This is a genomic window from Streptomyces caelestis (genome assembly GCF_001279005.1).
In the GTDB taxonomy this organism is placed as follows: Bacteria; Actinomycetota; Actinomycetes; order Streptomycetales; family Streptomycetaceae; genus Streptomyces; species Streptomyces heliomycini.
Window position 1 is genome coordinate 1 of sequence record NZ_LGCN01000195.1, and the last position, 93,028, is coordinate 93,028.

Here is a 93,028-nt window from a genome sequence, read left to right on the forward strand (position 1 = left end):
CTCCCGCAGTCCGGCCAGCGCCCGGTGGGCGCCACGACGCACCCGGCCGTGCCGCCACAGTGACCGGCCGCACACCACCAGCACCGCGCACAGGGCGGGGATCGCCGCCTTGCCGGCCACCTCGTCGAACGGCACCGCCGTCGCCGGGCAGACATCGTGTGGACGCCCTCGACCCTCGCACGTCACCCCACCCATCTCTACAGTGATGTAGATTCCGTCTGGGCCGCCCGTGCCTCGGAGAAGGAGCATTGCACCCATGTTCGGACTGAGCGAGCTGGCCGTCATCCTCATCGTCGTCATAGCCGTCCTCGCCGCCAAGAGGCTCCCGGACCTCGCCCGCTCCGCGGGCAAGTCGGCCCGCATCCTCAAGGCCGAGGCCCGCGCGATGAAGGAGCGGGAGGACGAGGCGCCCCAGGGGCCCGCGGCCCCCCGGATCATCCCGGGGGAGGCGGTGCGGCCGCCCACCACCGGATCCGGGCCGACCGGACACACGGGCGACACGCCGCCCGAAGGCCGGCCGGCCCGCTGACGGGGGACCCCGCTCACCGATGGGGCCGAAGGTCCCTCGGTCGGGGCCGGGCGGCCCGTGGCGTCTCCCTCCGGCCGGGCACACGCTGATCCCGGGGGCACCGAAGCCGCCGCTCGGCTGCGGCGGCCGGCACGAGAGGAGACGGGGCGATGACATCCACCACCACTCTGACCGCGGGTCTCCCGGCCGCGTACCGCGACGTACTGATGCGGCACGCCCGCGAGGTCTCCTTCGCGGCCGGGGTGCGCCTGTTCGAGGAGGGACGGCGCGCCGACCGGTTCTGGATCGTCCGGACCGGAACCGTCGCCCTCGACCTGCAGGTCCCCGGTCACCGCGCGGCCGTGATCGAGTCACTGGGCCACGGCGAGCTGATCGGCTGGTCCTGGCACTACCCGCCGCGCATGTGGCACCTGGGCGCCGAGACCACGAGCCCGGTGCGGGCCTGGGAGTTCGACGCGGAGGCCGTGCGGGCCCTGTGCGACGAGGACCCGGAGTTCGGCCGCGTGATCGCCGTGTGGGTCGGCCGGGTGGTCGCCCAGCGGCTGCACGTCACCCGGGTCCGGCTGCTCGACCTGTACGCCCCCTACGGCAGCGGAAGCAGGTGACGACCGTGAACGGCGGCCCGTACCCCGTGAGCGACGTCATGACGCGCGCCGTCGTGGCCGTCGGCCGCGACACCCCGTTCAAGGACGTCGTCCGGCTCATCGAGGAGCGGAAGGTCAGCGCGCTGCCCGTGCTGGAGGGCGAGGGGCGGGTGGTCGGCCTCGTCTCCGAGGCCGATCTGCTGCCCAAGGAGGAGTTCCGCGACAGCGACCCCGACCGGTTCACCCGGCTGCGCCGGCTCTCCGACCTGGCCAGGGCGGGCGCGCTGACCGCCGGGGAGCTGATGAGCGCCCCCGCCGTCACCGTGCACGCCGACGCGACCGTCGCTCAGGCGGCCCGTGTGATGGCGCAGCTCAAGCTGAAGCGACTGCCCGTCGTCGACGACGAGGGCCTGCTCCAGGGCGTCGTCAGCCGGGTCGACCTGCTGAAGGTCTTCCTGCGGACGGACGAGGAGATCGCCGAGGAGGTCCGCCGGGAGATCGTCGCCCGCCTCTTCCCGGCCCCGCCCGGGCCGGTGGGGGTGGAGGTGGCCGACGGGGTCGTCACCCTCGCCGGCCGCGTCCGGGACACCTCCCTGGTACCGGTCGCCGCCCGCGCGGTGCGCGCCGTCGAGGGAGTGGTCGACGTCGAGTTCCGTCTCACGGACGGCACGTCCGAACCGCGGCGCGACGGGGCCGCCGGCTGAAGGACGGGGCCCGTCCGGGTGCCGTTCCCCTCGTACGGGGAACCTTGCACTCATCGGACCGTGCGGAAGGAGCGGCGATCATGCGAGCTCACCTCGGCGACCACCTCGTCATCGGGAGTCCGGCGACCGGCTCCGCCCGGCGCGACGGCGAGATCGTCGGACTGCACCACGAGGACGGCACACCCCCGTACGACGTGCGCTGGTCGGACACGCACGAGGTGTCGCTGGTGTTCCCCGGCCCCGACGCCCGTGTCAGGCCCCCCGGGCACGGGCCCGACCCCGGCGACATCGGCCGGCGGGTGGCCGCCGAACGCGAACGGCGAGGTCTGAGCCGGGAGGAGACGGCCCGCCGCGCCCGGATGTCGCCGGACTACCTGGCCTACCTCGAGGAGCACCCGGGCGATCCGAGTCAGGCGACCCTCGTCCGGCTGGCCGGGGCGCTGGACACCAGTGTCCGGGCGCTGCGCGGCGGTGGAGCCGATCTGCCGCCCGGCCGCGGCGCGGCGCTGCTGCACCCGGAGCTCCACGACCTCGCACCGCAGGAGTGCCGCGCCCTGCTCTCCACGCACGGTGTGGGGCGCGTCGCGGTGACGACGCCCGAGGGGCCCGCGGTGGTCCCGGTGAACTACGAGGTCGTCGACGACGCGATCGTGTTCCGGACCGCCCCCGGCTCGGCGCCCGCGGCGGCCGTGGGGTCGGAGGTCGCCTTCGAGGTCGACCACCTGGACGAGGCCATGAGCCGGGGCTGGAGCGTGCTGGCCGTCGGCCCCGCGCGGGAGGTCACGGCGCCCGACGAGGCACGACGGCTGGCCGAGGGCGCCCACACCCTGCCGTGGGCCGGGGGCGAGCGGGAGCTGTGGGTGTCGATCCGGCCCGCCCGGCTCACGGGACGGCGCATCACGCCCGCCGGTCGCTGACGGACCCGGACGCCTCCGTGCTCCTGGCCGCCTCCCGGCCCCGGACCTCGTACGCGCCGTCGACGGCACCGTGGTCGCCTTCGCGGCGGACGGGCTTCCCTCGGAGACCCGCTCCGGCCGGGGCGTGAGCGTCACCGGGCGGACCGCCGTGGTGAGCGGTCCGGCCTCGTGGACGCCGCTGCGGGGGACGGTGTTCGCGCGCGTCGAGGCCGGGACGGTCACCGGACGCGAGTGCGGGGACCGGCGGCGGCCGGGCGATGGGCCGCGGCGTACGGCCGACGCGGCTCGCCGCGTGCCGTCAGCGGCCCTCCTGCCGCAGCCGGTCCTGGACCTGGGTGGCGATGACGGCGGCCTGGACGCGGCGCTCCACGCCGAGCTTGGCCAGCAGCCGGGAGATGTGGTTCTTGACCGTCTTCTCGGCCAGGTACACCAGGATCTCGCGCTCCCGGTCGGTCAGCCCGGGCAGCGCGTCCGGCCGCTCCTCCTCCTTCCGCGGTCCGCCGCGCAGCCGGGCCATCAGCCGGGCGGTGGCGCTCGGGTCGAGCAGCGACTGGCCGCGGGCCACCGTGCGCACGGCGGACACCAGGTCGGAGCCGCGGATCTGCTTCAGCACGTACCCGGAGGCACCGGCCATGATCGAGTCGAGCAGGGCCTCCTCGTCGTCGAACGAGGTCAGCATCAGACAGGCCAGGTCGGGCATGGCCGAGCGCAGCTCGCGGCACACGCTCACCCCGTCCCCGTCCGGCAGCCGTACGTCCAGGACCGCGACCCGGGGGCGCAGGGCGGGGACGCGGACCAGGGCCTGCTCCGCGGTGGCGGCCTCGCCGACCACGGTGATGTCCGGTTCGTCGTTCAGCAGGTCGTGCACCCCTCGCCGGACCACCTCGTGGTCGTCCAGCAGGAAGACCCGGATCGGGCCGCCGGGTCCCGGCTGCTCGCCGTCCGTCATCGATCGCTCCTCGTTCCGCGCTCTGTGATCGTCCACGCCGTCCGGGATCCCCCGGCCCTCACATCGTGCGCGATCCGGGGACGGGAGGCCAGGGCCGATCGGCCCCAGCGCCCCGGCCGGGGCCGGCGGCGGGGCGGTCGGCACGGGCGCGGGAGCCGGTCCGGTGCGGGGACGGAACCCGCCCTCCCGGACGACGGGCCGGCCGTCCCACGCTCCGGCGGCGGCCGTCATCCGTCCGCGACCGCCAGGCTCGCCCCGTACAGGGAGCGTCCGCCGACGAGCTCGCGCCCGGTGACCAGCTCGGCCTCGACGCGGACGAAGACCTCCCGCGCCGAGGGCGCCCAGGAGACCGGTCCGGTGCGGGCCAGACGGCGGTGTTCGGCGGGGTCGGTCACGACCGCGGCCGGGCCCGTCACGACGACGCTCCAGCCGGAGTGCCGGGCGGCGTCGACGTCGTCGGCCTCGAAGGCGACCACCGCGCCGTCGACCGCGCGGACCAGTTCCGAACCGGCGGCGGTACGCAGCAGGACCGCTCCGTCGGCGTCCAGGCGGAAGTTGACCGGCAGCACGGCGGGCAGGGCCCGGCGGGTGAAGACGATGCGGCCGACGGGCACCCCGGCCATCAGCCGCAGGCACTCCTGCCGTCCGAGTTCACGGAAACCGTCGTCGGGGTACATCGCCGGCCCCTCCTTCGCCTGGTGCAGTGGTCCTGCTCCCTTCCACCTTGGGCCGGGCACGACCGGAAGGTGAGGGCCGACGGTCCCGTTCCTCCCGGCGAACGGCCCGGACACCGCCGCGCCCGCTTCACGCCGCGGGAGTCACGAGGCCTTCGGGAGCGCGGTGTCCGCCCCGCGGACGGCCGCGGCGAGGACCGCTCCGATCGCCCGGGCCCCCGAGGCGTTGGGATGCAGGGGCGCGGCCGGACGGGTGGGGGGCAGGCCCTCGATGTAGCGGTCGGCGGGGGCGGCGCAGATGTCGTGTCCGATCCCCGGGGTGTAGGTGTCGACGAAGGTGGCGCCGTGTTCCTCGGCCGTGCGCCTCAGTGCGTCGCTGAGGTGGTCGACCACGCCCTGGAGGTAGGTGGCGTCCTGCTTCCAGAAGGGCTGGGCGGGATGGCAGCCGCCGGGACGGAGGTAGTTGCCGTAACCGACGACGAAGACCCTGGCGTTCGGCGCGCGCCGGGCGATCTCGTCCAGCACGGTGCCGAAGACCGGCGCCCAGGCGTCGATGCGGGCCCTGACCTCGTCGGTGCCGTCCGCGGTGTTCTCCTGCGCGCAGCTGGTGCCGTAGGGCTCGGGCAGGACGTTGACGCAGCCCAGCGCTTCGGCGAAGACGTCGGTGTCGTTGCCGCCGATGGTGACGCTGACGATGTCGGTGGCGGGCGTCAGCGCGTCGTACTGGGGTGCGGTGCCCGGGTGCTGGGGCGTGCTCAGGTGGTCGGCGGTGGCGGCGGAGCAGGTGACGTCGGTGAGTCGCGCGCCGAGCTCCTCGGCCGCGACGCGCGGGTAGCCGGACAGGGAGCGCAGGCACATCGGGTCGGCCGGATCGGTCGGCGGCACCAGTGGGGCGGCCGCGTAGGAGTCGCCGAGCGCGACGTACCGCGGTGGTTCGGCCGTGGTCGACACGGCCGTGACCGGTGGCGCGGCCGACAGGACGCCGGTGGCCAGCGCGGCGGCCAGGGCCATGCGCAGGGTCGTCTTCAAGGACGCCTCCGTCCGGCGGGTCGGGATGTACGGGTCCGCCTGGCGATGAGCATGCCCGAACGGGCATGCCTCCGCACGGCGGGCCGCGGCCGGCTGCTCCCGCTGGATGACGGCGTGCGGCGCGGGGCCCGTCGACGGGCCCCGGCACGGTCCGGTGCGGTGGTCACTCCTCATCGTGCGAGGACGAGGAGGTGAACTCCGGTGCGCTCCGGCGGACGTCCACGCACGGGGCTCCGGCTCCGGCGGAGGAACGGGCCCCGGCGGCGCGCCGCCGTGCCGGGGCCCGGGACGCGCCGGCCGTGTGAGCGGCCGTCACCGTCGGCGGCACGGTGACCGGCCCGTGGCACCGGCCCGACCGCCGCCGCCCCGAACGGTGGCGCGACGCGTGCGGCGCCACCGGACGACGACTCTGGCGCCCCGTCACGGCCGCGTCCGTCGAGAGCCGCACCGCCGCGGGGCGGGCGGGGGCGCTCAGCCGGAGGGGAGAGGTCCCCGGCCGTGACGCGTCGAGGGGACCGTCTCCTTCCGGCGGTCCGTCCCGGCGTCCCGTCGACGGCCGGTCACCCCGGGCGCGGACACCGGATCACGCGTCCCAGGACATCGTGACCGGCGCTCCCGCCGTCCGCACGCAGGCCGACTCCCCGTCCGCGGCGTCGGCAAACCCGTCCGCGCCCTGCGACGGGCGGCGCCGCTGCGCGGCCGACGGGCCTCTCCCGGCTCCCGTGCGAGCCGTCGAGGCCGGCGTCGGCCGGCCTCGGCAGGAGGGTCGCCTCCGGTGGGTCAGTGGTGGGGGACGACGGCCACGGGGCAGTCGGTGTACTGGATCACGGCGTGGGTGACCGGGCCGGTGCGCGGCATCCCCGGGCGGTCGGTGAGCCGGTGTCCGACGACCAGCAGTTCCGCACCGGACGCCGCCTTCACCAGGGCCCTCGCGGGCTTGCCCTCGGCCACGGTCTCGAGAACCTCCACGTCGGGGTACTTGTCGCGCCAGACCTGGAGCACGGCGGAGAGGAAACTCAGCCATTCCCCGGCCCGCTGCGGATCGCCCACCAGGCCGATCTCGCCCGGCCCCAGGGTGAGCGGGTCGGGCGCGCGCCAGGCGTGCAGCGCCCTCAGCCGGGTCCGGCGCCGGCGCGCCGCCTCGAAGGCGAACGCGATCACCTCGTCGCACGGCTCCGTGACGTCGACACCGAGCACCACGTCCCGCCGGCCGGCGCCGAACGCCTCTCCCTCCGTGCCGGCCCGTACGAGGACGACGGGGCGGGTGGCCTGCGCCACGACTCCGAGCGCGACCGAGCCCACGAGCAGCCCGGTGACGCGGCCCAGCCCGCGCGAGCCCAGCACCAGCGCCTCGGCGTCGCCCGCCGCCTTCACCAGGGCGGCGGTCGCCGGTCCCTCGACCTGCTCGTCGTACGGCCGCGCCTCGGGGCAGGCGGCCAGGACGCGTTCCTCCGCCGCCCGCAGGACTCGTCGCGCCCGGCACCTCTCGGCCGCGTGGGCGATCTCCGTCCCGTCCTGGCGCGGGTGCCAGTTCCGCACGTGCAGCAGCCGTAGCGGCCGTCCGCCGCGGACGGCCTCGCGGGCCGCCCACTCGGCGGCGGCGAGGCTCTCGGGTGATCCGTCGACCCCGACGGCGACAGGTGAGAACATGACGTACACCTCCGGAAAAGGCCCTCTCCCCCGATACCAGGGTCACGCGGACGGCGGCGACCGGAACAGGGGCCACCGGGTCCACACGGGGGGGCCATCGGGCCCATGTCCCCCGCCGGCCCACGGGACGGCCGCCGGGGTGGTGCGGTACGACCGCCGCCGGGCGCCGTGCGTGGTGCGGCAGGGCGTGGCTCGTCCGGCCGACCGGAACGTGGGCGGGGACGCGCCGACCGCCGCGCGCGCGAACCGGGCCCGTCCACCGGCTGCTCGTCAGCCGGTGTGGTTCAGGCGGTGTGCTTCAGGCGGTAGGAGCGTGCGACCGCGACCACGCAGCCGGCGACCAGTGCCGCGGCCCAGCCGCCCGGACCGCGCGGCAGCCTTCCCTCCGTCGTGTGCGTCTCCGCGCCGCGCGGCGGCACCTGTCCCTCCGGGGCGTGGACGACGGCCGGTTCGCCGCCCGGCCGAGCGGACCGCCCGCAGTCCCGCCGGATGCGGACCTCGAGCAGTACGCCGTTCCGGCCGGACGCCGAGCAGAGGGAGCGGTCACGGCCGAAGACGGCCGCCGGGCCGCCCCCGACCGACGTCACCGCCCCGGCCTCCCCTCGCCCCCGCTCCGCCGGCACCACTTCCACAGCCGCCTGCGGAGCCTGGAGCGCGAGGCACACACCGAGCACGGCGACCAGGCCGATCAGCGCACGGCCGGCCCGCACCAGGCCGAGATAGCAGCAGAGCGCGGCGGCACAGACCAGGCCGGCCTCGCCGTCGGCCAGCGCGGGCACGCCGTACCAGACACCGGCGACCGCGGATCCCACGATGGCGGCCGCCCCGAGGATTCCCGCGAGAAGCCCCTCTCCGACCAACCGCCACGGCGGAAGACCGACGAACTCCGCGGGCCCCCAGACCATGGCCCGCACGTGCGCCATCAGGTGCGGTTCGGGTGGCGGCGGAGAAAGGCGCGGTCGGCTCATACGTTGCTCCCCCTCGTCCTCTCCACGTCCACGGCGGCGTCCTCGCATCCTGGCACCGGGCCCGGACGGTCCTCACTGCCCTCAGCCGGATGAGCGCCCGCCTCCCACGTTGCCGGGTTCCGGCAGACAGCCGCGGCGGTCTTTGGCCCCGGCCCGCCCGGGCGGGCGGCACCACCCGGGCGCCGTCACCACGGCCGGTTCCGCGGTGGGGCTTCACCTCCACACCGGCTGGCGGACTCCGAGCAGACGGTTGAGGGCGAGGCCGAGAACCGTGACGAGGACGACGGCGAGGGCCATGGTCAGCAGTTCAGTGGCCGAGGTGAGAATGCCGAGACTCACGATGAGCGTGGTGGCGCCGGCCGGTGGATGAGGGGCGGCGAGCAGCTTGAGCACCAGCGCGGTGAGCGCGACGGACAGGGCGGCGGCCCCGATGCGGGCGGCCGTGACGCCCTGCTGGATGACGGGTGGGGCGTCGGTGAGCCCGAACAGGGCCAGGCAAGCGACGCCCGCGAGCAGGGCCGCCCCGTGTCCGACGAGACTGTTGCGGGGCGCGGAGGCGGGCTGGCGGGGGGATTCGAAGAAGAGCATGACGGTCGGGCCGAGGCTGGGGAAGAGGAACGGCTGGTGTACCAGCAGCCCCACCAGCCCGCACAGGGCCAGGACGGTCCCGCAGAGGGCGCAGGCGTAGGCGCCTGCTCCGATCCGTCCCATGCGCTCTTCGGCGGCCTGGAGGAGCCCTCCCGGTGGCTCGCTCATGGAGCGGCCGTCGAGGCGATCAGGGCCTGGGGGGCGGCTTGTTTGATGCGGGTGTTCAGCCACCTCAGCTGGCGCCGGGTGTCGGTCTTGCACGTGTCCACGACGTTCAGCAGTTCGCGGTCGCGTGTTCCCTGGGCCGCCTGGCCGAGGACGGTCCAGGTGATGTCGGTGAAGGAGGCCAGCGTGTAGAGGTCCTGCAGGTCGCGCAGGAGACCGACGCCGCCGGAGCGGGTGCGGGACAGTCCGTCGGCGTGCAGCCGCTCGGGCTCGTCCTCGCGTTGTTCGCCGTAGCGCTCGGCGAGCGGCGCGAGTCTGTCGACGTGTGCGTCGCTCATCCGGGCGAGGGTGTGGCAGAGGGAGTGCACGTCCGGTTCGGCGGCGTGGCCGTCGGCGACCTGGCGGAAGGAGTCGGCCAGCGTCCGGGACGCGGTGTGCTGCAGGCCGATGTAGGTGGCGAGGTGCATGGGGATCAGTCCTCCGTGCCGGTGGCGGACGCCGTGGGGCCTTGGGGACCGGGCTGCTCCGGTGAGGCTTCCGGCCGCCGCGGGGGCCGCGGCGGTGCGGTGGCGTCCAGGTGCTCGTGCACGTCCGCGTCGGGGCCGCCGACGGTGGCCGGGACCGCGTCCGGGTCGGCCGGTGCGGACGCCGTGGTGGTGGGGGCCGGGGACGGGCCGGTGGCGTCGGCGATCCTGGTGACCCTGACGGCCCCGGTCTTGTACAGCGGCTGTTTGGAGACCGGGTCCCATGCGGTGATCGTCAGTTCGTTCGCCGCGCGCGGGCTGCCGTCGGGTGCGGCGCCGTCGGTGCCGGGCTGGTCCCCGTAGCCGTAGTGGAACGGCGCGAAGACCACGCCGTCGCGGCCGCGGCCGATGCGCGCCGGGGCCCGCAGGACGCCCCTGGGCGACTCGAGCCGTACCAGGTCCCCCTCCCGCACCTCGAGCCGTGCCGCGTCGCCGACGGACAGCTCCACCCACATGTCGGGGGCGGCGCGGCGTAGTTGGCGGGACCGCCCGGTCTTGGTGCGGGTGTGGAAGTGGTAGACGGTGCGGCCGGTGGTGAGGACGAACGGGTACTCCTCGCTCGGGCTCTCCGGCGGCGGGACGTAGGGGGCGGCCTTGAGGAACGCGCGGCCGTCGGGGTTCTTGGCGCGGTACTCACGGGCACTGAACACCCCGCCGGTGAGCAGGTCGTGGCCGTAGGTCTCGCAGTCGTCCGGACGGGTGGGGAAGTCGGCGTCGGCGTACAGGCGGTCGGTGCCTTCGGGGGCCTCCTCGTTCACGGGCCAGGGGATGCCGCTGCCGCCGCGCAGTTTGCCGTACGTCAGACCGGTGTAGTCCACGAGGCGGCCGCGGGTGCACTCCTTCCACGCCTCGAACGCCCCCTGCGGGTCGGACCACTTGATCAGCGGGGCCCCGTCCTTGTCGCGGAAGTCCATGCGCCGGGCGTAGTCCAGCCAGATGTCCAGGTCGCTGCGGGCCTCGCCGGGCGGCTCGATCGCCTTGTCCGACAGGTGCACGGTGCGGTTGACGTTGGTGAACGTGCCCTGCTTCTCCCCCCACAGCGCGGCCGGCAGGACGACGTCGGCGTAGCGGGCGGTCTCGGTGAGGAAGCCGTCCTGCACGACGGTGAAGAGGGAGTCCCGCTGGAGGATCTTCCGGATGCGCGGCAGTTCGGGCAGGGAGACGGCGGGGTTGGTGCCGGAGATCCACAACAGGCCGACCGACCCCTGTTCGCAGTAGCGCCAGATCTGCAGGGCGTGCGTCGGCGGCGACCAGTGCGGAATGGTCATGGGATCCACGTTCCACAGGTCCGCCAACTGCCGGACGTGGTCGGGGTTGTCCCAGTTGCGGAAGCCCGGCAGGTCCCCGTCGGCTCCGCATTCCCGGGTGTTCTGGGCGGTGGGCTGGCCGTTCATCTGCAAGACGCCGCAGCCGGGGCGGCCCAGCATCCCGCGCAGCAGGTGCAGGTTGTTCACCGCGCACGAGGCGGCGGTGGCCTGGTGGGACTGGTAGAAGCCCTGCAGCACGGTGGACAGCACCCGCTCGGAGGTGCCGAAGATCTCCGCCGCGCGGCGGATGTCGTCGGCCGGGACCCGGCAGATGCCGGCCGCGTACTCGGGGGTGCAGGGCTCGACGGTGGCCTTCAGCTCGTCGAAGCCGAGCGTGTGCGCCGCGATGTACTCCTCGTCCAGCCGGCCGTTGTGGACGACTTCACGGATCAGCGCGTTCATCAGCGCCTGATTGGTGCCCGGCAGCGGCGCCAGGTGCACCCCGCCGGTGGCCCGCGCCGCCTCGGCGACCTTGGTGGTGCGGGGGTCGACGGCGACGATCCGCGGCGGATTCGGTCCGTGGATCCGGTCGAGGACGCGCATCCACAGCACGGTCTGCGTTTCGGCCATGTTGTGCCCGAACAGGAACACGGCGTCGGCGGCCTCGATGTCGCTGTAGCTGCCCGGCTGTCCGTCCGAGCCGAAGCTCTCCTTCAGCGCGGCCGCCGCGGTCGCCGTGCACAGGCGGGTGTTGCCGTCCATGTGCGGCGTGCCCAGCCCCGCCTTCCCGATCACCCCCAGGGTGTAGTACTCCTCGAGGAACAACTGGCCGGAGGTGTAGAAGGCGTGGCTGAGCGCCCCGGCGTCGGTCGCCAGCAGGCGCCGGGAGCGCTCGACGATGCGGCCCATCGCGGTATCCCAGTCGCTCTCGACCAGTTCCCCGCTCCCGTCGCGGACCAGCGGGCGGGTGAGCCGGTCGGTACGGCTCCACTGCCACGAGCCGTACAGCCCCTTGGGCCCCAGCCGGCCGTGGTTGACCGTGTCGGTCGCACGGCCCCGGATCCCCACCATGCGGCCGTCCTTCACCGCGATGTCGCAGCCGCACCCGTTGCTGCACAGCACGCACGCCGACTGCACCCACCGGTCCACGTCCTCCTCGGCCAGGGACGCGTCCAGACGGGTGTCGACGCGCACGGGCCAGGGCGTGTCCCGCGCGTGCGGGGTGCGCGCGCCCCAGACATCTGCGATCCGGTCACTCACGGGCTGCCTCTTCCGGTCGGGTGCGTCCACGGACGGCAGACGTGTACCCGCCCGCCGGCAACCGCTACCAGGAGATGCGGGAAGCCGCCTCTTCCGGGCGGAAGGCGGCCGGCGAGCGCGGGCTTGGGGGCCGCGTGATGCGGCGCACCGCCCCGGATCACCGTTCCGCGTCCTCGTCCGGCCGGGCACGGCCGGGTCCGCCGAGTGGCGTGCCGTCGCGTGCGAGACGGTCCGCGAGCGCGTCGCCGAGCAGCAGGTTCCGGTCGAGGCCGTGGGTGCGGTAGGCGGTGCGGGCGATGATCTGGCTGGTGATCGGGGCGGTGAACAGCTGGAACAGGGCGACGAGCAGCAGCGCCGGGGCATGGCGGCCGGGCATCTGCGCGGACGCTCCGACGAGCACGAGGACCAGCCCCAGGGTCTGTGCCTTGGCGGCCGCGTGGAGACGGCTCATGGTGTCCGGGAAACGGACCAGCCCCAGGGCGCCGAGGAAGCAGAAGGCCGCGCCCGCCGGGAACAGGACGGCGGTGACCGTGTCCAGCAGGACGCTCATCGCATGCCCTCCCGCTTCTCGATCAGGTGGGCGGCCGTCACCGATCCGATGAAGGCCAGCAGGGCGAGAACGACGAGCACGGGGATCGCGGTGGTGTCGTCGCGCGCCGCGGAGCCCACGGCGGTCGCGGCGATGGTCATGGTCACGAGGACGTCGAGCGCCATGATCCGGTCGAGGGCGAGCGGACCGCGTACCAGGCGCAGCAGTGTGACGATGCCGGACACCGCGATCACGGTCAGTGTGATGCCGTACAGGAGGGTCATGGTCGCCTTCCTCAGGGGTCGTCCCGGGCGTCGTCCGGCCGGGCGGGGTTTGGCCCCGGGTCCTCGACGCCGCGGCGGTGGCCGACCGCCAGCGCGATCCGGCGCTCCATGGCCTGCACCTCCGCCCGGCGGTGAGCGATGTCGCGCCGGTCGCGGACCGGCAGCGCGTGCACGTACAGGCGCTTGCGGCGCCGGTCGATCTCGACGACGACGGAGCCGGGGGACATGGTGGTGAACTCCGCGACGGCGGCGATCAGCAGGTCGCTGTCGACCCGCAGGGGCACCTCGATGATCCCGCACGACACTCTCCTGCCGTGGCGGACGACCTGCCAGGCGACGGTGCATCCCGACTTGACCAGGTCGGTGAGCACATGGATCAGCAGTCGTCCGATCCGCAGTGGTTCGGGCACGGCTCCCGGCAGGACCGCGGGCAGCGGGAAGGAGAGGACCACACCGACGGCGACGAGCAGGCCGCCGACGAGGATCACCGCACTGGTGGCTCCCCACAGCAGGATCCACAGCAGCCAGAGCCAGACGATCATCGGTACGTGGCGCAGTGCCGGAAGGACCCGGTCCGCACGACGGTTCCCGGAACGGGTCACCGCTCTCCCCCCTCCAGGACGGCGGACCGGTACTCCCGCGGGTGCAGCAGGTCCTCGGCGGCCCGCTCGCCGATGCGGGCGAGCGGACCCGCGCACACGGCGACGGCCACTCCGGTCGCCGCCATGCCGGCCGTGGCGGCGAGCATGAGCCGCGTCCCGCGCGGGCGGTCGCCCCCGACGCCCGGTGGACTCTCCGGACCCGCCTCCCGACGGTCCGGTGGCCTTCCCATGAAGGCCGCCGTCCAGACGCGGGTCATGGCGTAGAGGGTCAGCAGACTGGTGAGCAGGGCGGTTCCGGCGAGGGCGTAGGCGGCCGGGGTGCCCTGCGCGACAGCGGCCTCCAGCAGGGCCAGCTTGGCCACGAAGCCGGAGAACGGCGGAACGCCGGACAGGCTCAGGGCGGGGAGGACGAACAACGTGACGACGAGCGGTCCGGGACGCGGCCGCCCCGCCATGCGGTGCAGCGCCGCCGTCTCCGTGCGGAACACGGCCAGGCCCGCGACGAGGAACAGCGCCGCCTGGACGACGATGTGGTGGACGACGTAGAGGATGGTGCCGGTCAGCCCCCGGGTGTCGAACAGGGCCAGCCCGAACAGCATGAATCCGATGTGGCCGACGAGGGTGAAGGACAGGAGCCGGTTGAGGTCGTCCTGGACGAGGGCGCCGAGGATTCCCACGATCATGGTGATGATCGCCGTACAGGCCAGCAGGATCCACACGCCCGTGCGGGGGAAGAGCAGCGTCTGGGTGCGGAGCAGGGCGTACACGCCGACCTTCGTCAGCAACGCGGCGAAGACGGCGGTGATCGGCGCGGGAGCGGTGGGATAACTGTCCGGCAGCCAGAAGTGGAGGGGGACGATCGCCGCCTTGATGCCGAGGACGGACAGGAGCAGCAGGGCGAGCGCGGAGCGCAGGCCGTCCGGCAGCTCCGCGAGCCGCGCTCCGAGCTGTGCCAGGGTGACCGTGCCGGTCGCCGCGTACACCAGGGCGACCAGGGAGAGGAACAGCAGCGACGACGTCAGGCTGACGATCGTGTACGTCATCCCCGCGCGGGTGCGGTTCTCGTCCCCGTCCAGGGTGATCAGGACGTAGGAGGCGGCGAGCATCACCTCGAAGGCGACGAAGAGGTTGAACAGGTCCCCCGTGAGGAACGCCAGGCTCATGCCCGTGACGAGTACCAGGTAGGCGGGGTGGAAGACCACGGCCGAGCTGCGGCGTTCCTCCGCCACGCCCTGGCCGACGGCGAAGAGCAGTACGGCCAGGGCCACCAGCGCCGACACGGTCAGCAGCAGGGCCGACAGCCGGTCGGCCACGAGGGTGATCCCGAGGGGCGCGGGCCAGCCGCCGACCCGCAGGGTCTGTGGTCCGTGCCGGTCGGCCAGGACCAGGAGAGCCGCCCCGCAGCCGACGACTCCCGCGAGAACGCCGACGCCGAGCCCACGCGTCACCGGACGGGACAGCCGGAGCAGGGGGACTCCGGCGCCGAGGGCCGGCAGCAGTACGGGCAGGGCCGGCAGCACCGCCGTCATCGCTCTCCTCCCGGCGCGGTACCGCCTGTCTCCCGGTCCGCGGCGGAGCCGGCCTCGGCGCGTTCGCGGACGGTGCCGATGCGCCGGTCCTCCACGTCGTCGCGTACCTCGTCGTGGCCGGTCATGCGCCAGGACCGGTAGGCCAGAGCCATGAGGAAGGCCGTGAGGCCGAACGTGATCACGATCGCGGTCAGCGCCATGGCCTGGGGCAGCGGATCGGCGGTCCCCGCGGGATCGTCGATCCTCCCGTCCGGCACGGGGGGCCGGCCGGGCGTGCCGCCGGCGACCAGGAGCAGCAGGTTGGTGCCGTGGCCCAGGAGAATGAAGCCGAGGACGATCCGCATCAGGGAGCGCTGCAGCATGAGGAAGAAGCCGACGGCGAACAGCCCGCCGATCACCAGGGCCATGGTCACGTCGATCGTGTTCACCGCGGGCCTCCTTGTTCCTCGTCCTCGGCCGTGGCCTCGGCCTCGTCGGCCTCGGCCATGTCCTGACCGAGTGAGACGCCCACCGCCGACAGCAGTTCGAGAACGACGCCGACGACGAGCAGATAGACGCCGACGTCGAAGAACAGACTGGTCGCGAACTTCACCGTGCCCACGACCGGCGGATGAAGTGTCACCACCGTGCTTTCCAGGGGCACGCCGCCGAGGAGGAGCGGGAACGTCCCCACCGCGGCGGCGAGCAGCATCCCCGAGCCCGTGACCACGCTCGCGGGCACGCGTACGGCCGCTCCGAGATCGGCGCGGCCGCCCACCAGGTACCGCAGTACCAGCGCCTGGCCCGCCACCAGGCCGCCGGCGAATCCGCCGCCGGGACCGTAGTGCCCCGAGAACAGCAGGAACAGCGACAGCACCAGGATGGAGGGGAACAGCAGACGGGTGGCCACCTCCAGCAGGACCGACCGCTCGCCGCCCGGCCGCTCGGGTGCGCCGGGCAGCCAGGTCCGCACCGGCTCGTCCCAGTGTGCCGTCGGGGACGGGCCGCCCGGTCCGCCGCCGGGAGTTCTCGCATCGCCGCGCCCTCCCACCCGGATCAGGCTGACGGTGCCGACCGCGGCCACCAGCAGCACCGAGATCTCACCCAGCGTGTCGAGCGCGCGGAAGTCGACGACGATCGCGTTGACGATGTTCTCGGCGCCGGCCTCCTCCATGCGGTGCGCGTATCCCGACGAGATCGCCGGAGCCGTGCGCGCGGCCGACGCCACCAGCGCGAAGCAGGTGACGAGGACACCGACCGCACCGGCCGCCGCCGCCCGTACCAGGCGCACCCGGGTCATCGTCCGGCCGGGGCTGAACCGGGCCGGCATCCGGCGCAGCACCAGGACCACCACGACCAGCGTCATGGTCTCCACGAGGAACTGCGTCAGCGCCAGATCCGGCGCGCCCCGCACCAGGAACATTCCGGCCACGCCGTAACCGACGGCACCGGTCAGCAGGATTCCGGTCAGCCGGTGCCGTGTGCCCACCACCGCGGCGGCCGCCGTCAGCACCACCACGGCCAGGAACGGTTCGACGGGGGACCACCACGGCAGCGGGGAGCCCAGCGGCGGCGCCCCGGCCGCCAGCGCCGCGCCGGGCACCACCACCACGGTCGTCAGCAGCACCACCAGGTAGAGCGGCAACGAGCCGACCTGGGTGTGCCGGGTCACGGTCAGGGCCAGCCGGTCGGCGGCCGCGAGCGTGCGGTCGAACGCGCGCTGCGCATCGGGCAGAAGCGCTGTGACGGGCAGCGAACGCCTGCCCAGGTGCACCAGCCCGCCCAGCGCCAGTGTCAGTGCCGACAGGCCCAGCACGGGCGTGAAACCGTGCCACAAGGACAGCTCGTACGGCCCGTGGGGACCCGGGGGGTAGGCGTCGGCGTACGCGGCCGCGAGGGCCGCGGTCCCCGCGTAGCCCACGCCCAGGGCCAGGCCCGCGCCCGCCAGTACGGCCACCGGCGCGACGAAACCCGCCTCGGGGCGCTCCGCCCGGCGCGCCGCCCCTTCGGGGGGCCCGCCGAAGGCCCCCTGCACGAACCGTGCGGCATACGCCACGGTCAGCGCGGAGCCGATCACGAGCACCACCGTCAGCTGCCGATGTCCGTCGAGTCGGGCGTCGCCGTACAGGAACGCCTCGAAGTACGCCTCCTTGCCGAGGTATCCGACCAGTGGCGGAATCCCGGCCATCGACGCGGCGGCGAGCGCCGTGACCGCGAAGAGCACCGGCATGCGACGCCCGACGCCCGACAGTTCGCGGATGTCCCGCGTCCCCGCCCGGTGGTCCAGGATCCCGACCGAGAGGAACAGCGCCGACTTGAACGCCGCGTGCGCGAGCAGCATCACCGCCCCGGCCAGGGCGGCGGTCCGCGTCCCGGCCCCCAGCAGGGTGACGAGCAGGCCCAGTTCACTGATGGTGCCGTAGGCCAGCAGCAGTTTCAGGTCGGTCGCGCGCAGCGCGCGCCACGCGGCCAGCACCATCGTGGTCAGGCCCACCGCGAGCACCATCGGCCGCCACGGGGCCACCTCCGCCAGGGCGGGCGCCAGCCGGGCGACCAGGTACACCCCGGCCTTGACCATCGCGGCCGCGTGCAGATAGGCGCTCACGGGTGTGGGCGCCACCATGGCCGCGGGCAGCCAGCCGTGCAGGGGCATCTGCGCGGACTTGGCGAACGCCCCGATCAGGACGAGCACCGCGGCGGCGGACACCGCGCCGCCCCGCGGCGGGTCGGCGAGGATCGCGGAGATCCGGTACGTCCCGGCCGTCCACCCGAGCAGGACCAGACCGAGCAGCATGACCAGGCCGCCGGCCACGGTCACCAGCAGTGCCTGCCGGGCGGCGCGCCGCTCGTTCTCCTCCTCCCCGCGTCCCGCGATGAGCAGGAAGGAAGCGACCGTCGTCAGCTCCCAGAAGACGTACAGGACGAAGACGTTGTCGGCCAGTACCAGGCCGGTCATCGCTCCGGCGAAGGCGAGCAGCAGCGCGGCCTGACGGGCGGCGTCCCGCTCGACGTAGTAGCGGCAGTACAGCAGGACCAGGGCTCCGACGCCGGCGACGACCCACAGCATGAGCAGGGACAGCGGGTCCAGCCGCAGGTCGACCGTCAGTCCCAGCGACGGGGCCCACGCCAAGGTCTCCCGGTACTCCCCGCCGTCCAGGACGCGCGCGGCCCGCGTGCCGGCCCAGGCCACCGTCGCCAGCGGTACGAGGGCCGCCACCGCCCACACCGCACGGCCGAGTCTCGGCTGCCACCACGGGATGGCCACTGCGACCGCCGCGTAGGCGGCCAGCAGGAACAGCACCGTACCAACTCCTCCGCGAAGCCTCGGCCCGCCGACGCACGACGCTCGGCTCGCCCTGCCCGGTCCCAGGAGCCCTATCCCGGCCGACGGCCGGCGGCACCCGGTGTGGCGGCGGTCAACCCCTCCGGTGCGGCAGACGGACGTACCGCCTGCCCGGACCGGGGAGCCCGTGGCCTCCTCGTGCTGCTCCGCCGGGTCCGCGCCGTACGCGGTGACGCCCCTGTCGACGGCGCGGCCCCGACGTGCGCGCCGAGTGCGGGAGGCGGCAGGGCTCCGGCGTGCAGGAGACCTGTGGCGGACCCGCGGCGGGGCGCTCCACGCGAGGTCCACCGGCGCGGCCGGGCCCGGACCGGTCAGGACGGCCGGCCGCGGCTGCCCGCGGGCTCTCCGGGAGGCCACCGGGCGGCGGACGGGAGTGCGCGTGTCCGGCGCGGCGAGGACGGTGCAGGTCGAACGCGGGAGACGCGGACCGGGTCCGGGGCAGGGGCGGGATCACGCCGTCGTGCCGCGGGGGTGGTCACGGGACCGCCCGTTCGAGGAAGCGGCCGAAGCCCCCGGAGGGCGTCGACGGTCCTCGGGGGGTCACCGGCCGGCACGGGTCTGTCCCGGCGGAGCGGGCCGGGTCAGGTGTTGAGCCGCCAGATGGCGAGGTTGAGGGCCGCCGCGTACAGCACCCACAGCGCGTAGGGAACGAGGAGGAGCGAGGCGGCCTGGCTCCTGCGCCGGAAGAGGAACATCGTGGTGCCGAGCGCGGCCAGCAACAGGCAGATGTCGAGGAACGCGAGGCCGTACCGGCCGGCGCCGAAGAACAGCGGCGTCCAGGCCAGGTTGAGGGCGAGCTGCGCGCCCCAGAAAACGATCTCCTTCCTGGTCCGCGCCAGTGGCCGGTGGCGCAGTACGAGCCAGGCGGAGAAGGCGATGGTGGCGTACAGCACCGTCCAGACCGGGCCGAACAGCCAGGAGGGAGGGGCCCAGGCGGGACGGTCGAGTGAGCGGTACGTGCTCGCCGAGTCCGACGCCGCGAGGCCGCCCAGGGCGGCCACCGCGTAGCAGACCGCGAGGAGCAGGATCAGGATCAGGAACGACCTGCGCGAGGCGGAGCGGGGCCGCAGATCCTGGTCGGGTGGGGCTGCCGTCACCTGCTGTCTCCTTCCGGCGCGCCGACGGTGTGGCGACCGGGTGCCCGGAACCCGCCGTCCGATGCGGCCCGTGGTGCGACGGCGTCCGCGCACGCCCGTGCCCCAGCCGTCCACCGGCCCGGCCGGCGTCCGGCGGAGGTGTGCCGTGCCGGACGGCCTCCGGCCTTCCCGCCTCGATGCCGGCCGGTTCCCCACGGCACGGCTTCGCATCCTCCGCCGGGAGCCGCTCGACGGGGCCGAGGAGGGGCAAAACGGTTCGCGCACGCCGGGAACGACCACGGCGGCCGTCGCGCCGGACACCACCGGGGCGGGCGAAGGGGTGACCGGTCGGTGTCCGGTGCGGAGCCTACGGGCCCGCGGACGGTCCCGAAGCGGTCGGCCGGCACGCGCACCGCCCTGCGCGACGAGGCGACGATCCGGTCCCAGGTGTCGGCCGGTGTGACCGTGACGACGTACACGGCGCCGCCGACCACGGCGGGAACGGCGGTACAGGTGAGCCCGGCGGCGACGGACCGGTTCGTCCTCGCCCTGACCGGCCACCGGTGCAGGGGGGGAGCAACGCGGTGCCGAGCAGGGCGAGCAGCACGGGCACGACGGCCGTCCGCAGCGTCACGCACACCCGGACCCCGGCGTGGCCGACCCCGGCGGCCGGCAGGATCACGGCGCACCTCAGCGGGCCCGCGGACTCGGAGCAGGCCGGGAAGGCACGACGCCGCGTGCCCTTTTACGCGCCGAGCACGTGTCCCGCACAGCACCACGGGTACCCGGTCGGCCCGCATTCCGTACCAGTGGCACACTCCGTTCGAGGAGATGACCCGGATGCTCGTTCTCGGACTGCTCCTCCTCGGGGCCGCAGGAGCCTTCACCGGCTTGGTGATCGCCGACAACCTCTCGGGCGGCCCCGAGTACACCGTGTCCGTACTCGGTCAGGACATCGTCACCATGAACACCCTGGCCGTCTTCTGCTCCGGCCTGGCTCTCGCACTCATCTTCTGCGCAGGCCTGGGCGCGGTGGCGAGCACAGCGGTTCATCGCCGCCGTGAGCGCCCTCGCACGTACGCGGCTCACCAGGACGGCCCCGGCCGGTGAGACGGGCTCGGCCGCCGGCGAAGCGGGAGGCGGCCGAGCCGACGGTCCCGCCCCGCGTGGGCACTCACCCGCGCACGGCTCGCGGCCTCGCGGGGACTGGTCCGCGAGCCGCTCGTCGGGCCGTGCCCGCTGCGGGCCCCGAGGAGCCCTCAACCGTGACGGCGGCGTGGACACCGCACCCCGGCGGTCGTCGAGCACCGCCACCGCGTCACCGGCCGTCGTGGAGACGTTCCCGGGCCGGACGGATTCGACGACCTGGTCCACGGCGGCAGCGATCCGGGCCTCCGCCGGACCCGCCGGTCCCCACTCCTCCCCCACCCATGTGGTCGCAGTCCGGGGCCCGACGCCCCGCGGCGGGGGACGGCGGCACGGGGCTTTCCGCCGCGCCGGGTGTCCCCCGGGGCCGGATCACGCACCGGTCCGGCGGCAGTGCGGCGGAGCACGGTTCACGGTCCTGCCTGCGCCGGCCGCTCGCCGCGCTCCTCGGATCTGTTTCCCCCGCACCCGTGCCCGGTTTCACCGCGGCCGTCTTCACCGCCCATCGCCCGGCCGGGCAGCCGGACGGCTCTCCGGGCCCCCGCGCACCGCGCGTTCGCGAAGCTCATCGGCTGGGGCGACGGACGTGTCACGGCCCGCTTCCCTCGGGAAGCGGGCCCCCTCGTGCCCGCCGGGTCGGGAATCCTCCCGCAGGGCCAGGTGGGTGGTCAGGCCGGCCCTTTCCGCGGCGGTCCGGACGACCGCGCCGGCCCGAGCGAACGACACGTCGACACCGGTGAGGGGCAGGGCCTGTCGGATGCCCAGCAAGGCATAGAGACCGGCGGAGTCGCAGAAAGTGATACCCGACAGGTCCAGCACCAGCAGACCGCCGGTGGAGCGGGCGGCGAGTGCGGTCAGGTCCGCACGCAGTCCGGGGGCGGTATCGGCGTCGAGTTCTCCAGCGAGGTACAACTCGAGCCTCGGCGGAAGGCGCCCCCCGCTTTCCGGACGAACCGACAGCCTCCCCGCCGGGGACGCCTCCCGGCGCTCTTGCCGACGGAGCGGCTCATCGCCGCCCACCGGCGCGGCACCGGCTGTCTCGTCTCGTGGTGTGTGCTGAGGTGGCGGCATCGGCTTTCCGGGGACGGCTCGGCTGTAGATGCCGACCAGGCTTCCCGGCGCTCCAGGAGGGCCGACGGCGCCTCCACGGGCTCAGCATTGCACAGAGCAAAGGTTGAGAACAAGCAAGCTTTTGAGACCCTCGAAGCCGAACGGTGCGGACGTGTCCGCGGGCCCGGCGGACCCGGTGGAGTCACTTCGATCCCTCGTGCGGGCCACCGGGACACCGGCCGGGGCCGCCCGTGCGACCGCGCCGTACCGGACTGCTCGCCGGCCGACGGCCGCGAGGAGAAGCGGGACCCTCGCGACAACGACGACGACCACCGTCGTCGCGGAAGGATCCACCACGCACCGCCCTCCGGATCAGCGCTCGGCGGCTCCGGTTCGCCGGTGGACGGCGGGAATGCCGTCGTGATCGTCGTCGTGGGTCTTCGCCTCGTACGGGCGCCGGAGGAGGGCCGCCAGGACGGCGGCTGCGAGGAACACCGGCCTCCGCCCGTTTCCGTCCTCGGCCCCGGACCGCCGCGCATCGCGTTCCGGCGGGGCCCGTGCGCCGAGGAAGAGGGCGTACGGGCCCTCGGACGCCGACCGGCCTTCCCGGCACGCCGCGCGCCGGGCACAGCCGCCTCGGGCAGGCCGATCACCGACGCGCCGCCTCCGACCCGATCGCCCTTCAGGACATGCCGTCAGGCCGCGTCTCACCCGCTGGAACGAACACGAGGGAGACAGGACGAACGGGCCCGCCCACACCAAGGCGCGAGGTGTGCGCGGGCCCTCCCCCGGCCTTCGGCCGGGGCCGCCCCGGGAAGCCGGGCCGCAGGGCTGCGGTCAGACGGTGGTCTTCACCGACCCCTGGTCTTCGCCGGACTCGTCGTCCGCGATCTCACCGGCCTTGCGGGCGCGGACGTACTCCAGGAAGGAGGCGAGTTCGCGCTTGACGACCGGGGCGAGGAGGTAGAGGCCGATGATGTTGATGACGGCGAGCGTGAACAGCACGGCGTCGGCCAGGTCGATCAGGGTCTGCAGGGTCAGCAGCGAGCCCGCGACGGCGAACACGGTGTAGACGACCTTGTACGTCACCTCGCTGGCCCGGCTGCGGCCGAAGAGGTACGTCCACGCCTTGAGGCCGTAGTAGCCCCAGGTCAGCACCGTGGAGATGGCGAACAGCAGTACCGCGACGGTGAGGACGTAGGGGAACCAGGGCAGAACCGTCTCGAAGGCGTCGGAGGTGATCGTGACGCCGCCGATGTCCTCGCCCGCGCGCGCCTCGCCCCAGCTGGCCGGGTTGGCGATGACGATGGTCAGGGCGGTCATCGTGCAGATGACGACGGTGTCGATGAACGGCTCCAGCAGCGCGACCAGGCCCTCACTGGCGGGGTGCTTGGTCTTGACCGCGGAGTGGGCGATGGGGGCGGAACCGAGACCGGCCTCGTTGGAGAAGGCGGCCCGCTTGAAGCCGATGATCAGCGCGCCGAGGACACCGCCGGCGACGCCCTCGGGGTTGAAGGCGCCCTCGACGATCGTGGCGACCGCGTCCGGGACGGCGGTGACGTTGACCAGGATCACGACCAGGCACGCGACGACATAGATGCCGGCCATGGCGGGCACGAGCCTGCTGGTGACGTTGGCGATGGAGCGGATGCCGCCGAGCAGCACGATGCCGACGAGCGCGGCGATGAGGATGCCGAAGAACAGCGCGCCGGCGGAGGAGCCCATCGCGCCGTCCTCGCCGCCGGTGACGGAGACGAGCTGCGCGTAGGACTGGTTGACCTGGAAGAGGTTGCCGCCGAAGAGGCCGAAGAACAGCACCATGAAGGAGGCGAGGACCGCGAGGACCTTGCCGAGGCTCTTGCCGTTCTTGCCGAAGCGGTCGGCCAGCCCCTTGGGCAGGTAGTGCATGGGGCCGCCGGAGACGGTGCCGTCCGGGTGCACCTCGCGGTACTTCACGCCGAGGGTGACCTCGACGAACTTGGTGGCCATGCCGAGCAGGCCGCACAGGATCATCCAGAACGTGGCCCCGGGCCCGCCGATGGAGACGGCGACGGCCACACCGGCGATGTTGCCGAGGCCGACGGTGCCGGAGACGGCCGCGGTCAGCGCCTGGAAGTGGTTGACCTCGCCGGCCGACCCCTTCTCGTCGTACTTGCCGCGCACCACGTCGAGGGCGAGCTTGAACTTGCGCAGCTGGACGAAACCGAACCAGCCGGTGAACACCAGACCGGCGACCACCAGCCAGGCGACGATGAGCGGAAGATCCGTGCCCCCGACGGGAACGGCGTAGAAGACGACTTCTCCGAGCCAGGTGGCGATGGGCTCGAAGAATCCGCTGACGGCCTCGTCGACGGACTGGGTGACGGAGTCGAGTGACACTATGGCTACCTCGATGGCGCAGGATCCGGTGCACAGCGAACTGTGCCGGGACGGTGTGCTGTCGTTGAGCGAACGCCGTTGTCCGATCGGCGATCCCGGGGCCGCTCCGCGGACTCGGAGCGTGATCACCCTGGTCGTGCGGTCGGCTTGTGCGCCGACGCTCCACCTGGCGGCGAGGGGTGGTGCCACCTGCGGAGTTGCGCAGTTGTACCACGACCTTTACGAGATTTTTAGTGACGCATCTCACATGACCATCAGTAATCGTCAGAAGCGCCAGCAAGCGATACCGGACCGTTATGCGGACAACTCGATCTGTTCACCGGACACCGTCCCGGCACATGGTGACTCCTCACCCGCGCAACCAGCCCCCCATGCCCGGTGGCGGCACGTGATCGCCCCTGCGCCCGAGCCGCCGGACACCTCCGCGCGGATCGGGCCCGCCAGGCTTCGACAGGTCGAGCCGGCCCCGTTCCTCGAGTGGGGTCGAACCCGTTCGAAGACCGCTCGAGGGACTCGCCGAAGACGACGACGGGGATGCCGGCGGCCGGCGGCACGGTACGGGCCATGCGCCGCGCGTCCTTGTCGGCCGCCGAGCGGCGTGCCGTCCGCCGGCGTGACGGCACGCGCCCCATAGTGGATCTTCATGAGCATGGAACCGGTCGACCGGCCTCAGTCGGGGTCCGCGCCCGCCCCTCCCGTCACCGGCTCGCCCGACCGCGTCCTCGTGAGCGTCGGGATGGCCGCCGTCGTCGCCGTGGTCCTGTGGGCCTGGCTCGGCGAGGAGTCCTTCGACAGCGCCTCCTCCACGAGTCTGGCGTGGGTCCTGAGCAACTTCGGCTGGCTGTTCGTGGTCGCCGCGGACGTGTTCCTGGTCCTGTGCCTGGTGATCGCCTTCAGCCGGTTCGGCCGGATCAGGCTGGGCGAGGACGACTCCGAGCCGGAGTTCGGGAACCTCGCCTGGGTCGCGATGATGTTCAGCGCCGGCATGGGCATCGGTCTGATGTTCTACGGGGTCGGGGAGCCGCTCACGCACTATCTGGCGCCGCCCCCGGCGAGCGGTGTGCGCCCCGAGTCCGGCGCGGCGGCGCGCACGGCCCTGGAGTACTCGTTCTTCCACTGGACGCTCACCCCGTGGGCGATCTACGGGATCGTGGGGCTCGCCCTGGCGTACGCCGTGTTCCGCAAGGGCCGCGGCAATCGGCTCAGCGCCGCGTTCGTGCCGCTCATCGGGGCCCGGCGGGCCGAGTCGTGGCAGGGCAGGGCGATCGACCTGCTCGCCGTCTTCGCGACCGTGTTCGGCACGGCGACGAGCCTGGGGCTGGGCGCGCTGCAGGTGGCCGAGGGCCTCGACCTCACGGTGGGGGTGAGCGTCTCCCAGGCCACGGAACTGATCATCATCGCGGCGCTGTCGGCGGCGTTCGTCCTCTCGGCCTTCTCCGGTCTGCACCGGGGCATCAAGTGGCTGTCGACGCTGAACATCGTGCTCGTGGCGGCGGTGATGGTGTTCGTCTTCCTGTTCGGCCCGACCGTCTACGTCCTGGACACGATCCCGGCGTCCGTCGGCGGCTACCTGCAGAACCTGCTGCCCATGGCCACGCGGACCGGCGCCTTCTCCGACCACGCCTGGCTGGGCGCCTGGACGATCTTCTACTGGGCCTGGTGGCTGTCATGGGCGCCGTTCGTGGGGACGTTCATCGCCCGCATCTCGCACGGCCGGACCATCCGCGAATTCCTCGTCGGGGTGCTGCTGGTGCCGAGCGGGGCGACCGTCGTCTGGTTCTGCGTGATGGGCGGTACGGCGCTCCGTCTCGAGTCGACCGGGCAGGCGGACCTCGCGGGCGCGATGGAGGACGGTGTCGAGGCGTCGCTGTTCGCGATGCTGGACGCGCTGCCGATCGGCACGGTCACGTCGTTCATCGCGATGATCCTGGTCATGACCTACTTCATCACGAGTGCCGACTCGGCGTCGCTGGTGATGGGATCCCTGACCAGCCGCGGGGCGCTGCACCCGCCGTCGTGGCTGGTCGTGGCGTGGGGCGTGCTGATGGCGGCGGTGGCGGCGGTGCTGCTGGTGGTGGGCGGGCTGGACTCGCTGCAGACGGCGACGATCCTGGTGGCGCTGCCGTTCGTGGTCGTCATGCTGCTGCTGTGCTGGGCGCTGCTGAGGGAGCTGCGGCAGGACCCCGCCGCGGGCCCCGGCCGTCACCACGCCCTGCACGGGCTGCAGGACGTCGTGCGGACGATGGTCGGCGACGTCGTCGCGGAGCGGGACCGGGCGCGCCACCACCGGCTGCGACGGGCGGCGAAGGCCCGTAGGGACTCCGACGACGGGGCGTGACGCGCCCTCGCGGCACCCGGAACGGTCACCCGGCACCGCGCCTCGGGGCCCCGCCCATGGCCTCCCGGGCCGGAGCGGACGGGAACGCGGCCGGGTGCGAGGTCGCCGTCGTACCGGAGGCGCCCGGTGACGCGCTCGCTCACTCCAAAACCGGTGGAGACCGGTCCGGAACGCGGCCGGGGTCCTGCGACCGCTGCGCGGGCCCCGCCCGCCCCCTCCTTCAAAACCGTCAGGAACGCTCGAAGGCCCTCGGAGTGGGCGCGGTGGCGCCTCCGGGCCCGTGGCGAGCGCCTGCGAGGGCGAAGATCCCCTGTGGGGCGTATGGACGGCGCATGTCGGTGGTATCCGCTGGTGACACGTTCGTCGACGGAGGAGCGCCAGGTGGTTCGACAGGTTCGCGAGGTCATGACCGACCAGCCCCTCGGGGTGGGCCCGGGCACCACGGTGCAGCAGGTCGCCACCGTGATGCGGGACGAGAACATCCGCGCCGTGCTGGTGCTCGAGGGCAGCCGGCTGCGCGGGCTGGTCACCGACCGCGACCTGACCGTGCGCATCCTCGCCGACGGCGGCGACGTGACCGGCCGGACCGTGGCCGAGGCGTGCGGCAGCGAGCTGGTCACGGTCGCCCCCGACGACGACGTCGACCGGGCGGTGCATCTGATGCGCTCCAAGGAACTGCGTCGGCTGCCGGTCGTCGACGACGGTCAGCCGGTCGGCATCATCGCGCTGGGTGATCTGGTCGCCGAACGCGACCCCGCTTCCGCTCCGGGTCGCACCGGCGCCGCCGATCCCGGCGCATGACGGAGTCATCCCGGTCGCCGGGGCGCGAGACGGTTCGTCCCGCTCGGCTGCGCGGCTCCGCACCGCGCCGGCCTCTTCTCCGCGCCCGGCATCCGTACGAACGAGGCCGCCCCTCGGCCCCGGCTCCTCGTTCGCGTGGCGCCGGAGTGCCCTGGAGCCGTGATCGGCCGGGCAGCCGGTCGGTGACCCGGGTCCCCGGGTCCTCGGGCACGGGGATCGGGCACCGGCGTACCGAGTTCGCCGCCCCGGACGGCCCGGGAGTCCACGTCCTCGGGTTTCGTCCGCCGTGGGCCCCTCCACTCCTGGCGGGAACACCGGCCGGGATGTCCCGCCTCACCGCGTGCGGACGATGCGCGCTCCACCCCGGACGCCGGCGCCCGGGCCCGACCGGACACGCCCCGCATCGGACCGGGGCACGCCCACGGACGTCCTCGCACGTGACCTTCGCCGCCGCAGGACCGATACTGCCGACAGCGGCACTCCACCCGGACCCCGCCCGAGCACGCACCCGACCCGGCACCCCGTCACCGAGGCCGTCATCGAGTCGGCACCCGTACCGCCACAGCCCGCTCCCAGCCGCCGCGGACCGCCAGGACCAGAACCATCCCCATCAACTCTGACCAGCAAAAACGCAGGTTGACAGCCCGCCTGCCAAGCTCTCTAGGAGATACCCATGAAGATGCTCATCAACGTCCCGGAGACCGTGGTCGCGGACGCGTTGCGGGGGATGGCGGCGGCCCATCCCGAGCTGGCGGTGGACGTGGAGAACCGGGTGATCGTGCGCAAGGACGCGCCCGTGGCGGGGAAGGTGGGCCTGGTGTCCGGCGGGGGGTCGGGGCACGAGCCGCTGCACGGCGGGTTCGTGGGGCCGGGGATGCTGTCGGCGGCCTGTCCCGGCGAGGTGTTCACCTCCCCGGTGCCCGACCAGATGGTGCGGGCCGCGGCGGCCGTGGACAGCGGGGCCGGCGTGCTGTTCATCGTGAAGAACTACACCGGTGACGTGCTCAACTTCGACATGGCCGCCGAGCTGGCCGAGGACGAGGGCATCCAGGTCGCGAAGGTGCTGGTCGACGACGACGTGGCGGTGACCGACAGCCTGTACACGGCCGGCCGGAGGGGCACGGGGGCGACCCTGTTCGTGGAGAAGATCGCGGGCGCGGCCGCGGACGAGGGGCAGCCGCTGGAGCGGGTGGCGGCGATCGCCCGGCAGGTGAACGAGAACTCCCGCAGCTTCGGTGTGGCGCTGAGCGCCTGCACCACGCCGGCCAAGGGCAGCCCCACTTTCGACCTTCCCTCCGGCGAGCTGGAGTTGGGCGTCGGCATCCACGGCGAGCCGGGCCGGGAGCGGCGGCCGATGATGACGTCCGGCGAGATCGCCGAGGTCGCCCTCGACGCGATCCTGGAGGACCTCACGCCGCGCAACCCCGTCCTGGTCCTGGTCAACGGCATGGGCGCCACCCCGCTGCTGGAGCTGTACGGCTTCAACGCCGAGGTGCAGCGGGTGCTCGGCGAACGCGGGGTCCCCGTGGCCCGTGTCCTGGTCGGCAACTACGTCACCTCCCTCGACATGGCGGGCGCCTCGGTCACCCTGTGCCAGGTCGACGAGGAACTGCTGCGGCTGTGGGACGCGCCGGTGCGGACTCCGGGACTGCGCTGGGGCATGTGAGGCACGCCGGTGCCATGGTTCGGTTCAGGAGTACCTACCACGCAAGGAGTTCCCGTGCTCGACGCCGACTTCTTCCGCCGTTGGATGACGATCACCGCCGCGTCCGTGGACCGCGAGGCGGAGCGGCTCACCGCGCTCGACTCGCCGATCGGGGACGCGGATCACGGCAGTAATCTCCAGCGCGGGTTCCGGGCGGTGAGGGACACGCTGGAGAAGGAGCCGCCCACCACGCCCGGGGCGGTGCTGGTCCAGGCCGGGCGGCTGCTCATCTCGACGGTGGGCGGCGCCTCCGGTCCGCTGTACGGGACGCTGCTGCGCCGCACCGGCAAGGCGCTCGGGGAAGCCGTCGAGGTGGACGAGCGGCAACTGGCCGAGGCACTGCGCGCCGGAGTGGACGCGGTGCGGCAGCTCGGTGGCGCCGCACCGGGCGACAAGACGATGATCGACGCCCTGGTGCCCGCGGTGGACGCCCTCGGCGACTCCTTCGCCGCCGCGAGCGACGCCGCCGAGGAGGGCGCCGTGGCGACGACGCCGTTGCTGGCGCGCAAGGGCAGGGCCAGTTATCTGGGTGAGCGCAGCATCGGACACCAGGATCCGGGGGCCACGTCGTCGGCGCTGCTGATCGCCGGGCTCGTGGCGGCCGCGGCGGACACGGAGGCCGGCGATGAGTGACGAGAAGCTGGTGGGGATCGTGCTGGTGTCGCACAGCGCGGCGGTGGCCGCGTCGGTGGCGGAGCTGGCGCAGGGTCTGGCGGGCGCCGGCGGAACGGTTCCCGTCGCACCGGCGGGCGGCACCGAGGACGGCGGGCTCGGCACGAGCGCCGAGCTGATCGCCGCGGCGGCCGCGTCCGTCGACCGCGGGGCGGGGGTGGCCGTGCTGACCGACCTGGGCAGCGCGGTGCTCACCGTGAAGACGCTGCTCGCCGAGGGCGACGAACTCCCTGAGCGGACCAGGCTGGTGGACGCGCCGTTCGTGGAGGGCGCGGTGGCCGCGGTGGTCACGGCCTCCACGGGGGCGGACCTGGCTGCGGTGGAGACGGCGGCCGCCGAGGCCTACACGTACCGGAAGGTGTGAGGAGGGCGGCGGCGCCCGGCCGGTTCAGTCGTCGGCGTCCACGAACCGCCGGGCCAGCCGCTCCCCCGCCGCCACCGCGGCCCGGTGGTCCTCGACGGGGGTCACCCGGCTGTTCTCGAACACGATGTAGGTGACGCCGGAGGGCGCGCCGCCGACGAGCGGGTCGGGGTCGATGCCGAGCGACTCGGCCGTGGCGTAGGAGGCCTCGCCGATGATGTCGGCGGGGCCGGTGTCGCCGACGACCGCGTACCGCACCCGGTCGCGGTACACCACCGCCACCACCGATCCGCCGCGCACGCCGTGGGACCGGTGGTCCCACACGGCGCTGGGCGCGGGCACCACCACGTAGGGGGTCTCCTCGGAGCTCAGCGGGCGGCCGTCGGACCGGGTGAAGGCCGTGGAGGCGGAGAAGTACGGGTCGGTGCGGGCGTTGCAGCGGGGGCCGGGGCTGCCGTCGCAGTCGATGTCCATGTCGGCCTTCCAGAACACGGCGCCGCGGGTTCCGCACACCGGGACGGTGGCCTCGGCGCCGTGGTCCTCGCGGTAGCGGCCGTGGGAGACGGGGGCGCAGGTGCGCACCTTGGCCAGCAGGTCGGCGGCGGAGACGGGGTCCGTGCTCCGCACGGGCGGTTCGGTACGCGCCTCGGCCGGCGGGTCCACGGCGGGCACCGGGTCCGTGCTCCGCACGAGCTGTTCGGTACGCGCCTCGGCCGGCGGGTCCACGGCGGGCACCGGGTCCGTGCTCCGTACGACCGGTTCGGTACGGGGCTGGGGCGCGGTGGTGGGGGGAGGCGAGGGGGTCAGCAGGGCGACACCCACCATGGCCAGGGTGAGCGACTGGACACGGGACACGATCAAGGGGGGCCTCTCGTCGGGGTCACGGGCGCACACTCACGGGAACTTTGCACCATTTCGTCCCGATACGGCGGCGCGACGGCTCCGTCAGGACCGGACAGCGCACGATCGCACCAGCGACCGCGACCGGGGGCCGGGGCCCGGGACCGGATCGACCCGGGCCGTCCGGCCGCCCGCGCCGGCGCGGCGTCCGCGACGACAGCGATCCGCGCCACGGGTCCGAACTCCCCTTCCCCGAGGGGAGGTTCGACCCGTTCGGGCTTCAGCATACGTAACGCGCGCGAGCGCTCCCGCACCCCCACCCTCTTGATGTGACCGCGTCACCCTGGTCATATGGGTACGGACCATTCTCCGAGCGTTCCCGCGTGCCGCCCCGGGAGGCAGAGTCGTGCGTGGCGTTCCCCCAGCCGTGTCCCCGCGTCGCCTTCTCGCGCTCGGCGGGGCCCTCCTGCTGCTCGCCTCCTGCCGATGGGGAGGACCGGACGACGGCGCCCGTGGTGAACGGCCGCCCGGAGCACCGACCGGTGTGACGGCCGAGGCGGGCAGCGCCACCAGCGTGCACGTCATGTGGAACACGGTCGCCGGCACCGAGGTGAGCCACTATGAGGTGTACCGGGGCACCACAAAGGTGAAAGAAGTGCCCGGTGCCGAACACATGGTGGACGTCACCCGACTCCGGCCCGCGACCACCTATGTGTTCACGGTGCGGGCCCGGGACGCGGGCGGACGGCTCGGGCCGCGCAGCCGGGAGGTCCGGGCGACGACACCCGGGGCGACCACGGCCGACGACACCGTTCCCACCCGCCCGGCGGAGCTTCACGGGCGGGCTGCCGGGAGCCGGGCGGCCCAGTTGTCGTGGTCCGCCGCGAGGGACGACCGGGGTGTGGTGTCGTACGACGTCTACCAGGGCGGAACGAAGATCCACAGTGTGGGCGGGAACCAGACGGCCACCGTGGTGACGGGACTGCGGCCGGGCACCCGCTACTCCTTCACGGTCCGGGCCCGGGACGCGGCCGACAACCTCTCCCCCGCCGGCGCCACCGTCCGCCTCACCACCGCGGGCGGCGCGGACGGCCCGACCGGCGCTCCCACCGGTTTCCGGGCCACGAGCGAGTGGTCCGACGGCGCCCACCACATCGTCCTCCACTGGGTGCCGCCGCGCGTCGACGGGGTGATCACCGAGTACGAGGTGCACCTGGACGGCCGTGTCGCCACCTCGCTCGTCTACGGCGGTGACGCCCCGCGCGACCGGGCGACGTACCGCTTCCACGCCGGCCGGGAGGCCGGGGTCGCCCACCGGGTGCGGATCCGGGCGATGCTGCCGGACGGGACCTGGGGCGGCTTCTCGGCGGAGCGCACGGTGACGACGGGCGCCGGACGCCGACCCGGCCCCGGGGTCGGCCGCCCGTAGGAAGCCGTCACCTGCCCGGATGCCGCCGGAGTGCGCGCCGGCCCGGCGCCCCGTTGGCTTGCCTCGTGGCAGCACGGGCGCTCCCCGACCTAGGCGGCACAAGGGATGTACCGCCGGCCGTGCCGCCGGAAGGCAGTCGACATGCGCAACTCGAAGCCACTGCTCCGTTCCGGTCCGGCCGCGGCTGCCGCCGCCGCGCTCGCGCTGGCCCTGGCCGGGCCGGCCGCGGCGGCCGGGATCTCCGTCAGCACCACCGGGTCGACGGTCTCGGTGAGCACCGGTGCGTGCACCCAGGTCAACGGCCACTGGGGCACCGCCTCCCTGCTCGGCAGCGGCCAGACGAGCTTCTCGCAGGGCCGTCAGGTGGCTTTGTCGGGGAGCGGTTCGGGACAGTCCGCCGCCTGGTCCGACGTCGGTCCGGGCACGTACACGGTGATCGTGATCTGCTCGAACGGCAGCACCGCGGGCACGCAGTCCGTCGTCGTCTCCACGGCTCCCGCCCCGTCGGCCTCGCCGACCGCCTCGCCGTCCCTCGGGGTGATGGGCGGCGTCGGCGGCAGCTCGACGGACTACGGCACGATCACGCTGGTGGCGGGCGGCGCACTGGTCGGCACGGGGATCGCCGCCACGGCCTGGTACCTGCGCCGCCGCAAGGCCCCGCGCCACTTCTAGCGGTGTCGTCCGGATCGGGTCGGCTCCGGGAAACGGCGCCGTGCGGCCGCGCCGAGCGGTGCCGGGCCCCGCGGCCCCGGCAGGATCCGGACGACACCCCTTGGACCCGGCGCCGGCCGCCGGCACGCCCGAAGCGCCCCGGGCGGGCGGCCGGCGTCGACCCGTCGCGGTGTCACGCCTTGCGTGCGGCGGGGCTCTCGGGTCCGCCGGCGTCCGGCAGCCGGGCGAACTCCGCCAGCGCGTGGTCGAGCCACTGGGTCCAGAAGGTCTCCAGGTCGATGCCGGCGCGCAGCACCAGATGCCGCAGCCGGTCCTCCGGTCCGTCCGTGCCCGGCGGGAAGTCGCGCCGCTCGATCTCCCGGTACTCCGCCAACTGGCGCTCGTGCAGCTCCCGGTGGCGCCGCAGATCGGCCGCCAGGCCCGCGGTGCCGACCACGGCCGCCGCCCTCAGCCGCAGCAGCATCGCGTCGCGGTGCGGCTTGGGGTCCTGGGACGCGGAGGTCCAGCGGGCCAGTTCCGCGCGCCCCGCCGGCAGGACCTCGTACGCCTTCTTCTGCCCCCGGGCCGGCTGCTCGGAGGGGAGGACCCGGATCAGGCCCTCGGCCTCCAGTCTCCCCAGCTCGCGATAGATCTGCTGGTGCGTCGCGGACCAGAAGTAGCCGATCGACCGGTCGAACCGGCGGGTCAGCTCCAGCCCCGACGACGGCTTCTCGAGCAGGGCGGTGAGGATCGCGTGCGGGAGTGACATGGGCTCATCCTAGGGACGGGCCGCGCCCGGCCTACAGCGCCGCCGCCAGCTCGGTGCCCTGCTTGATGGCGCGCTTGGCGTCCAGTTCGGCGGCCACGTCGGCGCCGCCGATCAGATGGACGGGCCGGCCGGCGGCGACCAGTTCCTCGTACAGGTCGCGGCGCGGCTCCTGGCCGGTGCACAGGACGACCGTGTCGACCTCCAGGACGGTGCTCTCGCCGTCGACGGTGACGTGCAGTCCGGCGTCGTCGATCCGGTCGTAGCGCACGCCCGGGACCATGGTGACGCCGCGGTGCCTGAGTTCGGCGCGGTGGATCCAGCCGGTGGTCCTGCCGAGGCCGGCGCCGACCTTGGAGGCCTTGCGCTGCAACAGGTGGACGGTGCGCGGCGGGGCGGGCCGCTCGGGCGCGGCGAGGCCGCCGGGGGCGCGGTAGTCGAGGTCGACGCCCCAGTGGCGGAAGTACGTCTCGGGGTTCTCGTGCGCCTTGTCGCCGCCGTCGGTGAGGAACTCGGCGACGTCGAAGCCGATGCCGCCCGCACCGAGGATCGCGACCCGGTCGCCGACGGGGGCGCCGTCGCGGAGCACGTCGAGGTAGCCGAGGACGCTTTCGTGGTCGACGCCGGGGATGTCGGGGACGCGCGGGGTGACGCCGGTGGCGACGACGACCTCGTCGTGGTCGGCCACGTCCCCGGCGGTGACGCGCGTGTCGAGGCGTACGTCGACGGCCAGTTCGGCGAGACGGGTGCGGAAGTAGCGCAGGGTCTCGTCGAACTCCTGCTTGCCGGGGACCTTGCGGGCCACGTTGAGCTGGCCGCCGATCTCGCTCGCGGCGTCGAACAGGGTGACGTGGTGGCCGCGTTCGGCGGCGCTGACCGCGCAGGCGAGGCCGGCCGGGCCGGCGCCGACGACCGCGACGCGCTTGCGGCGGCGGGTCGGGGACAGCACGAGCTCGGTCTCGTGGCAGGCGCGCGGGTTGACCAGGCAGGAGGTGATCTGCCCGCTGAAGGTGTGGTCGAGGCAGGCCTGGTTGCAGCCGATGCAGGTGTTGATCGCCTCGGGGCGGCCGTCGGCGGCCTTGGCGACGAAGTCGGGGTCGGCGAGCATCGGGCGGGCCATCGACACCATGTCCGCGCAGCCCTCGGCGAGCAACTGCTCGGCGAGTTCGGGGGTGTTGATGCGGTTGGTGGTGACCAGCGGGACCGTCACCTCGCCCATGAGGCGCTTGGTCACCCAGGTGTACGCGCCGCGGGGCACGGAGGTGGCGATGGTGGGGATGCGGGCCTCGTGCCAGCCGATGCCGGTGTTGATGATCGTCGCCCCGGCGGCCTCGACGGCCTTGGCGAGGGCGACCACCTCGTCCAGGGTGGAGCCGCCGGGCACGAGGTCGAGCATGGAGAGCCGGTAGACGACGATGAAGTCCTCGCCGACCGCCTCGCGCACCCGGCGGACGATCTCGACGGGGAAGCGCGTGCGGTTCTCGTAGGAGCCGCCCCAGCGGTCGGTGCGGTGGTTGGTCTGCGTGGCGATGAACTCGTTGATCAGGTAACCCTCGGAGCCCATGATCTCGACGCCGTCGTAGCCGGCCCGCCGGGCGAGGCGGGCGGCGCGGGCGTAGTCGTCGACGGTGCGCTCGACCTCGGCGTCGGTCAGTTCGCGGGGCGGGAAGGGGCTGATCGGCGCCTGGACGGGGCTGGGGGCGACCAGGTCCCGGTGGTAGGCGTACCGGCCGAAGTGCAGGATCTGCATCGCGATGCGCCCGCCCTCGCGGTGCACCGCGTCGGTGACGGTCCGGTGCTGGTCCGCCTCGGCCTCGGTGGTGAGCTTCGCGCCGCCCTCGTAGGGCCGCCCCTCGTCGTTGGGGGCGATGCCGCCGGTGACGATGAGGCCGACCCCGCCGCGGGCGCGGGCGGCGTAGAACTCGGCCATGCGGGAGAAACCGCCCTCGGCCTCCTCCAGGCCCACGTGCATGGAGCCCATGAGGACCCGGTTGGGCAGGGTGGTGAAGCCCAGGTCGAGGGGGGTCAGCAGGTGGGGGTAACGGCTCATCGGGCCCTCCGTGCGCGGTGTCGTGCCTGTAGTTGTAAGGCACGCGCACCACCTTATGCAACTAGTTGCATAAGAGAGGGAGGGCACATCGGGCCGGGAACGTCACCGGCTCTCGAGACGTACGTGCAGTTCCTCCTCCTGGTCGCCGGGGACCGTGCTCAGGTCGTGCACCGTGAACAGGGAGTCCAGGGTCGTGCGGAACCGGTCGATCGCCCAGTAGCCGCCCTGCAGGTCGGCGTCGACCGACGAGGCCAGCCGGGCCTCGGGCCGGGCGCCCTCGTGCGCGTCGGCGACGTCGAAGGTGCCGAGCCACACCGTCGGGCGGGTCTCGGAGAACTCCTCCGGTACGTCGTCGGAGCACCGGTCGGACGTGAAGCACGCGCACAGCGTGTCGAACACGATCCGGGCGTCGTCCTTGCTGCATCCGCTGATCTCGACCGAGACGGATTCCGGGTGCGGTCGCTCGCTGCCCATCGTGATCGCTCCTCTCGTGGCCCACGCCGTCCCCGCCCCCACCCAGCAAAGCACCCCGCGTCGAAGAGCACTACTCGCGCACCGCTGCCGCGGTGACGGCTTCGCGAGGCGCTCGGCCCGATGGCGGGAGAAGCTGGCACCGGACGGCAGGAACGGCGGAAAATGGGCCTCGCGCGGTAGGACGAGGGAGGTCGGCGCGGTGCGGACGTGCCGTGGGAATCGGTGAAGGCGGGGCGTGCGATGAATGCAGCGGGGTCACCCCCGGCCGACGGCGACGAGCCGGTGCGCGGGCCGGTGCGTCCCAGCGGGCTGCTCGACGTGCTGCGGGTGGCCTCGGTGGTGCTGGACGCCGAGGGGCGGATCGTGCTGTGGAGCCCCCAGGCCGAGGAGTTGTTCGGGTACGACGCCCAGGAGGCGCTGGGCCGGTACGCCGCCCGGATCATGGTGCACGAGCAGCACCTGGACCTCGTGGTGAAGCTGTTCGCCGACGTCATGCGCACCGGACGGAGCTGGGCCGGGGCCTTCCCCATCCGGCGCAAGGACGGCAGCACCCGGTTGGTGGAGTTCCGCAACATGCGGCTGCTGGACGACCGGGGGGACGTCTACGCCCTCGGTCTCGCGGTGGACCGGTCGACGGCGCGCCGGCTGGAACAGGACGTGGCCCTGTCCACCCGGATCGTCGCCCAGTCCCCCCTGGGACTGGCCGTGCTGGACAGCGGTCTGCGCTACGTCTCGGTGAATCCGGCGCTGGAGCGGATGAACGGCGTCCCGGCCGAGGAGCATCTGGGCCGCGGGGTCCGGGACGTGCTGCCGCTGCTGGACGCCGAGGCGTTCGAGGCCGCCGCGCGCGAGGTCCTCGACACCGGCCGGCCCGTCGTCGACCGGTCCATGACCGGCCGCACCCCGGCCGATCCGGACGAGGACCACGTCTGGTCGTACTCGCTGTACCGCCTGGAGAACGTGCTCGGCACGGTGCTGGGCGTGGCCGTGTCGGTGGTGGACGTCACCGAGCAGTACCGGGCGAACGCCGAGGCCGAGACCGCACGGCGGCGGCTCGCCGTGATCGCCGACGCCACCACCCGGATCGGCACCACCCTGGACCTGGAGCGTACGGCCGGCGAGCTCGCCGACGTGGCCGTGCCGGAGCTGGCCGACGCGGCGGCGGTGGATCTGCTGGACGCGGTGGTGCGGGGCCACCGCAGCATCCTCGGCCCCACCGAGCCGGCGGTGATCCGGGCGCTGGCGGTGCGCGGGGTGGACGCGGCCGAGGTGCTGGCGGCGGCCGACCCGCCGGGCCGGGTGACCCGGTACGCGCCGGACCGGCTGATCACCGAGTGCGTGCGCACCGGAACGCCGGTGATGGTGCCGCAGGTGAAGGACGAGGACCTGGCGCGGATCGCCCGCTCCCCGGAGGCGGCCGCGCTGCTGGCGCGGGCGGGTGTCCACTCGTACCTGGCCGTGCCGCTGATCGCGCGCGGGGAGGTGCTGGGCGCCCTCGACCTCATGCGCATGCGCAACCCGGCGCCGTTCGACGAGGACGATCTGCTGCTCGCGCGGGAGCTGGCCTCCCGCGCGGCCGTGCAGATCGACAACGCCCGCTGGTACCAGAACGCCCGTGACACCGCCCTCACCCTGCAGCGCAGTCTGCTGCCGAGCCACCCACCCGTCACGGGCGGCCTCGAGGTCGCCTCCCGCTACCAGCCGGCGGGCGCCACCAGCGAGGTCGGCGGCGACTGGTTCGACGTGATCCCGCTGGAGGACGGCAGGACGGCCCTCGTCGTGGGGGACGTGATGGGCAGCGGCATCCCCGCGGCGGCCGCCATGGGCCGGCTGCGCACGGCGACCCACACCCTCGCCTCCCTCGGCCTCGATCCGGCCGTCCTCCTGGAGCACCTGGACCGGATCACCGACGGCCTGGACCAGGCGATCGCCACCTGTGTCTACGCCGTCCACGATCCCCGCGAGCGGCGCTGCGCGATCGCCAACGCCGGGCACCTGCCGCCGGCCCGGGTGCGGGCCGGCCACGCCCCCGAACTGCTCGACCTGCCCACCGGCGTGCCGCTGGGGGTGGGCGGGGTCGCCTTCTCCACGACCACCGTCGAGCTGGAGCCGGGCGACCTGCTGGTGCTCTACACCGACGGTCTCGTCGAGACGCGCCGGGATCCGCTGGACGAGCGCCTGGACCGGCTGCTGGCCCTGCTGGACCACCCCGGCGACTCCCTGGAGGAGGTCTGCGACCTGCTCCTGCGCACCCTGCACGAGCCCGACAACGTCGACGACGTGGCCCTGCTCATCGCCCGTGCGACGGCGCCGGCCCCCTGAGCGGTCCGCTCAGGGCGCCGGCGCCCTGAGCGGTCCTACGACGGTCGCACCCCGATCACGACATGGGCGTACCACTCGTCGGAGGCGGCCAGGCGGGTCCGCAGACCGGCGGCGGTGAAGGCGTCGACGGCGGCGGGGGCCTGCCGGCTGCTGGTCTCCACCAGCAGGCAGCCGCCCGGCGCGAGCCATCCGGGCGCCCCGGCGGCGACCCTGCGCAGCACGTCGAGGCCGTCCGCGCCGCCGTCGAGCGCGACCAGGGGCTCGTGGTCGCGGGCCTCCGGGGGCAGCAGGCCGATCTCGTCGCTGGGCACGTACGGCACATTGGCCGCGAGGATGTCGACGCGGCCCCGCAGCGTGCCGGGGAGCGCCTCGAACAGGTCGCCGGTGTGGACCCGTCCGCCGAGCGCGGCGACGTTGCGGCGGGCGCAGCGCACGGCGGCCGGGTCGATGTCGGCGGCGTGCAGTTCGACCGCGCCGAGGGCGGCGGCCAGGGCCGCGCCGACGGCGCCGGAGCCGCAGCACAGGTCCACGACGACGGACGCGTCCGGCGCCTGGGCGATCGCCTGTTCGACGAGGAACTCGGTGCGGCGGCGGGGCACGAAGACACCGGGTTCCACGCTGACGCGCCGGCCGTGGAACTCGGCCCAGCCGACGACGAGTTCGAGGGGCAGTCCGGCCGCCCGGCGCTCGACCATCGGGGCGATGTCCTGGGGGGTGGGCGCGGCGGCGAGGATCAACTCGGCCTCGTCCTCGGCGAAGACGCAACCGGCGGCGCGGAGGGCGGTCACGACGGCGTCCCGGGACGGGGACGGCGGGACGGCGGAGGGGGACGGGAACGGCATGTGCGGCAAGAGCCTGAGCCTTTCGGGAGCCGAAGGGCGCTCTCGCGGTCACCTACTGCCGGTGGTCCGCGTCGCTTCGAGGTGAGAGCACCCGACCTGACACAGCGGTAATGGGTCTCACCTCCTGGATGTCCTACGGCTGGAGGGGGTCGCAGCCGGACGGCCACATTACCCGACGATCACCGCCGCCGTACGGTGCTTTCGGAATCCGGGACCGCGGAGGGGGGTGCGCACGGGCGCACGCGGCCGGGGCCGGAGGGCCGGCCGGCGCGGAGTGACGGTCTTCGCCCGCCGCGCCCGCGCGCCGGCCGGGCGTACGCGCCCCGAGCCGGCCCCGGCTGTCGTGCACACCGCTCGGGCGGCCGGCGACGAGCGGCGGTCGTCGGGCCGTCGCCCCGGTCGCCCCCTGCGCGCCGGACGGGCCGGCGGTGAGCCGCCGGGCGAACCGGAGCGCCGCGACGCGTGGTCCGGCTCCCGCGCGGACCGGCCCCCGGGGACCGTGACCGGCCTGACCGGCCTGACCGGCCCGGCGCCGCGTCGGCCGCGGACACCCCGTACGGTTGGGCACGGAAACGCTTGAGCACCAGTCGCAACGGAAATCGCCGATCACGTGAACATCACCCGAGGCTTCACCGGCCGTCCTCGCGTGCACAACCCCGGGCTGCCGCCGGGTCAGTACGACGCGGGCGACGAATGGCCCGTCCTGTCCGCCGAGGTCACGCCCGACCTCACGCCCGCCGACTGGACCTTCCGGATCGACGGGCTGGTGGCGGAGCCCCGCACCTGGGACTGGGAGCAGGCGCACGCGCTGCCGGCCTCGGCGTACGAGGGGGCCATCCACTGTGTGACGAGCTGGTCGAAGTTCGGGGTGCGGTTCGGCGGCGTCTCGCTGGACGCGTTTCTCCATATGGTCCGGCCCCATGGGTCGGCCACACATGTGGTCGCGTATGCGCACACCGGCTACACCACCAGCCTGCCGCTCGCGGATGTGACCGGCGGCCGGGCCTGGATCGCCTGGGAGTACGACGGGCGCCCGCTGCCCCCCGAGCACGGCGGTCCGGCGCGGCTGATCGTGCCGCACCTGTACTTCTGGAAGAGCGCCAAGTGGATCGCGGGACTGCGGCTCCTCGACCACGACGAGCCGGGCTTCTGGGAGGGCAACGGCTACCACGCGCGCGGCAATCCCTGGGAGGAGCAGCGGTACTCCGGTGACTGAGCGGACGACACCGATGACACGGACATCACCGGGCGCGCCGGAGCGCTTCGCCCCGCCGACGCGGTTCGCGGTGCCCGGACGGATCGGCGTGAGCGAGCGGACCGCGTCCGTGTGGCGGACGGCGACCCTGACGGAGATCCGCCGCGAGACCCCGCGGGCGACGACCTTCCGGTTCGCGGTGCCCGGCTGGCCGGGGCACGTGCCCGGCCAGCACCTGCTGCTGCGGCTGACCGCCGAGGACGGCTACGTGGCCCAGCGCCACTACTCGATCGCGTCGGCGCCGGACGACTCCGGGCACCTCGAGCTGACGCTGGACCGTGTCGAGGGCGGCGAGGTCTCGGGCTGGTTCCACACGGTGGCCCGCCCCGGCGACCGGGTCGAGCTGCGCGGCCCGCTCAGCGGCTTCTTCGCCTGGCCGGGCGACCGGCCCGCGCTGCTGGTGGGCGCCGGCTCCGGTGTGGTCCCGCTGATGTCGATGGTGCGGCACCACCGGGCCCGGGACATGAGACTGCCGCTGCGGCTGCTGGTGTCGGCGCGCGGGCCCGAGGACCTGATCTACGCACGTGAGTACGGCGCGGAGACCACTCCGGTGTTCACGCGCAGCGCCCCGGAGGGTGTGCCCGTGGGACGTATGGCGGCCGCACATGTGGTGCCGCTCCTGGCGAAGCAGCCTCCTGGTGGGTGGGAGGCCTATGTATGCGGCTCCAACTCCTTTGCGGAGCACGCCTCCAGGCTGTTGGTGGCGGCCGGTCAGCCCGTGGAGCGGATCCGTATCGAGCGCTTCGGCTGACCGGGGCGCCCCGCTCGTCCGGTCCTGGACGCCGCCGTGCCGACGACGGCCCGCCACCCGGGCTCCGTCGTCGAGCGGTTCCGGGACCTGCCCGCCGGCCGGCGTGAGCACGGCGTCCTGGACGAGGACGCCGCCCGGTTCCCCCCGGCTGCGTCACACGGCCCCGAACCGTCCGGGCCGCTGCGGCTGCCGCGCCACCGTCCCGGCGGACGGGGCGCGCGCACCGCGCATCCCGGACACGGTCGGGCTCGGCGACGGGGAGGGTGCGGAGAACCGACCGCGGCCGCCGGGACGGCGGTCCCGGACCGCCCGCGCCCCGGCCGAGGACTCGTCGTGGCGCCGCGGGCGGTTCCCCTGGCGGGCCGCGGGCCCGGCGGGGTCAGCGGGTCAGGGCGACGAGGGTGGCGTCCAGGTCGGTGGCCGCGGGCCGGTTGTGGGGGAGCTTGGCGAGGATCTTGGCCATGCCGCAGGTGTCGGTCAGGGCGGAGAAGACCAGGCCGCCGGCGACGCCCGCGGACAGCAGGCGCGCCGCGCTCCGGCGCTGTCCGGCCAGGAGACCGGCCAGGACCAGGGACCCGGCGGCGAGGCGGACCTGGCGCTCCATCGCCCAGGGGGCGCGAGCACCGGCCGGACGGTGGGTGTCGTGGCCGAGCCGGGTCCATGCGGTGGTGCCGCCGGTGAGGGTGGCGGCGGGGACGCCCTGCTCGGCCAGGCGCCGGCAGGCGGTGGCGGAGCGGGCGCCGGAGGCGCACACGACGAGGAGGTCGCCACGGCCGGCGACGGTCCTCAGGGCGGGCAGGGCCGCGTCCAGGTGGTCGAGGGGGACGTTGTGGGCGCCGGGCAGGTGACCGGAGGCGTATTCGCCGGGGGTGCGGACGTCGATGACGGTCAGCTCGTGGAGACGGGCGTGGGCCTGCTCGGCGGTGAGGGCCGTGAGGGTGGTGCTGGATGCCACGGAGGATTTTCCTTTGCTCTGTTGGGGTTACCCCTTCGGCAGGATACCGGAGGGGGTATCCCGACGGGAAAGTGCGCGGTGGTGGGGCCGGCGACGGCGGCCCCGGAGCCGAAGAGCGTGCTCGACCGGCTGCGCCGGGCGCGGGGCCGGATCGCGGGGATCATCAGGACGATCGAGGAGGGGCGGGACCGCGAGGACGTGATCACGCGGCTCGCCCCGGTCCCCCGGGCGCTGGACCGGGCCGGTTTCGCGGTCATCGCGACGGGGCTGCGGCACCGCATGGCCCAGGAGGGGCAGGTGGACGGCGACCGGGACCGGGTGCGCGCCCGGCCGGAGAAGCTGTTCCTGTCGCGGGTCCGAGCACCGGCCCGGGTGGCGTCTCATGTCACCGCGTCGGCGAGCATGAAGGCGGCCACGGCCAGCAGGAGGATCGCGAAGACGCGTTGCAGGCGGGGTCCGGAGACCTTCGCGGCGAGGCGTTTGCCGTCCCAGGCGCCCAGGACGGCGGCGGCGATGAAGGGGCCGACGACCGTCCAGTCGAGGGAGACGGCGGCGCTCGAGCGGGTGGCGAGCGAGGCCAGGGAGTTGGCCGTGATGACCAGCAGGCTGGTGCCGACGGCGGCCCGCATCTCGAAGGCCAGGACGGTGACCAGGGCGGGCACGGCCAGGAAGCCGCCGCCCACGCCCAGCAGCCCGGTCAGCGCGCCCAGCCCCGCGCCGGCCCCGGCGGCCCGGCCGGGCCGCACCGCGCGGCCCTCGGCCCCGGCCGGGGCGGCGGGCTTGAGCATCCTCAGCGCGGCCAGGGCCGCGACGAGCGCGAAGGCGAGGGTGAGGACGGCCTGGGGCAGGTGTGCGGCGGCTGCTCCCGCCAGCGCGGCCGGCAGCAGGCCCGCCGCGGCGAACGCCGCCCCCGCCCTCCAGCGCACGTGCCCGGCCCGGGCGTGGGCGTACAGGGCGGTCAGCGAGGTCACGGTGACGATGACGAGGCTCGCGGTGGTGGCCGCGGCGGGAGTGAAACCGAGCAGGTAGATCAGGGCGGGGACGGCCAGGACACTGCCGCCGCCACCCAGCGCGCCGAGCGCCAGACCGACCACGGCCCCCGCCACCAGGGCCAGGACCAGCGCGCTCACGCGATCCGACCGCCCTGCCCGCGCTCGTCGACGACCGGCAGGCCGGCCTTCGCCCAGGCGTTCATGCCGCCGGTGACGTCGACGGCGTCCACGCCGCGGGAGGCCAAGAGCTTGGCGGCCTGCTGCGAGCGGTGCCCGGAGCGGCAGATCGCCACCACCGGCCGGCCCTGGGCGTCCGGCGGCAGGGCGGCTCCGGCCAGCAGCCGGGTCAGGGGCAGGTGGACGGCGCCGGGCACGTGCCCGGCCTTCCACTCCGGTGCTTCACGGACGTCGAGCAGCACGGCGGTGCCGTCGTCGGTGCGGGTGCGGGCCTGGTCGGGGGTGAGGCGGCCGGTGCCGCGACGGAAGAGGAACATGGCGGTGCCTTCACTGGGTGAGTGGGTGGTTCAGGCGCGGGTGATGTCCAGGCCCGCGTCCGTGGCGGCGTCGAAGCCGTCGTCGACCGCGACGACCCGTCGCCCGGCGGCGTCCAGCAGGGAGGCGGCGATCGCCGCGCGCATCCCGCCCGCGCAGTGCACCCACACGGTTCCGGACGGCACCTCGTCGAGGCGGCCGTGCAGCTCGTGGATCGGGATGTGCACCGACCCCTCGACGTGTCCCGCGGCGCGTTCGAAGTCGCGGCGCACGTCCAGCACCACCACCTCCTCGCCGCGTCCGCGCACCTCGGCGAGGTCGGCGAAGCGGGCCCGCGGGAAGGAGGCGGGCTCCTCGCCCTCGCGGACCCAGGCGGCCGGGCCGCCGGTGGCGGCGGCGGCCGGGCGGTCGATGCCGACCCGGGCCAGCTCCCGCTGCGCGTCGGCGATCCGCTCCGGGGTGTCGGCGAGCAGGGTGACGGGCTTGCCCCACGGGATCAGCCAGGCCAGGTAGGTGGCGAGCTTGCCCTCGCCCTCGAAGTTGAACGACCCGGCCACATGCCCCTCGGCGAAGGCCGTACGGCTGCGCAGGTCCACCACCCACTCGCCCGCGGCCAGCCGGGCGGCGATCTCCTCGGCGTCCGCACGCCCCGGCGGGGTGAGGTCGACCGGTGCGGGACCGGCGGCGTTGACCGGGCCCATGTGCGCGTAGTACGCGGGCACGTCGTCCAGCCCCGCGAGCATCTCGGCGACGAAGGTGTCCACGTCCAGGGTCAGCGCGTCGTTGTTCTTGCGCTCCCGGCCGATCGTGGTCGCGTCCCCCTCGGCCTGCGAGGAGGAGCAGAAGCTGCCGAAGCCGTGGGTGGGCAGCACCGGCACCTCGTCGTCCAGCTCGTCGGCGAGACGGTGGGCCGAGGCGTGCTGGGCGCGGGCGAGCCGCTCGGTCAGCCGCGGCTCGACCAGGTCGGGGCGGCCGACGGTGCCGATCAGCAACGACCCGCCGGTGAACGCCGCCGCACCGCGCCCGTCCTCCTCCAGGACGTAGGAGGTGTGGTGCGGGGTGTGCCCGGGGGTGGCGAGCGCGCGCAGCACCAGGCCCTCGTCCACCGTCACGGTGTCGCCGTCGGCGACCGGGGTGCGGGCGAAGGAGACATGGGCCGCGGCCGGCACCAGGTAGGAGGCGCCGGTCAGCCGGGCGAGCTCCAGGCCGCCGGTGACGTAGTCGTTGTGCACATGGGTCTCCGCCACATACGCGATGCGCACCCCGCGCTTCGCCGCGGCGGCGATCACCTGGTCGATGTCACGCGGCGGGTCGACGGCCACCGCCGAACGGGGTCCGCCGACCAGATAGCTGCGGTTGCCCAGACCCTCGAATTCCAGGGTGTCGACGAAGAACACGACTGCGACTCCTCTCGAACGGTTTACCCCCCGGGGTATTGAACACTCACTTTAACAGCAATACCCATGGGGGTATTCCGCCGGCGGAGGGCACCCCGCCCGAGGCGCCGCCCGACGCTCCGCGAGTACCCGCGCCCCACGGCCGCACCGTCCGCCCCGCCGCCGATCCCGCCGCCGAACGCACTGCGGCGCCCGAGCCGGCGCTTCCTGCGGACGGCTTCGACAGCAATCGCTTTCCACGCTCGCCACCTGGGACTTTCCCCGGAACCTCTGGCAATGGCGCAGGTGATCCACGTACGGTGTCCTCGCTTCGCACTGTCTCTTCACGAAGGCGGTCCCTGATGGCCCTGTTCGACCTCCCCCTCGACGAACTGCGCGAGTACCGCAGCACGTCCACCGCGCCCGAGGATTTCGACGCGTTCTGGTCCAAGACGCTCGAGGAGGCACGCGCGTACGACCTGGACGCCCGTTTCGAGCCGGTCGACACGGGACTGTCCACGGTGCGGGTCTTCGACGTGACGTTCGCCGGGTTCGGCGGTCACCCCGTCAAGGGCTGGCTGACTCTGCCCGCCGACGCCGAGGCCCCGCTGCCGCTGGTGGTGGAGTTCATCGGTTACGGCGGCGGCCGCGGGCTGCCGCACGAGCACCTGCTGTGGGCGTCCACGGGCCGGGCGCACTTCGTGATGGACACCCGGGGCCAGGGCAGCGCCTGGGGCGCCGGCGGCGGCACGGCGGACCCGGTGGGCGGCGCCCCCGCCTACCCCGGCTTCATGACGCGCGGCATCGACGCCCCCGAGAACTACTACTACCGCCGGGTGTTCACGGACGCCGTACGCGCGGTGGAGGCGGCACGGTCGCACCCGCTGACCGACGCGAGCCGCACGGTGGCCGTGGGCGCCAGCCAGGGCGGAGGCATCACCATCGCGGTCGGCGGTCTGGTCCCGGACCTGGCCGGCATCGCACCGGACGTGCCGTTCCTCTGCGACTTCCCTCGCGCGACCACGCTCACCGACCGGCAGCCGTACCGGGAGATCGGCTCCTACCTCAAGACGCACCGCGGCCGCTTCGAGGACGCGCTGCGCACGCTGTCCTACTTCGACGGCGTGCACTTCGCCGCCCGCGGCAACGCGCCCGCACTGTTCTCGGCGGCCCTGGAGGACCAGACCTGCCCGCCCTCGACGGTGTTCGGGGCCTTCAACGCCTGGACGCACGACGACAAGGCGATCGAGGTGTACGACTTCAACGACCACGAGGGCGGGGGCGCGTTCCAGGAGGCGGCCAAGCTGCGCTGGATGCGCTCGTACATCTGAGGGAACCGTACGGTTCCGGCCGAACCGCCGGAGGATCGCGACGGAGTAGCTCGGCGAACTGCCCGACGAAACGATTCCGCCGGACGAACGCCTCCCGGCGAGCGGCGGTCGGCCGAGCACTTCGAGGGCAGCGGGGCAGCGGGGCAGCGGGGCAGCGGGGCAGCGGGGCAGCGGGGCAGCGGGGCAGCGGGGAGACCGTACGGCAGGCGCCGCGGCCGCTGCGCCGTGACGGGCCGGTCGTCACCGGTCGGCGGGGCGGCCACGCCACGCCGCCCGGCCTGCCGATGAGGACGCCGGCGTCGTCCCGCTTCCCGCTCGGCGCACGGCGCCCCGAAAGGCCCCGCCGCCCGGGCACGCCGAGATCCTGGGGGTGGCCGGCCCGGCCGACGCCGGTGCACCGCTACTGGTCCGCTACCGCGACCGGGCCGACGGCACCGGCGCGGGAAGCTGCGGCGGGCCTACGACTGGATGCGCCGGGCGGGTCCGACCCTGCCCCACCGCGACGCCGTCACACCGGTCGCGGGAACGCCGTCGGTCCGGGTCGCCCTGCGGGTGCACGACCAGTGCGCCCGCCCGCTGGAGAGCACCGGACTCGTCATGGACGCCCAGGAGGGCACCCCGGTCCACGAGTTCACGGTGCAGGCCGCCCTCTGACCGGCTCCGGGGCCGACGGGGCGGCCTCGTGCGCCCCGGCGCTGACCAGCCCCGTCTCGTAGGCGACGATGACGGCCTGGACCCGGTCACGGAGCCCGAGCTTGGCGAGGACGCGGGCGACGTGCGTCTTGACCGTCGCCTCGGCCAGATGGAGGCGGCCGGCGAGTTCGGCGTTGCTCAGTCCCCGGGCCAGCAGGCCGAGGACCTCCAGCTCACGCGGGGTGAGCGGGGCGAGGTCGCGGTGGAGGGCGGCGGTGTCGCCGCCGCTCCGGGCGCCGTACCGGCCCTCGTCCGTGGCGCCGTGCCGGTGTTCGCCTCCGGCGCCGTACCGGCCCTCGTCCGTGGCGCCGTGCCGGTGTTCGCCTCCGGCCCCGTATCGATGTTCGCCTCCGGCGCCGTATCGATGTTCGCCTCCGGCAAAACGCTGCACCAGGCGGCGGGTGATGGCGGGTGCGAGGAGGGCGTCGCCGGTGCGGACCGTGCGGACGGCCGCGGTCAGCTGTTCGGGGGTGACGTCCTTGAGGAGGAAACCGCTGGCCCCGGCGGTCAGTGCCGCGTAGACGTACCGGTCGAGGTCGAAGGTGGTCAGGATGATCACGCGCGGTTCGCCCGGGGCGCCCGTGAGGATGCGGCGGGTGGCCTCCAGGCCGTCCATCCGGGGCATCCGTACGTCCATCAGGACCACGTCGGGACGGGTGCGGCGGACCGCCTCGACCGCTTCGGTCCCGTCGGTCGCCTCGGCGACGACGTCGATGCCGTCGGCGCCGAGGATCAGCCGGAATCCGGTGCGCACCAGGGTCTGGTCGTCGGCGAGGAGCACCCGCAGGGGCTCGGTCACGGTGTCTCCAAGGGGATCAGGGCCTCCACACGGTAGCCGCCGGTCAGGCGGCGGCCGGTGGTCAGAGTGCCGTCGTACACGGCGAGCCGCTCGCGCAGGCCGATCAGGCCCCGTCCGCTTCCCGCCGGCGCGCTCGGGTGTCCGCCGGTGTCGGTGACTTCCACCCGGAGCCGGTCCGGGCCGTACGCGACGGTCACGGCGGCGGTGGCGCCCGACGCGTGCTTCACGGTGTTGGTCAGGGCTTCCTGGACCACGCGGTAGGCGGCGAGTTCGAGGCCGGGCGGGAGGGGACGGGGCGGACCGGCCACGGTCAGGTCGACGGGCAGCCCGGCGTCCCGGACCCGTCCGACCAGCGTCTCCAGCTGGTCCAGGCCGGGTTGCGGGGCCGGCACCGCCTCCGTACCGGCCGGGTCCGCGCCCGTCCCCTCGCCCTCGTCGGCCATGGTGAGCAGTCCCATGACGTGGCGCAGTTCGGTCATGGCCGCCCGTCCGCCCGCCTCGACGGCGAGCAGCGCCTCTCCGGCCTGCTCGGGGGAGGTTTCCATGATCTTGCGCGCCGCGCCCGCCTGGATGACCATCACGCTGACGTTGTGCGTGACGACGTCGTGCAGTTCGCGGGCGATCCTGGCCCGCTCGTGCTCGACGGCCCGGCGCAGCGCCTCGGCCTGTTCGCGTTCCAGGGTCAGGAGCCGGGCGCGGCCCTCGTCGGTGCGGAGTTTCCAGGTCCGCAGTCCGACGGCGGCCACGGCCATCGGGACCAGGATCAGCAGGACGACGTACTCGTCGGGGACGACCGGGGCCACCGAGTTCCCCGAGGCGCCGACCAGGGCGACCGACAGCGGCAGTCCCACCAGGGTCGCCACCCGGTGCGGGCTGTGGACCGCGGCGCTGTAGACGGCGATGACGAACGCGTAGAAGGTCAGCCGCAGGACGTACTGCGGTGTCGCCAGTGTCGCGGCCGTCACGACGCACAGCACGGCGAGCGGGTAGCGGCGGCGCAGCGCGAGGGCGCCCGAGGCGACGGCCGCGAGGGACACCATGAGGGCCAGGCCGCCGGGGCCGGACGGGCGCGGCTCGAGGCGCACCACGCCGGGCGCGATCTCCCGCACCACGACGTTGCCGACGTTGTCGACGCCGTAGTAGACGGTGACGAGGCCGAGTGCCAGTGCCATCAGCGCGTCGAACCGCCGGGCGCGACGGGTGGGCCGCGGCGGCGGGCCGCTCGGCGGACCGGCGTCGCGGACCGTCCGGCGGACGGCTTCCCGCAGCCGCTGCGGTGTCGTGGGTATGTCCCTCACCGGATCATTGTCGCCGTCGCGCGCGGCCGCGGAGTCCGTCCCGGTGGTCGTTTCCCCCGCGCCGGATACCTCGTCCGCCTACATCGCGGGGATGACGTCCGAAGGGACCGGTCCCGCGGCGGTACCGCAAGGGGTCCGGGCGGGCGATGCGCGCGGGCCGGGTCCGCTCCTAGCGTTCACGCAGTCGAGTGGCCTTGCGCGAGGAGCTGTTCATGACCCTGCCGGTGATCGAAGTGTGCGGGGCGAGCCGTCGTTACGACGACGGCCCGCCCGCTCTGCACGAGGTGTCGCTGACCGTGCGGCCCGGCGAGGCCGTCGCGGTCCTCGGCCCCTCCGGCAGCGGCAAGTCCACGCTGCTCAACCTGATAGCGGGCCTGGACCGGCCCGACGCGGGGACCGTCACCGTGGACGGGGTGCGGGTGGACCGGCTCGGTGAAGCCGGATCGGCGCTCTTCCGGCGGTCGAGGATCGGCATGGTCTTCCAGTTCTTCAACCTGCTCGACGATCTGACCGTCTCCGACAACGTCGCCCTGCCGGCCCGCCTGGCGGGCGTGGGACGTGCCGAGGCGGACCGCCGGGCGGCGGAACTGCTGGAACTGCTGGGCGTCGACCGGCACGCCCGCTCCCACCCGGGGCGCCTGTCGGGCGGCGAGCGGCAACGCGTCGCGGTGGCGCGGGCGTTGGTGAACCGGCCGGCGCTGCTCCTGGCCGACGAGCCGACCGGGGCCCTGGACACGGCCGCCGGAGAGGACGTCAGCGCCCTGCTCGGCGCTCTGCGCGCCGAGGGCCAGACCGTCGTCGTCGTCACCCACGACCTGGCCCTGGCCCGGTCCTGCACCGACCGTACGGTGCGGATCGCCGACGGCCGGATCACCGAGGACGTACCGTCGTCGCGGGCCGTCGCCCCGGAGGGCGTCCGATGAGCGTGCTCGGCGGGGTGGTGCGCTCGGGGGTGGGACGGCGCCGGGTGCACACGCTGGTGATCGGGCTCGCCACGATGATGGCGGTGGCCGCGTCCGTCCTCGGCGGGTCGCTGCTCGTGGTGTCCGGCGCGCCCTTCGACGACGCCTTCGCCGGGCAGCGCGGCGCGCATCTGTCCGTGCGGTTCGACGCGCGCGAGGTGAGCGCCGGGCAGCTGGCGGAGTCCGGGGAGGCCGCGGGGGTGAGTGCCGCGGCCGGGCCGTTCCGTACGGCGACGGTCACCCCGCGGTCGGACGGGACGGGTCCCGCGTGGCCGATGACCGTGGTGGGCCGGGACGGGCCCGGCCGGGACGTGGACGAGGTGGCGCTGCTCGACGGGCGGTGGCCCACGCGCCCCGGCGAGATCGCGGTGTCCGCCGACTCCTCGGTCGTCACGGCCCCGGGCGAGGAGATCGCCTTCCCCTCTCCGCCCGGCGGCCCGACGCTGACGGTGGTCGGGGTGGCCCGCTCGGTCACGCGGACCGCCGACGCCTGGGTGGTTCCGTCCCAGATGCCGGCGCTCACCGGGCCCCGCAGCGGCGGCTACCAGATGCTCTACCGCTTCGCCGACGCGGACACCGCCGCGCGGGTCGCGGCGGGCGGCAGGGCCGTGACGCGGTCCCTGCCGCCGGGGGCGGCCGTCGGCGAGCAGTCGTGGCTCACCGTCAGGAGGTCCGCCGAGCGCGACACCGCCCTCTACGTCCCGTTCCTGATGGCGTTCGGCGCCCTGGGCCTGGTCATGTCGGTGCTCATCGTGGGCACCGTCGTCGCGTCGGCCGTGGGCACGGGAACGCGCCGCATCGGCGTCCTCAAGGCCGTCGGCTTCACCCCGGCCCAGGTCGTGCGGGCCTACGCGGGCCAGGCGCTGGTCCCGGCGGCCGTCGGCACGGCGCTCGGGGTCCTCGCCGGGCACCTGCTCGCCGTCCCCGTGCTGGCCGAGACCGGGGAGGTCTACGGCAGCTCGTCCCTGGCCGTCGCCCCCTGGGTCGACCTGGCGATGGTCGCCGGGGCGCTCGGCCTGGTGGCGGCGACCGCCTGGGCGAGTGCCTGGCGGGCGGGCAGGCTGCGCACGGTCGACGCGCTCGCCGTCGGGCGCGGCGCCGCGGCGGGAGGCGGCCGGTGGGCGGCCCGCCTGGCCGGCCGGCTGCCGTTGCCGCGGCCGGTCTCGCTGGGTCTCGCCCGGCCCTTCGCGCGGCCCGCCCGCACGCTGGCCATGGGCGCGGCGGTCCTGTTCGGCACCGTCGCCGTCACGTTCACCGCGGGGATGGGCGCCTCGCTCGGCCGGGTGATGGAGGCCAAGGCCCACGACGTCGCCGACGTCACGGTGCCCGCGCCCCCGCCGGACTTCGGCCCCCGGCTCCCCGGCCGGGAGGAGCGGCCCCGGGCCGATCCCGCCGCGGTCGCCGCGACCATCGGGTCCGCCGCCGGCACCGGGAAGCACTACAGCGCCACGAGGGTACGCGCGACCGTGTCCGGCCCGACCGGCACCGTCGACGTGGTCGCCTTCACCGGCGACGCCTCCTGGGGCGGTTACACGATGGTCTCGGGCCGCTGGTTCGGCGCACCCGGCGAGGCCGTGGTCCCCACTCCCTTCCTGACCGCCACCGGCACCCGCGTCGGCGACACCGTCACCCTGGAGGGCCTGGCCGAGCCGGTCACGGTCCGGATCGTCGGTGAGGTCCTCGACCCCCGCAACGACGGCATGCAGGTCTTCCTCGACGCCTCGGCCCTGACGGCCGCGCGCCCCGGCCTGACGGAGACGAGCCATCACATCGCGGTCGCGCCGGGCGCCGACGTCTCCGCCTACGTGGACGCGCTGAACGAGGACCTGGCCCCGCTGGGCGCCGCCGCCCGGGCCGGCGGGCCCGGCGCCGGCGGCGACATGGTCGTCACGCTCAACGCGCTGTCCGCGATCCTCACGTCGATGCTCGTCGCCGTCGCCGCGCTCGGCGTGCTGGGCGGCGTCCTGCTCGACACCCGGGAGCGGGTCCGGGAGCTCGGTGTCCACAAGGCGCTCGGCATGACGCCGCGTCAGACCGTCACGATGGTGCTCACCTCGGTCGTCGTGACCGGCCTCGTCGCGGGCGCCGCGGGCGTGCCGCTCGGCGTGGCCCTGCACGGCCGGGTCCTCCCCGCGATGGGCGACGGCGCGGGGCTGCGCCTGCCCGGTTCCGTCCTCGACGTCTACCACGGGGCCGAACTGCTGCCGCTCGCCCTCGGCGGCCTCCTCATCGCCGTGCTGGGCGCGCTCCTGCCGGCCGGCTGGGCCGCGAGGGCCCGCACCGCCACGGCCCTGCGCACCGAGTAGGCCGCGGGCCGGGGCGGCCGTACGCCGGCCGTCCCCGGCCCGTCACGCCTGCGTCCGCTCGGCGACGACCAGCCGGACCTTCGGGCTGCCGTCCCGGCGCCGCCCGAACTCGGTCAGCGCCCACAGCTCCACCCGGAATCCGGCGCGGGTCAGCTCGCGCCGCGTGTCGCCGAGGCGGAAGGTGCGGTAGTACATGACGAACGGCGGGCGCCGGACGGCGTTGCGCACCCGCATCACGGCGTCGAACCCCAGCAGCGTCCCGTAGGTGAGGGAGCCCGGCCGGGGCGGCGCGACCACGGGGAAGACGAAGCGTCCGCCCGGCCGCAGCACCGAGTGGACCTGCGCGAACAGCGCCGGCACCTCACGGGGCAGGAAGTGCCCGAACGCGCCGAAGCTGACCACGAGGTCGAACACCGGCCCGAACGGCAGCGCCCGCGCGTCCGCCCGCACCCAGCCCACCGGCGGCCCCGGCGGCCGGACGCGCTGCCGCGCGACGGAGAGCATGCCGGCGCTGAAGTCGACCCCGGTGACGCCCTCCCGGCACACCTGGCTCAGCACGTCGACGCCCGCACCGGTGCCGCAGCACAGATCGAGGCCGGTGTCGAAGGGCCCGGTCCGCCGCAGCGCGGAGGCGGTGGCGTCGAGCACCGGGTCGGGCGTGCGGAAGGGGGTGTGATCGAACTTCGGCGCGAGGAGGTCGTAGCCGCGCTCGACGGACGACAGCGCCTGAACGACGAGTTCACGCAGGCGGGGGCCTTCGGGGCTGAACATCGAATCAGCCTAGAGGAGACCCCGGCCCCATGGCGGCTCCGCACACCGCCCACCGGGTGGTACAGTGCAATGAGCACATTCAGCACGCTCCCCGTTCGGGCGTCTGTGCCCTTTCTCCCACGCGTTTCGCGTTCTCTTCGGTTCGCCGATCCGCCCGTCGTGTCCGACCGGCGCACGGCATTTCCGCACCACCTCGTCGGCGGGGTCTCCTCCCGCCGTGACCGGGGTGCTGTTCTTGGCCGCCCGCGGGCGCGTGTCCGCCCTCCCCGCGCGGCCCCTCTCCTTCCCCCGCACGTCCCCGTCCGCCGTCCGCGAAAGGACCGCTCTCCATGACCACCCCCACGCTCGAACACCCTCCCGTACGGCAGCGGCCCCGGCTCGTCACCGGCGTCCTGGACATCGACGCGGCCGGGAAGGGGCGTCTGCGCGCCGAGAACTGCCTGTCCTCCCCCTCCGACCCGGCCGTCTCCCCCGCACTGCTGCGCCGCCACGGTCTGCGCAAGGGCGACCTGGTGGAGGGCGTGCGCGACGACCGGGGCGGCCTGACCGAGGTCGCCCGCGTCGAGGGCCGCGCACCCGACGCGCCGCACGCCCGGCGGCACTTCCACGACCTGACGCCGCTCCACCCGGGTCAGCGGCTGCGCCTGGAGCATCCGGCGTCCGGACCGGCCGGGCGGGTCGTCGACCTGCTGGCGCCGGTCGGCAAGGGGCAGCGCGGGCTGCTCGTGGCGCCGCCCAGGACCGGGAAGACCGTCCTCCTCCAGCAGCTCGCGGCGGCCGTCGCCGGCAACCACCCCGAGTGCCGGCTGATGGTGGTGCTGCTCGACGAACGCCCCGAGGAGGTCACCGACATGCGGCGCTCGGTGCGCGGCGAGGTGTACGCCTCGACCTTCGACCGGCCCGCCAAGGAGCACATCGCGCTCGCCGAGCTGGTCGTGGAGCGGGCCAAGCGGCTCGTCGAGGCGGGCGAGGACGTCGTCGTGCTCCTCGACTCGCTGACCCGGCTGTGCCGGGCGTACAACAACGCGGCCGCGTCCGGCGGCCGCACCCTCAGCGGCGGTGTCGACGCCTCCGCGCTGCTCGGTCCCAAGCGGTTCTTCGGCGCCGCCCGCCGGGCCGAGGAGGGCGGCTCGCTCACGATTCTCGCCTCGGCCCTGGTGGAGACCGGCTCCCGCGCCGACGAGTTCTACTTCGAGGAGCTCAAGAGCACCGGCAACATGGAGTTCCGGCTGAGCCGCGAGGCCGCCGCGCGCCGGCTGTTCCCCGCCGTCGACATCACGGGGTCGGGCACCCGCCGTGAGGAACTGCTGCTCGCTCCGGCCGAGTTGTCCGCCGTCCGGGGACTGCGGCGCGTGCTGCGGTCGCGGGACGGGCTGGCCGATCTGGAGACGCTGCTGCGCCGGATGCGCGAGACCCCCGACAACGCGACGTTCCTGCGGCACGTCCGGCCGACCCTGCCGGGCGGCTGACCCGGCGCCGGCGTGCGGCATCCGGGTGCTCGCGGACGGCCCCCGGCCGGGGCAGCGCGGTGTCCCAGGAGACCATTCCTACGTTTGCGGTATGACTATCGGATTTACTTCGCGGGCTGCCGTATCGACCTGCGTGCTCTGTACGGCGCATCTGCTGGTGGCCGCGCCCGCCGCGGCGATCGCCGGCGTGGACCCCGGGCCACGGACGGCGGCCGCGGCCGCGGCACTGCTGTACCGGCCCGGCACGCACGTCCGCCCGCGCCCCGGGGCTCCCGAGGTCCCCGACCTGTCCGCCCTGTCGTGGCTGGTCGCCGACGCCCGCACCGGCGACGTCCTGGCGGCGCACGACGCGCACCGCCGGCTGCCGCCGGCCAGCACGCTCAAGACGCTGTTCGCGCTCACCGTGCTGCCGGCCCTGCCGGCCGGCATCCGGCACCGGGTCGACGAGGAGGAGCTGGCGGGCATCGGCCCCGGCAGCAGCCTCGTCGGGATCGCCGAGGGCCGTGCGTACCGGGTGTCCGACCTGTGGAACGGGGTCTTCCTCAGCTCCGGCAACGACGCCGTGCGGGTCCTGGCCGCGCTCAGCGGGGGCTGGCGGGCCACGGCCGAACGGATGCAGACCAAGGCCCGCGCCCTGGGCGCCCGCGACACCCGGGTGAAGTCGCCCGACGGCTACGACGCACCCGGCCAGGTGTCGTCGGCGTACGACCTGGCGGTGTTCGGCCGCGCCGGACTGCGCAACCGCGAGTTCGCGCGGTACTGCGCCAGACACGAGGCGCGGTTCCCGGCCCGCGACGGCGGCTCCTACGGGATCGTGAACACCAACCGGCTGCTCACCGGCGCGGACGGCGTCGCACCCTACCGGGGGCTGATCGGCATCAAGAACGGTTACACCGGCAACGCCGGCCACACCCTCGTGGCCGCGGCGCACCGGGACGGCCACACCCTCGTGGTGACGGTCATGAATCCCCGGTCGGGCGGCGGCCACACGGTGTACGAGGAGGCCCGAGCGCTGCTGGACTGGGGCTTCGAGGCGTCCGGGCAGGTGACCCCGGTGGGCTCCCTGGACGCCCTGCGGCCCGTCCCACTGCGCGGCCCGGGAGCGGATCCCGCCCTCGTCCCGGCGGCCCGGGGGAACGACGCACCGGCCCGTCCCGTCCCCTGGACCGTCGCCGGCGCCGCCCTCCTGGGCGCCGCGGCGGTGTCCCTGTACCTACGCCTGCGCTGGGGCCCGGTACCGACGGACCAGGGGTGACGGGAGCGCCCCCGAAGGGGCGGGGGGAACCGCCCGCGTCACACCCGGGCCGATGCGGGCACCGGGGACAGCGCGGGGACCGGCCGCACCTCCCCCACCGGCCGGCCGCCCCCGAGCAGCGCCTCTCCCCCGAACTCCGCGAGCGACGACGGATCCACTCCCGCCCGCGCGAGCGCCCCCGCGGCCACCGGAACACGCGCCCGCCCCGCCCCGTCGGCGATCTTCACGGCGACCGCCCGCCCGTCCGGCAGCGCGGCGACCTGCACGCCCTCGAACCCGTCCTTGGCGAGCAGCCCGGGGACCGCCCGCATCAGCGCGGCGACGTCCCGGCCGGACCCGGAGGCCAGCTCCGCGTGCTCCCGCATCGCGTCGGCGACGCGCGCCTGAGGCGTACCGGACGCGGCGGTGGTGATCCGCGCGGCGGCGCGGGCGAGACCGTGCAGGGAGACCGCGAACAACGGCGCGCCGCAGCCGTCGACGGTGACCGTGGCGACGCGCTGCCCGGTGAGGTCCTCGACGCTCTCGGCGATCGCCCGCTGGAGGGGATGGGCGGGGTCGAGGTAGTCGTCGAGGGACCAGCCGTTCAGCCTGGCCGTGTACAGCATGGCGGCGTGCTTGCCGGAGCAGTTCTGGGCCAGCCGGGACGGCGGGCGGCCCTCGCGCACCCAGGTGTCCCGGACGACCGGGTCGAACGGCAGGTCGGGGACGTTGCGGAGGTCGTCCTCCGTCAGTCCGGCGAGTTCCAGGACGCGCCGGACGCCGACGAGGTGGCGTTCCTCGCCGGAGTGGCTGGCCGCGGCGAGCGCCAGCGGTCCGCCGTCGAGCGGGAGCCCCGCGCGGACCATCGCCACCGCCTGGACGGGCTTGAGCGCGGAGCGCGGATAGCAGGCGGCCTCGATGTCGCCGAGCTGGAAGTCGACCTCGCCGTCGGGACCGAGGACGACGACGGAGCCGTAGTGGACGCCTTCGACGACCCCGCCGCGTATCAGGTGGGCGACGGGGGCGTGGCGGGGCTCGCGGATCAGGGGTGCGTCCGCGGGGAGACTGCTGTGCATCACACTGCCTGGTGGGAGTCGTGGGCCGGCGTGCGCGCGGGGCGCACGAGGGCGGTGAGGGTCGTCTCGACGCGGTCGAGGTGGTGGGTCATGGCCTCGACGGCGGCGTGCTCGGAGCCGTCGGCCAGCGCCCGGACGATCGCCCGGTGCTCGCGGTCGGACTGCTCACGGCGTCCGCCGAGTTCGTTGAGGAAGGCGGACTGGCGGGCCAGCGCGTCCCGGATCTCCTCGATGACCCGGCGGAACACCGGGTTCCGGGCCGCCTCGGCCACGGTGAGGTGGAAGAGGGTGTCCATCGCGACCCATGCCGTGGTGTCGGTCTCCCGCTCCATCCGGTCCACCAGCCGGGTCAGCCGGTCCAGGTCGTCCGGGGTGCGGCGCCGGGCCGCGTAGCCGGCGACCGGGACCTCGACGTGCCGGCGCACCTCGAGCAGGTCGCCGGCCGCGTAGTCGCCGAAGGTGGGGTCCCCCACGGCGTCGGCGACGACGAAGGTGCCCTTGCCGGTCCTGGACACGGTCAGGCCCATGGTCTGCAGGGCCCGCAGGGCCTCGCGCAGCACGGGCCGGGAGACCTCCAGGGTGCGGCACAGCTCCGCCTCGGAGGGCAGCTTGCCGCCGATCGCGTACTCGCCGCGCTCGATGGCGCCGCGGAGGTGGGAGAGCACCGCCTCCATCGCGCTGACGCGCCGCGGACCCGCTCCACCTGTCTGGCTGTCTGACAGGTTCACGGGGCCGATGGTGCGGGGGCGGCAGGGGTGCTGTCAAGCGGAGGACCGGTGCGGGGAGGTGGGACAGGCCGCACCTCCCGTCGGGGGGCCACCGGTATTCCCTCTCCGGGGGGCAACGTCATTCCGCGCCGGGGAAATCGTTCACATACTCGAGCGCATGGCCGATTCAGCGATATCCAGTGATGTCCCGCGCACGCGTGAACGCGAAAAGGGGAGCGACTTCTCGGAATTGTCACGGCGCATCACCGAGGCGGGGCTCCTGCGGCGCCGCCCGCTGTATTACACGGTGCGCTTCGGGACCGTGGCGCTCGCGCTCACGGGTTGCGTCGCCGCGTTCCTCGTCCTGGGTGACAGCTGGATCCAGCTGATCGTCGCCGCCGCCCTGGCCGTGGTGTTCGGGCAGCTCGGGCTGGCCGCGCACGACCTCGCGCACCGCCAGGTGTTCTCCCGCAGGCGCCCCGGTGAGATCGGCGGGCTGCTGGTGGCCGATGTGCTGCTGGGCATGAGCTACGGCTGGTGGATGAACAAGCACACGCGCCATCACGCGAACCCCAACCACGAGAAGAAGGATCCGGACGTCGCCCCCGACATCATCGTGTGGTCACGGCGCCAGGCGAAACAGGCGAAAGGGCCGGCGCGGTTCATCGGAAAGCATCAGGCGGCCCTTTTCTTCCCGTTGCTGACGCTGGAGGGGCTCAATCTGAGTTTCAGCAGTCTCAGGGCCCTGCGCAGTCCGTCGGTGAAGCGGCCGGTACTGGAGGGAACACTGCTCGTCGCCCACTTCGCCGTGTACTTCGGCGGGGTGTTCCTGGTCCTCTCCCCCGGCAGGGCGCTCGCGTTCGTCGCCGTGCACCAGGGGCTGTTCGGGATCTACCTCGGGTCCGTGTTCGCCCCCAACCACAAGGGCATGCCGATGATCGAGGAGGGCGCCGAGCCGGACTTCCTGCGCCGCCAGGTGCTCACCTCCCGCAACGTCGACGGCGGGGCGTTCGTCGAGGCGTTCATGGGCGGGCTGAACCACCAGATCGAGCACCATCTGTTCCCCGGCATGCCGACGCCGGCCCTGGGCCGGGCCCAGGTCATCACCGAACGGTACTGCGCCGAGCTGGGCATCCCGTACCGCCGGACGGGGCTGATCTCCTCGCACCGTGAGGCCCTGCGCCATCTCAGGCGCGTCGGGGAACCGCTGCGCGGGAAGCGTTAACCCCACACGGCGTGGGCGAGGGCCGCGCCCGCGAAGGCCGCGCCCAGGCCGGCCGCCACGCTCGCCACGACGTTCACGGCGGCGTAGCCGCGGGCGCCGGCCCCGGCCAGGCGCAACGTCTCGTAGGAGAAGGTGGAGTAGGTGGTCAGGGCGCCGCACAGGCCCGTTCCGAGGAGCAGCTGGAGGCGGGAGCCGGCCGCGCCCGCGGCCGTCGCGCCGGTGAGCAGGCCGAGGACCAGGCTGCCGGTGACGTTGACCGTGAAGGTCCCCCAGGGGAACACCGAGTCGTGCCGGGACTGCACCGCGCGGTCGGTGAGGTAGCGCAGCGGGGCGCCGGCCATGGCGCCCAGCACCACGTACAGCCAGTTCACCGCGGGTCCTCGTGGCTCACGTACCGGACCGCCTCGCAGCGGTCGAGGAGGACCAGGCCGTCGGTGACCAGGGTGTCGAGTTCCGGCAGGAAGGCCCGTACGCGCTCCTCGGTGTCGACCACGACGACCGCCACCGGGAGATCCTCGCTCAGGGACAGCAGGCGGGAGGTGTGGACGACGGAGGAGGCGCCGAAACCCTCGACGCCGCGGAAGACGCTCGCCCCCGCGAGCCCGGCCGCACGGGCCCGGTGGACGATCTCCGAGGAGAGGGGCCGGTGGTGCCACGTGTCGTTCTCGCCGACGTACACGGTCAGGCGGAGGACGCTGCCGGTCAGCCGTGTCATGGCTGCCTCCTGGTGAGAATGCTGCGGGTCGCCGTGGCGGCCGTCCACACGGCGGCGAGGGCCCCGAGCGGGGTCACCGCGAGGTACACGAGTCCGGCGCCCGCTCCGCCGCCGTCGAGCAGGTTCCGGACGTCGACGGCGTACGTCGAGAAGGTGGTGAAGCCGCCGAGGACGCCGGTGCCGAAGAACGGGCGGACGAGGGGGTGGGCGGTGCGGATCTCGGTGATGATCACCATGAACACGCCGATGACGGCGCAGCCGGCGACATTGACCCAGAGGATCGTCCAGGGGAACCCGTGCGCCGGTGTCGGCCACCACAGGGACGCCGCGTACCGGGCCGCCGCCCCCGCTCCCCCGCCGAGCGCGACCACGGCGACGACGGGCGCCTGGGCACGGAAGGCGGGGCGGGCCCGAAGGCCCCCGGTCTCCGGGGCTGTCACCGTCGTACGTCTCCCACTCGCTCGGGACCAGCGTAACGTCCCGGAACGCGGCGGGTCACGTCGCGGCCCCGGGGCCACCAGCCCTTCTCGAACAACTGTGCCACCTCGGCGATCCGCACCCCGTCGCACCGGTGGCGCACACAGCCGGCGGAGCGGCCGGTGCGCAGCAGGCCGAGGGCCGTGAGCAGCCGCGGGCGGGTGAGGACGACCGGGCGGGACAGGCCGAGCCGTGCGGCGACGGCCTCCTCGGTCGGGCCGTCGGCCGCCGCGTCCCGTTCCCTCGGCAGCGTCAGGACGCGCAGCCGCGTCCCGTCGACGGGGGTCCTCGGCATCTCGTGCGCCTCCGCGCCGGGCCTCGCGCTCCGGAGCGCTTCCCCTGTGCCGTGCGCGAGGGCTCCGCGTCCCGGGCCCGAGGCGCCCTGTCCGGGGCCCGGCCGGCCCGTGTGCGAGGGCCGTTCGGCCCCGCACCGCCGGTCGGCGGTGCGGGGCCTGCGGACTCACCGGTGGCGGAACCACGCCGTCGCGGGCAGCGCGCGGTCGTCGTAGCCGAACAGCGCCTGGTTCTCCCAGCCGTTGCCGGAGGAGGGGTCGGCGGGGTCCCAGCCGTTGCCGCCGCGGGCGGTCCAGGTGGCCTCCCAGTAGAAGACGCCGAGGCCCCGGCCGTTCGGGACGGCCTCCACGATGCTCGCCACGTCGTTCATCCAGCGGGTCTGGCCGGTGGTGGACGCCGGGTAGCCGGGGACGAGTTCACCGTCGAGGTCGATGATGTTCTCGAGTCCGTCCTCGCTGTCGAGCCGGAACGGGTAGGCCGTCTCGGCGACGAAGACGGGCTTGCCGTAGCGGCCGGCCGCGTCGTCCAGGGTCGTCTGGAAGTCGTGCAGCGTGCCGTGCCAGTAGCCGTAGTACGACAGGCCGATGGCGTCGAACCTCACTCCGTGGGAGACCGCGTTGTCGAACCACCAGCGGGTGCCTTCGAGGTCACCGCCCTCGGCGAGGTGCAGGGCGGCCACCGTGGAGGGGCTGACCTCCTTGACCGCGTCGTAGCCGGAGTTGAGCAGTCCGGCGAGCTGGGTCCAGTTGCTCGTGGAGCCCTCGTTCCACAGCATGCCGCCGTTGATCTCGTTGCCCACCTGCACCATGTCGGCGGTGGTGCCCTGCTTCCTGAGGGCGTCGAGGACGTCGTACGTGTGGTCGTGGACGTCCTTCTTCAGCTGCCCGTAGCCGTGCCCGGCCCAGGCGGCGGGCTTGGTCTGCTTGCCCGGGTCGGCCCAGGCGTCCGAGTAGTGGAAGTCGACCAGCAGCTTCATGCCCTGCGCCTTGATCCGCTTGGCCAGGGCGAGGACGTGCGCCTTGTCGTTGTAGCCGTCGGCCGGGTTCACCCAGACCTTCAGACGGGCGTAGTTCATGCCGGCGGACTTCAGGATCGCGACCGGGTCGCCGACGGCGCCGGACGCGGTCCGGTAGACGCCGCCCCTGGCCTCGCTCTTGGGCAGGGAGGAGATGTCGGCGCCCTTGACCGGCAGGCCCGAGGTGCCGCGGGCGAAGGTCAGGTCGTCGACGTTGATCCAGTTCCCGGCGCGTCCGTCGCTGTTGACGCTGATCGTGCACTGGTTGTTCGTCACCCTGACCGGCACGACGATCCGTATCCATCCGGAGTCGGACACCGGCAGGTCGGTGCGCTGCTCGGCGCCGCCGCAGTTCTTCAGGGCGAGGTAGGCCGCGTTCTGGCCGCCGCCGGAGCGGACCCAGGCGGTGAGTCGGTAGTCACCGTTGGCCAGGCCCGACAGGTACTGGTACGTCTCCACCTTGTAGGCCGAGGACGACCAGTGGGACAGGCGGTGACCGCCGCCGCGGCCACCGGGCTCCGTGTACGAGGCGGCCATGTCGCCGTACTCGGACCAGCCGGCCGGGGTGGCGGCGCCCGAACCGCCGGTCTCGAAGTCCCCGTTGGCGAGAGTGCTCGCGGCCGTCGCGGTCTGGGCGGGCAGGGCGGTGAGGGCGAGCCCGGCCACGAGCGGCGGCAGCAGGGCGCGGAGTGCGCGTCTGGGATGGAACATGGGCGTTCGTCGTCCCTTCGACGTGGGGAGGGGATGTCCCGCGCCCCGGAAGGCGCGGGTGAGGGCCCCTCCGCCCGCGGCCGGTGTGCTCACGCGGGCGGAGGGGAGTCGCGGCTCAGCCGTCGAGTCGGACGACCCGGACGGCTCCGGCCGGGACCGCGAGGCGGCCCGCGGCGCGTTCACCGGTCAGCAGTTCGGTGCCGGGGGTGTCCAGCGGCACCTCGGCGTCGGCGGCGGTGTGGTTGATCGCGAACAGGAAGGCGCCCGACTCGCCCGTGCGGCGCACCACTTCGACGTCGCGGGGCAGATCGGCGCGCGGGGCGATCCGGGCGTCCTCGGCGGCCCGGCCGATCAGGGCGGCGAGGCCCTCGGCGCCGAGCCGGGTGGAGACGTACCAGGCGGCGCCCTCGCCGAGGCGGTGCCGGGTGACGGCCGGACGCCCCTCGGTCAGGCCGTCGGCGTAGGTCCACACCGTCTCGGCGCCCCGTGGCACCACGAACTCCGTCCACACGTCGGCGCCGGTCTCGGTGCCGTCGGGGCCGGTCAGGCGGACCCGTTCGCCCTGGAGCAGGGGGGAGAACTCCTCGACGGTCAGGCCGAGGACGTCGCGCAGGGCGCCCGGGTAGGGGCCCTCGTGCACGGCGTCGTGTGCGTCGACGATGCCGGAGAAGTACGACACCACGAGGGTGCCGCCGTTCTCGACGTACTGCCTGAGGTTGTCCCCGGCCCGCTCCGTCATCAGGTACAGGGCCGGTACGACGACGAGGGGATACCTCGACAGGTCGGCTTCGGGGTGGGCGAAGTCGACGGTGAGGTGGTGGTCGTAGAGGGCCTCGTACCAGGCGTCGGCGCGTTCACGGGCGTCGTGGTCCTCGCTGGGACGCCAGTCGAGGTTCTGCGCCCACCAGGACTGCCAGTCCCACAGCACGGCGACGTCGGCCTCGGTGCGGGTGCCCCGGACGGGCGCCAGCGACCGGAGGGACGCGCCGAGTCCGGTCACCTCGCGGAAGACGCGGGTCCCGGTGCCGCCGTGCGGCAGCATCGCGGAGTGGAACTTCTCGGCGCCGCGCCGGGACTGGCGCCACTGGAAGAACATCGCGCCCTCGGAGCCGCGGGCCACGTGGGCGAGGGAGTTGCGGGCCATCTGACCGGGGGCCTTGGCGGGGTTGCGGGGCTGCCAGTTGACGCCCGAGGTGGAGTGTTCGAGCAGCAGCCAGGGGGCGCCGCCGGCGACGGAGCGGGTGAGGTCGGCGGCCATGGCGAGGTTGACGTGGGTGCGGCGGCCGTCGGTGATGAGGTAGTGGTCGTTGGTGACGAGGTCCACCTCGCGGCCCCAGGCCCAGTAGTCGACGGAGTCGCACTGGCTGAGGGCGGTCATGAAGTTGGTGGTGACCGGGACGCCGGGTGAGAGGCGGTGCAGGATGTCCCGCTCGGCGGTGAAGTTCTCGCGCATCGTGGCGTCGGCGAACCGCCGGTAGTCCAGCGCCTGGGCCGGGTTGCCGACCGTGGGGGCCGCGCGCGGCGGGTTGATCTCCTCGAACGAGGCGTAGCGCTGGCCCCAGAAGGCCGTCCCCCAGGCCTCGTTGACGGCCTCGACGGTGCCGTACGCCGTCGCCAGCCAGCGGCGGAAGTGGGCGGCGCAGGAGTCGCAGTAGCAGGCGGAGACGGGGACGCCGTACTCGTTGTGGACGTGCCACATCGCGAGCGCGGGGTGGTCGCCGTAGCGTTCGGCGAGCTTGGTGGTGATGTTCGCGGCGGCGGCCCGGTAGTCGGCGTTGCTGTGGCAGATGGCGCCGCGGGAGCCGAACTCCAGGCGCACGCCGTCCGCGGTGACCGGCAGCGCGTCGGGGTGGGCGCGGTAGAACCAGGCGGGGGGCACCACGGTGGGCGTGCCGAGGTCGACGCGGATGCCGCCTTCGTGCAGCAGGTCCAGGTTGCGGTCGAGCCAGCCGAAGTCGTACACGCCGGGCGAGGGTTCCAGCAGGGCCCAGGAGAAGATCCCGGCGCTCACCATGGTGACGCCGGCCTCCCGCATCAGCCGGACGTCCTCGTCCCAGACGCTTTCCGGCCACTGCTCGGGGTTGTAGTCCCCACCGAAGGCGAGCCCGGTGAGGCCCCTGGGGGTGGTCTCCGGCATGGATTCTCTCCCGATGTGTCGATCTTTTGGGAACGTGCACACACATTTTCGGCGGTGCGGGGCCAACATAACCGCACAGCAACAACCATTGACAAGTGTCCGGGATGTTTCTCTACTGTGAACGCTCACAGAAGCAGCGCGAGCGCCCTGGAGGCGAGCCGCGCACGGAGTGCAGCGGGTTCTCGCACCAGGCGAGGACCCCGGGTCAGGGGAGAGTTCCATGCCGTACACGAAGCGCCGTCGCCTCGTGAGTTCCGCCGTCGCCGTCGCGCTCGGCGCCACCGCACTCGCCGCCTGCGGCTCGTCGTCCGACGACGGCGAGACGCAGGCGGGCCCGGTCTCACTGACGTACTGGACCTGGGCCCCCGGCATGGACAAGGTCGTGGACCTGTGGAACGAGGGGCCGGGCAAGAAGGAGCGGATCACCGTCACGGTGAAGAAGCAGGCGTCCGGCGACACGCTGGTCACCAAGATCCTCACCGCGCACAAGGCCGGCAAGGCGCCCGACCTGGTGCAGGCCGAGTACCAGGCGCTGCCCACGCTGGTCAGCAATGACGCGCTCGCCGACATAGCGGACAGCGTGGAGGACGCGAAGGGCGAGTTCGCCGAGGGCGTCTGGCAGCAGACCACGCTCGGCACGGACGCCGTCTACGCGGTCCCGCAGGACATCGGGCCGATGATGTTCTACTACCGCGAGGACCTGTTCAAGGAGTACGGGCTCTCCGTCCCGGCCACCTGGGAGGAGTTCGCCGAGACCGCGCGCAAGCTGAAGAAGGCGGCCCCCGACAAGGACCTGACCACCTTCTCCGCCAACGACTCCGGTCTGTTCGCGGGCCTCGCCCAGCAGGCCGGCGCCCGGTGGTGGACCACCTCCGGCGACAAGTGGAAGGTCGGCATCAACGACGACGCGACCAGGAAGGTCGCCGAGTTCTGGGGTGGTCTGGTCGAGGAGGGCGCCGTCGACAACCAGCCGATGTACACACCGGCCTGGAACAAGGCGCTCAACACCGGCAAGCAGATCGCGTGGGTGAGCGCGGTGTGGGCGCCGGGCACGCTGACCACGGCCGCGCCCGACACCAAGGGCAAGTGGGCGATGGCCCCGCTCCCCCAGTGGAACGAGGGCGAAAGCAGCACCGGCAGCTGGGGCGGCTCCTCCACCGCCGTGACCACGGACTCCGGGCACAAGGAGGCCGCCGCGAAGTTCGCCGCCTGGCTGAACACCGACGCCGACGCGCTGAACGCGCTGGCGAAGGAGAGCGGCATCTACCCGGCCTCCACCTCGGCCCAGCTCAGCGGCGCCTTCGCCGGCCCGCCGGAGTACTTCTCCAACCAGCCCGACTTCTACGAGAAGGCCGCCGGGATCGCGAAGACCACCGCGCCGTCCGCCTGGGGGCCGAACGTCAACGTCGCCTACACGACCTTCAAGGACGCCTTCGGCGCCGCCGCGAAGAACAAGTCGGACTTCACCGCCGCCCTGGACACCATGCAGCAGGACACGGTCGCCGACCTGAAGAAGCAGGGCTTCGGGGTCGCGGAGTGAAGTCCCCGGCCCGCCGGACGTCGTACGGGGTCAAGGGGGCCCCGTACGCACACCCGTCTCCCACCGCCCTCGAACGAGCGCGCAGCGCCCCCTACTTCTTCCTGATCCCCGCCTCCCTCCTGTTCCTCCTGTTCTTCGCGCTGCCCATCGGGTACGCGGTCTGGCTCAGCTTCCGCAAGGTGCGCGTCTCCGGCCTCGGCCTCGGGGCCGGCGCCCGCGAGGAGGTCTGGGCCGGCCTGGAGAACTACACCGGCGCCCTGTCCGACAGCGAGCTGCTCGGCGGCGCGCTGCGCGTGCTCGGTTACGGCTGCATCGTGGTGCCGGTCATGCTGGGTCTCGCGCTGCTGTTCGCGCTGATGCTCGACTCCGAGAAGGTGCGGCTCACCCCCTTCACCCGGCTCGCGATCTTCCTGCCGTACGCCATCCCCGGCGTGGTGGCGGCCCTGTTGTGGGGCTTCCTCTACCTGCCGGACGTGAGCCCGTTCCACTTCGTGCTCGACCGGCTCGGTCTGCCGCAGCCCGACCTGCTGGACGGCGGGCCGCTGTACCTGGCGCTGTCGAACATCGCGGTCTGGGGCGGCACCGGCTTCAACATGATCGTCATCTACACCGCGCTGCGTGCCATCCCGGCCGAGGTGTACGAGGCGGCCAGGCTGGACGGCGCCACGCCGCTGCAGATCGCGCTGCGGATCAAGATCCCGATGGTGGCGCCCTCGCTGGTGCTGACCTTCTTCTTCTCGATCATCGCGACGCTCCAGGTGTTCAACGAACCGACCACCCTCAAGCCGCTCACCAACTCCGTGTCCACCACCTGGAGTCCCCTGATGAAGGTGTACCAGGACGCCTTCGGCAACGGCGACATCCACGCGGCCGCCGCCCAGGCGACCCTCATCGCGCTCGCCACCCTGGTGCTGTCCTTCGGGTTCCTGCGGGCCGCGAACCGGCGCAACAAGCAGGAGGCCGCACGATGAGCTCCCTCGCCCCGCACAAGGCCGGGCCCGCGGCCGGCGCCGCCCGGGGCCCGGCGCGGCGCCGCCGGATCGCGCTGGTCCCGACCCTGACACTGCTGCTCGGCGCGCTGTACTGCCTGCTGCCGGTCGCCTGGGTGGTCGTCGCGTCCACCAAGTCCGGCTCGGAGCTGTTCTCCACCTTCACGTTCTGGCCGGGCACCGGCCTGGCCGACAACCTCTCCGACCTCAGCGCCTACCGCGACGGCGTCTACTGGCGGTGGATGGGCAACTCCGCCCTGTACGCCGGGCTGGGCGCGCTGCTGTCGACGTGCGTGTCGGCGTTCAGCGGCTACGCGCTGGCGGTCTACCGCTTCCGGGGCCGCGAGACGCTGTTCAACGTGCTGCTCGCCGGTGTGCTGATGCCGCCGGTGATCCTCGCCATCCCCCAGTACCTGCTGCTGGCGAAGGCGGACCTCACCGACTCCTACCTGGCCGTGCTGCTGCCGCAGATCCTCTCCCCGTACGGCGTCTACCTCGCGCGGATCTACGCCGCGGCGGCGGTGCCGGCCGATGTGGTGGAGGCCGGGCGGATGGACGGCGCGGGCGAGTGGCGGATCTTCTCCCGGGTCGCGCTGCCGATGATGGCGCCCGGTCTGGTGACGGTCTTCCTGTTCCAGTTCGTGGCGATCTGGAACAACTTCCTGCTGCCGTACATCATGCTCAGCGACGACGAGAAGTTCCCGATCACCCTCGGTCTGTACACGCTGCTCGAGCAGGGCGCCAACACTCCCGCGCTGTACACCCTGGTGATCACGGGCGCGTTCCTCGCCGTGTTCCCGCTGGTCGCGCTGTTCCTGGTCATCCAGCGGTTCTGGAGTCTGGATCTGCTCTCCGGGGCCGTAAAGTCATGACCATGAGCAACACGGGGGGCAGGCGCAAGCCGCCGACGATCCACGACGTGGCGCGCGAGGCCGGTGTCTCGCGCGGCACCGTCTCACGGGTGCTCAACGGCGGCCACTACGTCAGCCCCGCCGCCGCGGACGCGGTCAACGCCGCGATCCGCAAGACGGGTTACGTCGTCAACCGGCACGCCCGCTCGCTGATCACCGGCCGCTCCGACTCGGTGGGCTTCCTGCTCACGGAGCCCCAGGAGCGGTTCTTCGAGGACCCCAACTTCAATGTCCTGCTGCGTGGTTGCACCCAGGCACTGGCCGCGCACGACGTGCCGCTGCTGCTGATGCTGGCCGGTACGGACGACGAACGGCGGCGCATCACGCGGTACATCACCGCCGGGCACGTCGACGGGGTGCTGCTGGTGTCCAGCCACTCCGGCGACCCGGTGGCGGAGGAGCTGCGGGCGGCGGGCGTGCCGCTGGTCGCGTGCGGGAAACCGATCGGGCTGGGCTCGAAGGTGAGTTACGTGGCCGCCGACGACCGGGACGGCGCGCGGGACATGGTGCGGCACCTGCTGGCGCTCGGCCGGCGCCGGATCGGCGTGGTGACCGGTCCGCTGGACACCCCGGGCGGTGTGGAGCGCCTGGCCGGTTACCGGGAGGTGCTCGCCGAGGCGGGCGTGGAGGCGGACGAGCGGCTGGTCGTCTCCGGCGACTACAGCCGGGCCAGCGGCGAGGCCGGCGCCGAGCGGCTGCTGGCGCGGGCCCCGGACGTGGACGCGGTGTTCGTCGCCTCCGACCTGATGGCCCAGGGGGTGCTCGCCGCGCTGCACCGGGCGGGGCGCCGGGTGCCCCAGGACGTCGCGGTCGGCGGTTTCGACGACTCCCCCGCGGCCGTCGCCACGAGCCCCGAGCTCACCACGATCCGCCAGCCCTGGGACCGCATCAGCGCGGAGATGGTGCGGGTGCTGCTGGCCCAGATCGGCGGCGAGGACCCGGCGGCGGTGATCCTGCCGACGGAGCTGGTGAAGCGGGACTCGACGTAGCTCCCGAAGACGCGTGACGGTCAGGATCGGAGAAGCCGTGCGCCGCTCCCTGGGCCTAGCGTGAGGGGACCGGCGCGTTCGGGCGCCGGTCCCGCTTCGACGAGGAGTACGTCATGATCGACGGCCTGAAGACGATCGTCTACCCCGTCCACGACCTCGACCGGGCGAAGGCGCTGTTCCACGCCCTGCTCGGGGTGGAGCCGTACGCGGACACGCCGTACTACGTCGGTTTCCGGACCGGGACGCACGAGATCGGCCTGGACCCCGAGGGCCACGCCAAGGGCATGACCGGGCCGGTTCCCCACTGGAGGGTGGCCGACATCCGGGAGACCCTCGCCGCCCTGCTGGAGGCCGGTGCGAAGCCCGTCCAGGACGTGCGGGACGTCGGCGGCGGCGCGCTGACCGCCTCCGTGCGGGACCAGGACGGCAACCCCGTCGGCCTGTTCCAGGACGCGCCCGCCTGACCTGCCGCGGGAGGGCGGAGGGGGACACCCTTGCGCGTTCATTGAATATCGAACGAGTGTTACCGTTCGCACATGGGAGCGAACACGCCCGAAGCGCGGCTCGAGGAGCGGTGGCGTGACATCCTCGCGGTGCACGCGCGCACCCTCGGCGAGATCGACCGCGCGCTGCACCCGTACGGTCTGGGCGCCTCCGACTTCGAGGTGCTCGATCTGCTCGTGACCACCACGCCCCCGGACGGCGAGCAGTGCCGGGTGCAGAACCTGGCGGGCCGGGTCCACCTCAGTCAGAGCGCGCTGTCCCGCCTCATCGCCCGCCTGGAGAAGGACGGCCTGGTGGAGCGCGGCATGTGCCTGGAGGACCGGCGCGGCGTGTACGTGCGCCTCACGCCGAAGGGGCGCGAGCGGCACGCCGAGGCGCTGCCGGTGCAGCGCGCCGCCCTGGCCCGCACACTGGGCGGGTAGCGCGCGGGCCCGGCCGGCTCAGGGCCGGGCCAGCAGCGTGCGCACCCCCTCCGAGGTGAGCGTCAGACGGTGCTCGGAGCTGCCGTCGATGGTGAGCGACAGGTCCTCGGCCGGCCACTGGGCGGCGAGCGCGCCGAGCGGGACGAGCCGGTAGCGGGAGACGAACGGCAGCAGCCCGGCCATCTCCAGTTCGGACGTGAACACGGGCACCACCTGGGTGCCGCCCGGCTGCTCCAGCACCGGGAGGGCGACCGCGCCGGGGTCGGCGGCCTCCCCGTCGCCGGCGTCGTCCGGCACCGGGATCAGCACGTCGCTGTTCGCGAGGGCGTCCAGCGCCCTCGCGTCCTCGGTGTTCTCCGACAGTGTGTCCAGGGCCCGCTGCGCGGGCGTGGGGGCGTTGTTCTCGTGCGCGGGTGTTTCCATGACAGATCCCTGGTAGCGGCGGTCGTACGGCCCGCCCGGGACAAGATCCGGCCCGGGCACAGTGCTGCACGCGTACCCGTTCGCATGTCGCGCAACCCTTCGGGTGCCGGTGCGTCCATGAGCCTTCCGGCACCCCCTCCGGACCCGACAGCCCCCATGGCTATCATATGAGCACCCTCTAGCTCGAAAGATGATCCTGTGACTGTCAACGAAGACTCGTTCACCCGCTGGAAGCACCGCGAGGAGATCGCGGAGTCGATGATCCCGATCATCGGGAAGCTGCACCGCGAGCGGGACGTGACCGTTCTACTGCACAGCCGCTCCTTGGTGAACAAGTCAGTGGTCAGCATCCTCAAGACCCACCGCTTCGCCCGGCAGATCGCCGGCGAGGAGCTCTCGGTCACCGAGACGCTGCCCTTCCTGCAGGCGCTCACCACGCTCGACCTCGGCCCGTCCCAGATCGACATCGGCCTGCTCGCCGAGGCCTACCGCGCCGACGACCGGGGGCAGTCGGTGGCCGAGTTCACCGCCGAGGCCGTCGCCGGCGCGACCGGCGCCGACAAGATCGACCGCCGCGAACCGCGCGACGTCGTCCTCTACGGCTTCGGCCGCATCGGCCGCCTCCTGGCCCGGCTGCTCATCGAGAAGTCGGGGTCCGGCAACGGGCTGCGCCTGCGCGCGATCGTGGTCCGCCGGGGCGGTGAGCAGGACATCGTCAAGCGGGCCTCGCTGCTGCGCCGCGACTCCGTGCACGGTCAGTTCCAGGGCACCATCACCGTCGACGAGGCGAACAGCACGATCGTCGCCAACGGCAACACCATCAAGGTGATCTACGCGGGCGACCCGACGGAGATCGACTACACGGCGTACGGCGTCAAGAACGCCATCCTCATCGACAACACCGGCAAGTGGCGCGACCGCGAAGGGCTTTCGCTGCACCTGCGTCCCGGCATCGACAAGGTGGTGCTGACCGCGCCCGGCAAGGGCGACGTGCCCAACATCGTGCACGGCGTCAACCACGACACCCTCAAGCCGGACGAGCGGATCCTGTCCTGCGCGTCCTGCACCACCAACGCGATCGTGCCGCCGCTGAAGGCGATGGCGGACGAGTACGGCGTGCTGCGCGGACACGTGGAGACGGTGCACTCGTTCACCAACGACCAGAACCTGCTGGACAATTACCACAAGTCGGAGCGCCGTGGCCGTTCGGCGCCGCTGAACATGGTGATCACCGAGACGGGCGCCGCCTCGGCCGTCGCCAAGGCGCTGCCCGACCTCGACGCGACCATCACCGGCAGCTCGATCCGGGTCCCCGTGCCGGACGTCTCGATCGCGATCCTCAACCTCCAGCTGGGCCGCGCGACCGACCGTCAGGAGGTCCTGGACCACCTGCGCAACGTGTCGCTGACCTCACCTCTCAAGCGCCAGATCGACTTCATCAGCGCCCCCGACGCGGTCTCCAGCGACTTCATCGGCTCGCGCCACGCCTCGATCGTCGACGCCGGCGCGCTGAAGGTCGAGGGCGACAACGCCATCCTCTACCTCTGGTACGACAACGAGTTCGGATACTCCTGCCAGGTCGTCCGGGTCGTCCAGTACGTTTCCGGGGTGGAGTACCCGACGTACCCGGCCCCGGCGGTCTGACCCGGGGAGCCGGCAAGCGGAACGTACGCGACGACAGGGCGGGGGCGGGCGGGATGCCCGGCCCCGCCCAGGTCTGCCCGGCGTACCGGCGGTAAGGGGCAGATCGGTAACGATCATCCCGTCCGGGTTGCCGGGGCCCGTGGAGTTCCTAGTCTTCCGGCATGGCCCTCTTCAGCAGTCGTACCAGCAGACGCCCCCGTATCGTGCCCGCCCTGGACGACGCCGAACTGGCGCGCGTCCTGGGACGGCTGAGCAAGCGGAACGGGGGCGGCAGGGCCGCGGACGTCACCCTCGTGTCCTCCTTGCTGGCGGAGACCGGGGACGACTGGGACCGCCGCGCTCACCGGGTGTCCGTCCTGGCCGAGGCGACGGCCGACGCGGGAATCGCGGCGGCGTGGCTGGACAAGGAGCCTCGGAGCGCGGACGCCCTGGTCTTCCACTCCTGGTCCGCGCTGGCGCGCGGACTGCGGGACCGGCGTCTGGAGGACGCCGGGCAGCTGGTCTCCCGGTGCTACCAGGCCGCCGAGTGGAGGCCGGAGGATCCGCTGCCGTGGGTGGTCCTGCTCGGTGTGTCGCGGATCGAGCGTTACGGCCAGAACGACGTCAACGCCATCTGGCGGGAGGCCACCGGACGCGACCGCTGGCACCGTGAGGCGTATTTGCAGATGCTCGCGTACCTGTCGCCGGAGGAGGGGGGTTCCAGCGCGGCCGTCCTCGACTTCGTCGACGTGGTGCGCACCCGCATCCCGGCCAACGCACCGTGCGCGGCGGTCGAGCTGACCGCGGCCGTGCGGCAGTACCAGGGACTGCTGGCGCAGGGCGGGGTGCGGGCCATGACGGCCGGCCAGCTGTGGGAGGGCGGACAGATCGCCGCCGCGCTGGAGCAGGCCGCCGCGCTGTGGGCGAAGCCGGGCTTCCTCCAGCACGCGGCGGCGCAGGCCGATCTGAACGTACTGGCGTACGCGCTGTGCGCGGCCGGACGCGCCGTCGACGCGCATCACGTCTTCCAGACGCTGCAGGGCATGGTCACGCCCTGGCCGTGGAACACCGACGGACCCGCCGTCCAGCGGTTCGAGCAGCACCAGGCCAAGGCGGAGCGGGGCCGGCAGGGCGGCGTCGGCGGAGCGTGACGCCGCCGGCCGCCGCTCCCCCGTCAGTCCCGTGCCAGGACGGTGGCGACGGCCTCCCGCAGCACCGCCGCCGGGTCCGGTGCGGGCCCTTCGGAGCGCCAGGCGACGAAGCCGTCGGGACGGACCAGTACCGCACCGTCCGCGGTGATCCCGTGCGCCCGGGCCCAGTCGGCGCCGTCCTCGGGGGTCAGGTCCGCGTCGGGGCCGTCGCCCACCCGGTACGCGTCGAGCGGCACGGACAGGTCCTTCGCGACCTTCGCCGCCGCGGTGTGCCAGTCGCAGGCGCCGTCCGCGGCGCTCAGCAGCACGCACGACCGCTCGTACAGGTCGAGCGTGGAGATCCGGGTGCCGGAGCGGTCCAGCCACACGTGCGGGGCGCGGCTGCCGGGCTCGCCGGTCAGCATCACCCCGTCGGGGATGACCGGCGCCGCCGGGTCGGAGCCCAGGACCGCGCCGCGCGGGTAGCGGTAGCAGAGCGCCACGTTGAGGATGCCGCCCCCCTTCATGCCGGGACCGCCGGGACCGCCGGGACCGCCGGGACCGCCGGGACCACCGGCTCCGGGACCGCCGGCTCCGGGACCGCCGGATCCAGGGCCGCCGGGACCGCCGGGACCGCCGACTCCGGGACCGCCGGGGGCGGGGGCGCCGAGGGCCGGGGCGCCCGGGGCGGGCGTGTATCCGGGGTGGCTGTGCTCGCTCGAACGGGAGGAGGCACGGGCGCTTGTCGCCTCCGCGACGGGCCGGCGTTCGGCGTCGTAGGTCTCCAGCAGGCCGGGCGCGGCCCAGCCGCCGAGCACGGCGGCCAGCTTCCAGGCGAGGTTGTGGGCGTCCTGGATGCCGGTGTTGGAGCCGAACGCCCCGGTGGGCGACATCTCGTGGGCGGAGTCGCCGGCCAGGAACACCCGGCCGTCCGCGTACCGTTCGGCGACCCGCTCGGCGGCGTGCCAGGCGGCCCGGCCGGTGATCTCCACGTCGAGATCCGGCACGCCGACGGCCTTGCGGATGTGGGCGACGCACCGCTCGTCGGTGAACTCCTCGAGGGTTTCGCCGTGTTCGGGGTGCCAGGGGGCGTGGAACACCCAGTGCTCCCGGTTGTCGACCGGCAGCAGGGCTCCGTCGGCGTCCGGGTTGGTCAGGTAGCAGACGATGAACCGCCGGTCCCCGACGACGCCTGCGAGGTCACGGGAGGTGAACGTGAGACTCACGTTGTGGAACAGGTCGCCCGGGCCGTTCTGCCCGATGCCCAGCGACTCGCGGACGGGACTGCGGGGGCCGTCGGCGGCGACGAGGTAGTCCGCCCGGATCCTGGTGTGCTCACCGGTCTCCCGGCTCTTGACCAGCACCGTCACACCCTCGGCGTCCTGGTCGAAGGACATCATCTCCGTCCCGAAGCGCAGGTCCCCGCCGAGTTCGCGGGCCCCCTCGAGGAGCACCGGCTCCAGGTCGTTCTGGCTGCACAGGCACCACCCGCTGGGGCTGAAGCGGGCGATCCCGCCGCCGGGGTCGATCTCCTGGAGCAGCCACTCGCCCTCGTCGCCCACCAGGCTCGGGGTCTGCCAGATGCCGTGGTTGTCCGCCAGGACCGACGCGGCCCGGCCGATGCGCTGCTCGAGCCCGGCCGTCCGGAACAGCTCCATGGTGCGCACGTTGTTCCCCCGTCCGCGCGGGTGGATCGAGGTGCCCGCGTGGCGTTCGACGAGCGTGTGCGGCACGCCGAGGCGCCCCAGGAACAGCGACATGGACAGGCCCACCAGAGAGCCGCCGACGATGAGGACCGGCGTGCGGTGATCCGCCCGGCCGGCCGTATCCGATCGATTCATTGAAACGCCTCCAGCGTCGCCCTCGACGGGCTGTGGAAACAGGACGCACCTTTCATGCCCGGTGCGGGCCGCTCCTCGTCCCGGCGGCACCCGGATGACACGCGGTTCACCCGCCTGCCCCGTGGCGCTCGCGCACACCGGAAAGTCGCGGCAACGATCGACTCATGGCGACCCCGGCCCTTCGGACACGGCGGTCGTTCCCGACCTTCCGACGAAGAGGAGAGGTGCGCCGGATGACCATGTCGGCACGCGTGTCGCAGTCGGCGTTCGACGGCTCGAGGCTGCGGGTGATCCTGCTGCTCGACCTGTACGAGGGGGCCCAGGAGCAGTTCCTCGACGCGTACGAACACATGCGCAACAAGGTCGCTTCCGTTCCCGGCCACATCAGTGACCAACTGTGCCAGTCGATCGAGAACCCCTCGCAGTGGCTCATCACCAGCGAATGGGAGAGCGCCCTGCCGTTCCTCGCGTGGGTGAACAGCGAGGAGCACATCCAGATCGTCCGGCCGATGCACAGCTGCGTCCGGGACACCCGGTCGATGCGCTACAGCATCCTGCGCGAGACCCATCCGGACCAGCCGCTCACCACCGAGGCCGCGCGGGCGAGCCTGCAGAAGGCGGCCCGCGTGGGCACCGGGGTGACCCGCCACGCCATCACCTTCACCGTGAAACCCGGCTCCGAGTCCAAGGTCGTCGACATCCTGGCCAACTACGAGGCGCCCGAGGCGCGGATCAACGGCACCACACGCCTGCACCGCACCTCGCTCTTCATGCACGGCAACCGCGTCGTACGGGCCGTGGAGGTGGAGGGCGACCTGCTGGCCACCCTGTGCCACGTGGCCAGTCAGCCCCAGGTACAGGCCGTGGAGGAGGCCATCAACCCCTACCTGGAGCAGGACCGGGACCTGAGTGTCTCCGACTCCGCCCGGGTGTTCTTCACCCGGGCGGCCCTCCCCGCCATGCAGCACGTGGCGGCCGACCGCCCGCAACCCGACCACCTGCGGCGGCACATGCTGTACTACCCGGCCGTGGCGGGCCGCGGCCTGGAGCTGGCCCGGTTCCTCGCCCGGCAGGACGAGGCCGCGGCGAGCGACCCGGACAGCCCGGTGTACGCGAGCACCGTCTTCCAGCGCGACGACGTCGTGACCCGCATGATCGACGTCACGGGCGAACTCGACCTCGACCCGCTCTCCGCCCTCGGCGTCAAGGGCCCGGGCGGGGCGGCCGAGCTGGAGCGTCTCCTGGACGGCGCCGCGATCGGCGTCGAGGGCTCCCTGGACTCGGAGCGCACCCTGCACCGGCTCCTGGCGCACGCCGACATGGTGCCCGTCACCGACCGCACCTCTGCGCATTCCTGAAGGCCGACCGCGGTGACGTCCGCGGCGGTGCCCGCCCGGACGTCACCGGCACACCAGGAGGTAACACCCCCATGTCCAAACGGCATCCACGCATCGTGGACCTGAGCGAGACAGAACCCAACCGACGGCGCGGAGGTGATCTCAGGACCCTGCTCACGCCGACCAGCGTGGGTTCCACCAGCGGCTTCATGGGCCTGGCGATCATCAAGCCCGGCGAGCGCATCGGCGAGCACTACCACCCGTACTCCGAGGAGTTCGTGTACGTGGTCAGCGGCGCGCTCGAAGTGGACCTGGACGGCGAGCCGTTCGCGCTCCGCGCCGAGCAGGGGCTGATGATCCCGATCGACATGCGGCACCGCTTCCGCAACGTCGGCGACCAGGAGGCCCGCATGGTGTTCCACCTGGGCCCGCTCGCCCCGCATCCGAGCCTCGGTCACGTCGACACCGAGGAGAACGAGAGCGCCGTCTCCGGGCCGCAGCTGAAGGTCGGCGGTCCCGAACTCGGCCGGCCCGCCGAGCCGAGCGAGGCCATGAAATGACCCGCCGGGTGGCCGTCACCGGCATAGGTGTGGTCGCTCCCGGCGGTATCGGAGCGACGGCGTTCTGGGATCTTCTGGCGGCCGGCCGCACCGCGACCCGCGGCATCTCCCTGTTCGATCCGGCGGGTCTGCGCTCGCGCATAGCCGCCGAGTGCGACTTCGACCCGTTCGAGCACGGCCTGGACGCGGACCTGTGCCAGCACGCGGACCGCTACATCCAGTTCGCCGCGGTCGCCGCCGCCGAGGCCGTGCGCCACTCCGGACTCGACACCGGGGCCACGGACCCCTGGCGCACCGCGGTCTCGCTGGGCAGCGCGGTCGGCGGCACCACCCGGCTGGAGCACGACTACGTGCTGGTCAGCGAGGGCGGCCGGCGCTGGGACGTGGACCATCGGCGGGCGGAGCCGAAGCTGCACCTGGCCTTCTCGCCGAGCACGCTCGCCTCGGTCGTCGCCGAGCGGTTCGACGCCCGGGGCCCGGTGCAGACCGTCTCCACCGGCTGCACCTCCGGGCTCGACGCGGTCGGCTACGCCTTCCACACCATCGCCGAGGGCCGGGCCGACGTCTGCATCGCGGGGGCGTCGGACTCGCCGATCTCACCGATCACGATGGCCTGCTTCGACGCCATCAAGGCGACGTCGCCCAACAACGACGACCCCGAGCACGCCTCCCGGCCCTTCGACGCCCGCCGCGACGGCTTCGTGATGGGCGAGGGCGCGGCCGTGCTCGTGCTCGAGGAGTACGAGCACGCGCGGGCCCGCGGCGCGGAGATCCTCTGCGAGATCAGCGGTTACGCCACCTACGGCAACGCCTACCACATGACCGGTCTGACCAGTGAGGGGCTGGAGATGGCCCGGGCGATCGACACCACGCTCGACCAGGCCCGCATCGACCCCACGCTGATCGACTACGTCAACGCGCACGGCTCCGGCACCCGGCAGAACGACCGGCACGAGACGGCCGCCGTGAAGCGGTCCCTGGGCGCGCACGCCCACGAGACGCCCATGAGCTCCATCAAGTCGATGGTGGGGCACTCGCTCGGCGCGATCGGCGCGATCGAGGTGGTCGCCTGTGTCCTGGCGCTGAAGCACCAGGTGGTGCCGCCCACGGCGAACTACGAGACCCCCGACCCCGAGTGCGACCTGGACTACGTACCGCGCACCGCCCGCCCGCGGAAGCTGAACCACGTGCTCTCCGTCGGCAGCGGATTCGGCGGCTTCCAGTCCGCGGTGCTGCTGTCCGGGCCGGGTGGGAGGACACGATGAGCAATCGGCGCCCCGGGCGCGCGGCCGTCACCGGCATCGGTGTGGTCGCGCCCAACGGACTGCGGACCGACGCCTACTGGAAGTCCGTCCGCGAAGGCCTCAGCGTGCTGGACCTGATCAGCCGCGAGGGCTGTGACCATCTGCCGCTCCGCGTGGCGGGCGAGGTCCGGGCCTTCGACCCGGCGGCCCTCATCGAGGACCGGTTCCTGGTGCAGACCGACCGGTTCAGCCACTTCGCGATGGCCGCCGCCGCCCTCGCCCTCGACGACGCCGGACTCGGCGGCGAACCCGCCGATCCGTTCTCCGTCGGCGTGGTCACCGCCGCCGGGTCGGGCGGCGGCGAGTTCGGCCAGCGCGAGCTGCAGAAACTGTGGGGGAAGGGCTCCAAGTTCGTCGGCCCCTACCAGTCCATCGCCTGGTTCTACGCCGCGAGCACCGGCCAGATCTCCATCCGCGGCGGCCTCAAGGGGCCGTGCGGGGTGGTGGCGAGCGACGAGGCGGGCGGTCTGGACTCCCTCGCGCACGCGAGCCGGGCCGTGGGGCGCGGCACCGACGTCATGGTCGTGGGCGCCACGGAGGCGCCGCTGGCCCCGTACTCGATGGTGTGCCAGCTCGGCTACCCCGAGCTCAGCACCCTCGACGACCCCGCCCGCGCCTACCGTCCGTTCACCGAGAAGGCGTGCGGCTTCGTGCCCGCGGAGGGCGGCGCGCTGCTCGTCGTCGAGGACGAGGACCGGGCCCGCGAGCGCGGGGCGCCCGTGCGGGCCTTCGTGGCCGGCCACGCCGCCACGTTCACCGGGGCCTCGCGCTGGGCGGAGTCCCGGGAGGGCCTGGCCCGCGCGATCCGCGGCGCCCTCGACGAGGCGGGCTGCGCGCCGGAGGAGATCGACGTCGTGTTCGCCGACGCCCTGGGCGTCCCCGAGGCGGACCGCGCCGAGGCGCTGGCGATCGCCGACGCCCTGGGAGCGCACGGCACCCGCGTCCCGGTCACGGCGCCCAAGACGGGCATCGGCCGCGCCCACTGCGCGGCGCCCGTGCTGGACACGGTGGCCGCGGTGCTCGCCATGGAACACGGTCAGGTGCCCCCGACACCCAACGTGTTCGACATCTGCCACGACCTCGACCTGGTGATGTCGCGCGCCCGCCCCGCCGAGCTGCGCACCGCCCTGGTCCTCAGCAGGGGACTGATGGGCTCCAACGCGGCGCTGGTCGTGCGCCGCGGTGACGATTCCGCCCGTTAGGACCGGGCGGGGAAGGAGCAGGCACCCATGATCACCTCCGAAGTGACCTTCGACGAGCTGGCCTCGCTGATGAAGCAGGCGGCCGGCATCACCGTCGACCCCCAGGAACTGAAGCAGTCGGCGGAGTCCCCCTTCGACGTCTTCGGTCTCGACTCGCTCGGCCTGCTCGGCATCGTCGGCGAGCTGGAGAACCGGTACGGCACGTCGCTTCCCCCCGACTCGGAGCGCTGCCGGACGCCCCGGGAGTTCCTGAACCTCGTCAACAGCACCCTCACGGCTGGAGCCTGAAAGTGGCCGGACACACCGAGAACAGCATCACCATCGACGCCCCCTTCGACCTCGTGTGGGAGATGACCAACGACCTGGAGAACTGGCCGCGGCTGTTCAGCGAGTACGCGTCCGTGGAGATCCTCTCCCGTGAGGGCGCCACGACGAGGTTCCGGCTGACCATGCACCCGGACGAGAACGGCAAGGTGTGGAGCTGGGTGTCGGAGCGCACTCCGGACCGCGAGAAGCGGACCGTCCGCGCCCGCCGTGTCGAGACGGGCCCGTTCGCCCACATGGACATCGTGTGGGAGTACGCGGAAGTGCCGGGCGGGGTGCAGATGCACTGGACGCAGGACTTCGCGATGAAGCCCGACGCCCCGGTCGACGACGACTGGATGACGGACAACATCAACCGCAACTCCCGTACCCAGCTGGCCCTGATCCGGGACCGGATCGAGCAGGTCGCCCGCGACAGCGAGAGCGCGTCCGTCGCGTCCTCGCGCTGAACACCGGCCCAGGAAGGACACCCGATGCACCACGCCCTCATCGTCGCCCGGATGAAGCCCGGTTCGGCGCCGGACATCGCCGACGTGTTCGCCGACTCCGACCGGGGTGAACTCCCCCGTCTGGTCGGTGTCAGCCGGCGCAGCCTCTTCCAGTTCGGCGACGACGTGTACCTGCACCTGATCGAGTCCGAGCAGGACCCGGCCCCGGCGATCGCGAAGGTCGCCGGACACCCCGAGTTCCGCGGCGTCAGCGAGCGGCTGGAGGCGTACGTCAGCCCGTACGACCCGGCCACGTGGCGCGGCCCCAAGGACGCCATGGCGCAGTGCTTCTACCGCTGGGAGCGGAGCGCCGGCTCCTGAGCGGGCGGCGCCGACACCCCGAGGCCGCCGGTCCCGCGTCAGTCGCGGAGCCGGCGGCCTCGGGGTGTGCGGGCGCCTCCGGTCAGCCGGGGACGGTGCACTCGAAGGCGTGGAGATAGGCGTTGACCGGGCTGACGCCGCCGATGACGAGGCCCGCGCCGGTCAGCCGGTCGACCATGCTCCGCCGGGTGTGCTTGGCCCCGCCGACGTTGAGGAGCAGCAGCAGGTCCATGGCGGTGGTGAACCGCATCGACGGGGTGTCGTCGACGAGGTTCTCGATGACGACGACCCGGGCCCCGGGACGTGCCGCCGCGCGGACGTTGGCGAGCACCCGGCGGGTGCTGTCGTCGTCCCACTCCAGGACGTTCTTGATGATGTACACGTCGGACCGGACGGGGACGTCCTCGCGGCAGTCCCGGGCCACGAGCTCGACCCGGCCGGCGAGCGCGCCGCCCTCGCGCAGCCGGGGGTCGGCGTTCTCGACGACGCCCGGCAGGTCGAGCAGGGTGCCGTGGAGGTGGGGGTGCTTCTCCAGGAGACCGGCCAGGACGTGCCCCTGGCCGCCCCCGATGTCCACGACGGAGGAGGCGTCGTCCAGGTCGAGCAGCCGGGCCACGTCGCGCGCGGACTGCTCGCTGGAGGTCGTCATGGCCCGGTTGAACACATGGGCGGACTCGGGGGCGGACTCGTTGAGGTAGGTGAAGAATTCCTGGTCGTACACGTTCTCGAAGACGCTGCCGCCCGAGCGCACCGCCTCGTCGAGCAGCGGCCAGACGTTCCAGGTCCACGGCTCGGTGCACCACAGGGCGATGTACCGCAGGCTGTGCGGGTCGTCCTCGCGCAGCAGCCGGGACATCTCGGTGTGCTCGAAGGTGCCGTCGGGGTTCTCGGCGAAGACGCCCTGGCAGGTCAGGGCGCGCAGCAGCCGCCGCAGGGTGTGCGGCTGGGTCTTCACCGCCGTCGCCAGGTCGTCGACGGTCATGGGGGTGTCGTCCAGCGCGTCCGCCACGCCCAGGCGGACGGCCGCGCGTACGGCGGCGGCGCACGCCGCCCCGAAAACGAGCTCCCTCAGCCGCATGGGCGGCGGGGGAGCCGGATCAACGGTGGTCATCCGTTGCCTCGCTTCTGCTGTCGTGCAGTCGGTGGGGGTGCGATGGGCGGGCCGGTCAGCACATGCCCGCGGGTTCGGAGAGCGTGCAGGTGTTGCGGCTGAACGTGTTGGTCTCGGCGGTGTCCCGGTCGGCCAGGTCGGCCGGGCTGTTGCCGGTCACCAGGTTGTCGCGGATGTCGTTGCGCTCACTGGGGGTGCCGACGAAACTCTTGAAGAGCACGATGCCGCCGGAGAGCGGGGAGGCGCCCTTGTTGTCCTCGACCCGGTTGTAGGCGACCAGGGTGTCCTCGGCGCCGGTGAGGACGATGCCGGAGCCCTGCAGGAAGGGCAGCCGGGGCGTCTTGGGGCAGTGCTTGTTGTTGGCGTGGATGTAGTTGCGCGTCACGCTCAGGTCGCCGGCGCGCGGCTTGGTCTCGTCGCCCACCACGAACACGGCGGCGCAGTTGCCGGTGGCCTCGTTGCGGTCGACGCTCAGGTTCCGCAGCCGGCGCACGGTGACGCCGATCCGGTTGCCGGTCGTCCGGTTGTACCGGATCACGGTCCGCTCCGCGTCCCGGGCGCCCTCCTCGGTGTCGACGGTGTTGGACACGAACAGTCCGGCGTCGCCGTTCTCGCGCAGGAGGTTGTGGCTGAGCGTGCTGTGGACGGAGCGTTCCTCGGCGATGCCCCACTGGCCGTTCTTCTCCGCCGCCACGTGCGTGACCCTCAGCCCGTCGGTACCGGTGGCCCACAGCCCGTTCCTGGCGAAGCCCCGCACCGTCAACGACCGTACGGTGACGCCCCGGAGCGGGCTCTTGTCGGTGCCGGTGACGCAGACGCCGTTGCCGGCCTCGGCGCAGGCGCCCTTGCTCTTGCTCTTGCTCTTGCTCTTGCCGGCGTCCTCGGCGGGCGCCAGGACGGTACGGCCGGCGCCGTGGCCGCGCAGGGTCAGGTCCGGCACCTTGATGTCGACGCTCTGCCGGTAGGTGCCGGGCGCGAGGAGGACGACGTCCCCCGGCTCCGCGGCGTCCACGGCCTTCTGGATCGACTGGCCGGGCTGTACGCGGTGCACGGTCGGATGGTGCGCCGACGGGGCGGCCCCCAGCCCCGCGGCCACGGCGGCGGCGGTACAGGCGAGAAGCGCGATGTGTCGTTTGTTCATGGACCGAAGCTATGAGCGGGGGTTGGGCCCCGCCACCGGTGATCACCCAGGTGGGCCGAGGCCCGTACCTGACGGGTGATCACCCGGTCGGCTCACCTCTCGTGGGCGACGGCGGTCTCCCCCGGCGGCGCGACCGGGGGCGGCGCGGGGGCTTGTGTTCCGTCCTTCCGGAGGGCTCTGCTTCCCGCGGGGTGGCTGTGTGGCTACCGCACATGTGGTCGGCGCACAGGTGGGTGCGGCGGCCGCTCGTGGTGTCCGTCGGGGAAGTGGATCTCCATCGTCCCCTCTCCCGCCGTGCGGACCGTGGTTCCCGTGAGCGGTGCCCGGGGGTCGCCGTGCACGGCGGGGTCGGTGGAGAGGACGTGGCGGACGTGCCCCTCGACGCCGTCGGGCCGGGCGCCGGAGTGTCCGGTGCGCCTCGGGAGGCGGCAGGGGACGAGGCCGGGCGAGGCGTACGGCAGGAGGCTGATCGGCAGGTGGCCGGCGGCCTCCCGGCGGGCGCGGGTGCGGCCGGTGAGCGGCGGGCGTCTTCGCCGCGGCCCCTCCCCGGACGGATCCCGGGCATCTCGGGGGCGAGCGACGGTGTTCGAGCGCGTACGGGGACGGGCCGCCCACCGTGCGGTGGGCGGCCCGTCCCCGTGGTGCGTGTCCCGCCGGTCCGGTTCCGGGTCAGACGACCGGGGTCGTCCGGTCCTGGTCCGGTGCGGCGCCCGCGGCGGCGGCCTCCTCGGCGAGGCGTTCCATGCCGCTGGTGGTCTTCAGCGGCTTCTCCTTCAGGAACACGACGGCGACCAGGGCCAGCAGGGCGAACGGCGTGGCGACGAGGAACAGCTCGGCGGTGGCGACACCGTAGGCGTGCTCCACGATCTCCCGCATCGGGGCGGGCAGCGTGCTCATGTCCGGGACGCTGTGTCCGCCGCCCGAGCCGCCCTCGGCCCCGCCGGCGGCGCCCGCCTTCTCCAGCCCCTTGGCCGTCTCGTCGGCGACCCGGTTGGCGAGGATCGCGCCGAGGACGCTGGTGCCGATCGTGCCGCCCATGCTGCGGAAGAAGGACAGCACCGAGGTCGCGGCGCCCAGCTCGGCCGCGGGGACGTCGTTCTGCGCGGCGAGCACCAGGTTCTGCATCAGCATGCCGACGCCGACGCCGAGGACGGCCATGTACAGGCTGAGCAGTCCGAAGTGCGTGTCCGCGTCGATCAGGGAGAGCAGCGCGAGGCCGACGGTCATGACGACCGCGCCGGCCACCAGGTAGCCCTTCCACTTGCCGGTCCGGCTGATCAACTGCCCCGCGACGGTGGACGACACCAGCAGACCCAGGATCATCGGCAGGCTCATCAGACCGGCGACGGTCGGCGACTTGCCCAGGGACACCTGGAAGTACTGCGAGAGGAAGACGGTCCCGCCGAACATGGCGACACCGACCAGGAGGCTGGCCACCGTGGTCAGGGTGACCGTGCGGTTCCTGAAGATGTCGAGTGGGATGACCGGCTCGTCGGCGCGGGCCTCGACGAGGACCGCCAGGACCAGCAGCAGCACGCCGCCGAGCACGAGCGCGGCGGTCTGCCACGACGCCCAGTCGAACTGGTTGCCCGCCAGCGAGACCCAGATGAGCAGCGCGCAGACACCGGCGACGATCAGGAAGGCGCCGAGCCAGTCGATCCTCACCTGGCGCCTGACGGTGGGCAGCTTCAGCGTGCGCTGCAGCAGAGCGATGGCCAGCAGGGCGAACGGCACGCCGATGAAGAAGCACCAGCGCCAGCCCAGCCAGTCGGTGTCCACCAGCACACCGCCGATCAGCGGTCCGGCCACGGTGCCGACGGCGAACACGGCGCCGAAGATGCCGGAGTACTTGCCCAGTTCCCGGGGCGGGATGACGGCGGCCATGACGACCTGCGCGAGCGCGGTCAGACCACCCGCGCCGATGCCCTGCACGACCCGGCTGAAGATCAGCAGCGTCGTGTCGTGGGAGAAGCCCGCCAGCAGCGAACCGATCACGAACATCAGCAGGGAGAGCTGGAGCAGCAGCTTCTTGTTGAACAGGTCGGACAGCTTGCCCCACAGGGGCACCGTCGCGGTCATGGCCAGCAGTTCGGCGGTGACGACCCAGGTGTAGGAGGACTGGCTGGCGCCCAGGTCGGCGATGATCGTCGGCAGCGCGTTGGAGACGACGGTGCCCGCCAGGATGGCGACGAACATGCCGGCCATCAGGCCGGACATGGCCTGGAGTATCTGCCGTTGGGTCATGGAGGCGGGAGGCGCGTCGACGGGCGCCGGGGGTGAACTCACGGGATCTCTTTCGGACGATGGTCGAACGGTCACGCGCGCGGAGTGGGCGCCGGCGGGCGCCGGCGCGCTCGTGGGCGCGGAACGGACAGCGGGGGCGGCGGCCGCGGCGGAAGGCCGGGCGGCCGGGCGTGGGGGTTACGCGGGAGGCGCCGGGAGGCCGGCGGCCAGGAGCGCGAACACCTCCTGGAAGACGTCGAGGAAGGCGGCTTCCTCCTGGCGGGCGCACCAGTGCTCCACACTGATCCGCACCGCGGTGCCCGCCACCGCGGCCAGCAGCCGGGGGTAGAGGTCGAGTGCACCGCGCCGTTCCTCGTCGGTCGCAAAGGCGGGCGGGGGCGCGGATGCCGTCGCCCCGCCGGCGCGGATGCGCGCGGCGACGACCTCGGCCAGTTCGGTCTCGTCCGCCATGTGCGCGCCGAGCGTGCGGACCAGCAGGTGCGGCGAGGCGTGCAGCACCCGGGCGTGCAGCCGCCACAGCTCGTGCTGCTGCTCCGCCTCGGCGAGTTCGGCCGCCATGGCCTCGCGCAGGGCCTGGAGCGGGGAGAGCGCGGCCGGCGCGTCGAGCACGGCCTGCCGCATCCGCGCGCCCGCCTCCGCGTCGATCACGACGAAGGCGTCGTCGCGGGTGTCGAAGTAGTTGAAGAAGGTCCGCACGGACACCCCGGCCGCCGCGCTGATCGCCTCGACGGTGACCTTCTCCGCACCGTGTTCGGCGGCCAGCCGCACGGCGGCCTCGGCGAGAGCGGCACGCGTCGCCCGCTTCTTCCGCTCCCGCAGCCCGCCCTGCGCGGCACTCTTCTCCGACATGCCGTGCATGCTATGCAAAGATGCACACTCTGCAAAATTACCTCCGCGCGGCGGTGTGAGATCCGTCCCGGACGCCCCGCGCGAGGGGGACCGCCCCGATACTCGACACGGCGGCGGGCCGGCCGCCCGCGCGCCGCGGAGGAGCGGGGAAGGACGGACGATGGCGAACTCACGGTCCGGGGAGACGGTCACCGAGCGGATCGTCCGCGTCCTCGAGACGTTCGACGCCGACCGGACCGTGCAGACGACGGCGGAGATCGGACGGCGCGCGAGGCTGCCGTCGTCCACGGCGCACCGGGTCGTGGCCGGTCTCGTGGAGTGCGGGCTGCTGGAACGGGACGAGGAGCAGCGGGTGCGGCTGGGCATGCGGCTGTGGGAGCTGGCGCTGCGCGGCTCCCACGCCCTGCGCCTGCGGCAGGCGGCCCTGCCGTTCATGGAGCGGGTGCAGGCCCGGGTCCGGGAGCACACCCAGCTCGCGGTGCTGGAGAACGGCGAGACCCTCTTCGTGGAGCGGCTGTCCCATCCGCACGCGGGCGCGAACATCACCCGGATCGCCGGACGGCTGCCCCTGCACGCCTCGTCGTCGGGGCTGGTCCTGCTCGCCCACGGCCCGGAGGAGCTGCGGGAGCGGGTCCTCGCCGGGCCGCTCGAGGCGGTGTCGCCAAAGACCGTGACCGACCCGGCGCTGCTGCGCCGCGTCCTGGCGGGCGTCCGGCGTGACGGCGTCGTCGTGGCTCCGGGGACGGTCGAGGCCGTCTCCACGGGCGTCGCCGTACCGGTGCGCGAGGGACGCGGGCGGGTGGTCGCCGCGCTGTCGGTCGTGCTCCCCCGCTCCACGCCGACCGGTCCCGCGGCCGAGGCGCTGCGTTCCGCCGCCGCGGGCATCTCGGCGGCGCTCGGCGCGCGCCGCCCGTAGCCGACGGCCGGGCCGCGGGGGCGGGGGCGGGGGATCCGATTCCCGTTGAATGGGAAGGACCGTCGTCAACAGGGGCGGACCGACGCCAGACTCCCTGCCACCCCCTCGGCCGTCGAAGGAGACGACATGCCCGTACGCACCCGAGTCGCCGTCATCGGGGCAGGCCCCGCCGGTCTGCTCCTGTCCCACCTGCTCGGTCGCCACGGCATCGAGTCGGTCGTCGTCGACTCCCGAAGCCGCGAGGAGATCGAGACCACCATCCGGGCCGGCATCCTGGAGCAGGGCACCGTCGAGATCCTCAGCGAGACGGGGGCCTCGGACCGGGTCCTCACGGCCGGGCGGAAGCACGAGGGCATGGAGCTGCGCTTCGACGGCGAGGGCCACCGGATCGACTTCGCCGCGACCGTCGGCCGGGCGGTGTGGCTCTATCCGCAGCACGAGGTGCTGAAGGATCTGGTCGCCGCGCGCCTCGCCGCCGGCCAGGACCTGCGCTTCGGGGTGACCGCCGAGCGCGTGGAGGACGCGGAGACGAACCGGCCGCGCGTCGTGGCCAGGGACGCCGAGGGCGGCGCCGTGGAGATCGAGGCCGACGTCGTCGTCGGCGCGGACGGTTCCCGCAGCGTGGCCCGTGAGGCCGTCACGGGCACGTACGGCGGCTACTTCCGGGAGTACCCGTTCGCCTGGTTCGGCATCCTGTGCGAGGCGCCGCCCAGCGCCGAGGAGCTGATCTACAGCAACTCGCCGGACGGCTTCGCCCTCATCAGCCAGCGCGGCCCCGGCGTGCAGCGCATGTACTTCCAGTGCGACCCGACGACGGATCCCGGGGCGTACGGCGAGGAACGGCTGTGGGAGATCCTGCGGTCGCGCGTCCCCGGCATCACCCTCAACGAGGGCCGCGTCTTCCAGCGGGACGTGCTCCGTTTCCGCAGCTTCGTCGCGCACGAGATGCGCCGGGGCCGGGTGGTGCTCGTCGGCGACGCGGCCCACACCGTGCCGCCCACCGGCGCCAAGGGCATGAACCTCGCCGTCGCCGACGTCGTGGTCCTCACCGAGGCGCTGCGCGCGCTGCTGCTCGACGGGGACGAGTCCCTGTTCGACGCCTTCCCCGACACCGCCCGGAAGCTCATCTGGAAGGCGCAGCACTTCTCCTGGTGGATGACGAGCATGCTGCACCTGCAGCCGGGGGCGGGCGACTTCGACCGCATGCGCCAGATCGGCGAGCTGCGCTCGGTCGTCGAGTCGGAGGCCGGCCGCGCGTACCTCGCCGAGGGCTACACCGGCCGGCCGCTCGGGTGACCGCGGGGCGGCCTACGTCTCCCCGGCCGCCGCGCGGAGGGCGTCGAGGACCGGGCGGATCAGCGGGTGGTCCTCGGCTCCGCGGCGTACGGCGGCGAAGACGCGGCGGGTCGGGGCCACCCCGTCGACCGGGCGGACGACCACACCCGTGAGGTCCGTGCCGCGCAGGGCCGAGCGGGGCACCAGGGCGACGCCGGCGTCCGCCGAGGCGAGGGCGACCACCGCGCGGAAGTCGTCCGAGGAGTGCTCCATGCGGGGCTGGAACCCGGCGCTCTCACAGGCCAGTACGACCACGTCGTGGCACGGGTTGCCGGGATACGGGCCGATCCACGGGTCCTTGGCCAGCTCGGCGAGCGGCACCTCGGCGGTGTCGGCCAGGCGGTGGGTGACGGGGACGACCGCGTCGAAGGGCTCGGCGTACAGCGGTACGTGGGCCAGCCGCGGATCGTCGGCGGGCGGCGCCCCGCGGTACTCGACCGCCACGGCGACGTCGACCTGCCGGTCGAGGACCATCGGCAGGCTGGCGTCCCCCTCGGCGTCCTGGACCCGGATGCGGATGCCGGGCGCCGATCCGGTGAGGCGGACCATCGCGGGGGCGACGACCTGGGCGATCCCGGTGGCGAACGCGGCGACCGTGACCGTGCCGGCCTCCCCCGAGCCGTAGGCGGCCAGCTCGGCCTCGGCCCGCTCCAGCTGGGCGAGGACGGCGTGGGTGTGACCGAGCAGGATCTCGCCGGCGGGGGTGAGCCGTACGCCCTTGGCGCCGCGCTCGACGAGGCGGTGGCCGGTCTCCTGCTCGAGGGCGGCGAGCTGCTGGGAGACGGCCGAGGGGGTCAGGTACAGCGCGGCGGCCGCCGCCGTGACCGTGCGGTGGTGCGCCACCGCACGGAGGATGTGGAGCCGCCGCGCTTCGATCATGGACGCGATTGTCTCAAATCGCTCGGTGTGCTCCGCTCAGGCGTCGAGCTCCGCCCGGGCCGCCACGAAGGCGTCCACCGCGCGGTCCACGTCCTCGGTGGAGTGCGCGGCGGACAACTGGACGCGAATGCGGGCCTGGCCCTGCGGGACGACGGGGTAGGAGAAGCCGATCACGTACACCCCGCGCTCCAGCAGCAGCTCCGCCATGCGGCCCGCCTTCGACGCGTCGCCGATCATCACCGGGGCGATGGCGTGGTCGCCGGGCAGGATGTCGAAGCCCTCCTCGGTCATCCGGCGGCGGAACAGGGCGGTGTTCTCGGCCAGCCGGACGCGCAGGTCGTCGGCCGACTCCAGCAGGTCGAGGACCTTCAGCGAGGCGGCGGCGATCACCGGGGCGAGCGTGTTGGAGAACAGGTACGGGCGGGAGCGCTGGCGCAGCAGGGCGACGATCTCCGCGCGGGCGGCGACGTAGCCGCCGGAGGCGCCGCCGAGCGCCTTGCCCAGGGTGCCGGTGACGATGTCGACGCGGTCCATGACGCCGTGCAGCTCGGGGGTGCCGCGTCCGCCGGGGCCGACGAAGCCGACGGCGTGCGAGTCGTCGACCATGACCATGGCGCCGTGCCGGTCGGCGAGGTCGCAGATCTCGTCCAGCGGGGCGACGTAGCCGTCCATGGAGAAGACGCCGTCGGTGACGATCAGCGTGCGGCGCGCGCCGCCCTCGGCGGCCTCCTTGAGCTGCCGCTCCAGGTCGGCCATGTCGCGGTTGGCGTAGCGGAGGCGGCGGGCCTTGGAGAGGCGGATGCCGTCGATGATCGACGCGTGGTTCAGCGCGTCGGAGATCACCGCGTCCTCGGGGCCGAGCAGCGTCTCGAAGACACCGCCGTTGGCGTCGAAGCAGGAGGAGTAGAGGATCGTGTCCTCCTGGCCGAGGAACGCCGACAGTCGCGCCTCCAGCTCCTTGTGCACCTCCTGGGTGCCGCAGATGAAGCGCACGGACGCCATGCCGTAGCCCCAGCGGTCCAGGGCCTCGTGGGCGGCGGCGACCACCTCGGGGTGGTCGGCGAGGCCGAGGTAGTTGTTGGCGCAGAAGTTGAGGACCTCGCCCGGGCGGCCGCCGGCGGTGACGTTCACGGTGGCGGACTGGGGGGTGCCGATGACGCGCTCGGGCTTGTGCAGTCCGGCGGCGCGGATCTCGTCGAGGGTGGCGCGCAGGTCGTCGCGCACGGAGTCGAACATGTCGGGAAGCTCCTAGGGAGGCGGATGGCTTACGCGGTCCAGTCGAGGATGACCTTGCCGCCCCTGCCGCCGGCCGCGTCCTCGAAGGCGGCGTCGAAGTCGCGGTAGGAGTAGCGGCCGGTGATCACCGGGGCGAGGTCCAGGCCGCCTTCCAGCAGCACCGACATGGCGTACCAGGTCTCGAACATCTCGCGGCCGTAGATGCCCTTGATGGTGATCATCGAGGTGACGACGCGGGCCCAGTCGACGGGGAACTCCTCGGCCGGCAGGCCGAGCATCGCGATGCGGCCGCCGTGCGTCATGTTGGCGATCATGTCCCGCACCGCCTCGGGGCGGCCGGACATCTCCAGGCCGATGTCGAAGCCCTCGCGCAGGCCGAGGGTGTGCTGCCCGTCGGCGATGGTCGACTCGGCCACGTTCAGCGCCAGGGTGGCGCCGATCTTGCGGGCGAGTTCCAGGCGCTCCTCGCTGACGTCGGTGATCACGACGTTGCGCGCACCGGCGTGCCGGGCCACGGCGGCGGCCATCAGGCCGATCGGCCCCGCACCGGTGATGAGGACGTCCTCGCCGACGAGCGGGAAGGAGAGCGCGGTGTGCACGGCGTTGCCGAACGGGTCGAAGATCGCGGCGACGTCGAGGTCGACGGGGACCCGGTGCACCCACACGTTGCCGGCGGGGAGCACGACGTACTCGGCGAAGGCGCCGTCGCGTCCGACGCCGAGGCCGACGGTGGCCCGGCACAGGTGGCGGCGGCCGGCCAGGCAGTTGCGGCACTTGCCGCACACCAGGTGGCCCTCGCCGCTGACCCGGTCACCGGTCTTGACGTCGGTGACGTCCCGGCCGGTCTCCACGACCTCGCCGACGAACTCGTGCCCGAGGACCAGCGGGGTGCGGATCGTCTGTCGCGCCCAGCCGTCCCAGGACCGGATGTGCAGGTCGGTGCCGCAGATACCGGTGCGCAGCACCTTGATCAGCACGTCGCCGGGCCCGACGGCGGGCTCCGGGACGTCCGCGAGCCACAGCCCGGGCTCCGCCTTCTCCTTGACCAGCGCCTTCAACGCTACGGCTCCTGAGGGTGAGTCCCGGCCCCCGGGCACGCCGAAGCGGCCCCGGTCCGGGAGGAGGAGTGGAATCGCATTGCAATCTGCCGTACAACACCCTCACCGGTCCATCGAGGTTTTCTTAAGCGCGGCCACAGCTTTCCTTCACGCCGTCACCCGTCCGGCCCCGTGCCGCGCAACGTCACGGCGGCAGCCCGGCGTCCTCCCGGCGCTCCAGCCGTTCGACGAGATCCGCGGCCCGCGCCTTGATGGCGGCGAGCCCCGGCTGCCCCCAGGCGCGTGGCCGGATGTCGGTGACCGACACGGTGCCGAGCACCATGCCGGTGCGGTCGATGAGCGGTGCGCCCAGGTAGGAGCGGATGCCGAACTCGTCCACCACCGGGTTGCCCGCGAACCGCGGGTAGTCGCTCACGTCCTCCAGGACCAGCGCCTTGCGGCGGGCCACCACATGGGGGCAGAAGCCGTGGTCGCGGGGCAGCACCCGGCCCAGCAGGGCGCCGGTGCCGTCGCCCCGGACGGCGGGTGCGACGGGCGGGGTGTGCAGGCCGGCGAAGAACTGTCCTTCCTCGCCGGGCAGGTTGACCATGGCGTACGGCGCTCCGGTGAGTTCGGCGAGGCCGTACGCGAAGGCGTCGAGCGCGGGCTCGGGGTGCTCCCCCAGTCCCAGCCGGCGCAGTCTGCGGGCACGCTCCGGCGCCTGGCCGTCCTCGGGGGTGAGCAGCAGACGACCTGCCGGGCGGGGCGGGTCGTAGCTCATGGGCGGGCTCCCGGGTGGTGGGGGAAGGGCATACAGGGGCTCCGAGGGTGTGCGGGGATCACATAGGGGCGCCGTACCCGGTCGCGGCGACCGGGACGTGGGCGATGAGGTGACGGACCAGGGTGAGCAGGGTCTGTACGCCGGAGCTGGAGATACGGGCGTCGCAGCGGACGACGGGGATCGCCGCGGGGAGGTCGAGGGCGGCGCGCACCTCCCCGGGGTCGTAGCGGAAGGCGCCGTCGAACTCGTTGACGGCGACGATGAATCCGAGACCGCGTTGCTCGAAGAAGTCGACCGCCGCGAAGCACTCCTCCAGGCGCCGGGTGTCGGCGAGGACGACCGCGCCGAGCGCGCCCTCGCAGAGCTCGTCCCACATGAACCAGAACCGTTCCTGGCCGGGGGTGCCGAACAGGTACAGCACGTGCTGCGCGTCGAGGGTGATGCGGCCGAAGTCCATGGCCACGGTCGTCTCGACCTTGTTCTCGATGCCGTCGAGGTTGTCGGTGGCGGCGCCGGCCGTGGTGAGGAGTTCCTCCGTGCTGAGGGGCGCGATCTCGCTGACCGCGCCGACGAAGGTCGTCTTGCCCACGCCGAACCCGCCCGCCACCAGGATCTTGAGTGCGGTGGGGAACGGGTCGTCGCCGCGGTCGGCGCCGTCGAGGCGGTCAGAGCTGTCGTCGTAGTCCATCGAGCACTGCCTCCAGAAGGGCCCGGTCCGTCGGGTTGTGGTGGAACGCGGGGGGCTTGTCGGTCAGCGCCCCGCATTCGACGAGGTCCGCCAGCAGTACCTTGGTGACGGCCACCGGCAGCCTGAGGTGGGCGGCGACCTCGGCGACCGGGACGGGGGCGCGGCACAGGTCGAGGGCCTGCGCGTGCTCGGGGCCGAGATGGCCGAGAGGAGTGGCGCCGGTGACCCTGACCTGCGACATGAGGTCGAGGGCGACGGTGGGACGGGTGCGGCCGTCGCTGATCGTGAAGGGACGCACCAGCCGTCCGGCCGCGTCGTCGAGCCAGGGCCCGTCACCGGCCGCCGTCACGCTCAAGGCCTCATCGCCGGCGGTTCGACGCCCTGCTGGCGGGGGGCGGTCACCAGGTACGGCCGTACGGACTTGACCAGCATCGCCATCTCGTAGCCGAGCACCGCCGCGTCGGCCTCGCGGCCGGCCATGACGGCGAGGCAGGTGCCGGAGCCGGCGGTGGTGACGAACAACAGGGTCGAGTCGAGCTCGACGACGACCTGCCGGACGTCACCGCCGTCACCGAAGCGGACGCCGGCGCTGCGGCCGAGGGAGTACAGGCCGGAGGCCAGGGCGGCCATGTGGTCGGCGGCGTCCGGGTCGAGGCCGTGCACGGACTTCACCAGCCCGTCGCAGGACAGCAGTACGGCGCTGTCGGTGTGCGGTACGCGTTGCACGAGGCCGCTCATCAGCCAGTCGAGGTCGGATACCTGGACGGTCGGCGCATCGCTCGCCATGGTGGATCGACTCCTTGGGGTACGAAGGTCTGCGGGAGCGCTGGGGGTGGTGCCGGTCATCCTGTGGGGGTGCTCCCGTCGTGCCGGGCGGGGTGGTGGGCGGGGGGTGCGGCGGGGGGC

Annotated in this window: 90 protein-coding genes and 2 pseudogenes; 40 read left to right on the forward strand and 52 right to left on the reverse strand. The window is 73.5% G+C overall.

Annotation, left to right across the window (positions count from 1 at the left end):
- The first annotated feature begins 256 nt into the window (after positions 1 to 256).
- The 4 genes from ADK41_RS17430 (at position 257) to ADK41_RS17445 (ending at position 2,734) form a co-directional block, all read left to right on the forward strand.
- Positions 257 to 529, forward strand: coding sequence for a twin-arginine translocase TatA/TatE family subunit (locus ADK41_RS17430; RefSeq protein WP_030830193.1), 273 nt, complete (start codon positions 257 to 259; stop codon positions 527 to 529).
- Between the two features lie 149 nt (positions 530 to 678).
- The gene (locus ADK41_RS17435) at positions 679 to 1,134 is read left to right on the forward strand and encodes a Crp/Fnr family transcriptional regulator (protein WP_030830190.1); all 456 of its coding nucleotides are present in this window, start codon (positions 679 to 681) and stop codon (positions 1,132 to 1,134) included.
- A 5-nt stretch (positions 1,135 to 1,139) separates the two neighbouring features.
- A complete protein-coding gene (locus tag ADK41_RS17440; protein WP_030830187.1) occupies positions 1,140 to 1,817 on the forward strand; it encodes a CBS domain-containing protein in 678 nt (225 codons plus the stop codon).
- A gap of 80 nt (positions 1,818 to 1,897) precedes the next feature.
- Entirely contained in the window at positions 1,898 to 2,734 is an 837-nt protein-coding gene (locus tag ADK41_RS17445) for a pyridoxamine 5'-phosphate oxidase family protein (RefSeq protein WP_030830185.1), read from the forward strand.
- A gap of 298 nt (positions 2,735 to 3,032) precedes the next feature.
- Here ADK41_RS17445 and ADK41_RS17450 read toward each other — a convergent pair whose 3' ends face one another.
- From ADK41_RS17450 to ADK41_RS43225, 16 genes and pseudogenes are all read right to left on the reverse strand, one after another.
- Positions 3,033 to 3,683, reverse strand: a complete 651-nt coding sequence (locus ADK41_RS17450) for a response regulator transcription factor (RefSeq protein WP_053670270.1) — start codon at positions 3,681 to 3,683, stop codon at positions 3,033 to 3,035.
- Between the two features lie 227 nt (positions 3,684 to 3,910).
- Complete coding sequence (locus tag ADK41_RS17455; protein WP_030830179.1) at positions 3,911 to 4,360, reverse strand: pyridoxamine 5'-phosphate oxidase family protein; 450 nt, start codon at positions 4,358 to 4,360, stop codon at positions 3,911 to 3,913.
- 141 nt (positions 4,361 to 4,501) lie between these two features.
- Positions 4,502 to 5,386, reverse strand: coding sequence for an SGNH/GDSL hydrolase family protein (locus ADK41_RS17460; RefSeq protein ID WP_199822398.1), 885 nt, complete (start codon positions 5,384 to 5,386; stop codon positions 4,502 to 4,504).
- A gap of 780 nt (positions 5,387 to 6,166) precedes the next feature.
- Positions 6,167 to 7,036 carry a universal stress protein gene (locus ADK41_RS17465; protein WP_030830172.1) on the reverse strand — a complete coding sequence of 290 codons (870 nt, stop codon included), beginning with the start codon at positions 7,034 to 7,036 and terminating at the stop codon, positions 6,167 to 6,169.
- Positions 7,037 to 7,320: 284 nt separating this feature from the next.
- A complete protein-coding gene (locus ADK41_RS17470; RefSeq protein ID WP_234318893.1) occupies positions 7,321 to 8,004 on the reverse strand; it encodes a hypothetical protein in 684 nt (227 codons plus the stop codon).
- Positions 8,005 to 8,217: 213 nt separating this feature from the next.
- The gene (locus tag ADK41_RS17475; protein ID WP_030830166.1) at positions 8,218 to 8,760 is read right to left on the reverse strand and encodes an HPP family protein; all 543 of its coding nucleotides are present in this window, start codon (positions 8,758 to 8,760) and stop codon (positions 8,218 to 8,220) included.
- The gene (locus ADK41_RS17480; protein WP_030830163.1) at positions 8,757 to 9,224 is read right to left on the reverse strand and encodes a hypothetical protein; all 468 of its coding nucleotides are present in this window, start codon (positions 9,222 to 9,224) and stop codon (positions 8,757 to 8,759) included. The genes ADK41_RS17475 and ADK41_RS17480 overlap by 4 nt, the downstream gene beginning before the upstream one ends.
- A gap of 5 nt (positions 9,225 to 9,229) precedes the next feature.
- Positions 9,230 to 11,788 carry a molybdopterin-dependent oxidoreductase gene (locus tag ADK41_RS17485; protein ID WP_051843268.1) on the reverse strand — a complete coding sequence of 853 codons (2,559 nt, stop codon included), beginning with the start codon at positions 11,786 to 11,788 and terminating at the stop codon, positions 9,230 to 9,232.
- A 157-nt stretch (positions 11,789 to 11,945) separates the two neighbouring features.
- Positions 11,946 to 12,338 carry a monovalent cation/H(+) antiporter subunit G gene (gene mnhG / locus ADK41_RS17490; protein WP_030830157.1) on the reverse strand — a complete coding sequence of 131 codons (393 nt, stop codon included), beginning with the start codon at positions 12,336 to 12,338 and terminating at the stop codon, positions 11,946 to 11,948.
- Positions 12,335 to 12,601, reverse strand: a complete 267-nt coding sequence (locus ADK41_RS17495; protein WP_030830154.1) for a monovalent cation/H+ antiporter complex subunit F — start codon at positions 12,599 to 12,601, stop codon at positions 12,335 to 12,337. The genes mnhG and ADK41_RS17495 overlap by 4 nt, the downstream gene beginning before the upstream one ends.
- Before the next feature lie 11 nt (positions 12,602 to 12,612).
- On the reverse strand, positions 12,613 to 13,203 hold the full coding sequence (locus ADK41_RS17500) for a Na+/H+ antiporter subunit E (protein WP_037804623.1): 591 nt from the start codon (positions 13,201 to 13,203) through the stop codon (positions 12,613 to 12,615).
- Positions 13,200 to 14,732: a Na+/H+ antiporter subunit D gene (locus ADK41_RS17505; protein WP_030830146.1), complete on the reverse strand. Its 1,533-nt coding sequence runs from the start codon at positions 14,730 to 14,732 to the stop codon at positions 13,200 to 13,202. Before ADK41_RS17505 ends, ADK41_RS17500 begins: the two co-directional genes overlap by 4 nt.
- Positions 14,729 to 15,160 (reverse strand): Na(+)/H(+) antiporter subunit C, encoded by a 432-nt coding sequence (locus ADK41_RS17510; RefSeq protein WP_030830144.1) that lies wholly within the window; start codon positions 15,158 to 15,160, stop codon positions 14,729 to 14,731. Before ADK41_RS17510 ends, ADK41_RS17505 begins: the two co-directional genes overlap by 4 nt.
- Positions 15,157 to 18,012 (reverse strand): Na+/H+ antiporter subunit A, encoded by a 2,856-nt coding sequence (locus ADK41_RS17515; protein ID WP_030830142.1) that lies wholly within the window; start codon positions 18,010 to 18,012, stop codon positions 15,157 to 15,159. Before ADK41_RS17515 ends, ADK41_RS17510 begins: the two co-directional genes overlap by 4 nt.
- 623 nt (positions 18,013 to 18,635) lie before the next feature.
- Entirely contained in the window at positions 18,636 to 19,151 is a 516-nt protein-coding gene (locus tag ADK41_RS17520) for a TspO/MBR family protein (RefSeq protein ID WP_037804620.1), read from the reverse strand.
- Positions 19,152 to 19,516: 365 nt separating this feature from the next.
- Positions 19,517 to 19,824: pseudogene (locus ADK41_RS43225) on the reverse strand (AI-2E family transporter); the annotation flags it as partial.
- A 146-nt stretch (positions 19,825 to 19,970) separates the two neighbouring features.
- On the opposite strand from ADK41_RS43225, the gene ADK41_RS17525 reads away from it, so the two are divergent.
- On the forward strand, positions 19,971 to 20,240 hold the full coding sequence (locus tag ADK41_RS17525; RefSeq protein WP_051843276.1) for a hypothetical protein: 270 nt from the start codon (positions 19,971 to 19,973) through the stop codon (positions 20,238 to 20,240).
- Positions 20,241 to 20,771: 531 nt separating this feature from the next.
- Here the strand turns inward: ADK41_RS17525 and ADK41_RS17530 are convergent.
- The 3 genes from ADK41_RS17530 to ADK41_RS17535 form a co-directional block, all read right to left on the reverse strand.
- Entirely contained in the window at positions 20,772 to 21,188 is a 417-nt protein-coding gene (locus ADK41_RS17530; protein ID WP_158717685.1) for an STAS domain-containing protein, read from the reverse strand.
- Between the two features lie 510 nt (positions 21,189 to 21,698).
- The gene (locus ADK41_RS43940) at positions 21,699 to 21,821 is read right to left on the reverse strand and encodes a hypothetical protein (protein ID WP_267883150.1); all 123 of its coding nucleotides are present in this window, start codon (positions 21,819 to 21,821) and stop codon (positions 21,699 to 21,701) included.
- Positions 21,822 to 22,163: 342 nt separating this feature from the next.
- The gene (locus ADK41_RS17535) at positions 22,164 to 23,705 is read right to left on the reverse strand and encodes an alanine/glycine:cation symporter family protein (RefSeq protein WP_030830133.1); all 1,542 of its coding nucleotides are present in this window, start codon (positions 23,703 to 23,705) and stop codon (positions 22,164 to 22,166) included.
- 643 nt (positions 23,706 to 24,348) lie between these two features.
- Between ADK41_RS17535 and ADK41_RS17540 the strand changes: the two genes are divergently transcribed.
- From ADK41_RS17540 to dhaM, 5 genes are all read left to right on the forward strand, one after another.
- Positions 24,349 to 26,043 (forward strand): BCCT family transporter, encoded by a 1,695-nt coding sequence (locus ADK41_RS17540; RefSeq protein ID WP_030830130.1) that lies wholly within the window; start codon positions 24,349 to 24,351, stop codon positions 26,041 to 26,043.
- Between the two features lie 381 nt (positions 26,044 to 26,424).
- Complete coding sequence (locus tag ADK41_RS17545; protein WP_030830127.1) at positions 26,425 to 26,844, forward strand: CBS domain-containing protein; 420 nt, start codon at positions 26,425 to 26,427, stop codon at positions 26,842 to 26,844.
- A gap of 673 nt (positions 26,845 to 27,517) precedes the next feature.
- Entirely contained in the window at positions 27,518 to 28,510 is a 993-nt protein-coding gene (gene dhaK, locus ADK41_RS17550) for a dihydroxyacetone kinase subunit DhaK (RefSeq protein ID WP_030830116.1), read from the forward strand.
- Between the two features lie 54 nt (positions 28,511 to 28,564).
- The gene (gene dhaL / locus ADK41_RS17555; RefSeq protein ID WP_030830113.1) at positions 28,565 to 29,182 is read left to right on the forward strand and encodes a dihydroxyacetone kinase subunit DhaL; all 618 of its coding nucleotides are present in this window, start codon (positions 28,565 to 28,567) and stop codon (positions 29,180 to 29,182) included.
- Positions 29,175 to 29,585 (forward strand): dihydroxyacetone kinase phosphoryl donor subunit DhaM, encoded by a 411-nt coding sequence (dhaM, locus tag ADK41_RS17560; RefSeq protein WP_030830111.1) that lies wholly within the window; start codon positions 29,175 to 29,177, stop codon positions 29,583 to 29,585. The genes dhaL and dhaM overlap by 8 nt, the downstream gene beginning before the upstream one ends.
- A 24-nt stretch (positions 29,586 to 29,609) precedes the next feature.
- Here dhaM and ADK41_RS17565 read toward each other — a convergent pair whose 3' ends face one another.
- Complete coding sequence (locus ADK41_RS17565) at positions 29,610 to 30,437, reverse strand: glycoside hydrolase family 75 protein (RefSeq protein WP_030830108.1); 828 nt, start codon at positions 30,435 to 30,437, stop codon at positions 29,610 to 29,612.
- 391 nt (positions 30,438 to 30,828) lie between these two features.
- Between ADK41_RS17565 and ADK41_RS17570 the strand changes: the two genes are divergently transcribed.
- Entirely contained in the window at positions 30,829 to 31,851 is a 1,023-nt protein-coding gene (locus tag ADK41_RS17570; protein ID WP_037804616.1) for a fibronectin type III domain-containing protein, read from the forward strand.
- Between the two features lie 141 nt (positions 31,852 to 31,992).
- A complete protein-coding gene (locus ADK41_RS17575) occupies positions 31,993 to 32,523 on the forward strand; it encodes a hypothetical protein (RefSeq protein ID WP_030830104.1) in 531 nt (176 codons plus the stop codon).
- Between the two features lie 172 nt (positions 32,524 to 32,695).
- On the opposite strand, the gene ADK41_RS17580 is transcribed toward ADK41_RS17575, so the two are convergent.
- From ADK41_RS17580 to ADK41_RS17590, 3 genes are all read right to left on the reverse strand, one after another.
- Positions 32,696 to 33,271: a PadR family transcriptional regulator gene (locus ADK41_RS17580; RefSeq protein WP_030830102.1), complete on the reverse strand. Its 576-nt coding sequence runs from the start codon at positions 33,269 to 33,271 to the stop codon at positions 32,696 to 32,698.
- 31 nt (positions 33,272 to 33,302) lie between these two features.
- On the reverse strand, positions 33,303 to 35,318 hold the full coding sequence (locus ADK41_RS17585; protein ID WP_030830099.1) for an FAD-dependent oxidoreductase: 2,016 nt from the start codon (positions 35,316 to 35,318) through the stop codon (positions 33,303 to 33,305).
- 102 nt (positions 35,319 to 35,420) lie between these two features.
- On the reverse strand, positions 35,421 to 35,792 hold the full coding sequence (locus ADK41_RS17590) for a hypothetical protein (RefSeq protein WP_030830097.1): 372 nt from the start codon (positions 35,790 to 35,792) through the stop codon (positions 35,421 to 35,423).
- A gap of 240 nt (positions 35,793 to 36,032) precedes the next feature.
- Between ADK41_RS17590 and ADK41_RS17595 the strand changes: the two genes are divergently transcribed.
- Positions 36,033 to 38,114: a SpoIIE family protein phosphatase gene (locus ADK41_RS17595; protein ID WP_030830094.1), complete on the forward strand. Its 2,082-nt coding sequence runs from the start codon at positions 36,033 to 36,035 to the stop codon at positions 38,112 to 38,114.
- 35 nt (positions 38,115 to 38,149) lie between these two features.
- Here ADK41_RS17595 and ADK41_RS17600 read toward each other — a convergent pair whose 3' ends face one another.
- On the reverse strand, positions 38,150 to 38,956 hold the full coding sequence (locus tag ADK41_RS17600) for a putative protein N(5)-glutamine methyltransferase (RefSeq protein ID WP_030830091.1): 807 nt from the start codon (positions 38,954 to 38,956) through the stop codon (positions 38,150 to 38,152).
- Between the two features lie 610 nt (positions 38,957 to 39,566).
- On the opposite strand from ADK41_RS17600, the gene ADK41_RS17605 reads away from it, so the two are divergent.
- Positions 39,567 to 40,172, forward strand: a complete 606-nt coding sequence (locus ADK41_RS17605) for a sulfite oxidase-like oxidoreductase (RefSeq protein WP_030830089.1) — start codon at positions 39,567 to 39,569, stop codon at positions 40,170 to 40,172.
- A gap of 13 nt (positions 40,173 to 40,185) precedes the next feature.
- Entirely contained in the window at positions 40,186 to 40,962 is a 777-nt protein-coding gene (locus ADK41_RS17610) for a ferredoxin reductase (protein WP_030830086.1), read from the forward strand.
- A 379-nt stretch (positions 40,963 to 41,341) separates the two neighbouring features.
- On the opposite strand, the gene ADK41_RS17615 is transcribed toward ADK41_RS17610, so the two are convergent.
- Positions 41,342 to 41,917 carry a rhodanese-like domain-containing protein gene (locus ADK41_RS17615; protein WP_030830082.1) on the reverse strand — a complete coding sequence of 192 codons (576 nt, stop codon included), beginning with the start codon at positions 41,915 to 41,917 and terminating at the stop codon, positions 41,342 to 41,344.
- Positions 41,918 to 41,995: 78 nt separating this feature from the next.
- Between ADK41_RS17615 and ADK41_RS39430 the strand changes: the two are divergent.
- Positions 41,996 to 42,268 (forward strand): annotated as a pseudogene (locus ADK41_RS39430) (metal-sensitive transcriptional regulator); the annotation flags it as partial.
- Between the two features lie 29 nt (positions 42,269 to 42,297).
- Here the strand turns inward: ADK41_RS39430 and ADK41_RS17620 are convergent.
- The 3 genes from ADK41_RS17620 to ADK41_RS17630 are packed head-to-tail and all read right to left on the reverse strand — an operon-like array spanning position 42,298 to position 44,798.
- Entirely contained in the window at positions 42,298 to 43,047 is a 750-nt protein-coding gene (locus ADK41_RS17620; protein WP_030830079.1) for a sulfite exporter TauE/SafE family protein, read from the reverse strand.
- A complete protein-coding gene (locus ADK41_RS17625) occupies positions 43,044 to 43,403 on the reverse strand; it encodes a rhodanese-like domain-containing protein (RefSeq protein ID WP_030830076.1) in 360 nt (119 codons plus the stop codon). Before ADK41_RS17625 ends, ADK41_RS17620 begins: the two co-directional genes overlap by 4 nt.
- A 30-nt stretch (positions 43,404 to 43,433) precedes the next feature.
- Positions 43,434 to 44,798, reverse strand: coding sequence for an MBL fold metallo-hydrolase (locus ADK41_RS17630; RefSeq protein WP_030830073.1), 1,365 nt, complete (start codon positions 44,796 to 44,798; stop codon positions 43,434 to 43,436).
- A 341-nt stretch (positions 44,799 to 45,139) separates the two neighbouring features.
- On the opposite strand from ADK41_RS17630, the gene ADK41_RS17635 reads away from it, so the two are divergent.
- Together ADK41_RS17635 and ADK41_RS43230 are read left to right on the forward strand one after the other, a co-directional pair.
- Positions 45,140 to 46,108 (forward strand): acetylxylan esterase, encoded by a 969-nt coding sequence (locus ADK41_RS17635; protein WP_030830070.1) that lies wholly within the window; start codon positions 45,140 to 45,142, stop codon positions 46,106 to 46,108.
- A gap of 468 nt (positions 46,109 to 46,576) precedes the next feature.
- Complete coding sequence (locus tag ADK41_RS43230; protein WP_051843267.1) at positions 46,577 to 46,762, forward strand: hypothetical protein; 186 nt, start codon at positions 46,577 to 46,579, stop codon at positions 46,760 to 46,762.
- Here ADK41_RS43230 and ADK41_RS39435 read toward each other — a convergent pair.
- Positions 46,740 to 47,600: a response regulator transcription factor gene (locus tag ADK41_RS39435; protein WP_037804613.1), complete on the reverse strand. Its 861-nt coding sequence runs from the start codon at positions 47,598 to 47,600 to the stop codon at positions 46,740 to 46,742. The two genes, ADK41_RS43230 and ADK41_RS39435, sit on opposite strands and share 23 nt — an antisense overlap.
- Complete coding sequence (locus ADK41_RS17650; protein WP_199822397.1) at positions 47,597 to 48,898, reverse strand: sensor histidine kinase; 1,302 nt, start codon at positions 48,896 to 48,898, stop codon at positions 47,597 to 47,599. Before ADK41_RS17650 ends, ADK41_RS39435 begins: the two co-directional genes overlap by 4 nt.
- Positions 48,899 to 49,110: 212 nt before the next feature.
- Between ADK41_RS17650 and ADK41_RS17655 the strand changes: the two genes are divergently transcribed.
- Both ADK41_RS17655 and ADK41_RS17660 read left to right on the forward strand, forming a co-directional pair.
- A complete protein-coding gene (locus ADK41_RS17655) occupies positions 49,111 to 49,821 on the forward strand; it encodes an ABC transporter ATP-binding protein (RefSeq protein WP_030830060.1) in 711 nt (236 codons plus the stop codon).
- Positions 49,818 to 52,166 carry an ABC transporter permease gene (locus ADK41_RS17660; protein WP_030830057.1) on the forward strand — a complete coding sequence of 783 codons (2,349 nt, stop codon included), beginning with the start codon at positions 49,818 to 49,820 and terminating at the stop codon, positions 52,164 to 52,166. Before ADK41_RS17655 ends, ADK41_RS17660 begins: the two co-directional genes overlap by 4 nt.
- A 42-nt stretch (positions 52,167 to 52,208) precedes the next feature.
- Here ADK41_RS17660 and ADK41_RS17665 read toward each other — a convergent pair whose 3' ends face one another.
- Positions 52,209 to 52,937 (reverse strand): class I SAM-dependent methyltransferase, encoded by a 729-nt coding sequence (locus ADK41_RS17665; protein WP_030830054.1) that lies wholly within the window; start codon positions 52,935 to 52,937, stop codon positions 52,209 to 52,211.
- 329 nt (positions 52,938 to 53,266) lie between these two features.
- Here ADK41_RS17665 and rho point away from each other — a divergent pair, with 329 nt between their 5' ends.
- Together rho and ADK41_RS17675 are read left to right on the forward strand one after the other, a co-directional pair.
- Entirely contained in the window at positions 53,267 to 54,406 is a 1,140-nt protein-coding gene (gene rho, locus ADK41_RS17670) for a transcription termination factor Rho (RefSeq protein ID WP_030830051.1), read from the forward strand.
- A 91-nt stretch (positions 54,407 to 54,497) separates the two neighbouring features.
- Positions 54,498 to 55,661: a D-alanyl-D-alanine carboxypeptidase family protein gene (locus ADK41_RS17675; protein WP_051843262.1), complete on the forward strand. Its 1,164-nt coding sequence runs from the start codon at positions 54,498 to 54,500 to the stop codon at positions 55,659 to 55,661.
- 38 nt (positions 55,662 to 55,699) lie between these two features.
- Here ADK41_RS17675 and ADK41_RS17680 read toward each other — a convergent pair whose 3' ends face one another.
- Positions 55,700 to 56,716 (reverse strand): asparaginase, encoded by a 1,017-nt coding sequence (locus ADK41_RS17680; protein WP_030830045.1) that lies wholly within the window; start codon positions 56,714 to 56,716, stop codon positions 55,700 to 55,702.
- Positions 56,716 to 57,444, reverse strand: coding sequence for a FadR/GntR family transcriptional regulator (locus tag ADK41_RS17685; RefSeq protein WP_078662035.1), 729 nt, complete (start codon positions 57,442 to 57,444; stop codon positions 56,716 to 56,718). Before ADK41_RS17685 ends, ADK41_RS17680 begins: the two co-directional genes overlap by 1 nt.
- A 157-nt stretch (positions 57,445 to 57,601) precedes the next feature.
- On the opposite strand from ADK41_RS17685, the gene ADK41_RS17690 reads away from it, so the two are divergent.
- A complete protein-coding gene (locus ADK41_RS17690; RefSeq protein ID WP_030830038.1) occupies positions 57,602 to 58,648 on the forward strand; it encodes a fatty acid desaturase family protein in 1,047 nt (348 codons plus the stop codon).
- Here the strand turns inward: ADK41_RS17690 and crcB (ADK41_RS17695) are convergent.
- The 6 genes from crcB (ADK41_RS17695) to ADK41_RS17720 form a co-directional block, all read right to left on the reverse strand.
- On the reverse strand, positions 58,645 to 59,019 hold the full coding sequence (crcB, locus tag ADK41_RS17695) for a fluoride efflux transporter CrcB (protein ID WP_030830035.1): 375 nt from the start codon (positions 59,017 to 59,019) through the stop codon (positions 58,645 to 58,647). The genes ADK41_RS17690 and crcB (ADK41_RS17695) overlap by 4 nt on opposite strands.
- The gene (locus tag ADK41_RS17700; RefSeq protein WP_030830033.1) at positions 59,016 to 59,363 is read right to left on the reverse strand and encodes a DUF190 domain-containing protein; all 348 of its coding nucleotides are present in this window, start codon (positions 59,361 to 59,363) and stop codon (positions 59,016 to 59,018) included. Before ADK41_RS17700 ends, crcB (ADK41_RS17695) begins: the two co-directional genes overlap by 4 nt.
- A complete protein-coding gene (gene crcB / locus ADK41_RS17705) occupies positions 59,360 to 59,803 on the reverse strand; it encodes a fluoride efflux transporter CrcB (RefSeq protein WP_030830030.1) in 444 nt (147 codons plus the stop codon). The genes ADK41_RS17700 and crcB (ADK41_RS17705) overlap by 4 nt, the downstream gene beginning before the upstream one ends.
- The gene (locus ADK41_RS17710) at positions 59,800 to 60,135 is read right to left on the reverse strand and encodes a hypothetical protein (protein ID WP_063756554.1); all 336 of its coding nucleotides are present in this window, start codon (positions 60,133 to 60,135) and stop codon (positions 59,800 to 59,802) included. The genes crcB (ADK41_RS17705) and ADK41_RS17710 overlap by 4 nt, the downstream gene beginning before the upstream one ends.
- Positions 60,136 to 60,300: 165 nt before the next feature.
- On the reverse strand, positions 60,301 to 61,860 hold the full coding sequence (locus tag ADK41_RS17715; protein WP_030830025.1) for a glycoside hydrolase family 53 protein: 1,560 nt from the start codon (positions 61,858 to 61,860) through the stop codon (positions 60,301 to 60,303).
- Between the two features lie 115 nt (positions 61,861 to 61,975).
- The gene (locus ADK41_RS17720; RefSeq protein ID WP_030830022.1) at positions 61,976 to 63,997 is read right to left on the reverse strand and encodes a beta-galactosidase; all 2,022 of its coding nucleotides are present in this window, start codon (positions 63,995 to 63,997) and stop codon (positions 61,976 to 61,978) included.
- Between the two features lie 220 nt (positions 63,998 to 64,217).
- Here ADK41_RS17720 and ADK41_RS17725 point away from each other — a divergent pair, with 220 nt between their 5' ends.
- The 6 genes from ADK41_RS17725 to ADK41_RS17750 all read left to right on the forward strand — a co-directional run bounded on the left by ADK41_RS17725 (position 64,218) and on the right by ADK41_RS17750 (position 69,352).
- Complete coding sequence (locus tag ADK41_RS17725) at positions 64,218 to 65,537, forward strand: ABC transporter substrate-binding protein (RefSeq protein ID WP_030830019.1); 1,320 nt, start codon at positions 64,218 to 64,220, stop codon at positions 65,535 to 65,537.
- On the forward strand, positions 65,534 to 66,508 hold the full coding sequence (locus ADK41_RS17730; protein ID WP_030830016.1) for a carbohydrate ABC transporter permease: 975 nt from the start codon (positions 65,534 to 65,536) through the stop codon (positions 66,506 to 66,508). The genes ADK41_RS17725 and ADK41_RS17730 overlap by 4 nt, the downstream gene beginning before the upstream one ends.
- A complete protein-coding gene (locus tag ADK41_RS17735) occupies positions 66,505 to 67,398 on the forward strand; it encodes a carbohydrate ABC transporter permease (protein ID WP_030830013.1) in 894 nt (297 codons plus the stop codon). The genes ADK41_RS17730 and ADK41_RS17735 overlap by 4 nt, the downstream gene beginning before the upstream one ends.
- Entirely contained in the window at positions 67,395 to 68,426 is a 1,032-nt protein-coding gene (locus ADK41_RS17740; protein ID WP_030830010.1) for a LacI family DNA-binding transcriptional regulator, read from the forward strand. The genes ADK41_RS17735 and ADK41_RS17740 overlap by 4 nt, the downstream gene beginning before the upstream one ends.
- 113 nt (positions 68,427 to 68,539) lie before the next feature.
- Entirely contained in the window at positions 68,540 to 68,890 is a 351-nt protein-coding gene (locus ADK41_RS17745; RefSeq protein WP_030830007.1) for a VOC family protein, read from the forward strand.
- A 72-nt stretch (positions 68,891 to 68,962) separates the two neighbouring features.
- A complete protein-coding gene (locus tag ADK41_RS17750) occupies positions 68,963 to 69,352 on the forward strand; it encodes a MarR family winged helix-turn-helix transcriptional regulator (protein ID WP_030830004.1) in 390 nt (129 codons plus the stop codon).
- Between the two features lie 18 nt (positions 69,353 to 69,370).
- On the opposite strand, the gene ADK41_RS17755 is transcribed toward ADK41_RS17750, so the two are convergent.
- On the reverse strand, positions 69,371 to 69,775 hold the full coding sequence (locus tag ADK41_RS17755) for an SseB family protein (protein ID WP_030830002.1): 405 nt from the start codon (positions 69,773 to 69,775) through the stop codon (positions 69,371 to 69,373).
- 198 nt (positions 69,776 to 69,973) lie between these two features.
- On the opposite strand from ADK41_RS17755, the gene ADK41_RS17760 reads away from it, so the two are divergent.
- Both ADK41_RS17760 and ADK41_RS17765 read left to right on the forward strand, forming a co-directional pair.
- Positions 69,974 to 71,419: a glyceraldehyde-3-phosphate dehydrogenase gene (locus tag ADK41_RS17760; protein WP_030829999.1), complete on the forward strand. Its 1,446-nt coding sequence runs from the start codon at positions 69,974 to 69,976 to the stop codon at positions 71,417 to 71,419.
- A gap of 161 nt (positions 71,420 to 71,580) precedes the next feature.
- Positions 71,581 to 72,549 (forward strand): hypothetical protein, encoded by a 969-nt coding sequence (locus ADK41_RS17765; protein WP_030829997.1) that lies wholly within the window; start codon positions 71,581 to 71,583, stop codon positions 72,547 to 72,549.
- A gap of 23 nt (positions 72,550 to 72,572) precedes the next feature.
- Here the strand turns inward: ADK41_RS17765 and ADK41_RS17770 are convergent, their stop codons facing one another.
- A complete protein-coding gene (locus ADK41_RS17770; RefSeq protein ID WP_030829994.1) occupies positions 72,573 to 74,369 on the reverse strand; it encodes an FAD-dependent oxidoreductase in 1,797 nt (598 codons plus the stop codon).
- 233 nt (positions 74,370 to 74,602) lie between these two features.
- On the opposite strand from ADK41_RS17770, the gene ADK41_RS17775 reads away from it, so the two are divergent.
- The 7 genes from ADK41_RS17775 to ADK41_RS17805 all read left to right on the forward strand — a co-directional run bounded on the left by ADK41_RS17775 (position 74,603) and on the right by ADK41_RS17805 (position 79,905).
- Positions 74,603 to 75,727: a SchA/CurD-like domain-containing protein gene (locus ADK41_RS17775; RefSeq protein ID WP_030829991.1), complete on the forward strand. Its 1,125-nt coding sequence runs from the start codon at positions 74,603 to 74,605 to the stop codon at positions 75,725 to 75,727.
- A 71-nt stretch (positions 75,728 to 75,798) separates the two neighbouring features.
- The gene (locus tag ADK41_RS17780) at positions 75,799 to 76,266 is read left to right on the forward strand and encodes a cupin domain-containing protein (RefSeq protein ID WP_030829988.1); all 468 of its coding nucleotides are present in this window, start codon (positions 75,799 to 75,801) and stop codon (positions 76,264 to 76,266) included.
- On the forward strand, positions 76,263 to 77,531 hold the full coding sequence (locus ADK41_RS17785; RefSeq protein WP_030829985.1) for a beta-ketoacyl-[acyl-carrier-protein] synthase family protein: 1,269 nt from the start codon (positions 76,263 to 76,265) through the stop codon (positions 77,529 to 77,531). Before ADK41_RS17780 ends, ADK41_RS17785 begins: the two co-directional genes overlap by 4 nt.
- Positions 77,528 to 78,772 (forward strand): ketosynthase chain-length factor, encoded by a 1,245-nt coding sequence (locus tag ADK41_RS17790; RefSeq protein ID WP_030829982.1) that lies wholly within the window; start codon positions 77,528 to 77,530, stop codon positions 78,770 to 78,772. The genes ADK41_RS17785 and ADK41_RS17790 overlap by 4 nt, the downstream gene beginning before the upstream one ends.
- 27 nt (positions 78,773 to 78,799) lie before the next feature.
- Positions 78,800 to 79,060, forward strand: coding sequence for an acyl carrier protein (locus ADK41_RS17795; RefSeq protein ID WP_030829979.1), 261 nt, complete (start codon positions 78,800 to 78,802; stop codon positions 79,058 to 79,060).
- A gap of 2 nt (positions 79,061 to 79,062) precedes the next feature.
- Positions 79,063 to 79,545 carry an SRPBCC family protein gene (locus tag ADK41_RS17800; RefSeq protein WP_030829976.1) on the forward strand — a complete coding sequence of 161 codons (483 nt, stop codon included), beginning with the start codon at positions 79,063 to 79,065 and terminating at the stop codon, positions 79,543 to 79,545.
- 24 nt (positions 79,546 to 79,569) lie between these two features.
- Positions 79,570 to 79,905, forward strand: coding sequence for a TcmI family type II polyketide cyclase (locus ADK41_RS17805; RefSeq protein ID WP_030829973.1), 336 nt, complete (start codon positions 79,570 to 79,572; stop codon positions 79,903 to 79,905).
- 82 nt (positions 79,906 to 79,987) lie between these two features.
- Here the strand turns inward: ADK41_RS17805 and ADK41_RS17810 are convergent, their stop codons facing one another.
- The 4 genes from ADK41_RS17810 to ADK41_RS17825 form a co-directional block, all read right to left on the reverse strand.
- Entirely contained in the window at positions 79,988 to 81,016 is a 1,029-nt protein-coding gene (locus ADK41_RS17810; protein ID WP_030829971.1) for a methyltransferase, read from the reverse strand.
- Positions 81,017 to 81,071: 55 nt separating this feature from the next.
- Positions 81,072 to 82,157 carry a right-handed parallel beta-helix repeat-containing protein gene (locus tag ADK41_RS17815; RefSeq protein ID WP_030829968.1) on the reverse strand — a complete coding sequence of 362 codons (1,086 nt, stop codon included), beginning with the start codon at positions 82,155 to 82,157 and terminating at the stop codon, positions 81,072 to 81,074.
- Between the two features lie 669 nt (positions 82,158 to 82,826).
- Positions 82,827 to 84,401: an MDR family MFS transporter gene (locus tag ADK41_RS17820; RefSeq protein WP_167353475.1), complete on the reverse strand. Its 1,575-nt coding sequence runs from the start codon at positions 84,399 to 84,401 to the stop codon at positions 82,827 to 82,829.
- A 177-nt stretch (positions 84,402 to 84,578) separates the two neighbouring features.
- Positions 84,579 to 85,259: a TetR/AcrR family transcriptional regulator gene (locus ADK41_RS17825; RefSeq protein WP_030829962.1), complete on the reverse strand. Its 681-nt coding sequence runs from the start codon at positions 85,257 to 85,259 to the stop codon at positions 84,579 to 84,581.
- Between the two features lie 151 nt (positions 85,260 to 85,410).
- On the opposite strand from ADK41_RS17825, the gene ADK41_RS17830 reads away from it, so the two are divergent.
- A complete protein-coding gene (locus tag ADK41_RS17830; protein WP_030829959.1) occupies positions 85,411 to 86,166 on the forward strand; it encodes an IclR family transcriptional regulator in 756 nt (251 codons plus the stop codon).
- A 126-nt stretch (positions 86,167 to 86,292) separates the two neighbouring features.
- Positions 86,293 to 87,462, forward strand: coding sequence for a 4-hydroxybenzoate 3-monooxygenase (locus ADK41_RS17835; protein ID WP_030829956.1), 1,170 nt, complete (start codon positions 86,293 to 86,295; stop codon positions 87,460 to 87,462).
- 12 nt (positions 87,463 to 87,474) lie between these two features.
- Here ADK41_RS17835 and ADK41_RS17840 read toward each other — a convergent pair whose 3' ends face one another.
- The 7 genes from ADK41_RS17840 to ADK41_RS17870 all read right to left on the reverse strand — a co-directional run bounded on the left by ADK41_RS17840 (position 87,475) and on the right by ADK41_RS17870 (position 92,908).
- Positions 87,475 to 88,380 carry a LysR family transcriptional regulator gene (locus ADK41_RS17840; RefSeq protein ID WP_030829953.1) on the reverse strand — a complete coding sequence of 302 codons (906 nt, stop codon included), beginning with the start codon at positions 88,378 to 88,380 and terminating at the stop codon, positions 87,475 to 87,477.
- A gap of 36 nt (positions 88,381 to 88,416) precedes the next feature.
- Positions 88,417 to 89,616 carry a glycine C-acetyltransferase gene (locus ADK41_RS17845; protein ID WP_030829950.1) on the reverse strand — a complete coding sequence of 400 codons (1,200 nt, stop codon included), beginning with the start codon at positions 89,614 to 89,616 and terminating at the stop codon, positions 88,417 to 88,419.
- A 29-nt stretch (positions 89,617 to 89,645) separates the two neighbouring features.
- Positions 89,646 to 90,674, reverse strand: a complete 1,029-nt coding sequence (tdh, locus tag ADK41_RS17850; protein WP_030829947.1) for an L-threonine 3-dehydrogenase — start codon at positions 90,672 to 90,674, stop codon at positions 89,646 to 89,648.
- 184 nt (positions 90,675 to 90,858) lie between these two features.
- Complete coding sequence (locus tag ADK41_RS17855; RefSeq protein ID WP_030829943.1) at positions 90,859 to 91,434, reverse strand: GAF domain-containing protein; 576 nt, start codon at positions 91,432 to 91,434, stop codon at positions 90,859 to 90,861.
- 58 nt (positions 91,435 to 91,492) lie between these two features.
- Positions 91,493 to 92,122 carry a GTP-binding protein gene (locus tag ADK41_RS17860; RefSeq protein WP_030829940.1) on the reverse strand — a complete coding sequence of 210 codons (630 nt, stop codon included), beginning with the start codon at positions 92,120 to 92,122 and terminating at the stop codon, positions 91,493 to 91,495.
- Positions 92,100 to 92,471 (reverse strand): DUF742 domain-containing protein, encoded by a 372-nt coding sequence (locus tag ADK41_RS17865; protein WP_030829938.1) that lies wholly within the window; start codon positions 92,469 to 92,471, stop codon positions 92,100 to 92,102. The genes ADK41_RS17860 and ADK41_RS17865 overlap by 23 nt, the downstream gene beginning before the upstream one ends.
- Positions 92,472 to 92,473: 2 nt before the next feature.
- Complete coding sequence (locus tag ADK41_RS17870) at positions 92,474 to 92,908, reverse strand: roadblock/LC7 domain-containing protein (RefSeq protein ID WP_030829934.1); 435 nt, start codon at positions 92,906 to 92,908, stop codon at positions 92,474 to 92,476.
- Positions 92,909 to 93,028 lie beyond the last annotated feature (120 nt).

Coding starts and splice junctions, on each gene's coding strand:
- ADK41_RS17700 (WP_030830033.1), bottom strand. CDS start 59,363: ATGACACGGCTGACCGGCAGCGTCCTCCGCCTGACCGTGTACGTCGGC.
- ADK41_RS17635 (WP_030830070.1), top strand. CDS start 45,140: ATGGCCCTGTTCGACCTCCCCCTCGACGAACTGCGCGAGTACCGCAGC.
- ADK41_RS17445 (WP_030830185.1), top strand. CDS start 1,898: ATGCGAGCTCACCTCGGCGACCACCTCGTCATCGGGAGTCCGGCGACC.
- ADK41_RS17785 (WP_030829985.1), top strand. CDS start 76,263: ATGACCCGCCGGGTGGCCGTCACCGGCATAGGTGTGGTCGCTCCCGGC.
- ADK41_RS17660 (WP_030830057.1), top strand. CDS start 49,818: ATGAGCGTGCTCGGCGGGGTGGTGCGCTCGGGGGTGGGACGGCGCCGG.
- ADK41_RS17475 (WP_030830166.1), bottom strand. CDS start 8,760: ATGAGCGAGCCACCGGGAGGGCTCCTCCAGGCCGCCGAAGAGCGCATG.
- ADK41_RS17655 (WP_030830060.1), top strand. CDS start 49,111: ATGACCCTGCCGGTGATCGAAGTGTGCGGGGCGAGCCGTCGTTACGAC.
- ADK41_RS17765 (WP_030829997.1), top strand. CDS start 71,581: ATGGCCCTCTTCAGCAGTCGTACCAGCAGACGCCCCCGTATCGTGCCC.
- ADK41_RS17480 (WP_030830163.1), bottom strand. CDS start 9,224: ATGCACCTCGCCACCTACATCGGCCTGCAGCACACCGCGTCCCGGACG.
- ADK41_RS17810 (WP_030829971.1), bottom strand. CDS start 81,016: ATGACCACCGTTGATCCGGCTCCCCCGCCGCCCATGCGGCTGAGGGAG.
- ADK41_RS17595 (WP_030830094.1), top strand. CDS start 36,033: ATGAATGCAGCGGGGTCACCCCCGGCCGACGGCGACGAGCCGGTGCGC.
- ADK41_RS17590 (WP_030830097.1), bottom strand. CDS start 35,792: ATGGGCAGCGAGCGACCGCACCCGGAATCCGTCTCGGTCGAGATCAGC.
- ADK41_RS17690 (WP_030830038.1), top strand. CDS start 57,602: ATGGCCGATTCAGCGATATCCAGTGATGTCCCGCGCACGCGTGAACGC.
- rho (WP_030830051.1), top strand. CDS start 53,267: ATGACCACCCCCACGCTCGAACACCCTCCCGTACGGCAGCGGCCCCGG.
- ADK41_RS17625 (WP_030830076.1), bottom strand. CDS start 43,403: ATGTTCCTCTTCCGTCGCGGCACCGGCCGCCTCACCCCCGACCAGGCC.
- ADK41_RS17725 (WP_030830019.1), top strand. CDS start 64,218: ATGCCGTACACGAAGCGCCGTCGCCTCGTGAGTTCCGCCGTCGCCGTC.
- ADK41_RS17525 (WP_051843276.1), top strand. CDS start 19,971: ATGCTCGTTCTCGGACTGCTCCTCCTCGGGGCCGCAGGAGCCTTCACC.
- ADK41_RS17495 (WP_030830154.1), bottom strand. CDS start 12,601: ATGACCCTCCTGTACGGCATCACACTGACCGTGATCGCGGTGTCCGGC.
- ADK41_RS17790 (WP_030829982.1), top strand. CDS start 77,528: ATGAGCAATCGGCGCCCCGGGCGCGCGGCCGTCACCGGCATCGGTGTG.
- ADK41_RS17435 (WP_030830190.1), top strand. CDS start 679: ATGACATCCACCACCACTCTGACCGCGGGTCTCCCGGCCGCGTACCGC.
- ADK41_RS17600 (WP_030830091.1), bottom strand. CDS start 38,956: ATGCCGTTCCCGTCCCCCTCCGCCGTCCCGCCGTCCCCGTCCCGGGAC.
- ADK41_RS17830 (WP_030829959.1), top strand. CDS start 85,411: ATGGCGAACTCACGGTCCGGGGAGACGGTCACCGAGCGGATCGTCCGC.
- ADK41_RS17665 (WP_030830054.1), bottom strand. CDS start 52,937: ATGTTCAGCCCCGAAGGCCCCCGCCTGCGTGAACTCGTCGTTCAGGCG.
- ADK41_RS17450 (WP_053670270.1), bottom strand. CDS start 3,683: ATGACGGACGGCGAGCAGCCGGGACCCGGCGGCCCGATCCGGGTCTTC.
- ADK41_RS17455 (WP_030830179.1), bottom strand. CDS start 4,360: ATGTACCCCGACGACGGTTTCCGTGAACTCGGACGGCAGGAGTGCCTG.
- ADK41_RS17750 (WP_030830004.1), top strand. CDS start 68,963: ATGGGAGCGAACACGCCCGAAGCGCGGCTCGAGGAGCGGTGGCGTGAC.
- ADK41_RS17825 (WP_030829962.1), bottom strand. CDS start 85,259: ATGCACGGCATGTCGGAGAAGAGTGCCGCGCAGGGCGGGCTGCGGGAG.
- ADK41_RS17580 (WP_030830102.1), bottom strand. CDS start 33,271: ATGTCACTCCCGCACGCGATCCTCACCGCCCTGCTCGAGAAGCCGTCG.
- ADK41_RS17735 (WP_030830013.1), top strand. CDS start 66,505: ATGAGCTCCCTCGCCCCGCACAAGGCCGGGCCCGCGGCCGGCGCCGCC.
- ADK41_RS17855 (WP_030829943.1), bottom strand. CDS start 91,434: ATGAGCTACGACCCGCCCCGCCCGGCAGGTCGTCTGCTGCTCACCCCC.
- ADK41_RS17430 (WP_030830193.1), top strand. CDS start 257: ATGTTCGGACTGAGCGAGCTGGCCGTCATCCTCATCGTCGTCATAGCC.
- ADK41_RS17540 (WP_030830130.1), top strand. CDS start 24,349: ATGAGCATGGAACCGGTCGACCGGCCTCAGTCGGGGTCCGCGCCCGCC.
- ADK41_RS17845 (WP_030829950.1), bottom strand. CDS start 89,616: ATGTTCGACTCCGTGCGCGACGACCTGCGCGCCACCCTCGACGAGATC.
- ADK41_RS17720 (WP_030830022.1), bottom strand. CDS start 63,997: ATGCCGGAGACCACCCCCAGGGGCCTCACCGGGCTCGCCTTCGGTGGG.
- ADK41_RS17835 (WP_030829956.1), top strand. CDS start 86,293: ATGCCCGTACGCACCCGAGTCGCCGTCATCGGGGCAGGCCCCGCCGGT.
- ADK41_RS17755 (WP_030830002.1), bottom strand. CDS start 69,775: ATGGAAACACCCGCGCACGAGAACAACGCCCCCACGCCCGCGCAGCGG.
- ADK41_RS17675 (WP_051843262.1), top strand. CDS start 54,498: ATGACTATCGGATTTACTTCGCGGGCTGCCGTATCGACCTGCGTGCTC.
- ADK41_RS17680 (WP_030830045.1), bottom strand. CDS start 56,716: ATGCACAGCAGTCTCCCCGCGGACGCACCCCTGATCCGCGAGCCCCGC.
- ADK41_RS17770 (WP_030829994.1), bottom strand. CDS start 74,369: ATGAATCGATCGGATACGGCCGGCCGGGCGGATCACCGCACGCCGGTC.
- ADK41_RS17610 (WP_030830086.1), top strand. CDS start 40,186: ATGACACGGACATCACCGGGCGCGCCGGAGCGCTTCGCCCCGCCGACG.
- ADK41_RS17860 (WP_030829940.1), bottom strand. CDS start 92,122: ATGGACTACGACGACAGCTCTGACCGCCTCGACGGCGCCGACCGCGGC.
- ADK41_RS17805 (WP_030829973.1), top strand. CDS start 79,570: ATGCACCACGCCCTCATCGTCGCCCGGATGAAGCCCGGTTCGGCGCCG.
- ADK41_RS17740 (WP_030830010.1), top strand. CDS start 67,395: ATGACCATGAGCAACACGGGGGGCAGGCGCAAGCCGCCGACGATCCAC.
- ADK41_RS17715 (WP_030830025.1), bottom strand. CDS start 61,860: ATGTTCCATCCCAGACGCGCACTCCGCGCCCTGCTGCCGCCGCTCGTG.
- ADK41_RS17745 (WP_030830007.1), top strand. CDS start 68,540: ATGATCGACGGCCTGAAGACGATCGTCTACCCCGTCCACGACCTCGAC.
- ADK41_RS17710 (WP_063756554.1), bottom strand. CDS start 60,135: ATGCCGAGGACCCCCGTCGACGGGACGCGGCTGCGCGTCCTGACGCTG.
- ADK41_RS17470 (WP_234318893.1), bottom strand. CDS start 8,004: ATGAGCCGACCGCGCCTTTCTCCGCCGCCACCCGAACCGCACCTGATG.
- ADK41_RS17820 (WP_167353475.1), bottom strand. CDS start 84,401: ATGACCCAACGGCAGATACTCCAGGCCATGTCCGGCCTGATGGCCGGC.
- ADK41_RS17795 (WP_030829979.1), top strand. CDS start 78,800: ATGATCACCTCCGAAGTGACCTTCGACGAGCTGGCCTCGCTGATGAAG.
- ADK41_RS17585 (WP_030830099.1), bottom strand. CDS start 35,318: ATGAGCCGTTACCCCCACCTGCTGACCCCCCTCGACCTGGGCTTCACC.
- ADK41_RS17840 (WP_030829953.1), bottom strand. CDS start 88,380: ATGATCGAAGCGCGGCGGCTCCACATCCTCCGTGCGGTGGCGCACCAC.
- ADK41_RS17775 (WP_030829991.1), top strand. CDS start 74,603: ATGACCATGTCGGCACGCGTGTCGCAGTCGGCGTTCGACGGCTCGAGG.
- mnhG (WP_030830157.1), bottom strand. CDS start 12,338: ATGAGCGTCCTGCTGGACACGGTCACCGCCGTCCTGTTCCCGGCGGGC.
- ADK41_RS17815 (WP_030829968.1), bottom strand. CDS start 82,157: ATGAACAAACGACACATCGCGCTTCTCGCCTGTACCGCCGCCGCCGTG.
- ADK41_RS17870 (WP_030829934.1), bottom strand. CDS start 92,908: ATGGCGAGCGATGCGCCGACCGTCCAGGTATCCGACCTCGACTGGCTG.
- dhaK (WP_030830116.1), top strand. CDS start 27,518: ATGAAGATGCTCATCAACGTCCCGGAGACCGTGGTCGCGGACGCGTTG.
- ADK41_RS17465 (WP_030830172.1), bottom strand. CDS start 7,036: ATGTTCTCACCTGTCGCCGTCGGGGTCGACGGATCACCCGAGAGCCTC.
- ADK41_RS17575 (WP_030830104.1), top strand. CDS start 31,993: ATGCGCAACTCGAAGCCACTGCTCCGTTCCGGTCCGGCCGCGGCTGCC.
- ADK41_RS17505 (WP_030830146.1), bottom strand. CDS start 14,732: ATGACGGCGGTGCTGCCGGCCCTGCCCGTACTGCTGCCGGCCCTCGGC.
- ADK41_RS43230 (WP_051843267.1), top strand. CDS start 46,577: ATGCGCCGGGCGGGTCCGACCCTGCCCCACCGCGACGCCGTCACACCG.
- dhaM (WP_030830111.1), top strand. CDS start 29,175: ATGAGTGACGAGAAGCTGGTGGGGATCGTGCTGGTGTCGCACAGCGCG.
- ADK41_RS17780 (WP_030829988.1), top strand. CDS start 75,799: ATGTCCAAACGGCATCCACGCATCGTGGACCTGAGCGAGACAGAACCC.